Origin of the sequence: Treponema sp., from assembly GCF_051883275.1 — a bacterium.
Lineage (GTDB): Bacteria > Spirochaetota > Spirochaetia > Treponematales > Treponemataceae > Treponema_D.
Window position 1 is genome coordinate 1 of record NZ_JBJETK010000020.1, and the last position, 87,942, is coordinate 87,942.

83 protein-coding genes, 1 tRNA gene and 2 pseudogenes are annotated in these 87,942 nt (G+C 42.2%); 60 read left to right on the plus strand and 26 right to left on the minus strand.

Features of this window, described 5'->3' with window-relative positions:
* The first annotated feature begins 410 nt into the window (after nucleotides 1–410).
* The 3 genes from uvrA to ACI4L0_RS02575 all read left to right on the plus strand — a co-directional run bounded on the left by uvrA (nucleotide 411) and on the right by ACI4L0_RS02575 (nucleotide 7,247).
* Nucleotides 411–3,350, plus strand: a complete 2,940-nt coding sequence (gene uvrA, locus ACI4L0_RS02565) for an excinuclease ABC subunit UvrA (RefSeq protein WP_439798603.1) — start codon at nucleotides 411–413, stop codon at nucleotides 3,348–3,350.
* A 3-nt stretch (nucleotides 3,351–3,353) separates the two neighbouring features.
* A complete protein-coding gene (locus ACI4L0_RS02570; RefSeq protein ID WP_439798604.1) occupies nucleotides 3,354–6,596 on the plus strand; it encodes a hypothetical protein in 3,243 nt (1,080 codons plus the stop codon).
* Nucleotides 6,597–6,890: 294 nt separating this feature from the next.
* A complete protein-coding gene (locus ACI4L0_RS02575) occupies nucleotides 6,891–7,247 on the plus strand; it encodes a hypothetical protein (protein ID WP_439798605.1) in 357 nt (118 codons plus the stop codon).
* A 54-nt stretch (nucleotides 7,248–7,301) separates the two neighbouring features.
* On the opposite strand, the gene ACI4L0_RS02580 is transcribed toward ACI4L0_RS02575, so the two are convergent.
* The gene (locus ACI4L0_RS02580; protein WP_439798606.1) at nucleotides 7,302–7,481 is read right to left on the minus strand and encodes a hypothetical protein; all 180 of its coding nucleotides are present in this window, start codon (nucleotides 7,479–7,481) and stop codon (nucleotides 7,302–7,304) included.
* A 104-nt stretch (nucleotides 7,482–7,585) separates the two neighbouring features.
* Here ACI4L0_RS02580 and ACI4L0_RS02585 point away from each other — a divergent pair, with 104 nt between their 5' ends.
* From ACI4L0_RS02585 to ACI4L0_RS02650, 14 genes are all read left to right on the plus strand, one after another.
* Entirely contained in the window at nucleotides 7,586–7,927 is a 342-nt protein-coding gene (locus ACI4L0_RS02585) for a hypothetical protein (protein WP_439798607.1), read from the plus strand.
* A gap of 101 nt (nucleotides 7,928–8,028) precedes the next feature.
* The gene (locus tag ACI4L0_RS02590) at nucleotides 8,029–9,123 is read left to right on the plus strand and encodes an efflux RND transporter periplasmic adaptor subunit (RefSeq protein ID WP_439798608.1); all 1,095 of its coding nucleotides are present in this window, start codon (nucleotides 8,029–8,031) and stop codon (nucleotides 9,121–9,123) included.
* A 29-nt stretch (nucleotides 9,124–9,152) separates the two neighbouring features.
* Nucleotides 9,153–9,860 carry an ABC transporter ATP-binding protein gene (locus ACI4L0_RS02595; RefSeq protein WP_439798609.1) on the plus strand — a complete coding sequence of 236 codons (708 nt, stop codon included), beginning with the start codon at nucleotides 9,153–9,155 and terminating at the stop codon, nucleotides 9,858–9,860.
* Between the two features lie 35 nt (nucleotides 9,861–9,895).
* Nucleotides 9,896–11,098, plus strand: coding sequence for an ABC transporter permease (locus ACI4L0_RS02600; protein WP_439798610.1), 1,203 nt, complete (start codon nucleotides 9,896–9,898; stop codon nucleotides 11,096–11,098).
* A 43-nt stretch (nucleotides 11,099–11,141) separates the two neighbouring features.
* Entirely contained in the window at nucleotides 11,142–11,834 is a 693-nt protein-coding gene (locus ACI4L0_RS02605; RefSeq protein ID WP_439798611.1) for a response regulator transcription factor, read from the plus strand.
* A 193-nt stretch (nucleotides 11,835–12,027) separates the two neighbouring features.
* Nucleotides 12,028–13,131, plus strand: a complete 1,104-nt coding sequence (locus ACI4L0_RS02610; protein WP_439798612.1) for a sensor histidine kinase — start codon at nucleotides 12,028–12,030, stop codon at nucleotides 13,129–13,131.
* A gap of 4 nt (nucleotides 13,132–13,135) precedes the next feature.
* Complete coding sequence (locus ACI4L0_RS02615) at nucleotides 13,136–13,345, plus strand: hypothetical protein (protein WP_439798613.1); 210 nt, start codon at nucleotides 13,136–13,138, stop codon at nucleotides 13,343–13,345.
* 271 nt (nucleotides 13,346–13,616) lie between these two features.
* Nucleotides 13,617–14,678: a hypothetical protein gene (locus ACI4L0_RS02620; RefSeq protein WP_439798614.1), complete on the plus strand. Its 1,062-nt coding sequence runs from the start codon at nucleotides 13,617–13,619 to the stop codon at nucleotides 14,676–14,678.
* 238 nt (nucleotides 14,679–14,916) lie between these two features.
* A complete protein-coding gene (locus tag ACI4L0_RS02625) occupies nucleotides 14,917–16,320 on the plus strand; it encodes an MATE family efflux transporter (protein ID WP_439798615.1) in 1,404 nt (467 codons plus the stop codon).
* Between the two features lie 2 nt (nucleotides 16,321–16,322).
* Entirely contained in the window at nucleotides 16,323–16,931 is a 609-nt protein-coding gene (locus ACI4L0_RS02630; protein ID WP_439798616.1) for an AAA family ATPase, read from the plus strand.
* Between the two features lie 257 nt (nucleotides 16,932–17,188).
* A complete protein-coding gene (locus tag ACI4L0_RS02635) occupies nucleotides 17,189–17,512 on the plus strand; it encodes a TfoX/Sxy family protein (RefSeq protein ID WP_439798617.1) in 324 nt (107 codons plus the stop codon).
* 182 nt (nucleotides 17,513–17,694) lie between these two features.
* A complete protein-coding gene (locus ACI4L0_RS02640) occupies nucleotides 17,695–18,630 on the plus strand; it encodes a hypothetical protein (protein WP_439798618.1) in 936 nt (311 codons plus the stop codon).
* Between the two features lie 151 nt (nucleotides 18,631–18,781).
* The gene (locus ACI4L0_RS02645; protein WP_439798619.1) at nucleotides 18,782–20,389 is read left to right on the plus strand and encodes an FAD-dependent protein; all 1,608 of its coding nucleotides are present in this window, start codon (nucleotides 18,782–18,784) and stop codon (nucleotides 20,387–20,389) included.
* A complete protein-coding gene (locus ACI4L0_RS02650; RefSeq protein WP_439798620.1) occupies nucleotides 20,377–21,507 on the plus strand; it encodes a hypothetical protein in 1,131 nt (376 codons plus the stop codon). Before ACI4L0_RS02645 ends, ACI4L0_RS02650 begins: the two co-directional genes overlap by 13 nt.
* A 14-nt stretch (nucleotides 21,508–21,521) precedes the next feature.
* Here the strand turns inward: ACI4L0_RS02650 and ACI4L0_RS02655 are convergent, their stop codons facing one another.
* Entirely contained in the window at nucleotides 21,522–22,532 is a 1,011-nt protein-coding gene (locus ACI4L0_RS02655; protein WP_439798621.1) for a radical SAM protein, read from the minus strand.
* Between the two features lie 9 nt (nucleotides 22,533–22,541).
* The gene (locus ACI4L0_RS02660; protein ID WP_439798622.1) at nucleotides 22,542–22,943 is read right to left on the minus strand and encodes a hypothetical protein; all 402 of its coding nucleotides are present in this window, start codon (nucleotides 22,941–22,943) and stop codon (nucleotides 22,542–22,544) included.
* Nucleotides 22,944–23,029: 86 nt separating this feature from the next.
* Between ACI4L0_RS02660 and ACI4L0_RS02665 the strand changes: the two genes are divergently transcribed.
* The 5 genes from ACI4L0_RS02665 to ACI4L0_RS02685 all read left to right on the plus strand — a co-directional run bounded on the left by ACI4L0_RS02665 (nucleotide 23,030) and on the right by ACI4L0_RS02685 (nucleotide 28,073).
* Nucleotides 23,030–23,560 (plus strand): NUDIX domain-containing protein, encoded by a 531-nt coding sequence (locus ACI4L0_RS02665; RefSeq protein WP_439798623.1) that lies wholly within the window; start codon nucleotides 23,030–23,032, stop codon nucleotides 23,558–23,560.
* A gap of 2 nt (nucleotides 23,561–23,562) precedes the next feature.
* Nucleotides 23,563–23,844: a hypothetical protein gene (locus ACI4L0_RS02670; RefSeq protein ID WP_439798624.1), complete on the plus strand. Its 282-nt coding sequence runs from the start codon at nucleotides 23,563–23,565 to the stop codon at nucleotides 23,842–23,844.
* Between the two features lie 49 nt (nucleotides 23,845–23,893).
* Nucleotides 23,894–23,965 (plus strand) — tRNA-Cys (locus ACI4L0_RS02675).
* A gap of 482 nt (nucleotides 23,966–24,447) precedes the next feature.
* Nucleotides 24,448–25,770, plus strand: coding sequence for an ankyrin repeat domain-containing protein (locus ACI4L0_RS02680; protein ID WP_439798625.1), 1,323 nt, complete (start codon nucleotides 24,448–24,450; stop codon nucleotides 25,768–25,770).
* Nucleotides 25,771–26,384: 614 nt separating this feature from the next.
* Complete coding sequence (locus ACI4L0_RS02685; protein ID WP_439798626.1) at nucleotides 26,385–28,073, plus strand: glycoside hydrolase family 3 protein; 1,689 nt, start codon at nucleotides 26,385–26,387, stop codon at nucleotides 28,071–28,073.
* Between the two features lie 53 nt (nucleotides 28,074–28,126).
* Here the strand turns inward: ACI4L0_RS02685 and trxA are convergent, their stop codons facing one another.
* Nucleotides 28,127–28,441: a thioredoxin gene (gene trxA / locus ACI4L0_RS02690; protein ID WP_439798627.1), complete on the minus strand. Its 315-nt coding sequence runs from the start codon at nucleotides 28,439–28,441 to the stop codon at nucleotides 28,127–28,129.
* 41 nt (nucleotides 28,442–28,482) lie between these two features.
* Complete coding sequence (locus tag ACI4L0_RS02695) at nucleotides 28,483–28,689, minus strand: ferredoxin-thioredoxin reductase catalytic domain-containing protein (RefSeq protein WP_439798628.1); 207 nt, start codon at nucleotides 28,687–28,689, stop codon at nucleotides 28,483–28,485.
* Between the two features lie 879 nt (nucleotides 28,690–29,568).
* Between ACI4L0_RS02695 and ACI4L0_RS02700 the strand changes: the two are divergent.
* From ACI4L0_RS02700 to ACI4L0_RS02710, 3 genes and pseudogenes are all read left to right on the plus strand, one after another.
* Nucleotides 29,569–30,882, plus strand: a pseudogene (locus tag ACI4L0_RS02700) (FAD-dependent oxidoreductase); the annotation flags it as partial.
* A gap of 213 nt (nucleotides 30,883–31,095) precedes the next feature.
* Nucleotides 31,096–31,641: pseudogene (locus ACI4L0_RS02705) on the plus strand (tRNA uridine-5-carboxymethylaminomethyl(34) synthesis enzyme MnmG); the annotation flags it as partial.
* The gene (locus ACI4L0_RS02710) at nucleotides 31,641–32,657 is read left to right on the plus strand and encodes a Gx transporter family protein (RefSeq protein ID WP_439798629.1); all 1,017 of its coding nucleotides are present in this window, start codon (nucleotides 31,641–31,643) and stop codon (nucleotides 32,655–32,657) included. The pseudogene ACI4L0_RS02705 and the gene ACI4L0_RS02710, both read left to right, overlap by 1 nt.
* 34 nt (nucleotides 32,658–32,691) lie before the next feature.
* On the opposite strand, the gene ACI4L0_RS02715 is transcribed toward ACI4L0_RS02710, so the two are convergent.
* Both ACI4L0_RS02715 and murJ read right to left on the minus strand, forming a co-directional pair.
* Nucleotides 32,692–33,825 (minus strand): M24 family metallopeptidase, encoded by a 1,134-nt coding sequence (locus ACI4L0_RS02715; RefSeq protein WP_439798630.1) that lies wholly within the window; start codon nucleotides 33,823–33,825, stop codon nucleotides 32,692–32,694.
* Complete coding sequence (gene murJ, locus ACI4L0_RS02720) at nucleotides 33,822–35,450, minus strand: murein biosynthesis integral membrane protein MurJ (RefSeq protein WP_439798631.1); 1,629 nt, start codon at nucleotides 35,448–35,450, stop codon at nucleotides 33,822–33,824. The genes ACI4L0_RS02715 and murJ overlap by 4 nt, the downstream gene beginning before the upstream one ends.
* 81 nt (nucleotides 35,451–35,531) lie before the next feature.
* On the opposite strand from murJ, the gene ACI4L0_RS02725 reads away from it, so the two are divergent.
* The 4 genes from ACI4L0_RS02725 to ACI4L0_RS02740 all read left to right on the plus strand — a co-directional run bounded on the left by ACI4L0_RS02725 (nucleotide 35,532) and on the right by ACI4L0_RS02740 (nucleotide 41,327).
* Nucleotides 35,532–37,262, plus strand: a complete 1,731-nt coding sequence (locus ACI4L0_RS02725) for an adenylate/guanylate cyclase domain-containing protein (RefSeq protein WP_439798632.1) — start codon at nucleotides 35,532–35,534, stop codon at nucleotides 37,260–37,262.
* Nucleotides 37,241–38,737 (plus strand): hypothetical protein, encoded by a 1,497-nt coding sequence (locus ACI4L0_RS02730; RefSeq protein WP_439798633.1) that lies wholly within the window; start codon nucleotides 37,241–37,243, stop codon nucleotides 38,735–38,737. Before ACI4L0_RS02725 ends, ACI4L0_RS02730 begins: the two co-directional genes overlap by 22 nt.
* Nucleotides 38,738–38,845: 108 nt before the next feature.
* Nucleotides 38,846–39,655: a pseudouridine synthase gene (locus ACI4L0_RS02735; RefSeq protein ID WP_439798634.1), complete on the plus strand. Its 810-nt coding sequence runs from the start codon at nucleotides 38,846–38,848 to the stop codon at nucleotides 39,653–39,655.
* On the plus strand, nucleotides 39,648–41,327 hold the full coding sequence (locus tag ACI4L0_RS02740) for a formate--tetrahydrofolate ligase (protein ID WP_439798635.1): 1,680 nt from the start codon (nucleotides 39,648–39,650) through the stop codon (nucleotides 41,325–41,327). Before ACI4L0_RS02735 ends, ACI4L0_RS02740 begins: the two co-directional genes overlap by 8 nt.
* A gap of 81 nt (nucleotides 41,328–41,408) precedes the next feature.
* Here ACI4L0_RS02740 and thrH read toward each other — a convergent pair whose 3' ends face one another.
* Nucleotides 41,409–42,014, minus strand: a complete 606-nt coding sequence (gene thrH / locus ACI4L0_RS02745; protein ID WP_439798636.1) for a bifunctional phosphoserine phosphatase/homoserine phosphotransferase ThrH — start codon at nucleotides 42,012–42,014, stop codon at nucleotides 41,409–41,411.
* A 256-nt stretch (nucleotides 42,015–42,270) separates the two neighbouring features.
* On the opposite strand from thrH, the gene cimA reads away from it, so the two are divergent.
* The 12 genes from cimA to ACI4L0_RS02805 all read left to right on the plus strand — a co-directional run bounded on the left by cimA (nucleotide 42,271) and on the right by ACI4L0_RS02805 (nucleotide 55,046).
* Entirely contained in the window at nucleotides 42,271–43,869 is a 1,599-nt protein-coding gene (gene cimA / locus ACI4L0_RS02750) for a citramalate synthase (protein WP_439798637.1), read from the plus strand.
* Between the two features lie 197 nt (nucleotides 43,870–44,066).
* Nucleotides 44,067–45,152 (plus strand): 3-isopropylmalate dehydrogenase, encoded by a 1,086-nt coding sequence (leuB, locus tag ACI4L0_RS02755; protein ID WP_439798638.1) that lies wholly within the window; start codon nucleotides 44,067–44,069, stop codon nucleotides 45,150–45,152.
* Nucleotides 45,153–45,407: 255 nt separating this feature from the next.
* Nucleotides 45,408–47,549, plus strand: coding sequence for a response regulator (locus ACI4L0_RS02760; RefSeq protein ID WP_439798639.1), 2,142 nt, complete (start codon nucleotides 45,408–45,410; stop codon nucleotides 47,547–47,549).
* Nucleotides 47,550–47,588: 39 nt separating this feature from the next.
* Complete coding sequence (locus ACI4L0_RS02765; protein WP_439798640.1) at nucleotides 47,589–48,857, plus strand: diaminopimelate decarboxylase family protein; 1,269 nt, start codon at nucleotides 47,589–47,591, stop codon at nucleotides 48,855–48,857.
* Nucleotides 48,858–48,898: 41 nt separating this feature from the next.
* Entirely contained in the window at nucleotides 48,899–49,312 is a 414-nt protein-coding gene (locus ACI4L0_RS02770) for a bacteriohemerythrin (RefSeq protein WP_439798641.1), read from the plus strand.
* A 309-nt stretch (nucleotides 49,313–49,621) separates the two neighbouring features.
* Nucleotides 49,622–49,840, plus strand: coding sequence for a FeoA family protein (locus tag ACI4L0_RS02775; protein WP_439798642.1), 219 nt, complete (start codon nucleotides 49,622–49,624; stop codon nucleotides 49,838–49,840).
* 131 nt (nucleotides 49,841–49,971) lie between these two features.
* Nucleotides 49,972–50,193: a FeoA family protein gene (locus ACI4L0_RS02780; protein WP_439798643.1), complete on the plus strand. Its 222-nt coding sequence runs from the start codon at nucleotides 49,972–49,974 to the stop codon at nucleotides 50,191–50,193.
* Between the two features lies 1 nt (nucleotide 50,194).
* Nucleotides 50,195–52,459: a ferrous iron transport protein B gene (feoB, locus tag ACI4L0_RS02785; RefSeq protein ID WP_439798644.1), complete on the plus strand. Its 2,265-nt coding sequence runs from the start codon at nucleotides 50,195–50,197 to the stop codon at nucleotides 52,457–52,459.
* A gap of 4 nt (nucleotides 52,460–52,463) precedes the next feature.
* Entirely contained in the window at nucleotides 52,464–52,613 is a 150-nt protein-coding gene (locus tag ACI4L0_RS02790) for a hypothetical protein (RefSeq protein ID WP_439798645.1), read from the plus strand.
* Nucleotides 52,614–52,682: 69 nt separating this feature from the next.
* Nucleotides 52,683–52,844 carry a FeoB-associated Cys-rich membrane protein gene (locus ACI4L0_RS02795; RefSeq protein ID WP_439798646.1) on the plus strand — a complete coding sequence of 54 codons (162 nt, stop codon included), beginning with the start codon at nucleotides 52,683–52,685 and terminating at the stop codon, nucleotides 52,842–52,844.
* Between the two features lie 410 nt (nucleotides 52,845–53,254).
* The gene (locus ACI4L0_RS02800) at nucleotides 53,255–54,172 is read left to right on the plus strand and encodes an AraC family transcriptional regulator (RefSeq protein ID WP_439798647.1); all 918 of its coding nucleotides are present in this window, start codon (nucleotides 53,255–53,257) and stop codon (nucleotides 54,170–54,172) included.
* A 286-nt stretch (nucleotides 54,173–54,458) separates the two neighbouring features.
* Complete coding sequence (locus ACI4L0_RS02805; protein WP_439798648.1) at nucleotides 54,459–55,046, plus strand: DUF975 family protein; 588 nt, start codon at nucleotides 54,459–54,461, stop codon at nucleotides 55,044–55,046.
* A 98-nt stretch (nucleotides 55,047–55,144) separates the two neighbouring features.
* Here the strand turns inward: ACI4L0_RS02805 and ACI4L0_RS02810 are convergent, their stop codons facing one another.
* Complete coding sequence (locus ACI4L0_RS02810; protein WP_439798649.1) at nucleotides 55,145–56,317, minus strand: hypothetical protein; 1,173 nt, start codon at nucleotides 56,315–56,317, stop codon at nucleotides 55,145–55,147.
* Nucleotides 56,318–56,390: 73 nt separating this feature from the next.
* Nucleotides 56,391–56,714, minus strand: coding sequence for a helix-turn-helix domain-containing protein (locus ACI4L0_RS02815; RefSeq protein WP_439798650.1), 324 nt, complete (start codon nucleotides 56,712–56,714; stop codon nucleotides 56,391–56,393).
* 682 nt (nucleotides 56,715–57,396) lie between these two features.
* Between ACI4L0_RS02815 and ACI4L0_RS02820 the strand changes: the two genes are divergently transcribed.
* The 7 genes from ACI4L0_RS02820 to ACI4L0_RS02850 all read left to right on the plus strand — a co-directional run bounded on the left by ACI4L0_RS02820 (nucleotide 57,397) and on the right by ACI4L0_RS02850 (nucleotide 60,603).
* Nucleotides 57,397–57,588, plus strand: a complete 192-nt coding sequence (locus tag ACI4L0_RS02820) for a hypothetical protein (RefSeq protein WP_439798651.1) — start codon at nucleotides 57,397–57,399, stop codon at nucleotides 57,586–57,588.
* A gap of 69 nt (nucleotides 57,589–57,657) precedes the next feature.
* Nucleotides 57,658–58,218 carry a hypothetical protein gene (locus ACI4L0_RS02825; protein ID WP_439798652.1) on the plus strand — a complete coding sequence of 187 codons (561 nt, stop codon included), beginning with the start codon at nucleotides 57,658–57,660 and terminating at the stop codon, nucleotides 58,216–58,218.
* Between the two features lie 67 nt (nucleotides 58,219–58,285).
* Nucleotides 58,286–58,570: a hypothetical protein gene (locus ACI4L0_RS02830; RefSeq protein WP_439798653.1), complete on the plus strand. Its 285-nt coding sequence runs from the start codon at nucleotides 58,286–58,288 to the stop codon at nucleotides 58,568–58,570.
* 37 nt (nucleotides 58,571–58,607) lie between these two features.
* Nucleotides 58,608–58,760, plus strand: coding sequence for a hypothetical protein (locus ACI4L0_RS02835; protein WP_439798654.1), 153 nt, complete (start codon nucleotides 58,608–58,610; stop codon nucleotides 58,758–58,760).
* 158 nt (nucleotides 58,761–58,918) lie between these two features.
* Nucleotides 58,919–59,152, plus strand: coding sequence for a hypothetical protein (locus ACI4L0_RS02840; RefSeq protein ID WP_439798655.1), 234 nt, complete (start codon nucleotides 58,919–58,921; stop codon nucleotides 59,150–59,152).
* Nucleotides 59,136–59,564, plus strand: coding sequence for a PIN domain-containing protein (locus ACI4L0_RS02845; protein ID WP_439798656.1), 429 nt, complete (start codon nucleotides 59,136–59,138; stop codon nucleotides 59,562–59,564). Before ACI4L0_RS02840 ends, ACI4L0_RS02845 begins: the two co-directional genes overlap by 17 nt.
* A gap of 49 nt (nucleotides 59,565–59,613) precedes the next feature.
* Nucleotides 59,614–60,603, plus strand: coding sequence for a hypothetical protein (locus ACI4L0_RS02850; protein WP_439798657.1), 990 nt, complete (start codon nucleotides 59,614–59,616; stop codon nucleotides 60,601–60,603).
* 25 nt (nucleotides 60,604–60,628) lie between these two features.
* Here the strand turns inward: ACI4L0_RS02850 and ACI4L0_RS02855 are convergent, their stop codons facing one another.
* Together ACI4L0_RS02855 and ACI4L0_RS02860 are read right to left on the minus strand one after the other, a co-directional pair.
* A complete protein-coding gene (locus tag ACI4L0_RS02855; protein WP_439798658.1) occupies nucleotides 60,629–60,838 on the minus strand; it encodes a hypothetical protein in 210 nt (69 codons plus the stop codon).
* 368 nt (nucleotides 60,839–61,206) lie between these two features.
* Nucleotides 61,207–61,596: a helix-turn-helix domain-containing protein gene (locus ACI4L0_RS02860; RefSeq protein WP_439798659.1), complete on the minus strand. Its 390-nt coding sequence runs from the start codon at nucleotides 61,594–61,596 to the stop codon at nucleotides 61,207–61,209.
* Between the two features lie 162 nt (nucleotides 61,597–61,758).
* Between ACI4L0_RS02860 and ACI4L0_RS02865 the strand changes: the two genes are divergently transcribed.
* Nucleotides 61,759–62,895 carry an acyltransferase family protein gene (locus ACI4L0_RS02865; protein ID WP_439798660.1) on the plus strand — a complete coding sequence of 379 codons (1,137 nt, stop codon included), beginning with the start codon at nucleotides 61,759–61,761 and terminating at the stop codon, nucleotides 62,893–62,895.
* A gap of 137 nt (nucleotides 62,896–63,032) precedes the next feature.
* Here the strand turns inward: ACI4L0_RS02865 and ACI4L0_RS02870 are convergent, their stop codons facing one another.
* The 6 genes from ACI4L0_RS02870 to ACI4L0_RS02895 all read right to left on the minus strand — a co-directional run bounded on the left by ACI4L0_RS02870 (nucleotide 63,033) and on the right by ACI4L0_RS02895 (nucleotide 69,162).
* A complete protein-coding gene (locus ACI4L0_RS02870; RefSeq protein ID WP_439798661.1) occupies nucleotides 63,033–63,752 on the minus strand; it encodes a M15 family metallopeptidase in 720 nt (239 codons plus the stop codon).
* Between the two features lie 49 nt (nucleotides 63,753–63,801).
* Nucleotides 63,802–64,509: an alpha/beta hydrolase gene (locus tag ACI4L0_RS02875; RefSeq protein ID WP_439798662.1), complete on the minus strand. Its 708-nt coding sequence runs from the start codon at nucleotides 64,507–64,509 to the stop codon at nucleotides 63,802–63,804.
* Nucleotides 64,510–64,512: 3 nt separating this feature from the next.
* Complete coding sequence (locus ACI4L0_RS02880; RefSeq protein WP_439798663.1) at nucleotides 64,513–65,229, minus strand: NAD-binding protein; 717 nt, start codon at nucleotides 65,227–65,229, stop codon at nucleotides 64,513–64,515.
* Nucleotides 65,230–65,751: 522 nt separating this feature from the next.
* Nucleotides 65,752–67,434: a hypothetical protein gene (locus tag ACI4L0_RS02885; protein WP_439798664.1), complete on the minus strand. Its 1,683-nt coding sequence runs from the start codon at nucleotides 67,432–67,434 to the stop codon at nucleotides 65,752–65,754.
* Nucleotides 67,435–67,611: 177 nt separating this feature from the next.
* A complete protein-coding gene (locus ACI4L0_RS02890) occupies nucleotides 67,612–68,562 on the minus strand; it encodes a glycosyltransferase family 2 protein (protein ID WP_439798665.1) in 951 nt (316 codons plus the stop codon).
* Between the two features lie 135 nt (nucleotides 68,563–68,697).
* Nucleotides 68,698–69,162, minus strand: a complete 465-nt coding sequence (locus ACI4L0_RS02895) for a GtrA family protein (RefSeq protein ID WP_439798666.1) — start codon at nucleotides 69,160–69,162, stop codon at nucleotides 68,698–68,700.
* Nucleotides 69,163–69,270: 108 nt separating this feature from the next.
* On the opposite strand from ACI4L0_RS02895, the gene ACI4L0_RS02900 reads away from it, so the two are divergent.
* Complete coding sequence (locus ACI4L0_RS02900) at nucleotides 69,271–69,609, plus strand: hypothetical protein (protein ID WP_439798667.1); 339 nt, start codon at nucleotides 69,271–69,273, stop codon at nucleotides 69,607–69,609.
* Nucleotides 69,610–69,632: 23 nt separating this feature from the next.
* On the opposite strand, the gene ACI4L0_RS02905 is transcribed toward ACI4L0_RS02900, so the two are convergent.
* The 3 genes from ACI4L0_RS02905 to ACI4L0_RS02915 form a co-directional block, all read right to left on the minus strand.
* Entirely contained in the window at nucleotides 69,633–70,814 is a 1,182-nt protein-coding gene (locus ACI4L0_RS02905; protein ID WP_439798668.1) for an ATP-binding protein, read from the minus strand.
* A gap of 120 nt (nucleotides 70,815–70,934) precedes the next feature.
* Nucleotides 70,935–72,299, minus strand: a complete 1,365-nt coding sequence (locus ACI4L0_RS02910; protein WP_439798669.1) for a TrkH family potassium uptake protein — start codon at nucleotides 72,297–72,299, stop codon at nucleotides 70,935–70,937.
* Nucleotides 72,300–72,347: 48 nt separating this feature from the next.
* Nucleotides 72,348–72,875 (minus strand): NlpC/P60 family protein, encoded by a 528-nt coding sequence (locus tag ACI4L0_RS02915; RefSeq protein WP_439795798.1) that lies wholly within the window; start codon nucleotides 72,873–72,875, stop codon nucleotides 72,348–72,350.
* A 111-nt stretch (nucleotides 72,876–72,986) separates the two neighbouring features.
* On the opposite strand from ACI4L0_RS02915, the gene ACI4L0_RS02920 reads away from it, so the two are divergent.
* The 9 genes from ACI4L0_RS02920 to ACI4L0_RS02960 all read left to right on the plus strand — a co-directional run bounded on the left by ACI4L0_RS02920 (nucleotide 72,987) and on the right by ACI4L0_RS02960 (nucleotide 80,086).
* Nucleotides 72,987–73,544 (plus strand): GNAT family N-acetyltransferase, encoded by a 558-nt coding sequence (locus ACI4L0_RS02920; protein ID WP_439798670.1) that lies wholly within the window; start codon nucleotides 72,987–72,989, stop codon nucleotides 73,542–73,544.
* Between the two features lie 42 nt (nucleotides 73,545–73,586).
* Complete coding sequence (locus tag ACI4L0_RS02925) at nucleotides 73,587–74,102, plus strand: cysteine hydrolase family protein (RefSeq protein WP_439798671.1); 516 nt, start codon at nucleotides 73,587–73,589, stop codon at nucleotides 74,100–74,102.
* Between the two features lie 84 nt (nucleotides 74,103–74,186).
* Nucleotides 74,187–76,055: an AAA family ATPase gene (locus ACI4L0_RS02930; protein ID WP_439798672.1), complete on the plus strand. Its 1,869-nt coding sequence runs from the start codon at nucleotides 74,187–74,189 to the stop codon at nucleotides 76,053–76,055.
* Between the two features lie 72 nt (nucleotides 76,056–76,127).
* The gene (locus tag ACI4L0_RS02935) at nucleotides 76,128–76,379 is read left to right on the plus strand and encodes a type II toxin-antitoxin system Phd/YefM family antitoxin (RefSeq protein ID WP_439798673.1); all 252 of its coding nucleotides are present in this window, start codon (nucleotides 76,128–76,130) and stop codon (nucleotides 76,377–76,379) included.
* A 3-nt stretch (nucleotides 76,380–76,382) separates the two neighbouring features.
* Entirely contained in the window at nucleotides 76,383–76,679 is a 297-nt protein-coding gene (locus ACI4L0_RS02940; RefSeq protein WP_439798674.1) for a Txe/YoeB family addiction module toxin, read from the plus strand.
* A 226-nt stretch (nucleotides 76,680–76,905) separates the two neighbouring features.
* Nucleotides 76,906–78,240, plus strand: coding sequence for an McrC family protein (locus ACI4L0_RS02945; RefSeq protein WP_439798675.1), 1,335 nt, complete (start codon nucleotides 76,906–76,908; stop codon nucleotides 78,238–78,240).
* Between the two features lie 104 nt (nucleotides 78,241–78,344).
* Entirely contained in the window at nucleotides 78,345–78,620 is a 276-nt protein-coding gene (locus tag ACI4L0_RS02950; RefSeq protein ID WP_273332051.1) for a nucleotidyltransferase family protein, read from the plus strand.
* On the plus strand, nucleotides 78,613–79,050 hold the full coding sequence (locus ACI4L0_RS02955; protein WP_439798676.1) for a hypothetical protein: 438 nt from the start codon (nucleotides 78,613–78,615) through the stop codon (nucleotides 79,048–79,050). Before ACI4L0_RS02950 ends, ACI4L0_RS02955 begins: the two co-directional genes overlap by 8 nt.
* A 100-nt stretch (nucleotides 79,051–79,150) precedes the next feature.
* Complete coding sequence (locus tag ACI4L0_RS02960) at nucleotides 79,151–80,086, plus strand: DUF1848 domain-containing protein (protein WP_439798677.1); 936 nt, start codon at nucleotides 79,151–79,153, stop codon at nucleotides 80,084–80,086.
* Nucleotides 80,087–80,302: 216 nt separating this feature from the next.
* Here the strand turns inward: ACI4L0_RS02960 and ACI4L0_RS02965 are convergent, their stop codons facing one another.
* A complete protein-coding gene (locus ACI4L0_RS02965; RefSeq protein ID WP_439798678.1) occupies nucleotides 80,303–81,646 on the minus strand; it encodes an AAA family ATPase in 1,344 nt (447 codons plus the stop codon).
* A 371-nt stretch (nucleotides 81,647–82,017) separates the two neighbouring features.
* Between ACI4L0_RS02965 and ACI4L0_RS02970 the strand changes: the two genes are divergently transcribed.
* A complete protein-coding gene (locus ACI4L0_RS02970; protein WP_439798679.1) occupies nucleotides 82,018–82,458 on the plus strand; it encodes an HU family DNA-binding protein in 441 nt (146 codons plus the stop codon).
* A 416-nt stretch (nucleotides 82,459–82,874) separates the two neighbouring features.
* Here ACI4L0_RS02970 and ACI4L0_RS02975 read toward each other — a convergent pair whose 3' ends face one another.
* From ACI4L0_RS02975 to ACI4L0_RS02990, 4 genes are all read right to left on the minus strand, one after another.
* Nucleotides 82,875–84,200 carry an LlaJI family restriction endonuclease gene (locus ACI4L0_RS02975; protein ID WP_439798680.1) on the minus strand — a complete coding sequence of 442 codons (1,326 nt, stop codon included), beginning with the start codon at nucleotides 84,198–84,200 and terminating at the stop codon, nucleotides 82,875–82,877.
* Nucleotides 84,201–84,241: 41 nt separating this feature from the next.
* A complete protein-coding gene (locus tag ACI4L0_RS02980) occupies nucleotides 84,242–85,762 on the minus strand; it encodes an AAA family ATPase (protein ID WP_439798681.1) in 1,521 nt (506 codons plus the stop codon).
* A gap of 1 nt (nucleotide 85,763) precedes the next feature.
* The gene (locus ACI4L0_RS02985; RefSeq protein ID WP_439798682.1) at nucleotides 85,764–86,537 is read right to left on the minus strand and encodes a hypothetical protein; all 774 of its coding nucleotides are present in this window, start codon (nucleotides 86,535–86,537) and stop codon (nucleotides 85,764–85,766) included.
* Nucleotides 86,534–87,942: DNA cytosine methyltransferase (locus tag ACI4L0_RS02990; protein ID WP_439798683.1), on the minus strand; the 1,409-nt coding region annotated here is incomplete at its 5' end. The genes ACI4L0_RS02985 and ACI4L0_RS02990, both read right to left, overlap by 4 nt.

Below are 87,942 nucleotides of genomic sequence, written 5' to 3' on the forward strand. Positions count from 1 at the left end.
TATTGGAATCAGGAACTTCATGGTATTGACAAATATCATAGGAGTTCAGCATGACGAGTTTTTTTGTATTTGCATGACAGAGCTTGTTAGGCATCCGTATTACAGTTTTTTAGGCATAGTGTTATTTCAAAGTTATACTGTCATTCCGAACTTGTTTCGGAATCTATGTTCTGCCCCAGTACAGATGCTGAAACGAGTTCAGCATGACGAGGTTTTTTTGGTATTCACATGACAGAGTTTTTTTGGCATTCGCATGACAGAGTTTTTTTGGCATTCGCATGACAGTTTTTGGGCATTTGCATGACAAAGCTTGTTGGGCATTCGCATGACAGTTTTTTGGGCATTTGCGTGTCGATAGTTTTTAGGCAGTCCCATTTTCATTTATCTGTTTTTCTTCTATAATAAACGGCATGAATCCGTTTAATGATGAAAAAATTGTCATACAGGGAGCGCGCGAGCACAACCTGAAAAATATCAATGTGGAAATTCCGCGCAATGCCCTTGTTGCCATAAGCGGACTTTCAGGCAGCGGCAAATCTTCGCTTGCATTTGACACTCTTTTTGCAGAAGGTCAGCGCAGATATATGGAAAGCCTTTCTTCCTACGCAAGGCAGTTTCTGGGAAGAATGGACAAGCCGGATGTTGACTTGATTACAGGGCTTTCCCCCGCAATTTCCATAGAGCAGAAAACCACGCATAAAAATCCGCGCTCAACAGTGGGCACGGTCACTGAAATATACGACTATTACCGTCTTTTGTATGCAAGAATAGGCAAGGCGCATTGCCCTTCATGCGGCCGCGAAATCAAGGAGCAGTCTGTAGACCAGATTATAGACACAGTGCTTTCATGGTCACAGGGAACAAAGCTCACGGTTCTTTCGCCCGTTATCCGCGGAAAAAAAGGCGAGCACCAGAAAGTGCTGGAAGATGCCCGCAGGTCAGGCTTTGTGCGCGCCCGCATTGACGGTCTTATGGTGGAGCTTGAAGATTCCGTAAAGCTTGACAAGCAGAAAAAGCACACAATAGAAATTGTAGTTGACCGCATTGTGCTCAAGCCGGAAGTAAGAAAGAGGCTCGCTGATTCAGTTGAAACCGCGCTCCAAAGTTCAAACGGCGTTATAATAGTTCTCCGCCGCGTAAACAAAACAGATGAAGTGTACAAGAGCATTGTGGAGGAGCTTTCGGCGAAGGGCAAGGCGGTGGACACTTCCGCTGATTATATTGAAGAGGAGGTTTTCTTTTCACAGAAGAATGCCTGCCCCGACTGCGGAATTTCCATACCTGAGCTTCAGCCGCGGATGTTTTCGTTCAACAATCCGTTTGGTGCCTGCCCCGACTGCACCGGCTTGGGTGAAAAAATGGAATTCGACAAAACCCTGATTGCGCCGGACACTTCGCTTTCGTTCAATGAATACGGAATTTCTTCCTATAATCCTGAAACTGCCTGGAACCGCTCGATGTTCGAAGCCGTGGCAAAGGAAGGCGGCTTTACGCTTGAAACACCGCTCAGGGAGCTTACCAAAAAGCAGAGCGATTTTCTGTGGAACGGTGATTCTGAAAAAAGCATAAAGTGGGTTTACAAAAAGCAGAGCGGCGAGGGAACAAGCACATACAACCGTCCGTGGCCTGGAATACTTGGCGATATGCGGCGGCGGTACAATGAAGCCTGGGGAGAAAACGCCCGGGAGTCTCTGGAAAAATATATGTCGCACAAGGAATGTGCTTCCTGCGGCGGCAAAAGGCTCCGGCCTGAAGCTCTGGGCGTAACTGTCGGCGGAAAAAATATCTGGAGCCTCACAGAGCTTTCTGTTGCGGACAGCATTGAATTTTTTGAAAAGCTCAGTCTTTCTGAAACGGAAAAGAAAATCTCGGCGCAGATTCTAAAGGAAATACAGTCGCGGCTTGCCTTTCTAAAAAACGTGGGGCTTGAATATCTTACGCTTCAGCGGTCGGCGGCGACCCTCAGCGGCGGAGAGGCCCAGCGCATAAGGCTTTCAACGCAGATAGGCTCCGGGCTTACAGGCGTTATGTACATTCTGGACGAGCCTTCTATAGGACTTCACCAGCGCGACAACCAGCGGCTCATAGATTCCCTGCTTTACCTGCGGAACCTGGGGAACACGGTTATTGTTGTGGAGCATGACGAGCAGACCCTGCTCACCGCAGACTACCTTGTTGATATCGGCCCCGGCGCAGGTGTGCACGGCGGAACAGTGATGGCGGCAGGTTCTCCTGAGCAGGTTATGAAAGTGCCGGAAAGCCTTACGGGGCAGTATCTTGCCGGAAAAATCAGAATGGAAATTCCTTCGCAGCGGCGTCCCGGCAACGGAGGCTTTATAAAAATTCAGGGCGTTACAGAGCATAACCTCAAGAACGTGGGCGTTGAAATTCCGCTTGGAGCTTTTACATGCATAACGGGAGTTTCAGGCAGCGGAAAATCCACCCTGCTGAATGATGTGCTTTTTCCTGCAATCAGCAATGCCATTATGAAGAGCGAGCTGTCTGTGGGCGCGTATAAAAAGATTTCGGGGCTTGAAAACATAGACAAGGTGATAAGCATAGACCAAAGCCCTATCGGGCGCACGCCGCGGAGCAACCCTGTTACATACATCGGGGTTTTTGACAGAATCCGCGAGCTGTACGCAAATATTCCGGAGGCAAAGGCAAAGGGCTACAGAAACGGACGCTTTTCGTTCAATGTAAAGGGCGGAAGGTGCGAGGCCTGCCAGGGAGCCGGAACTCTGACTATTGAAATGAATTTTCTGCCTGATGTTTTTATTCCCTGCGATGTCTGCCACGGAAAAAGATTCAATCAGGAAACGCTGGACATTCTTTACAAGGGAAAATCCATAAGCGATGTTCTTGACATGACGATTGAAGAGGCGGCGGACTTTTTTGCAGGAATTCCGCACATTGCGCGCAAGCTTGAAACTCTGAAGAGCGTGGGGCTGGGCTATATTCAGCTTGGGCAGAATGCGCTTACCCTCAGCGGCGGAGAGGCGCAGCGTGTAAAGCTTGCTTCGGAGCTTTCGCGTCCTTCCACGGGAAAAACCTTGTATATTCTTGACGAGCCTACAACAGGGCTTCATTTTGTTGACATAAAGCAGCTCATGGGCGTAATCCAAAAGCTTGTGGACAAGGGAAATTCTGTTGTGATGATAGAGCATAACCTTGATGTAATCTGTCAGGCGGACTACATTATTGACCTTGGCCCGGAAGGCGGCTGCGGCGGCGGAACGGTTATTGCCACGGGAACTCCAGAGCAGGTTGCACAGGTCAGCGGAAGCTACACAGGCAAGTATGTGGGTATGCTGCTTGAACGTGAGCGCGGGCGAAGCAGGCTTGTTTAAAAAATGTCCTTTGGCTGTTCTTTTTTTAAAAATGGAAAATGCCTCTTTATTTTTGCCGCTCTGTTTTTCTTGACGGCGTTTTGCGCTGCGGAAGAATCCGGTGAAAAAAAAGAAAAGACTGTTACTGTTGTAACAATCATAGGCGCGGACTATTCCGATTATAAAAAGAACGAAGGAACAGGCGAGGATGAAATTCACCTTGCGGGAAACGTAAAGCTTTCTATAGAAAAAGAAAAGTCTCGGACAGAAATAAGAGCTGATAATGTAACTTTCAACCGCTCCACGCAGATGCTTTATGCACAGGGCAGCGTGGAAATTGTAAAGCACACTTCGGAAAACGACACGCAGAATATTTTGGCTTCAACCGTTCTGCTCAACACCAGCACAATGGAAGGAATTTTTGACGGCGGCCGGATCGTGAATGTCGGCAACGGTGCTTTGAATCTTCCTTCTGATTCAACTATGATTGTCGCCTCTGAAATTTTTGGAAGGGACTCTTCAGGCTCTGTGACTTTTAAAAATGCCTCGCTTACTTTCTGCGATGACGATGATCCGCACTGGCGCATAAAGGCTTCCAGAATCTGGCTTCTTCCCGGCAGCGAGTTTGCGTTTTTTAATGCGCTTGTGTACGTGGGAAAAATTCCTGTGATGTATCTTCCTGTGTTTTATTATCCCAAGGACGAGCTTTTGTTCAATCCTGCGTTTGGCTACGATGAGCGGCTGGGATATTATTTTCAGACAACAACGTATCTTGTTGGAAGAAAGCCGCTTGAAGCCAAAACAGATTCCGGCTCGGAGGACAGCCTTTCGGATGGACTTGGAAGCTTTATGCGACCCTCGGTTCTCAAGGAGCAGAAAAGGGAAGGGCTTGTTCTTCATAACCTTGATGAAAACTACAAGGGAAGCACCGACAACTATCTGAAATTCATAGCGGACTATTACGCCAACCTTGGATTTTCAACAGGGTTTTCTGGCATGTACAAACCTTCTTCTTCCGAGTACATTTCTTCTATTAAAGCCGGCGCGCAGATTGCTTTTACAAACACTGTCTTTTATTCCGGCGGAAAATACACCCCGTATTCTTCGGAAGGAAAAGTCGAGCGCGATGAATCAAGCTTCCTTGGATTTTCTGCTCCCTTCCGATATTCAGGTCGCCTGAAGATGAACATAAAGAAGCCCTTTGTCTTTAATCTTTCCATGCCGTTTTACAGCGATCCGTTTTTTACAGAGGACTTTGAAAACCGCTCTGAATATCTTGACTGGATTCATTTTCTTCTTGGAGAGGTTGAAACAGATGACAACGACACAGAGGACACTTCCGCCCAGACTTCCTCGTTTGAATGGAAGGCGGATGCTTCCTATTCTTTTCCGCTGCCTGGCTCTGTGAAGCCGTTTATAAATAATCTTTCGATTACTAATCTTTCCGCGGATATATCATTTAACTCCAAGTCGCGCTCTGATGATGATTTCTACATGGCGGATATTGACTGGCGCACGTACAGCCCGGAGCGTTCGTTCTTCTATCCGTATCAGGTTGTGCCGTTCAAGATTTCGGCAAAGATTGAAGGAACGATTTTTGAATATCCGTCCGACACCAGCATAAAGAAATTCGATTCTCCTTCATTCGCCTCCGACCTTGAAATTCCGGACGAGCTGAAGTCCCCGAAAGACAGTGCCGCCCAGGACGAAAATTCAGACAAGGATTCGGACAAAAACAGCGATGCTCTTTCTTTTTCTATGCAGGAGCTTGAGCCGAAGATAAAAAAATCTGACATTGAAATAAAGGGAATTGAATACAAGCTGGGCTATTCAATAGTTCCGCAGTTTACTTCCCAGCTCAACTATAATTCATCTGAGCTGAAGCAGGCCTCGGACTTTGACTGGAGCAATTTTTATTCTACATATTATCAGGTGAAAATTCCTACTACGATTTCAAGCGAACTTGAATACAGGGAGCCGTTCCTTTTGTCAAAAAACGATTTTACGTTCAATCCGATTTACCAGGAGCATCCCGTGCTTGACGGCTACACTTCAGAAAGCTCAAAAAATGCGGTCAAGCTTTCCGACTACAATGCAAGAAAACTGGATCTTATAAACGACAATACTTTTTCTGTAAAGCCGCTTGCCTATTCCAGGGTTTTCAGGGAATCGTGCATTTCATGGAAATCTTCCGTAAAGCTTGTGAAAACTGAATTTATCGGGGATGCGGAAAAGCCTGAATGGAACTATGCGGTTGCAAAGCTGACAGACGAAGAGGCTGTAACCCTTCACACACTGAGCGCAAAGCTCGCCGCGCAGGAAAGCGATGATTTTTCCCAGGCGTTTACGGTGACTTCAAATCTTCCGCCGCAGCTTGATGAATACACTTTCAACGCCTCCCTGAAATTTCCGCACGCAAGCCTTTCCGCGGAGCTTGGAATTCAGCAGGAAAACGAAGACACCGACAATTTTGTGTGGAATCCGTTCAAGCAGTCCGCCTCGCTGAAATTTCTAAACGGCGATATTGTGATTTCTGAATCCTTTAACTATGAAATGGAAGAAAAGCACTCGGACTCTATGAAGCTTTCTTTTTCGTGGAAGGATTTTCAGGTGTCGTATATAATGCAGTACACAACGTGCTACGACTTTGATATAAACGAAGGCTGGGTTGCCAAGGAGGACAAGAAATTTGTTCCGTATACACTGAGCTTTGCCTATGCTTCGTCCGCAAAGAATTTCCGCTACTGGAAAAAGCGCATAACCTGGGCGCCGTCGCTGACCACAGGACTTGTGTATGACTGCGTGCGCCCGACATCCAGCTACTTTCGCTTTGTGCCGGCGATGACTTTTAAAATCTACGATGCCTTTGATTTAACCTTCAGCGCGGAAACACAGAATGATGTTGTATTTAGATATTTCCAGCGGTTTACAAAGTATGACGGAATCATTTCCGGAGAAGAAAATATGTTTAAAGACCTGTGGAATTCGTTTTCGTTCTGGGGCGACGGAGATTTCTATGATTCAGACCAGATAAAGCGCCGCTCTTCTGGATTCAAGCTGAAAACTTTGAAAGTGAGCATAACAAGAAATCTGCATGACTGGGATATGTCAGGCTCTATTTCGTTCAAGCCGCGCATTGTTACAGACGGAAGTGGAAACAAGAAATATGATTATCATCCTTATATAACTTTTGCTATTTCATGGCATCCTATTCCGAGTTTTAGGACAGAAGTTATTGACGAATACGGAGAATGGCAATTACAATAATATAAGCTGCGTTTTTGCTTTTCCGCGGAAACGCTGTTGAAAAACTTGAAGCGGTTGAATGTTGCTTTGTTTTTTTTGTGCGGAGGATTTGATACCCAGTCGCTTGCGTCGTATAAGGGTTAAAATCAGGCTGCAATATTTTCTAAGAACCAGCATACCTCGCTGCTTATGGCGAGATTGTTGTTTGAAATAGTGTAAGCGGCATTTTAAGGTTGTCTTGGGAAACTTTGTTTTTTTGAGATTTCCTGTTGCCGATACTGATTTTTTTTATTAGCTTTTTACAGGAGGTGCGTAATGGCTGAAGAAAATACCAATGATGAAAACACTTCTTCCCGCAAGAAGGAGCTGGCAAAGACACTCAAGGAGTATCTTGACAAGGGAATTGAAGTTTCAAAAAAAGGAGTTAAGACAGCTGGCGTTGCAATAAGCGAATTCGGTGACAAGTCCGTGAACCGCATTGACATTGTTCAGCTGAAAAGCCGCCTGGACAAAAAATACCAGGAGCTTGGACACGCGGTTGCAGAGCAGCTTGAAAATGAAAGCAGTGTTTCAAAGGATTCCCTTGTGGTTTCTGAAAAGCTTGCCGCAATAAAGGAGCTTAAAGAAAAAATCCATGAGCGTGAAATTGCTTTGGAAAAATACAAGAAATAGCCTGTCTTTGCCGGAACACTGAATATTTCCTCATTTGGATTATTCAGTGTTTGCTCAGGAAATTCCCTCATTTATATACGGCTCTAAAAATCCCCTGTCTGTTTTTTTTAGATTGCAGCCCGTGCTCTGGCTTGTCTGCCCTGAACTTAATCTGATTGTTGCCGCTACTTTCGGCATTGTTTCGTGCCTTGTATATGCGCTGAAAGGCAAATAAAAATTCCACAGAAATTCCACAAAACCCTCCAATTCATTCCACAAAATAAGTTTATATTTTTCTTAAACAAAGCTCAGTGCTCTGTCAGGGCAGCTTTGTAAAACTTTTTTGTGAGGTGAATTTTATGAAAAAGAAATTACTGATTATTGCAGGCTTCTGTCTGCTTGGTTCTGCTGTTTTTGCAGAAAATGCACTTTTTGGCTGGCAAAAAGGTTTGAGTGAAAATTCAGTCCGCCACAAGGTTTTTGAAAAAGTTTCGTCTTTTGCGACAGATTCAGAACGCGAATCTTATATGCAGGCAAACGGAATCGGAGGCGACGGACCGTACCACAATGCAGAGCATTTGGACACTCCTGGCTACGACTCAAAAGAAATGAAGGCTTTGCAGGAATCTTTTAAAAAGGCAGACCTTTCAAAAATGTCTGATGAACAGCGTGCAGAATTCTACAAAAAATTAAAGAAATAGTTTTTACAGGGCGGTTTTTTGTCTTTAGCAAATTGAAAGCAAAGGCCGCCTTGTCTTTTTTGATTTTATTTTTGACTCTAATTTTAAAAGGAGAATTTTTTATGAAGATTTTAAAAACAAGTCTGGCAGGTAAACTTCCTGCAATTTTTATATCAGCCGTTTTGCTTGCAGGGTGTTCTTCCGAAAAAAAGACGGCGTATGAATATGCAACAGTAACACGCGGTTCTATTGAAAATTCTTTAAGTGCCGTGGGAACTGCGGAAGCGGAAAGTTCGATTATCATACAGTCACCGGTGAGCGGAATTGTTGACGAGATTTTTGTTGATGCAGGTGATACTGTAAAAAAAGGTCAGCTGCTTTTGAACGTCAACTCAACGGGAAATCCGAACGACAAAAGAATTACGCCTGTGTATTCGGCAGTGGACGGAGTGGTTTTTGCACGGAGCGTTAATGTCGGCTCAAGCCTTTTGGGGCGCGGTTCTCCGGCGGCAACATCACTTTTTACGATTGTAAGCGGAACTGACGTTTTAAATATAACGGCGCAGATTGCAGAACTTGACATTTCAAAAATTAAAAAAGACCTTCCTGTGGCGGTGAATTTTCAGGCAATGGGCGGAAAAACTTTTTTTACAAAGGTCAGTGAAATTTTACCGATGGCAACTCTCGGCGATGTAGTAAGCTACACTGTTCATGCAAAAATCAATAACGGCGAAAAACTCCTGCGCCCGGGAATGACTTGTTCACTCAAATTCATAATCGAAAAAGAAGAAAATGTTTTGTGCGTTCCGAACGGGGTACTTCGTTTTGTTCCAGAAAATGCCGAACTTCTGCCAGACGGTACAGTACAAATAAAATCTGCTGAAAAGAAAAAGGCTTCTTCAAGTTCAGCATCTTCAAGCGTAACGCAGGCACTCACAGGCAAAGGCTCAAATCCAAGCGGTAAAAAAGGAAATCCTTACGGACACCCTACAGGCGAAGTTTCGTTTGCCGACCAGTCAGAAAAATCCGAAGCAGACAAAACCGCCGGCGAAGAAAACAAAAACGTAAAGACACTTTGGTACACAGACGAGGACGGAAAGCTTTGTGCAGTTCAAGTTGCGGCAGGAATTTCTGACGGAATAAAAACAGCCGTTACGCCACTTTCGTCTGACGTAAATCTTGACGGACTGAAAGTTATTTTGCGTGAAGCAGAATAATTTTTTTACGCGCACTTTACGGAGTTTTTATGGAAAAAATTTTGGAAAAAGAAAACCTTGTCATTTTGCTGAAAAACATTCACAGGATTTATCAGCCGGGAAACGTTGCCGCACTGTCAGGCATAAATCTTGAAATTCAAAAAGGCGAGTTTGTTGCGGTGATGGGACATTCCGGCTCGGGAAAATCTACGCTTTTAAATATTCTCGGTTGTCTTGACAAGGCAGACAGCGGAAGCTATGAACTTGACGGAATTGAAACTTCTGCTTTGTCTGACAAAGAATCTGCAAAAATCAGAAGTCAGAAAATCGGATTTGTGTTTCAGTCGTTCAACCTTATTTTTCGCAATTCTGCTTTGGAAAATGTGGAGCGCCCTCTTTTTTATGTAAAGGGAGTTTCGCAGAAAGAACGAAGGCAGAGGGCAGAAAACCTGCTTGCAGAAATGGGACTTGAAAAACGAAAAGACCACCTTCCAAACCAGCTTTCAGGCGGTCAGCAGCAGAGAGTTGCGATTGCCCGGGCGATGATAAACAATCCGTCGTTCATTCTTGCTGACGAGCCGACAGGAAACCTTGATACAAAAATGTCAGAAGAAATAATGAAGCTTTTTCAAAATCTGAACAGGCAGGGAAAGACTATTGTAATGGTCACTCACGAGCGCGAGTATGCGGAATTCTGTAACCGCATCGTAACGCTAAAAGACGGAACTGTCATCAGCGACGAAAAAATTCAGCATTGACAGAAGGGCGCAAAAACTTTTTAAGGGGAAAAAAAATGACTTTAAAAGACACTTTTAAAATCTGCGTTCAGTCTTTGACACGCAACAAAATGAGAAGTTTTCTTACTTCGCTTGGAATTATCATCGGAATGGCAAGCGTAATCATAATGATGGCAGTAGGCGAAGGCTCTCAAAAGGAAATCGAAAAACAGATTGAAACAATGGGAACAAACTTCCTTCAGATTATGCCGCAGCATACAAAAGGCCCGGATGCAACACTTAATCCTGCCCTGCTTACAAAAACCGATTTGCAGAAAATCAAAGACGAAGCAGTTTACGTTACGGAAGTTTCGGGGGTCGTGCAGGGAAGTTTTACTGTGCGCGCAGATTCAAACAGCGGAGCGGCTTCTGTTTACGGCGTAGAAGAAAATTACGGCTTTATAAAAAACCGCGAAATCGGATACGGAAGTTTTTTTGACAAAGAAGATTGCGATGCCTTTCGCTGTGTGGCAGTCATCGGAACGGACACCGCAAATTTTCTTTTTGGCAGTGCAGAAAACGCACCCGGAAAAACTTTTCAGCTTGGAAGCAACATCTTTACTGTAAAGGGAGTTTTAAAACCTCTGGGAACAAGCGGCGGACGAAGTCAGGACGAATTAATCTGGATTCCGCTTTCAACATTTCAGGCAAGAATTTCAAACGCAGAACTCAGCAACATTTCCGTTAGCGTCCGTTCAAAAGAACTTCTTGCAAAAGCCGAAAAAGACATAACCGCAATTCTGCGTGAAGCCCACGGACTTACCGAAAAACAAAAAGACAATTTCAGCATTATGAACAGCGCCGACATTCTGGCAATGGCAAGTTCAACGGCAAAAACACTCACAACGCTTCTTGCGGCGATTGCGGCAGTTTCGCTCGTCGTCGGAGGAATAGGCATAATGAACATAATGCTCGTTTCTGTTACGGAGCGTATTCGCGAAATCGGAATTCTTATGAGCATAGGCGCGGCAAAAGGCGACGTCTTGAGCCAGTTTTTGTCAGAGGCAGCAGTGCTGAGTTTTGCAGGCGGAATTGCAGGAATTATTTTTTCACTGCTTGCCTGTTTCATGCTCGGAAAAAACGGAGTTGCCGTAAGCATAAATCCTTTTGTAATTTTTATTGCCGCCCTTATTTCTGTTCTCGAAGGAATTTTCTTTGGCTTTTATCCAGCCTGGAAAGCATCTTCGTTGCGCCCGATTGAAGCTTTGCGATTTGAGTAAATTCGGGTTATAATAAAAGCACGGTAAATGGTGAATTTGAATTATGGCAAAAATTCTAATTGCAGATGACGAAGAAGATATTTTTGAACTCATAAAAGGTTTTGCAGAACGAGAAGGAAATATTTGCGTTCATGCAAAAAACGGACAGCAGGCAGTCGAACTTTGTAAAGCGCAGAATTTTGACTTAATCATTATGGACGTGATGATGGACGAAATGGACGGCTTTACCGCCTGCAAGGAAATTTTCAAGTTCAAAAAAATCCCTGTCATAATGCTTACGGCACTGGGCGCTGAATACGACAAGCTGTACGGTTTTGACATCGGAATTCAAGACTACGTTACAAAGCCATTTTCACCGCGCGAACTTCTGGCAAGGTGCAACGTCATTTTACGGCGGTTCGGCAAAAATCCCGACAACGAAAATTCCGGCCCAAGTCAGGAAGAAATTTTTGGCAACCTAAAAATCAATAAAACGGCGCGGACAGTTTTTGCAGGCGACAGGCAGATTGAACTCAGCGTAAAAGAATTTGACATTCTCGTTTTTTTAACGGAACACAAAAATCAGGCACTTTCCAGACGGCAAATCATAGACAGCGTTTGGGGCACCGATTATTATTGTGACGACAGAACGGTGGATTGGCAGATAAAACTTTTGCGCCGTTCGCTCGGAAAAGATGCCGATTACATTCAGACCTTGCGCGGAGTCGGCTATAAATTTGCAGAAAAAAATAAATGACCTCTGACTTTAAATTTTTATATTTTGGGTGGCTTTTGGGCAGTTTGCCTCCTTCGACAGGCTTCGGAAGCAAACCACCCAAAAACAGGCTTTGCGCACTTCGCCGACTAGCCGCGGCTCATCCCTACGCTTCGCTTCGGGACTGCTTCGCAGGTGCTCCAATCCTTGCCACATCGCTCAAAGGAGAAATTTTATGAAAAAAAATTTCAGACAATACGCTAAACTTTTTTTGAGTTTTGCCGGCTTTACAATAATAATTTTTGCACTTCTGTGGATTTTTCAGACAGTATTCCTGCAAAAATTTTACAATTCAATAGACGGCACTTCTGCAAAAAATCAGACAGTCCAAATTCAGCACGGCACGGAAAATTACAGTTACCAGAGCGGTCAGCACCGCACCGAAGAGAATCAGAACAAGACGATAAAAAATCCCTACCTAGAAGAGAAGTTTCTTTCGCAGACAAAAACGGTTCTCCAAGTTCAGCTTGTAATTGCAGTTTTTGTTTCGCTTGTATTGTCATTCATTTTTTCAATAATTTTGAGCGGACGGCTTTCCGACGAAAAATTGCAGAAAGCACGCCTCGAACTTCTGGCGAATGTTTCGCACGATTTACGAACGCCCCTCACACTCATAAAAGGCTATGCCGAAAACATCGCCGAGTTTTCCTGCAAAGAAGAAGAACTTTGCAAACGCGACGTAAAAATAATTATCCGCGAAACAGACAGGCTTTCAAATCTTGTGAACGACATTCTGGAATATTCGTTCGTTCAGGACAAGGCGGCAGTTTTAAAAAACGAAAATTTTGACCTGTCACAACTCGCAAAAGAATGTGCCGTTCAGTTCGGTGCAAAAGTTGAATGTGTTTGTGTTATGGAAGAAACCGACCAAACCGAAAACGCCTTCACCGTAAAAGGCGACAAAAAACAGCTTTCCCGCGTAATCTATAATTTCCTCGACAACGCAATCCGCCACAGTCCGAACGAAGAAAAAGTCTGCCTGACGATTTGCAAAACAGGAATGAAAAAAAACAGCGTGCGCCTTAGCGTTCAAAACTTTGGCGAACCGATAAAAAAACAGGACATTCCGCTCGTCTGGGACAGATACTTCACCGCATCAAAACGCCGTGCCACAGGCGAAAAATCAGGACTAGGACTTGCCATCGCAAAAGGCATCCTCGAAAATCAAACCACAGATTACGGCGTTTCCAGCGACGAAAAAAACGGCACGGTGTTTTGGTTTGAAATGAAAAATGCTTTTATTACAAGCAGACAATCTGTGCAAAATTTGCTAAAATAAAACAATGAGCAAATACGAAAAACTCTGGCTTTATCTAAAAACGCAAACCTCTCAAAAAATCACGCTGACCTACGATGAAATCGAAAAAATTGCCGGCGTCCCCATCGACCATTCATTTTTAACTTACAAAAAAGAACTTTCAGATTTCGGCTGGCGCGTTCAGAAAATTTCTATGAAAAACAAAACTGTTGCATTTGAAAAAATCGTAGAGTGATGAAGATTTTTCTGATTTTTTCAAGCACTGTATGAACCATTCTTTTTGAGTGGATTTTGCGAGAAATGATTTGCAAACTCGTGGTTTCGTTTTCGCTTCATTAAGTCTTTTATAAAATAGAATTTATTTGTTCTGGATTTTCATTCAACAGTTCCGTAATTCTTACAGCCACAATCCAATTCCCGGGTTTCTTCATCTTATTCATACTATAAAAAGATTGATAATAAACTATTTTTGAGATAGTATTCTATTAACATATCATGGAGTTTTTATGAATATTAATTACATTAAACAAAAAAGAACAAAAATTTGTGGACTTGTTTCAATTCTTCTGCTTTTTCTGTCGATAATTCTGCTTTTGATTGATTTTGCAACTGACAGCAAAATTGATTCATTTTTTATAGGATCTTTATCTCTGACTTTTTCCCTTGTATTTGCAATTATAGGTATTATAAAAGGAAACAGAGAATCGCTTGGCTATGTACTCAGCTTTCCTTCTGTTATTATAAACATAGCGTTTTATGCTTTGTTCTTTCTGGTAGCATTTACTGAAAAACCGAAAGAATCATCTGACAGCAAGCCGAACTTTGCACTTTATAAGATTATTGCAGTAGATTATATGTATCAATATGACTGGAAGGGATATGAAAGCACCTGCTATAGACGAAAGGCACCATCTCCCGCTTCGGCATTTTTTGCCCTGTGTGAGGCATACGGATTTTTTGACAAAAAAGAACCGGGGAATTATTGGGAAGGCTGTCTGATGGCTTTGCTTGACGGATTTTACTACACGACAAAAGAAGATTCTGTTTCAAATGGTCCATATTATACGGTAATGGAATATTTTCAGGGCAGTGGCTATAACACATTTCATTTTTGGAATGAAACTTTGGATCCTGACGAGGAAATCTACAGAATAATTATCCAGGATGATTATCATCAGAATAAAAAGATTTTTGAGTGTAATGCAAAAACAGGAATTGTAAGGTATGCAGAAAATTCTGGAAAAAAATATTCAACCCCGGAACTTGAAAAGCAGCTTGAGCGCAATTATCTTCTGTATTCCAGTGCCATATATTATTCAACATATAAGGATGATAACTGGAATGAAGAATACCAAGAGAAGAACTTCCGCATAATAGCGGATCAAATCGGTATGGACTATGATGCATTTATCAAAGATGTAAAAGAGGAAGGGTCTAGTTCAGCAATATTATTTTACAAACGTATGAAAAAATCCTTCGATACTTATTCTGCTTCAGAAATCTCAGACTTTCATATTGCGCTCTTCTCCAATTGTCTTCATAAAAAAATACGCATGGATGTACTGTGATTTTATAAAAGTCAAATTTTTTCTTCCCCTTGATTTTTTTCCGCATTTTTGACAAAATTCTTTTATAAGAAAACTCTAAGAGCTTTTTTAGTTTTTAGAGTTTTCTTTAATATAAGCGTGTGGTTGTGAGCTTTAACATCGAACCGAAAAGAAAGTTCCGCCGCCGTGCCAATCTGTCGACCGCAAAAAGTGCGCGTGCCGGAGTTTTCAAAAACTTTTTCAGGAGCTGCACTCTTTTATGGAACAGTCTGTAGAATCACAAAATCAAAACAATTTTCTTGTAACACAAAGCGTCGGAACGCTTATGCGCAAGTACGCGCTTCCCTGCATTATCTCGCTTCTGGTTGCCGCGCTTTACAACATCGTTGACCAGATTTTCATCGCGAATGCAAGTTATCTCGGCTCATACGGAAACGCCGCAAACACAGTTGTCTTTCCGCTCACAGTCGTAGCGCTTGCAGTTGCCGTAATGATTGGTGACGGAACGTGCGCATTCGTGAGCATAAGTCTTGGCGCAAACGAAAGCGAAAAAGCACACCGCGCCGTAGGAAACGCAGTCGCACTCTGCATCGTAGCAAGCCTTGTCCTCACGGCAGTCTATCTTATTTTTCAGGACGGAATAATTACGTTTTTCGGCGGAAGGGTAAACGCAGAAACGTTCCACCATTCAAAGGAATATTTTTTCTGGATTACGGTCGGGCTTCCGTTCTATATGTTCGGGCAGGCAGTAAACCCGATTATCCGCTCGGACGGAAGTCCTAAGTTTGCGATGTTCAGCACGGTTTCAGGCGCAGTCGTGAACATTATCCTTGATCCGATTTTTATTTTCGTTTTCCGCTGGGGAATGATGGGAGCCGCCATTGCAACTGTTCTTGGTCAGGTTCTGACTGCCGTTCTTGCCGTGTGGTACTTATGCAGGATGAGAACTGTCCGCCTTTGCAGGAAAAGTTTTTGCCCTAAGTTCAGCATAATCAGAAAATTTCTTGCGCTCGGAATTACGAGTTTTCTTTCACAGATTTCGCTCGTTGCGGCGATGGCGGCAATTCAGAATATGTGTACAAAATACGGCGCGCGCGATGAAATATTTTCTCAGCCTCAGTATGCGCAGATTCCGCTTGCCGTTCTCGGAATCGTAATGAAATTCTTTCAAATCGTAATTTCAATCGCAGTCGGCTGTGCGGCAGGATGTATTCCTGTTGCAGGCTACAATATCGGAGCAGGCAGGAAGGACAGGGCAAAAAAACTGTTCACCTATCTGCTTTTGACGGAAGCGGCAGTCGGCGCAGTTGCCCTCATCATCGTAGAAGTTTTCCCTCACGCGCTCATCGGAATTTTCGGTGCGGCAAACGAAAGCGCATACTACACGGATTTTGCAGTAAAGAGTTTCCGCGTCTATTTGTGTATGATGATTTTTGCAACGGTCAACAAGGGAACGTTCATCTATCTTCAGGCACTCGGAAAAGCCGCCGCATCAACGTTCATTTCGCTTACGCGAGAACTTATCTTCGGCGTTGGATTTGCAATTCTTCTTCCGACATTCTGGGGATTGAACGGACTTCTCGTTTCGTTCCCGATTTCAGACACGCTGACATTCATCATTGCTGCATTCATCATAAGAAAAACATATAAGGAGCTGGAATAGTTATGAAAACAGAAAACAAATACAGAATAATCGCAATCAGCCGGCAGTTCGGAAGCGGCGGGCGAACTATCGGAAAACTTCTTTCCGAACAGCTTGACATTCCCTGCTATGACCGGGAAATAATTTCGCAGGTTGCAAAGGAAAGCGGCTTTGCAGAATCGTACGTCGAAGAAAAAGGCGAATACGGTTCGTCTGACAAAGCTGCCGGAATGTTCATCAACAGAAGCTGCTATACTTCCGCCTCGAACGAAGACACAATCTGGAATTTCCAGACAAAGTTCATCACCGAACACGCCGAAAAAGAACCGTGCGTAATCATCGGGCGCTGTGCCGACTACATTCTGCGTAACCGCCCGGACGTCCTGCGCGTATTCATTCATGCCGATATGGAAGAACGAATAAAGCGCATTACGGAAGTTTACAAAATCAGCGGCGACGACCCGAAAAAACTCCTGCACCAGAAAGACAAGCGCCGCGCCGCCTACTACCAGTTCTACACAGACATAAAATGGGGCGACACAAAGAACTTCCACATCACCCTTGACTCAAGCGCTTTCGGCATCGAAAAATGCGTTCAGATTTTAAAGACGCTTTATCTGGGTGAAAAATAATTCGGATAAAGGGAACTAAGGAAACACTGAATAAATCCTACCTGAGGATTTTTCAGTGTTAACCTTGAATGTAGCTAATTGTCCGTAAGTCAATGACTTACGGCAATTTGACGGGAAGTGCTGAGTAATCGCTTCAAGTGTTAATCAGCACTTCCCTAAACGCAAACCGCATTTCCGCTGTATTCAATGCTGAAAACTCGAAAACCTGAAAGGTTGAAAAGATGGAACAAACGGCGGAAATACGGTATATTTTTTTTATGCCGACTTCAAAAGAATACATTGACTTTATCCTTGACCAGCTTTCATCGCTTGAAGGAATTACGTTCCGCAAGATGATGGGCGAATACATTATTTACCTTAACGAAAAAATTGCCGCTTATGTTTGCGATGACAGACTGCTTGTAAAAATTACTCCGACGGCACAGAAGATGCTCCCCGGTGCGCCGGCTGAGCCGCCGTATGACGGAGCAAAAGATATGCTTCTTGTTGAGAATGTCGATGACCGGGAATTCCTTGTGAATTTGTTTAGTGCCCTTGAACCGGAGATGACGATTCCGAAGAAGAAAAAGGTGCGTAATTAGAACCCCTTTGGAAAGTGCAGTTTTTCCTTGAAATATCTGCTTTTTTGCAGAATGTAATTTCGTTTCAAGAGAGTAGTCAGAACTCCCCCAAAAAAAACTTTAAAAAACTCGATTTCTCCTATGCAGTTTTTGCTTTTTTTCCGCAATAAATAGATATGCACAAACAGGAAAAGGGGCATTGAATGGCATCTTATGAAACAGGCAAATGCGGCCTGCGCACGGAAAGACAGCCGCCGCAGTTCAACCGCCAATACCAGGACAGGCTTTTCAAGGCGATTTTCGGGCGCGAAGAACACAAGGACTGGCTACTGTCGCTTTACAACGCGCTGAACGGCTCGTCCTATACCGACCCGTCCGCAATCGAAATCAACACTATCGAAGGCATAATCTACGTAACGATGAAAAACGACATTTCGTTCTTAATCGACTCGCAGCTTAATCTGTATGAACAGCAGTCATCTTACAACCCGAATATGCCGTTACGAGGGCTGATGTATTTTTCCCAGCTATATCAGAAATACATCTCTAAACAGCGGAAAGACATTTATTCATCCGCGCTGTTGAAAATTCCCACGCCTCAGTTTATAGTAATATACACAGGCAGTACGGAACTTGACGACGTAAAGGAACTGAAACTTTCCGACTCGTTTGAAGTGCCGGATACGTCCGGCAGGTTCGAATGGACGGCGACCGTCGTAAACATAAGCAGGGGGCACAGCCTTAAGCTTCTTGAGCAGTGTCCGCCCCTGCGTGACTATGCGGTGTATGTAAGCCGCATAAAGGGAAACGTCGCTGCCGGAATGACAAAGGAAGATGCCGTAAACGAGGCTATGGAATACTCCATAGAACACAATCTTTTGAACGGCTATTTCCTAGAGCAGAAAATGGAGGTACTGAATATGAGCCTTACAGAATTTGACCAGGAAGAGTACGACAGAAACCGTTTTGAGGAAGGAAAAGAAGCCGGTAAGCGTGATGCCGCCCTGCAGAACGCGCGGAACCTTCTTTATATGAAGCTTGGATCTATTGAGCAGATTGCGCAGGCAACACAGCTTTCTGTTGATGAGGTGCTCCACTTGCAGGAAGAAATGGGTGTCAGTGTCTGTGTAGACAGGTAAAAGCGCTGTAGGAATTTTTCAAAATAGAGTGCAAGCCGTTTTTACATCAGGAAACTTTCTGGGTGAAATATTGAAAAATATCGTCTATGCAATGTACCAGGCTGTCTTTAGGCATGTTGATTCGTTTTTCTTTTCTATATAAACTGCAAACATGATAAAAGATATCTGTGTTGTTGTTCAACCCGAAAAAGAAAAAGATGAGGAATTTATTTTCTCCCAGATTTTGCGAGAACTTGAAAAAAATAATATTCCGTTTGATAAAAAAAATATTTCTGCTGTTTTTGAAAAAAAATCAATTGATGCCCGTCGCAGAGTTGTAAAACTGTGCCTTAAATACAAGGTGTATATCGGTGAAAAGCCTCCTGCTTCATTTGATGTGCCTGAATGGAAAAATGTCTGCACAGAAAAAACTGTAGCGGTAATAGGCTCTGGTCCGGCTGGACTGTTTGGCGCGCTTAAACTTTTGGAGCATGGAATAAAGCCCGTTGTGATTGAGCAGGGCAGCAGGACTGAAAAGCGCAGGCGCGACATCGCTCTTATCAGCACATCCGGAACGGTTGACAGAAAATCCAACTACTGTTTCGGCGAGGGCGGCGCAGGAACATTCAGTGACGGAAAACTTTACACAAGAAGCAACAAGCGCGGCGATATAAATTCCATTCTGAAAATTTTAGTTCATTTTGGGGCTGATAAAAAAATTCTCACGGATGCTCATCCGCATATCGGAACTGACAAGCTTCCTGCGATTGTGAACAATATCCGGAACTTTATTATTTCCCGGGGCGGAGAATTTCTTTTTGACACTGAGTGCATTGATTTTCTTGTGGAGGAATCATGCGGAAAAAAAACAGTGCGCGGTGTAGTTGTAAAGGACAACTGCGGCGAAAAAAATATTTCTGCGGATGCGGTGCTTCTTGCGTGCGGACATTCTGCCGGCGGTATCTATTCGCTGCTTGACCGAATTTCACCTGAATCTCTTGAGCCGAAAACTTTTGCGGTCGGTGTGAGGGTAGAGCATTCGCGCTCGCTTATAGACTCAATTCAGTTTCATGGAAAAAACGAGGCCTCCCTTGGCGCTGCGGAGTACAGGCTTTCGGCGCAGATTGAAGACCGCGGTGTGTACAGCTTTTGCATGTGTCCGGGCGGCTTTGTTGTTCCAAGCGCAACCGGCCCAGGTGAAATTGTTGTGAACGGAATGTCCGCGGCAGGAAGGAACAGCAAGTGGAGCAATTCCGCTATTGTTGTTGAAATCCGCCCCGAAGATATTCCCTGTGAATTTATAAAGCAGGCTTCTCTTTCTGGAAGCGAAAAAACTGCGGGCTTGCTTTTTAGAAATCATCTTGAACGCATGGCTTTTGAAAATGGCAGCGGACAGATGGCTCCTGCGCAGCGGCTTGAGGATTTTCTTTCGCACAAAAAAAGCACCTGGCTTCCGGCTTCAAGCTATGCGCCTGGAATTGTTTCGAGTCGTCTGGATGAATGGCTTCCGGAGCATATTTCTTTCAGGCTGGACAAGGCTTTCAGAAAATTCGGAAAATCAATGCAGGGATTTGTGAGCCGTGATGCGCTTTTGATTGCCTGCGAAACAAGGACAAGCACGCCGGTTAGAATTCTCCGCGGCAAGGAAAGCTTTGAATGTGCCGGGCTGAAAAATATTTTTCCTGCCGGAGAGGGCAGCGGATATTCAGGTGGAATCGTAAGCTCCGCAATGGACGGTGAAAATGCCTGCAAGAGGATTGCGCTTCAATGGAATCTGTAGTTTTGGCGGGAGCCTCTTTTATTTTCGGGCTGGATGAAATACGGAGGGCTTTTTCTGAAATTGGGATTGAGGCTTCATTTGCCGAAATTCCTTGCATGCTGAAATACCGCGATATTCCTGAAAAAACTGAAATGGAATTCACGGAAGAAATTTCTGATGGCAGAATAGTTGTGCCTCTGTCTGAATACTGGATTTCAAAATGCATTGAAAAACGCAGCTGCATGATTTCAGAAAGAGCCATGGAGTCTTCAAGATCCAAGCGAAGGCTGTACGCTCTGATGGGCGCTGAGGCTCCTGAAATTTTCAGCACTGTTGATTCTGCGCTGAAAGTCATTGTTCAGGACGGAAAAAAAATCATCGTAAAGCCCGACGGACTTTTTTCAGGCTACGGAATAAAAGCGGTGGACAAAGGCAATGCTGAAAATCTTGAACGATATGTGTACAATGCCAGGCGTGTAAACAACCATGCGCTTTCTCTTTTTGGACTGAAAAGCGGCGAGGCTCTTGTCACTGAATATATTTGCGGCGGTGAATACAGCGCGGATGTTTTTTATTTTAAAGGCAGGGTTTCTGTTGTGCGTGTCTGTAGAAAGGAAATTGTCCTTGTCCATGACACTCCATGCACTGCTGTGTATCAGCTTGTAAATCCAGAAAAGCAAATCACAGAAGCCCTTGAAAGATGGAGCGCGATTCTGTTTGACAGCGGAAATATTTCGTTCGGGCAGTTTGATTTTATTCAAAAGGATGAGAAATTTTTTCTGCTTGATTTTGCTCCCAGGGTCGGCGGCGGAATCGACGTGCTTTTAAAAAAATGTCCGCTGAATGTCTACGCTCAGGCAGTGCGCGGCAAGACAGCATTTGCGGAAACAGGCGGCATGCTGCTTTCACAGTTTAATTATCTTCCTACACGGAGCGGAAAAATCTGTGATGACAATTACAGCCTTATGCCGGGCGAGCAGACTATTTACAAGCGGAAGGGCGACTTTGTGCCTGAGTGTCCGTCAAGCAATGCCAGCCGAGTTGCTTCCGTGATTGCGCTCCATGAATCCCCGGTAAAAAAAGAAATTCTTGATTCTCTTCTGATAGGCGAAAAAAATATTGCGTTCTGGAAAAAATAGCGGCGTTTGAATTTTCAGCTGCCAAGAAATTTTTCTTTCCAGTGCCAGAGGGGCTTTGCAAGTGAATTGCTGAACGGCTGTGTGCGGTTGAAGTCTGGAAGCCAGCTTGTGTCGTTTGTCAAGTCCTGATAGAAAAGCCATTCAAAATCGTAGGCTTCGATTATGTCGCGAAGGGTTTCGTCCTCCTGCGTGTTTATAAGGCGGTTTTCAATATTCTTCAGGGAGTCTGACCGCCACTGTTCTTCTTCCGCGCAGCTGTTGCAGAAAGGCACCGGAGTGTACTGCGACATAAGCGAAATGCAGCTTTTTCCGTCCGCGTTTTTTTTCAGCCACTCAAGAGCAAGAATTGTGTCGTCGATTTTTCCGGGAAGAGCGAGATGACGTATAATCACGCCGCGCTCTATTTTTTCTTTTTTCTCTCCGTTCAATGAAACCGTCTTAATTTTGAGCGGAAAATTTTTTATCATCCAGCTGACAGCTTTTTTTGCGCGCTCTGGATAGTCTTTTGCCATGAAAAGTTTTTCCGCCGCGTTTGAATTCAAAGTCTTGAAATCGGGAAGCCAGATGTCAACAGCGTCCTTTAAAAGCTCAAGGCTTTCAGTGGATTCGTACGCGCTTGAATTCCATGCGGCTGGAATTTTCAGGCCGGATTTTTTTGCAGCTTTCAGGAACTCTGCGATTTTTGGAATGTGATGGCTTCCTGTAACAAGATTTATGTTTTCGGCTCCGGCTTCCTGAAGCTTCAGGCAGATTTCAACAAATTCCTGTTCCCCGACATCGGCTCCTGTTTCCTGCTGGCTTATCTGGTAATTCTGGCAGAAAGAGCATTTGAGCGTGCAGCCTGTAAAAAAAACTGTTCCGCTTCCGCCAAAGACAGTAACAAGCGGCTCTTCCCCAAAGTGAAGCCCGGCCGAGGCAATCCTGAGGGAATCAGTTTCTCCGCAGAATCCTTTTTTTCCTCCTGCTCTGTTTGCTCCGCATTTTCTGGGGCATTGCATGCATTTTTTGTATAAGTTTTCTTCCATAAATTTTTTTTACATCGCCTGCTTGTCAAGAAAAACAGACATCAGGCTGTTCAGTGTTTCAAGCGGAATTCCGTCCGCCTCGCAGCTTGTAATCTGGCAAAGCTCCTTCCAGTCATTTTTGCTGAGCGCGTCTGTGAGTGAAATGTCGTTGTCGATGAGCGCCTGCATTGCGCCGAGAATTTTTATATGCTCATCTGTCGGCTCGCTGGAAATATCCGCGGAACTGCTGATGCGGCTGTTCATCCAGTAGCTGAAAAAAGCTTCTGCAAGCGGCTTCAATGATCTGTTCGCATTTGAAAACATGATTTCTATCTGAGCGCAGATTTCTTTTGCGCCGGCATTCGGGTTTTCTGCGCGGCACCGTTTTTTTATTTTCTGAACGTCTGAATAAAATTTCTGAATGTTGTCCATGAAGCATAAATATACTGTTAATTTATAAAAAGTGAAATACCTTCGCTGTGGAATTCCCCGGGGCTTTGTGCTATACTGAGCTTCCTATGGAAAACAATAAATTTAATTTTTGTCCTGACTGCGGCTCCAAAAAAATTCAGACACTTTTTTCCGGCCGCCAGTGGAAATGCCCGGAATGTGGACTTGTGCTTTTTAACAATGTGGCTTCTGCTGTTGGCGTGATTATTGAAAATGAAAAGCATGAAGTTCTTCTGGAACGGCGTGCAAAGGAGCCCCGCAGGAATTTCCTTGCGTTTCCGGGCGGATTCTGCGAGCCTGATGAGGAAGCTGAAAAAAGCGCAGTCCGTGAGTGCATGGAGGAAATCGGAGTTGCCCCTGAAAAGCTTTCGTTTGTGGGCGCGTTTCCAAACACTTATGAATACAAGGGAATTCTTTATAAAACCTGTGATATGTTTTTTTCCGCGGTTCTTCCTGCTTCCTTTGTGTTAAAAATGCAGCCGAGCGAAGTTGTTTCACTTGAATGGATTCCTGCCTCTTCTATGGAGGAAATTGAAAAAATTCCGTTTGCATTTGAGTCGGCGCGCAAAGCCCTTGCAAGATACAGGGGAGAAAAATAAAAATGAACGCCGGTCTTTTTATCTGCGCTGCTGGCCTTGCGTTTTTTGCGGCGGTCTTATGTTTTTATCTTGTGAAGATTTCCGCACGGAAAAAATTTCTTGAGCAGGAAAAAAAGCCTGTGCCAAAAGCTTCGTCTTCTTTTACAGGAAGCCTTGTGCTTTGCGCGCTTGTTGAAATTATGCCGCTGCTTGTTCCGCTGGGAACTGCCGTTGTCGCCATTCTTTGCCTGTGCGGAATTTTCGGGGCGTACATTGTTCTGAAAGATCGCCTTGAAAATTTGTAAATTTCACTAGACAAGATTTTTTTTTTTTGCTATATTTTTATTGCTTTATGGCGTCATACCCAAGTGGTAAGGGACTGGTCTGCAAAACCACTATGCATCGGTTCGATTCCGATTGACGCCTTCGCAATTTGAGATGTCTTTTTTAAGGCATCTTTTTTTTGCGCTAACGGATTTTACAAGCAAAGCTGGAATCCGATTTTATATACTGCTGCCTTCGGGCGGCTTTTTTTTTGCTGTGCCAGCCTTGCAAAATTTGCCTCAAAAAAAATTTTATCATCAAAATTTTTTATTTTCAAAAGTAAAAACCTGTGTTAGAATCAAAGTATGTTTATGGCAAAAGAGGCATTCTTTTATCTTGATATTTTGAAAGTTAAAATTTAAGGACTCAGTTCAGAATTCTAAGACAAATTTTACATTCACATGTATAAGATAAGTATGTGTATTTTAGGGTTTTATAAACTGCAAGAGGGGAGTCTTTCTTCCTTATAAATAATTTTTTTACGGGAGGTCATAGGTATAATATAAAAACTGATGAGATAACTCAGTTTTATCTACAAAGTTTGCGTTGCAAGCTTCCTCATTATTTTTTACAGGAGCTTAAATATGTTCAAAAGAAAATCAAACAAATTAATTTCGTTTAACATAATCAATTTTCATGTAAAGTCTGTATCCTTAGTTTTTCTGCTTTTTTCGATAGTCTTTTCTACTTTTGCAACTCCCGGTTTTAAAGATTTTAAAAATGCAGTAAACAAAGTCCAGAAAATTGAAAAAAAAGTTGAAAGTGTAAAAAAATCAGCCGAACAGTCCAAGGCTGACTCCGAGGCAAAAAAGGAACTTTCCGCAGAAAATGCAAAAAAAGAAGCGGCAAAAAAGAGAATAAAATCCCTTCCAAAGGCAAGCAGTGAACTGCGGGCAGCGGCCATCGACGACAACGAAGCAGAAGCAAAACGCCTTATTGCCGCAGGAGAAAACCCGGACAGCGTTTTCAACGGAATTACGATGATGGGCGAAGCAACAACCCACGGTTCTGCAAAGGTTGTAAAAGTGCTTCTGGATGCAGGGGTAGATCCTAACGCAGCCTGTAACCAATACGGCTCCGTTCCGCTGATGAACGCTGCCAGAACAGACAGGGCTTCTCCTGCCCTCGTAAAACTTTTGATTGCAGCCGGAGCAGATGTAAATGCAACGGTAGACAGGTACAGCATTCTGCACAGGGCTTGCGAAAACTCCACCCCGGAAGTCGTAAAAATACTTATTGACAGCGGGGCAGACGTAAACTATGCCAACGGAAACACGACACCAATTTCTATGTCCATAAATCCTACCACCCCGGCAGATTCTCTGGCAAAGGTTAAACTTTTGGTAAAAGCAAAGGCAGACGTAAACACCTATATTCCTGTAGGTGCTCCAAGCCTTAACGAAGTTACAAAATTCCTTATCGATTCCGGGGCAGACGTAAACAAAGTTGTGGATCAAGGACGCTGGGGAAAATCTACTCTGCTTGTGGAAGCAGTTCGGGGAGAAAACCTTGGAGCAGTAAAGATGCTTGTTCAGGCAAAGGCAGATTTAAAAGCTACGGCAAAAGGCGGCATGTCTCCGCTTCACGTAGCAGCCACACGAGAATATGCCAATACAAAAAGCTATGCCGGTACTGCCCGGTACAACAATATTTCTGAAATAGTGCGCTACCTTGCAAAAGCCGGAATGAACGTAGAAGCAAGAACAGACGATGACGAAACGCCTTTAATGCTTGCAGCAATGTACGGCTGTGGAGGCGTAATCGATGCCCTGGTTGAGTGCGGTGCAAAGGTAAACGCCCGGACAAAAAGCGGAAAAACTGCCCTTACCCTGGCAAAAAGCCAGCTTACGGACAGTGATACTTCCGGTGCTGTAAAAGCCCTGATAAAACACGGCGGTACAATGTAAAGATTGCCAAAAGAAAATTAATTGCATAAAACGAGGTGACAGTTGCTTTGCAGGTCATCACCGCATCATTTCAATAAAGCTGTCCAATGTGTAAAAACCGGACAGCTTTTTTTTAGCTTGCGTTGCAGACTTTTTGCTTAGGGAATCTTCGGCGGTGTGCCGAGGGCTGCCCAGCACAAAAGAAAGGTTCGGAAAAATTCCGCGTAGATGCTGAAACGAGTTCAGCATGACAGAGGGGGCAGGTCATTCCGAACTTGTTTCGGAATCTATGTGGTTACGACACACAGATGCTGAAACGATTTCAGAATGACAGCTTTTTTCAGTTTGCGTTGCAGACTTTTTGCTTAGGGAAGGCTCGGCGGCGTGCCGAAGGTCGCCCAGCACAAAAGGAAGGTTCTGAAAAATTCCGCGTAGATGCTGAAACGAGTTCAGCATGACAGAGGGGGCAGGTCATTCCGAATTTATTTCGGAATCTATGTGGTTACGACACACAGATGCTGAAACGATTTCAGTATGACATTTAAACCGAGAGAGTGCCTGTTCCGCTGCAATAAAATTATTGTGGCATGTCCTAAAATTGCTTTTTTCGCCGGTTTGGGCTAGAATGTATTCAAATGAAAAGTCTGATTTTTGCGTTTTATCTGTGCGCTCTGTTTTTTTGCAGTCCCGCTTTTTCTGATTCATCCAAGATAGATTTTTGGAGCGACATTCCTCCTGAAACTCTTTCGCAGAAGCTTGTTGACTCCATGAGCAACGAGGAGCTTCTTGCGCAGATTCTTATGTTCGGATGGGCAGGAGCCGAGCCTAGCGACCTGCTGAATTCCTGGGTTACCCAGAGAGGGCTTGGAAGCGTAAAGGTTTTCGGCTGGAATACAGATGACATCAAGAAAGTCGCCAAGTCTGTCAGAATGTTGCAGCAGGAAGCTGCCTCGCGGCCGCTAAAAATTCCGCTGTTTGTCGCTACTGACCAGGAGGGCGGCTGGATTCGGCACGTAAAGGGCGAAACTTCAGACACTCCGGGCAATCTTTCAATAGGCGCTTCTGGCTATCCTGTTGACGCGTACTATTCGGGGTTCTATATCAACCGTGAAATCCGCGCGCTCGGCATAAACATGAATTTTGCTCCGACCGTTGACTTGTATACAAACCTGAATTCCACAGTGATAGGCCCGAGGTCATTTGGCTCAGACCCTGTTTCGTCCGGTATTCTGGGCGAAGCTTTTGCGCGAGGCTCAATGGATGCCGGTGTGATTCCCACGGCGAAGCATTTTCCCGGACACGGAGACACCAGCCTGGACAGCCACGGAAGGCTTCCGCAGATTGAAATCGATGCCCGGACGCTTGTAAACAGGGAGCTTGTTCCCTTTGAGTATCTTATAAAGGCGAAAATTCCTGCCATAATGAGCGGACATCTTTCGTTTCCCCAGATAGAAAGCGACGGAACTCCGGCCAGCCTTTCCAAAAAATTCCTGACTGACATTCTGAGGCGGCAGATGAATTACGAAGGCCTTATAATCACGGACGACATGATGATGAACGGAGCTACTTTGTTCGCAGGCTCGTTCCACCGCGCTGTGATGATGGCGATTGAGGCAGGAAACGACATTATCATTTCTTCTACGACAGCAGGGCTCTATGACAATATGTGGACACGGAATCTTGAGCGCATGGGCACAAATCCTGAATTCAGGGAGCGCGTAAAGGATGCCGCCCGCCGTGTTGTTTTTGCAAAGCTGAATTATTTTAAGGGCGAAAACCACGCGCCGCTTTATCCTGATGAAAATGTGATTTCCGACCATATTCCTGACAGGGAAGGGCAGAAATTTTTCCTTGAGCAGGCATGCCGCTCTGTTACTGTCTACAAGAAAGGCTCTGCTTTTCCCCTGAAGCCGTCGGAGGGAGAGCGCGTGTTGATAGCAGGCCCGTTTATTTCCCTTTTCAGCGAGGGAAGAAAAAGGTACCCGGATGTAACTACTTTTCATTTCAGCTATGAGCTCAAGGCGGACAACAGCAATTTTGACAACTGGAATGCGGCCTCGCTGGTTTCTGTTGCGGACGGCTACGACACTATAATAATCTGTGTTTATGACAGGCACACCGCCAACATTGCAAAGCGGCTTAGGTACATGGACAAGCGCGTGGTTGTTTTTTCAATCATGTCTCCGGTTTTTGTGATGAATGACTTTGACTGGGCGGACACCGTTGTGTGCGGCTACAGCTATTCCAGCTATTCGTTTGCGGCGATGTTTGCTGTTTTAAATGGGGAATTTGAGCCGCAGGGAAAACTTCCGCTGGACCAGTGAGGTTTGCAGCGGAAATCCGTAAGGCTATGCGCAAAAAGCGGATTTTGTCGGCTTCAGCGTTTTCCGATAAATTCCAGAACTTCTTCCTTGGGCTTGTAGCCGATGGAAGTTTTTTCAGCCCTGCCGTTCTTGAAAAGCACCAGCATCGGAATGCTCATGACATTGAACTGCCTTGCAAGCTCCGGCTCTTCGTCCACGTTGACTTTTCCGACTTTCAGATCGGATGAATTTTCCCGGGCGATTTCCGCAATCACCGGGGAAAGCATTTTGCACGGGCCGCACCATTCAGCCCAGAAATCCACAAGGACAGGCTCTTTGGAGTCGATGACTTCCTTCTTGAAATTCGCCTCTGTGATTTTTACTTCCATAATTTTCCTCCGTTTGTTTTATGTGGGCAGCAGACAACGCTTCAGCTTTCCGAATTTTTTTTATAGTAAAGCATGCAGTGGCAGAATCCTTCAAAATTCGGGTCTTTTATCTGCTCTCTGAATTCCAGGCACATGCATTTTGTGTCGGGAGTTTTTTCAGTTCTGCATGGGCAGTAGCCGCCTTTTTTTCTAAGGCCTTCCTTTACAGCCTCTGCGATTTTGGAATCCGGGTTTTCTATTATTTTCATGGCTTGCCTCTTGATTTGTGCTTTATTAAAAAGATACAAAATGTTTCGCCTTAAAACAAGGAAAATAGATTTTTAGTTTTTGGCTATGTCCGTAAAAACGGTTGCTTTTTAGTTGACAATTAGAAAATTCGCATTATGTTATTAAAAATTTAGGTGAATGAATGTTGCTTCCGACAGAACAGCCGGGGTGATAATGCTTTTGACAAACTGTTGTTGCAAAGCGTTCTGGTGGCATAAACTTTGCAGGGTAAAATTGTGGAAGGTTATAATATTTAAACCAGAAATGGAGGCAAAGATTATGAAAACTATCAAAGAATTGTGTGAAAACTTTTCCAAAGACCAAATTTTTAATTTTGGAAGACGGTCTGCGTAGGATAATACAGTATAACTTGGAAATTTATCTGGTTGAAAGCTTCCATCCAACTGAAGACATACAAATTGTGAAGCAGTATTTAATAGACAACGGTTATAATCCCAAAAATTTTGATTAGTGATTTTTTGCTTGTTGATTATCTAAACAACCTCTTTTTATGTCTTCGATTTTTCAATCCGGAATCCCTTTGGACGATAACCAGGATTACAGCCTTGTTCAGGTAAAAAGTTCTTCAACAGTTTTAACAAGCCTTGACGTTATAAAAGGCATTAAAGTAATCGACCTTAGTGCAGATTATAGTATGTTTTTTTATTTGTCTGCTTTTTTACCAATGCTTTTTCAGAACATAGCCTAGCTTTTTATCCGTGCTTTGTTTTTTGCGCAGGTGTTTCCATTTACTCTTTAAATTTGATATACTTTTTGAACCCTGCTGCGGGCTTGGAGCTCAGGCTTTTTTCTGCGGCAGATGAGGCGCGTGTTTTCCGCGTTCTGAAAACAGAGGAACTATGGCTTTTTATGATTCATTCGATGTAGCGGTTTGTGGCGGCGGACATGCCGGAATAGAGGCTTCTCTTGCGTGCGCCAGAATGGGACTTAAGACAGTTTTGATTACACAGTCAGTTGATTCAATCGGCAGAATGAGCTGCAATCCTTCTATCGGGGGAATTGCCAAGGGAAATATTGTCCGTGAAATTGATGCTCTCGGCGGAGAAATGGGAAGGCTCATTGACCGCTCGATGATTCAGTTCAGAATGTTGAACAAAAGCAGAGGTCCGGCTGTTCAGGCTCCTCGTTCCCAGGCTGATAAAATTGTATATTCCTCCCTTGCCCGTCGCGCGGTTGAAACAACTGAAAATCTTTCCACGCTCATGGACACTGTTATTGATGTGCTCACAGTCGCCTCTGATGTTCCTCTTCCTCCCGGAAGCTCGGGGCTGATTGAAGAGGGCACTGTTCCCGGCGAAAAAAGGGCGGACTTGTCGGGCGGCTTTGTTTCGGAGGCGTGCAGGAGCGGAATGAGGCAGAAGGTAATCGGCGTGGTTACAGAGCGCGGCCGTGTGGTTCCGTGCCGGTCGGTTGTTTTGACTACAGGAACTTTTCTGGGTGGAAGAATTTTTATAGGCGAATACGATGCTCCGTGCGGAAGACTCGGTGAAGCCGGAAGCTTTGGCCTGACTGAAAGCCTGAACCGTCTGGGCTTTACAACTGGAAGGCTTAAAACCGGAACTCCTCCCAGAATTCTGCGGCACACTGTGGATTTTTCAAAATTCGAAATTCAGCTCGGCGATGAGGAAGTTGTTCCGTTCAGCTTTGACGATGAGCGTGTTGACCGCCCTATGGTGCCGTGCCATCTTGTCTATACGAATGAGGAAACCCATAAGATTATCCGCGGAAATATAAACCGTTCTCCGCTGTATTCAGGAAAAATAAGCGGTGTGGGGCCGCGCTACTGTCCGAGCATAGAGGACAAGGTGATGAGGTTTTCCGAGCGGAACAGGCATCAGCTTTTTGTGGAGCCGGAGGGGCTTGATACAGATGAGATTTATCTGAACGGCCTGAGCTCAAGTTTGCCGGAGGAAGTACAGGACGCGTTTTTAAGGACAATGCCCGGTTTTGAAAACTGCACGGTGAGCCGCCCCGGGTATGCTGTGGAATATGATTATGTTGAGCCGACGCAGCTTTTTCCTTCGCTTGAAACAAAGCGTGTCGCAGGTCTGTTCAACGCAGGTCAGATAAATGGAACTTCAGGCTATGAGGAAGCGGCAGGGCAGGGGCTTGTGGCTGGAATCAATGCGGCTTTATATGCGCGTGAGCACAAAAAACTCTGCGGCCCTCTCTGTTCTTCTGATGCGGATTTCGGTTCATGTCCTGCAAGCTCTGAAAGCGGCAGGTTTATGCCAAAGCCTGTTTTTTCTTCTGAAGAAAAGAAAACTTTTGCTGAAATTTCTGCAAGGGAAACTTCCGCGCTGGCTTGCAAAATGAAAAAGGCTCAGGAGGAAAGCGGATTTCATTGCTTTGAAAAAATTCCTGCGTATGAGCCGCTTGTGCTTGGGCGGGATGAAGCCTATATCGGTGTTCTCATTGATGACCTTGTTACACTTGGAACGAGGGAGCCTTACAGAATGTTCACGGCGCGCGCAGAGTACAGGCTGAAGCTTAGGCACGATACGGCAGACCGCAGGCTCCGCAGAAAGGGCTTTGAGGCCGGGCTTATTTCCAGCGGCCAGCTTGAGTTTATGGAGCTGAAATACCGCAATGTTGACGCGGCCCTTGAATTCCTTGGGAAACACCCTGATGCCGAAAATCCCGGAGCATTTACCGCGCTTGAGTGGACTTTGGCGCAGGAAGATTTCAAGTACCGCTATTATATTGAAAAGCAGGATTCACGGGTTGCAAAAATGCACCGTATGGAAAACGCAAGAATTCCTCCTGATTTTGACTACGGAAAAATTGTCGCGCTGTCAGCTGAAAGCCGTGCAAAGCTTGAGAAAGTGCGCCCCGTTACACTCGGGCAGGCATCCAGAATCAGCGGAATCAGAAACAGCGATATAATGCTTTTGATGGTGTATCTGCGCTGATGGAAAAAAACGACTGGAACAGAATTGCTTTTTTTGCTTCCCTCTGCTTTTTTCTTTCTGCGCTTGAGTATGCGGTTCCTAAGCTGCTGCCTTTTTTTAAAATCGGCTTTGCGAATCTTCCCGTTATGCTGAGCTTTCCGCTGATGAAAAAAAAGGAAACCTTTATGCTTGTGCTTTTAAAAGTATTTTTTCAGGCGGTTGTGGGCGGAACGATTTTTTCCTATGTGTTTGTTTTTTCTTTTGCCGGCTCTGTCGCTTCAGCTCTTGCAATGATGTTTTGCTTTTCTTGTTTCAGAGGCAGAGTGTCTTTTGCAGGAATTTCTTTGTGCGGCGCTCTTTTTAACAATGCGGCTCAGATTATTCTTGCAAGATTTTTTATCTTCGGTTCGAATGTTGCTTTTATTGCGCCGCCTATGCTCTGCGCTTCTTTTTTTTCTTCGCTTGCACTTGGAATTTTTGCCGAGCGTTTTTCTGAAAAATCTGTCTGGTTTAAAGAGCTTGCCTGCGGAAGTCCACGTGCGCTGGCTCTGGATGTTTCAAGCCGCGTGCGTTTTCCTTTTTTTTCCGCCGCTGTTTCATTAGTGTTTTTCTGTGTCCTGATTTTTGGAAAATCCCCTGTTGAAATTTACTCTGTTGGGTTTTTGTCCGCCCTGCTTGTTTTTTTTAAAAAGGGAAGTGTGAAGATTCTTCCGCCGCTTGCGGTGACTTTGTTTATTGTGTTTTTTTCTCTATTCTCTCCGCAGGGAAAAATTCTTTTTTCTATAGGCGGGCTTGATGTGACTTTGGGCGCATTGACTTTTGGAGCTGTAAAGGCAGGAAGGCTGTGCGGCTTTGTTTTTGTGTCGAAGTTTCTGGTTTCTGAAAATATGTTTTTCCGCGGAAGGGCAGGCTCTGTTTTTTCCCTGGTGATGGGATATTTTTCAAGGCTCACGGAAACAAAAATACAGCTGTCCTGGAAAAATATTATTTCCGTGATAGACAGCCGTCTTTGCGCAGTCTGGAATGGTGAATCCTAGCCGCTTGAATGCAGCCGGAATTTCAAAGCAGTTTTTAAAGCCTGAATATTTTTGAGTGCGTAAGAATTTCGCTGCCTGTTTCTGTTATCAGAACATCGTTTTCAAGTCTTACGCCGCCAAGCTCCTTGTCATAAAGTCCCGGCTCAAGCGTTACAATGTTTCCTGGCTTAAAAACTTCATTTTTGCCTGCCCTCATGCTGACAAAGGGCTTTTCATGAATTTCAAGGCCTGTTCCGTGTCCAAGTCCGTGCGGCATTGCTCTTCCGATTTTTCTGAAAATTTCATCGGCCTTTTCAACTGCGCAGGAAATTCTTTTGCCGGGCATGTACAGCTTTGCACATTCATCGGCTGCTTCCTGCACGGAATTCAAAATCTGCTCCTGCTCCTTTGAAAGCTGTCCTTTTGCAACGGTGATTGTGCAGTCGCTTGCGTAGCCTTCGTAGCAGACACCGTAGTCAAGTATTGAAATTCCGTTTGTGCCCCATTCGCCCTGTGTGTATCCGGGAAACGCATGGATTGCAAAGCTTCTGGCAGGCCCTGCGGCGAGTGTGTCAAAACTGGTGCGCTCGGCTCCCTGAATCCGCAGTTCACGCTCGGCAAAAAGAGCCACGTCTGTTTCTGTTTTTATTTTTCCTGTGTGCAGATTTTCTATAATTATTTCTGTCATTCTGTCTGTGATGGCGGCGGCTTTTTTTGTGCAGGCGATTTCGTAGGGGTCTTTTACAGAGCGGAGTATCTGCACATAGCTGTGCGCGGAATTTTCTCCTGCAAGGATTTTAAATTTTTGCAGAGCCTCGCTGTATTTTTTAAAGTATATGTATGGTATCTGCGGATTTATGCAGACGGATGATTGATTTTCGCAGCTTGCTGAATTTAAAATTTCCCGTGCGGCATTCACGTAGCTTCTCTTGAATTTTTCAGAAGGAATTATTTCATCTGCAAAAGCCCTGTCCTTTGCAAGATTTTCATCCCATGGAACAAGAATTGTTTTTCCGCTGGCAAAAATTATCAGCAGTGCATCTCCCGGATGACCGCACAGATAGCGCACTGAAATATCCCTGTGCTCCTCCGAGTCTTCAAAGAGCGCGGCCTTTATGCTGTTCTGATACAGGTATGCGCAGAGTTTTTTCCGTCTTTCCTGATATATCTGTTTTAAATCAAAGTTCATTTTTCTTTTCCTCCTTTTTTGAATTTTCCTAGAATTTTTTCTGAAAACGTTTTAAAAAGACTGTCCTTTGAAAATGAGAGCATCAATATTCCCGCCGCTCCAAAAACTGCCGCGGTTATCATTACAGGAATTCCCTGTGAAAACAGCCTGTGCCTTCCGCTGAAAAATTCAACAGCCGGATTTTTTATGAGCAATACAGGAACTGATGCCGCAATGGAAAAGAGCGCGATTTTCAGCGAATAGAAAATGGCTGATTTTACGATATTCCCCACATCGATTGTTTTTGTTTTTCTGAGGAAAATAAAAAGCATCAGGGTGTTCACTGCGCTTGCAACTGTCAGGGCAAATGCAATTCCCTTGCCTTTGAATTTTACGGAAAGAACCGAGGCGAGCAAAATGTTCACGGCAAAATTTATAAGTCCGGCCGCAGTCGGGCTTTTGCTGTTTTGCTGCGCGTAGAATGCAGGCGAAACAATTCTGTTCACGGCGATAAAGAAAAGCCCTGCTATGTGAATGTGGAATACATCCGCTGTCATTCTTATTGATTCTGCGTTGAATTTTCCTCCGGCAAAAACAAGCGTTATTATATTTTCGCCCATGATGAGAGAATAGAATGTAACGGGAATCGCAATCAGCGCCATGATTTTTATTGATTGGGTTAAAAGCGAATTGAATTTTTCCCATAGATTTTTTTTTGCAAATCCTGTGAGGTCGGGAAGAATAACAGTTCCTATTGTTACTGCGCAGATTCCAAGGATAAGCTCCTGAAGTCTGAGCGAATACTGAAGGCTGGAAACGATTCCTTCTCCTGATCTTGCGGCAAGTGCGGACGAAACAATGTCGTTTATCTGATAGCCCGCCATTCCGATGATTGTGGGGCCGATAAGCGCAAAGACTTTTTTGCTTCCTTCATTTGAAAATGCCCTTTTTAAATTTACGGGAGCCACAGTCCAGCCGTTTTTCAGAACGAAGGGAAGCTGAAACAGAGCCTGGATTGTGCCGCCTGAAATAACGCCGATTGCCATTGCCCTCGCAGGATTCGCCGTGAACCTTGAAAGGACGAGCGTAAAAATAATAACTGTTATATTAAAAAGAACAGGGGTAAATCCTGACGGAGCAAAAATTTTCTGGCCGTTTAAAATTCCCTGGAAGAATGCCGCTACGGAAATCACAAGAAGGTAGGGGAACATTATCCTTGTAAGAATAACGGCTTCGTTCATTGAATTTTCGTCCGCGTAAAAAATCCGCAGAATGGCAGGTGTGAAGAAAATTCCGGCGGCAACAAAAGCCGATGTCAGAAAAAGCACAAGAGTGAAAGTTGCGTTTATAAAGTCCTGGGTTTTCTGCCTGCTTCCGGGGCTGGATTCTTCGAGGTGGGCCTTGAATGTCGGGATAAAAGCCACGGAAATTGAGTTTTCGGCAAAAAGCCTTCTGAAAAGATTGGGCACCATAAAAGCGATTGAAAAGGCATCGGAAAAGGCGGAAGTTCCAAGAAAGCGCGACTTTGTCATTTCGCGTACAAGCCCCAGAATTCTTGAAGCCAGGGTGAGCGCCGAAAGTGAAAATCCTTTTGCAACAAGTGAATTTTGTATATTTTCTTCTTTATTTTTTTTAAAATTCAACATATAATTTGTAGCATAATCCGCTTGTGAAAATAAAGCAATCACCAAGGATTATTTTTTTAGGAGAGCAGCAGGAGGAAAATTTTGAAGACTGGAAAACGGCATCTGAAGTTTTTTCAATATGTTGGAGATACTCCGATAGTTCCTACAAAATTAAAAATTATAATTTTCTTTGTGGCAATGCTCTTGCTTTCTACATTTTCAACAAATCTTGTTGCGATTATGCTTTCACAGAGAAAGACGATTCAGCTTTCAAATATCGTTCTTGTTGACAAGCTCACGGAACTGTATAACGTTGCAAACAGCCAGAAACAGATTGAGGCATATTCACAGGACACGGCCAATTCAATAGATTCCATAATTCAGAGCGCAAGGCACGGATTTTCCAAGGATGAAAAAAACAGTGTTGCGCTTGGAGTAAATCCCGACGGTTCTCTTTTGTTCTTTGCGACTCCAAACGAAAAGCTTTCATGGTCGCGCTTTACGGACAAGGAATGTATCGAGATGATGGAAAACGCTGAAATGCACGAAGGCTCTGTTTCATTTATTTCTCCTGACGGCGATGAGTATTTCGGTGTTTACAAATATCATCCTGACTGGCTTACATACATTGTCCGCGCGAACAGACGTTCTGACACAAATCTTGCAATGTACCAGGTTCTATGGATTACCATTATTCTTGTTCTTATAATGTCTGCGTTCTTTATTCTTATGGGAACGAAAATTCTTGACGGGCTGCTTTCGAACATCAATAACTTTTCAAGTCAGCTGTATAAAATGCAGCAGGACAAAAAGCTCAACCTCATAGATTTGTCGGGCGCGCCTAATGACGACATCACGTATCTTGCCGCAAACTTCAATTCGCTTTCGTCCACGATAACAAACCTTCTTCAGATTTTCCAGAAATTCGTGCCGGAAAACGTTGTGCGCAAGGCTCATGAAGAGCAGTTCATCCGTCTTGAGGGAAGCCAGCGTGAGCTTACAATTCTTTTCAGCGACATAAAAAGCTTTACGTATAGAACTGAAGTTTTGGGAAATGACATCATCGGCGTTCTGAATGTCCACTATGATTCGGTCATCAGAAAAGTCAGCGAAAACAACGGAATTATCGGCTCGATTATCGGAGACGCTATTCTTGCGAGCTACGGAATTGAAGAGCATGTTTCGGGGAATAAATCATTTGATGCAATAAAGACTGCGTGGGAAATTACGGCTGTTACTTCGGATCTCAGGAAAAAAATGTCTGAGCGCAGGAATGTTCTTGAAAAGGAGCGTCCGCTCACTGAAAACGAAGAGCGCGTCTATCAGGCTGTAATGCTTGATGTCGGTGTCGGCATTGACGGCGGAAATGTATTCTATGGAAACATCGGCTCATCAAAGCGTATGGCAAATACCGTTATCGGCGACAACGTGAATTCGGCTTCGCGCCTTGAAGGTCTTACAAGAATTTATAAAGTGCCTGTGATAGTGAGCGAGTATATAAAGAATGAAGTTCTTCAGGACAGTGAAGTTTCTTCGCGCTATAAGTTCTATGAAATCGACACTGTTCAGGTCAAGGGAAAAACCGAGGGCGTGAAGGTTTATTTTCCGCTCGACACCCGGTGTCCGCTTGAGGAATGGAACTTTGACGAGTGCAGCGGCCGCTTTGAAATTTTTGAGCTTGGCCTGAACGCGTATTACAGCGGAGACTGGAAAACCGCCCGCGCTGAATTCAAGAAATCAGGACTGGAAGTTGCCAAGGTTTTCCTTGAAAGAATCGGAATGAAATCTTCACCGGATAATTGGAGTGGAATATGGACAATGACAACAAAATAAATTCTGTGGCTGCTTCGGTTGGCTCTGTTCACAAGGAAGTTGCGCTTCTTCTTGAAAACGAGCTGAACAGAATTGCAATGGACGGAAAAAGAGAGCCGTTCAGCATTGAAGAGGAATTTTCAAAAACAAAGGAAAATGATTTTCCTTTTATGTGGCAGAATATGTGGCTCAGGCTGCTTATCTGCTTTGGAGTTGTTTTTTCAATAACAGTTTTCCTTGTGCTTTTTGTTTCGAATTCGAACCGCGGAATAAAAGTTGAGGTCAATGAATTCAACAGCCTCAATCTTTCAACTTTGCTCAACAAGGTTAATGACATTGACCAGAAAATCCAGGAGCTTGAAAACGCAAAGAAATCCGCCGAAGAGCAGCGCGATGCTGAAATTGAGCGCATTGAAGGTGTCCGCGCCGCGGCCCTGAAATCTCTTGCCGCAATGAATGTAAAAAACAGAGTTACCCGCACCCAGATGGAGCAGCAGATTGAGCAGACTTACAGGGCGGACTTGGCCAGTGTTGAAAAGTACAATAAATTTATAGCCAATTATAATGAAGAGCTTAAACTCTACACTGACCAGCGCAATCAGTTTGATGCGGAAAGAGTGCAGGAAGCGGAGCGACAAAAGGCAATTATAAACAGCGAGCGTTTTTTGCATGAAAAGGAAAAGGAAAAGCTGATTTTTGACTATGAGGCAAGGCTTGAGGATTCGCGCAATCTTTTAAAGCAGACACAGGCGGAAGACTTGAAGAGGCAGGAGCAGCTTCTTGCGTTTACTATAAACCAGTACGATCCTCCTGTTGCCAAGGATAATTCCGCCGCCCGCTCCCTGATTCAGGTTGCAAAAAATTACACTGATGAATATACAGGCGCTGTGTACGAAGGAATTGAAATGCCGCTTTCAGAAGAAGCCTCCGAGGAATTCAGGGACATTTTTGAAACCCAGCGGGATTTGTATGATTCCATTGCTGAAATATCAGTGTTCTTTGATCAGTTTCCGTTCAAGGATGAAAATGCGGTGGCCTCTTTTGTTCGTTCAATGAAAAGATATGCCTATACAGCAGGCAATCAGATTTCCGTTGCAAGTGTTTCCGAAGTCAACAGGCTCATTGCTGAAAAAAAATCCGTGGAAAATAACTATGAGCATGTTTATTCCGGATTCAATGAATTTCTTGAAGCTATATGCTCCGAGCCGCTTGGAAAAAATACAGTTTCCGGTGTCATAGCCCAGCAGACCGCAGAATTCGGAACAGAAGTGTACATAGCGCAGTCAAAGAGAAGTCTTTTTACCAGCCCTGAATATCAGGACTGTGTTTTCCCCTGTACCGTATGGAGAGGAAAGGACAAGGTCGCAATAGGTTTTATCGCCATGACTGATGGAGTTTTTTCTTTGTATAATCTTTCCTTTGGCGGCGGCCTTAAGCTGAAAACAGGCGACCGCATTGTCATGGGAGAACCTGTGCACCAGAAAGAGAAAAATTAAAAAAACAGGCTGTCTATGTTAGGCTTGCCCAATGCTTTGTATGCGGCGGAATGAATTTTGTTTTGCCGCATACAGTCAGTTTAAAATACTTTGTATCTGGAATTGAAAATGTCTGATTTAAAAAACAAAGAGCGTTTGGATAAAATTCTTTCAAACAATGGAATTGGAACTAGAAGAGATGTAAAGCATCTTATACGCTGCGGAAAAGTTTCTGTGAACGGTGTTGCTGTTTTTGAGCCGGAATTTCATGCGGATTCTTTTTCTGATGAAATCTGTGTTGAAGGCAAAAAACTTAATGTCGAGCCTAATGCATATTTTATGATGAACAAGGCAGGCGGCGCAGTCTGCTCTACAAAGTCAGATAGAAGAAGAACTGTCTTTGAGTATCTTTCTCCCGAGGACAACCGGATGTATCCCGGCGGAAGGCTCAGCACAGTGGGAAGGCTTGACGCTGACACAGAAGGGCTTCTTGTGATTACCAGCGACGGCAGCCTGATTCACCGGGTGACGTTTCCTAAGTATGAAGTTCCAAAAACGTATCTGGTTTACCTGCGCGATGTCGTGGACGACAGCAAAAAAATTTCCTATGAAAAAAAACTTGCCTCGGGAATTCACATTGCGGCGGAAGGAAAGGACGGTGAAGCCGACTGCCGGCCTGCTGTAATTGAATGGAAAGATAAAAAATTGTATTATACAAAGTCGGGCGGCACACCTTCGGAAGTATGCTGCCTTACAGTTACCGAGGGAAAATTCCACGAGGTGAAGCGTATATTCAAAGCTCTTGAAAATGAAGTTGTCTATTTAAAGAGAATCAGGATAAACGGTCTTTTTTTGGATGAAACTTTGCCAGAGGGAAGCTACCGGCGGCTTACAGAGGATGAGATAAGACTTTTAGATGCAGAGGAAAAAAATGACTGACATTGAAATTGCCCAGAAAAATATTATGGAGCCGATTGAAAAGATTGCGGAAAACTCAGGAATCGGCGCGGATTCCCTGGAGCTTTATGGAAAATACAAGGCGAAAATTTCATTTGAAAAGCTTGCCAGCCTGCAAAAAAAGTCGCTTGATTCTTCCACCAGAGGAAAGCTTGTTCTTGTTACTGCGATGACTCCCACAGCTGCCGGCGAAGGAAAATCCACTGTGACGATTGCCCTTGGCGACGGGCTTAGAAAAATCGGAAAGAAGTCTGTTATTGCCCTTCGCGAGCCTTCCCTGGGGCCTTGCTTTGGTGTAAAGGGCGGTGCGTGCGGCGGCGGATATGCGCAGGTTGTTCCGATGGAAGATATAAATCTGCATTTTACCGGCGACATACATGCGATTACAGCGGCGAACAATCTTATGGCTGCCCTGATAGACAATCACATTCAGCAGGGAAATTCTCTTGGTATTGATCCGCGCACTGTTTCCTGGAAACGCTGTGTGGACTTGAATGACCGGGCGCTTAGAAATGTAGTTATCGGTCTTGGCGGAAGAATTGATGGTGTTCCGCGCGAAACGCATTTTCAGATTTCAGTTGCAAGTGAAATAATGGCTATTGTATGCCTTTCAAAGACAATTACAGAACTGAAGGAGCGGATTTCAAAAATAACAATCGGCTCAGACTACAGCAAGCGTCCTGTTCTGTTCGGAAGCCTCGGGTGCACTGGCGCGGTGGCGGCGCTTTTAAAAGATGCAATCCGTCCGAATCTGGTGCAGACACTTGAAAAGAATCCTGCTTTTGTCCACGGAGGTCCGTTTGCCAATATTGCCCATGGATGCAATTCCGTGAATGCCACTCTGTGCGCCCTTGCCCTTGGCGACTATGTGGTTACCGAGGCTGGTTTTGCCGCGGACTTGGGGGCTGAAAAATTCTTTGACATAAAGTGCCGGATGAACGGGCTTGTTCCGAATGCGGCTGTAATTGTTGCAACAGTGCGCGCTCTCAAAATGCACGGCGGCGTTGCAAAATCTGACCTTGGCGCAGAAAACATCCGCGCTGTTGAAACTGGATTTGCGAACCTTAAAGTTCATATTGAAAACATAAAGAAATTCGGGCTGCCCGTAGCTGTTGCAGTCAATAAATTCATCACAGACACTGATTCTGAAATTTCGCTTGTGCAGAAGCTTTGCGCGGAAAACGGCTGCTGCGCGGTAGTTTGCGAGGGCTGGGAAAAAGGCGGCGACGGGGCTGTTGCGCTTGCAGAAAAAGTTGTAGAGCTTTGCGGAACTCCGTCTTCGTTCAAAAATATTTATCCTCTTGAAGCTTCTCTGAAAACTAAGATTGAAATTCTTGCAAAGGAAATTTACAGGGCTTCCTCTGTTGAATTTGAAGGAAAGGCTTTGTCCAAGCTCAAGCAGTTTGAAGAGCAGGGCTTCGGAGGTCTTCCGATCTGCATGGCAAAAACGCAAAATTCAATAAGCCATGACAAATTGATGCAGGGCGCGCCTTCAGGCTATGTTTTCCCGGTGCGGGATGTCCAGCTTTATTCCGGAGCAGGCTTTGTGGTTGCCTTTGCCGGTGATATAGTTGATATGCCGGGTCTGCCAAAAACACCTGCCGCGCTCAGCATAGATGTTGATGACAACGGAGTTATTTCAGGCTTGTTCTGATTTTAAGCGAATACCACGGAACAGCAGATGTAAAGGGAACACTGGATAATCCACTGGTGCGTTATCAGTGTTCCCTTTGCTTTATTTGGCCAGCTGCTCTTTTATTGCTTTCAGCAGCTCGCTGTATTCTTCAAATGCCGGAATAGACGGATTTTCAGCTTTTATTTTATCTGTGCTTTTAAACAGGAAGCCAGCCTTGCTTGCCTTGATCATTCCAAGGTCATTATAGCTGTCCCCCGATGCTATTGTGTCGTAGCCGATTGACTGAAGAGCCTTTACTGTGGTCAGCTTGGAATTTTCAATGCGCATTTTAAATCCTGTGATTTCACCCTGCGCTGAAACTTCAAGGGAATTGCAGAAAATTGTCGGCTGTCCAAGTTTTTTCATGAGCGGAGCTGCAAACTGTGTAAACGTATCGCTGATGATTATTGTCTGACATTCAGCTCTCAGCTCATCAAGAAATTCCTTTGCGCCGGGAAGCGGATCTATTTCCGCAATGACATTCTGGATTTCCTTCAGCCCCAGATTATGCTCTTTTAGAATTCCGATTCTCCAGCGCATGAGCTTTTCGTAGTCCGGCTCGTCGCGTGTTGTGCGTGTCAGCTCTGGAATTCCAGCAGCCTTTGCAAATGCAATCCAAATTTCAGGAACAAGAACGCCCTCTAAATCCAAGCATGTGATATACATATTTTTCTCCAGCTGCATTTTCAGGATTTTGTAAGGAAGCGAACCAGCACTTCCCCATATTTTTAGAAGATTCCCCGGAAAGCCGTGTTTTCAGGGTTTGCTAAAAATGTTTTTTGAAAATGCTCCTGTATCTTATCAGAATCATAGGTCTTGTTCAAATTGAAACTTCGCTTTTTTATTCGCCCGCTTCGCCCTGGGAAAATTCAGCTGGCTGCGCTCTGTTAAAAAAAATATATTTCTGATATATTTATTGCTTATGGAAAGAAATATTGAGATACTTGATTCTACCTTGCGCGACGGTTCGCAGGGAGAGGGAATAAGCTATTCTGTTCAGGATAAAATTCATATTGTTCAGGCGCTGGATGAGCTTGGTGTAAAGTATATTGAGGCCGGAAATCCCGGTTCAAATCCCAAGGACATGGAATTTTTTCAGCGTGCAAAAAGTCTCAGACTGAAGAATTCCAGCATTGTGGCATTCGGCTCAACCAGAAGAAAGGACTCTTCGTGCGCGGAGGATGCGAATCTTCAGAGCCTGCTTTCTGCGGAAACAGAAACTGTTGTGATTTTTGGAAAGACATGGGATTTTCAGGCTACGGAAATTCTCCATGCCACGCTTGAGGAAAACCTTGAGATGATCCGTGACACCTGCGCATATCTTAAGCAGCGCGGGCGCAATGTTATTTTTGATGCTGAGCATTTTTTTACAGGCTTCAAGGCGAACAGCGAATATGCGCTTAAGGCTCTTGGAGCTGCTATCGAAGGCGGCGCGAGTGTTCTGTCGCTCTGCGAAACCAAGGGCGGTGCGATGGTTGAAGAGTGCCGCAGAGGTGTTGCTGCTGCGGTTGAAAAATTCGGGGCGGGCGCAGTGATTGGAATCCATACGCATAATGATTCCGGGCTGGCGGTTGCAAATTCGCTTGTTGCAGTTGAAGCGGGCGCAAGCCATGTGCAGGGTGTGCTCCTGGGATTCGGCGAGCGCACAGGAAATGCAAATCTTTCCACGATAATTTCTAATCTTCAGCTGAAAATGGGCTGCAAGTGCGTCCCCAAGGAAAACTTGAAGCTTCTGACACCGATCTGCAAGCGTGTTGCCGAAATTACAAACATCACTCTTGAGCCGGGGCTGCCTTATGTGGGGCAGAATGCTTTTGCGCACAAGGCCGGAATGCACATTGATGCGGTCTTGAAAAATCCGTTTGCCTATGAGCATATCGAGCCTGAAACTGTGGGAAATTCCCGTGTCTTCCTTATGAGCGAGGTCGCAGGAAGAAGCATGGTTATTGAAAAAATCCGGAAATTTGACTCTTCCATCACAAAGTCAAGCCCGGTTGTTTCTGAAATCATGGCAAAGGTCAAGGAGCTTGAGCATCAGGGCTATCAGTTTGAAGGCGCGGACGGAAGCTTTGAGCTTTTGGTGCGCAAGCTGATTGGAAAATACCAGCCGTTCTTCAAGCTTTGCTACTATAAGACTTCCGATGAATTTCCTTTGATTGAAGACGGTCTTTATTCGTTTTCACAGCTCAAGATTGAAGTTGACGGCCATAAGAAAATTGCGGCCGGAGAAGGAAACGGCCCTGTGAATGCGCTTGACTCTGCTCTGAGATCAGCCCTCAAGTCGTTCTATCCGAGTGTGCAGGATATTCATCTTACTGACTACAAAGTCCGCGTGCTTGACGGAAAATCAGCCACTGCCGCAATGGTGCGTGTACTGATAGAGTCCACGGACGGAACAGACAGCTGGACTACAATCGGCGTGAGCTGTGACCTTATAGAAGCTTCCTGGCTTGCGCTTGTGGATTCATTTGAATATAAGCTGATTAAGGACATCGAAAAGCGCTACCAGAAATTTATGTAGCCCTGTGTTTTTGTCTGCCGGCGGATTTGTTTCCCTGGCATGGGGTATTTACATAAATGTTTTTTTAAGTTATTTTATAAATACTTTAGAAACTTTATTTATGCTAAAGTTTATTGGGAAATTTCTTATAAAAAACTGCGGTTTTTAGAGTTTCCTTTTATGATACGCTGAAAAACAGCTGAACTGGAGGTTTTATTATGGAAAAAAATATCGCCCTGATACCCGGAGATGGAATCGGTCCTGATGTGGTTGCAGAGGCTGTAAATGTATTGAATGTTGTCGCTTCAAAATTCGGACACAAATTCAACTATGAAACTGTGACTGCCGGTGGATGTGCCATCGATAAATTCGGAAAGCCCTTGCCGCAGGAAGAGCTTGACAAGTGCCTTAAAAGCGATGCTGTTCTGCTTGGTGCTGTCGGAGGCCCCAAGTGGGATAATCTTGCGTCTGAAATTCGCCCTGAAAAAGCTCTGCTCGGTCTGCGCGGCGGAATGAAGGTGTTTGCAAATCTTCGTCCTGCCGTTATGTGGAAGCAGCTCAAGGATGCCTGTCCTCTCAAGGATGAAATTGTGGGCGACGGTCTTGATATTCTTATTGTGCGCGAGCTGATTTCAGGAATTTACTTTGGCGACCGCGGAACTGCCCCTGATGGAAAATCCGCCTGGGATACAGAAAAATATACATGGGAAGAAATCGAGCGCATTGTTCGCATGGGATTTGAATTCGCCCAGAAAAGACAGAAACGCCTGTGCGTAGTAGACAAGGCGAATATTCTGAATTCAAGCCAGCTTTGGAGAAAAGTAGCCGAATCTGTAAAAGGCGATTATCCTGATGTTTCCCTGTCGTATCTTTACATTGACAATGCTTCGATGCAGCTTGTGCGCAATCCGCGCCAGTTTGATGTTATTGCAACAAGCAATATGTTCGGCGACATTCTTTCTGATGAGGCAAGCCAGATTACAGGCTCCATTGGAATGTTGGCTTCCGCTTCGCTTGGAAACGGCGGCCCGGGACTTTACGAGCCTATCCATGGCTCTGCTCCTGACATTGCCGGAAAGGATCTTGCAAATCCGCTCGCTACAATTCTTTCTGCCGCAATGCTTCTGCGCTACAGTTTAGGGCTTGAAAAAGAGGCGAAGGCTGTAGAGGCCGCTGTTAATTCTGTTCTTGATGAAGGCTTCAGGACTGGTGACATTGCCGGCGGTCATGCGGCTGAACTCAAGGCTGCGGGAAAACTTGTCGGCACAAAGGAAATGGGACGGCTTGTTGCAGAGCGCATCTAAAAAATGCCGTTTCTGTTTTTTGAAATTTATTCGTGCGGAGGAATTGATACCCTGATGCTTGCATCGTATAAGGGGTATTAATTCCGGCTGCAATGCCTTTTAAGAAATTTGCATTTTCGTCAGTTTTTCTGATGACTGCCAGCCGTCTGTGGATTTATGTTTGTCTACAGGCGGCTTGTTTTTTCCGTGGCGTTTGGAAAGGTAAATGCCTTTATTCATTTGTGTTTTTTTTTATTTGGGATTACAATAAAGCAAATGCAGAATATTTCTATCTTTTCAGAATATAACGGCGATGATTTTTTCAGAATAAAAAAAAGCGTGGGCAGCTATGTGCAGGACACAGGCGACATGAATACGAATCAGTACAAGCGGGCTATTGCGGCCGATGCTATGATTTTGTACGAATTCAATCTGTCCAAGGATCTGATTGTGGGAACTCCCGTTCAGCGCATGAGCGACCGCATTGTCCAGCTCAAGCCTGCGATGGGGCTGCCTGACAACTGCTCCTACACAGATTTCATATCCGCCTTGTGCTGGGATATGTCCGGCGACGAAAAAAAGCGTTTCCTTGAAAAAATGAATGTCGACTGCCTCATTGATTCATTCATCATGCAGAAGTACGAAATTCAGTTTGATTCAAGCAGGGCTTCCTATGACGGAGATTCTTTCTGGAACAGAACTACTGTAATTCTTACAAAAGATGAAGTTACAGGCGACATAATAGGGCTTGCCGTTGTCAAGGACATTAGCACCCTGTACAGACAGCGCGAGGAAAAGCTTTACCAGCTTGAAATCATAAATGCGCTTACAAATGAATACAGCAATGTTTTTATGATAAATATTGTATCCGGCGGAATTCGGATTGTGCGAATCAATGACAGGGCAGGGGCGATATACAATGAATCCATGGAAGGGCTGTCCTACGATGACGTGCTTGATTTTTATGTAAATGTTTCTGTTTATGAAGATGACCGCGACATGATCCGCCGTGCTTTTTCCCGGGAAAATATTTTCAAGCAGCTTTCCAAGCGTGAAAGCTTTTATGTGAATTACCGCTCCTTCATCAACAATAAAGTTTCGTATATGAAATTTACAATTGTCCGCATTGGAAATATCAGAAGAACCGGAAATGTGCTTGCCGCCTTTATGAATGTTGATGAGGAAATCGAGTATGAGATGAAGCGGCGCAAGGCACTTCAGGAGGCTCTTTCAATGGCGGAGCTTGCAAATCAGGCAAAGTCGCGTTTTCTTTCAAACATGAGCCATGACATAAGAACTCCGATGAACGCAATTATCGGCTACACTTCGATTGCGGAAAAGCACATTGGAAATCCCGAGCTTGTGAAGGCTGACCTTGCGCGCATAAAGACCAGCTCAAATTATCTTCTGTCCCTTATAAACGATGTTCTGGATATGTCGCGCATTGAAAGCGGCAAAATGAAGATAAATCCAACTCCCAATTCAATAGAGGAAATTCTGAATGAAGTTGACAGCGTAATCCAGCCGCAGATTCAGATGAAGCACTTGAATTATTCTGTTCTGTTCAACGGAAATATGAAGCGCAAGATTCTGTGCGACAAACTCCGCCTGAAGCAGATTATTATCAATATTCTTGGAAACGCCGTGAAGTATACAAATGAAAACGGCTCCGTTAAATTCACAGCGAGCGAAATGCCGGCCGTTTCAAAGGGGTATTCGTCTTATCAGTTCAGGATAAAGGACAACGGAATTGGAATGTCGGAGGAATTCCAGAAGAAAATTTTCAATCCTTTTGAGCGCGACGAGACTATTGAAAATTTCAATATTCAGGGAACAGGCCTGGGGCTTTCTATTTCGAGAAGCCTTGTTGAAAAAATGGACGGCTCTATTTTTATGAAAAGCAAGAAGAATGTCGGCACGGAATTCCTTATCTGCTTTGACTTTGAAAATGCCCCCGGAAACGAGGACGAAATCAAGTCAGTTTCCGAGGTTGCTGAAACGAACATTGATTTCCGCGGCGTAAGAATTCTTCTGGTTGAAGACAACCCCCTGAACCGTGATATTGCGCGCGAGCTTTTGAGCAGCTCAGGCTTTATAATCGATGAGGCTGAAAACGGAAAAATCGCCCTTCAGATGCTGTCTGATTCTCCTGAAAACTATTACAAGATTGTTCTTATGGATGTCATGATGCCGGTGATGAACGGCTATGAGGCTTCTGTAAAAATCCGCGAAATGAAAAGCCCGTCAAAGGCTTCTATTCCGATAGTGGCGATGACCGCGAATGCATTTGAAGAGGATAAGGAGCAGGCTTTAAAATGCGGAATGGACTATTTTGTCTCAAAGCCATTCGATATAAAATATCTTTTGTCGCTCTTGTCCAAGATTTTGGGGCAGACTGCCCGTGTTGAAACAAACTGAAAAAAATGTAATACTGCTTTTGTTTTTTGGAGGTACTTTATGAGTTGCGATTTTCCGTTGAGCCACAGCCAGCTGGTGGAGCTGACAAAAAAGTTTCCGACGCCTTTTTATATTTATGATGAAAAAGCTATCCGCAGCAATATGAGATATTTCTATAAGTCTTTCAGCAAATTTCCTGAGTTCATGGAATATTTTGCCGTTAAGGCTCTTCCGAATCCATATATCCTGAAAATTCTTGAAAGCGAAGGCTGCGGCGGTGACTGCTCAAGTCTGCCGGAGCTTATGCTGTGCGAAAAATCAGGGATAACAGGGCACAGGATAATGTTCACAAGCAATGACACTCCTGCTCAGGAATTCGTCTATGCGAACAAATGCGGCGCGATAATAAATCTTGATGATATTACACATATCGATTTTTTAAAGGAAGCGCTTGGAGGCGTGCTCCCTGATACGCTGTGTTTCCGCTACAATCCGGGGCCTCTGAAGGAAGGCGGAAATTCCATAATAGGAAAGCCGGAGGAAGCGAAGTACGGTCTGACCAAGGAGCAGATGATTCAGGCCTACAAGATATGCAAGCAGCAGGGTGTAGAGCATTTTGGAATGCATACAATGGTCGCCTCAAACGAGCTTAATCCTGATTTCTTTGTTGATACCGCGCGCATTGTTTTTGAGCTTGTGCTTGAAGTGCAGAAAGAGTGCGGTGTTGACATTGAATTCGTTGACCTCGGCGGTGGAGTGGGAATTCCGTATAAGCCTGACCAGAAGAAAGTCGACCTTGAATATGTTGCGGATAAAATAAAGAGCCTGTACGACACTATGATTGTTCCCGCCGGCCTTGACCCGATGAAGATTTGCTTTGAGTGCGGCCGTCCTGTTACGGGGCCTTATGGCTGGCTTGTTACAAAGGCAATCCATGAAAAGAATATTTACAGAAACTACATCGGCGTTGATGCAAGCATGGCGGATCTTATGCGCCCCGGAATGTACGGAGCCTACCACGAGATTACTGTGAGCGGAAAGGAAAATGCTCCCAGAGATTCTGTCTATGACGTTACAGGAAGCCTGTGTGAAAACTGCGACAAGTTTGCTGTTCAAAGACCTCTTCCAAAGATTGAGGAAGGTGACCTTTTGATTATCCATGATGCCGGTGCGCACGGAAGATCAATGGGATTCAATTACAACGGAAAGCTCCGCGCCGGAGAAATTCTTCTGCGCCAGGACGGCACATTCAAGGAAATCCGCCGCCGTGAAACTGTGGAGGATTATTTTGCCACTTTGGATTTTGAAGGACTCAAGAATTTCAGCTGAGAATTTTTCCAGAGGCAGTTTTGTTTGCGCGGAGGCAAGAGGTGATTGAAAAAATAGAATGGAGCGATTCGTACATTTTGGGAATTCCTGAAATCGATAATCAGCATAAAAAGCTTGTCCAGATTGCAAATGAGCTTTATGATGCGGCGCTCGGAAGCGATGAGAACTATAGTTCTGAAATGGAAAAAATTCTAAAAAAACTTACAGACTATACGGTCTATCATTTTTCGAGCGAGGAAAATTTTATGCGCGCTCATGAATATATCGGTTCTGATGCGCACAAGACTGCCCATGATAATTTTGTGAATGAAGTCAATTATCAGATAAAAAAGCTTTCCGCGGATAAAAAGGAAGACGGACAGCGTTTTTATTCTTACATAGTTGGCTGGGTGCTAAATCACATTGCAAAAGCCGACCGCGTGTGGGCTAATTTTGTAAAATCAAAGCAGGTATAGAATTTTTGCGCAGTCAGACGGCTTGGGAATTTTTTTTGAGCTGCCTTTGTCTGTTTGTTTTTCTAAAACATCGCTTTTAAAAAGCCTTGGAGAACTCCGGTTTTCCGGGGTTTTTTTATTTTTGGATTATGCTTTAAAAACATCGAACTAAGGGCTTTAAGCTTCAGAGTGTCTTGATGCGGCGTATTTTTTTTCTGAATTTATTGACACAGTGTTTTAGTTAGTGTATGATAACATTAATTAGATAAAGTTAATATATGTTGCTACTTGTTAACTTTTTGTTTGCGTCTGTGGGCGCAGGAGGTTTTTATGCCACTTTTATATGCAAATCCAGGTGATAAAGTGAAAATTTCATGTGTTACTGGAAATCCGCAGGTAAAGCAGCATCTGAATGAGCTTGGATTTAACGAAGGCTCTTTTATTACTGTAGTCCAGAAAGTAAAAAGCGGGCTGATTGTAATGGTCAAGGATGCGCGTGTGGCTCTCGATAGCAGCATGGCTTCAAAAATTATTTTTAGGACAGCCTGAGATATTTTGCTTCCGCCTAAGGGAAGAGCAGTTTCTCAGTTCTAAAAAGACAGATCAGGGTGCGGATTCCCTTATTCTCATAAAAATCCGGATTCTAGTGAATTGCAAAAAAAATATAGGAGGAACTATAGATGGCTACATTGCGTGAAGCGCAGATTGGTTCAACTGTGAAAGTAAAAAAAATAAACGGGGAAGGGGCTTTGAAGAGGCGCCTCATGGACATGGGATTTACAAACGGATGCGAAGTCTATGTCCGCAAGGTTGCGCCCTTGGGAGATCCTGTTGAAGTAACAATCCGAGGATACGAACTCAGTGTCCGAAAAAACGATGCTGAAAATATAGAGGTGGAGTAAAATGCCGGAAATTAAAATTGCGCTTGCAGGAAATCCAAACTGCGGAAAGACAACAATGTTCAACAGCCTCACTGGCTCCAATCAGTATGTTGGCAACTGGCCGGGAGTTACCGTTGAAAAGAAAGAAGGAAAAATGAAAGGAATGAAGGATGTGGTTGTCACAGACCTTCCTGGAATTTATTCTCTTTCCCCGTACACTTCAGAGGAAGTTGTTTCGCGCGACTATCTTATAAAAGACAGCCCTGATGCGATACTTGACTTGGTTGATGCCACAAACATTGAAAGAAACCTTTACCTTACAACACAGCTCCTTGAGCTTGGAAAGCCGACTGTCATAGCCCTGAACATGATAGATGTTCTGAAGCGCACCGGCGATGTTGTTGATACAGAAAAACTTCAAGGTGAGCTTGGCTGTCCTGTTGTTGAAACAAGCGCGCTGAAGGGAACCGGCGTAAAGGAAGCCGCCGCTGCCGCAAAAAAAGCCGCTGAGATGAAAAAAACTTTTATTCCAGCTCCGGTTTTTTCAAAGGAAGTTGAAGGCTTTATTTCCAGAATGGAGCTGATTGTTCCTGCGGATATACCGTCCGAACTGAAAAGATGGTATGCGATAAAGATTCTTGAAAGAGATTCTGTAGTTCTCGAGCAGCTTTCGTTGTCTTCCGCTGATGCGGCCAAGGCCGAGTCGATTTCCCAGGAGCTTGAAAAAGCAAAGGACGATGATATTGAGTCCATCATAACAAATGAAAGGTATCTTTACATTCAGGGAATTGTAAGCCGCTGTGTCAGAAAATCAGGGCAGAAGATGACAGTCTCTGATAAAATCGACAGGGTTGTTACAAACCGCTGGCTCGGTATTCCTATTTTCCTGGCTGTAATGTGGATTGTCTATTACATTGCGGTTTCTTCGCTTGGAACTGTCCTGACTGACTGGGCGAATGACGGGCTTTTTGGTGACGGCTGGAATTTCCTTGGAATTGAAGGGCTTGCTATTCCCGGCATTTCTTCTTCTGTGGAGGAAGGTCTTTCAAATGCGGGCGCAAACGAGATACTTATTGACTGCATTGTAAACGGTGTAATCGGCGGTGTGGGAGCCGTGCTTGGATTTGTTCCGCAGATGGCTGTTCTGTTTTTCCTGCTTACTTTGATTGAAGACTGCGGATATATGGTTCGCATTGCATTTGTAATGGATAGAATTTTCAGGAAATTCGGTCTGTCGGGAAAATCGTTCATTCCGCTTCTTGTAGGCTCCGGCTGCGGAGTTCCGGGAATAATGGCAAGCCGCACTATTGAAAATGACAATGACAGGCGTCTTACAATTTTTACTACTACGTGGGTTCCGTGCGGCGCAAAGCTTCCTGTAATTGCGCTTATTTCAGGTGTTATCGGTGCCAGGGTTTCTGGATGGGACGGCGGTTCGCTGACTCTTCTTATGTATCTGATCGGAATTCTGTCTGTGGTGTCTGCCGCGGTGATTCTTAAAAAGACACGGCCGTTTCACGGAAAGGCTGCGCCGTTTGTAATGGAGCTTCCGCAGTATCACATTCCGCATTTTAAGACAGTCCTGATGCATACATGGGAACGCCTGCGCGGATTTATTGTAAAAGCAGGAACAATTCTCTTCCTTGCCTGTCTTGTGATATGGTTCCTTTCTTCGTACGGATTTGCTTCTCCTAAAAATGAAGTCGTGGAAGACGGCGTGGTTGTGGAAGAAGCCTCTGAAGGCGGATTCGGACTTGTTGATTCTGATGACTCCCTGCTTGCGGATGTGGGAAATGTTATCCGCCATATTTTCAAGCCTCTTGGATTCGGAAACAAAATCGGCGGATGGCAGAGCGCGGCGGCGAGCTTGTCTGGTTTCAGCGCGAAGGAAGCTATAGTTTCCACTATGGGTGTTCTTGCGGATGTCAGCGAGGAAGATGTGGAGGATGATTCCATTGTTGCCGAGGCGGTTTCAGGATGGTTTGCTACTTCCCTGGCTGCTTTTGCTTTCCTTATGTTCAACCTGCTGGATTCTCCGTGTCTGGCCGCTATTGCAACCATGGCAAACGAACTGAAAAGCCGTAAGTGGTTTTGGTTTGCAATCTGCTTTCAGAATATCTTTGCATATTGCATGACACTGATTGTGTATCAGCTTGGAATGTTGTTTGTGCACGGGCAGTTTGGAATTGGAACAGTTGTTGCCTTTGTTCTGCTCGCAGGATTTATCTTTGCGCTTTTCAGAAAAGATCCCTATCAGGGAAAAACTTTTGATGTGAAAAAAGGCTAGTCTGATGGGCGGCTCCATAGGAAAATTTTCCATGGGAATAATGATTGCCGCAATGGCAGTTCTGTATGTTCTGTGCGTTGCGGTGATTACTATTTCGGAAAAAATAAAAAAGCGCAGGGACAAAAAATCGCTGATGGATTCAAAAAAGCGTTGATGCGGTTCTCTCTGCTTGCGGCTGAGCGCTCACTGATATTTTTCGCTGACGTTTTACGGGAGGTTTTGGATGATTGGAACTATTGTTGCCGCCGGTGTTCTTCTGTTATGGCTTTTTTCAGCTGTGCGTTATATCTTGAAGAAGAAAAAAAATGCCCGGAAAAGCGGAGAGCCTGGCTGCATAGGATGTTCCGGCGGATCTTCCTGCTGCTGCGGATGCGGAGAAAAATAGCACAGTCATTACATGCCATGATTTGTGGCATGACACGGGGCTGACTAATAAATTTTAAGCATAGTGTCATTATTTATGCTGTTATTCCGAAGTTATTGATAGTGTCATTCCGAATTTATTTCGGAATCTGTACAGTGTGTACAGTACAGATGCTGAAACGAGTTCAGCATGACAGAGTTTTTAGACAGCATGACAAGTCATTCCGAATTTATTTCGGAATCTGTGCACTGTATACAGTACAGATGCTGAAACAAGTTCAGCATGACAGTTTTTTAGGCAGCATGACAGTTTTTTTTAGGCTGCATGGCAATCAGGGCAGTTTTCTAGTCTTTTATGCAAATACTGATTTCCGTGGAAAAATAGCGTAATTTGTTTAACTTTCGCCTGTTTTTTGCTACACTGATTTTCTTATGGCTGAAGCGCAGATTGAAAACCAGATTATAAACGCGGCGATTGATTTTATTCTTTCTCATCTTGAAGGCGGAATTTCCGTTGATGATGTGGCGGAGGTCTGCGGTTTTTCAAAATTCTATCTGAACAGGCTTTTCAAGGCGGAAACCGGCGAAAGCATTTATGCGTTCATCAAGCGGCTGAAGGTGGAGCAGAGCGCATTCCGTCTGAAAGTTGAACAGAAGCGTTCCATTACGGAAATCGGAAGCGACTACGGCTATTCGCCTTCAAACTACGCGACTGTTTTTTCAAAGCATTTTCAGAAAAATCCTGCATCGTTCAGAAAGGAAATAGTGGAAAAGTCTGTTTTTCATCCGTTCTACCACGGCGTCAAAAACAAGCTTGAAACTTATGAGGAAATCTGCCGGCACATTACGATAGAAACGCTCCCCGATTTTTTTGTGCTTTACGAAAGGCGGAAGGGCGACTATCACAACCTTGCGTCTGACTGGTGCGAGTTTACCGAACGCTACAAGGATTTTATCACGGATAAAACGATTTTTCTTGAGCGGACTTTTGACGACCCTTCGATTACAAAAAGCGACTCATGTATGTACGATATCTGCCTTACGGTGGACAGAAATGATCCGCGGCTAAAAACACAGTGCAGGCTTTCTGGCGGCGGCTCTTCCGGCGGAGATGCGGACTTGGGAACGAACTCTATGCCGAGTACTGCCGTCATTCAGGGCGGAAAATTCGCAGTCTACCATTACAAAGGATTTCCCCAGCAGATTTATGCCGCCTACCAGAATTTTTTTTGCCGTTGGCTTTCCGAAACAGGTAACCGCCTTGACGACCGCAGCGCATTCGACATCTACCGCAAGATTGACTGTGCGAACCTGTATATGGAACTGGAGATTTGCTTTCCGATTGTGTGAGGGGCGGAGTTTAAAGGAGTTTGCAGACGTCCTTTATGTCTTTTTCAATTCGTGCAAGTAATTCAGTTTCCAAAGATTTTCCGAACTCACTGGCAAAACTGGCTTTCTGATTTTCTGTGTGGTGTTGGGCTTTTCTATGAAATAGAATTACAGAATAAAACTAAAATATTTTTCTTGAAATTTTAGTAACCTAATATAATAATAGTGTATTATACTAAATTTTTACTGTGGAAATTCATTTTTGAATGATACAGAACGAAGTAAAAAAAATCGCAGGAGGATTTTTATGTCAATTAGCAGAAGTGAATTAAAAACACTTGCAAAAGAACAGATTAAAGGGAATGTATGGACATTTTTTGGATTATTGCTGATTTTTGGGATAATTCAGTCAGTTTCGTCTTTTACATTTGTAGGCCCGTTTCTTTTGCAGGGACCGCTTCAGCTTGGATTAACACTTTTTATGATTGAAGTAGTCAGAACTAAAAAAGGGCAGTTTAATACAGGATTTAAAGGATTTAATCAGTTCGGAACATCATTTGTTGCTACCCTTTTGATGTCTATTTTAATATTTCTTTGGAGTTTGCTGCTTATAATTCCTGGAATAATTGCCTGTTTTAGATATGCTTTAACATATTATATAATAGCAGATAATCCTGAAATGTCTGGAAGTGAAGCAGTCAAAAAATCAAAAGAAATGATGAAAGGTCATAAATGGGAATTGTTTGTACTTTTATTCAGCTTCTTCTGGTGGTATTTGCTTTGTGTCATAACTCTCGGTCTTGCTGCAATTTATGTTTTACCTTATATAAATGCAACTATGATAAATTACTATGAAAAATTAAAGGAAGAAACTGCTAACTCTATAGAGGAGTAAAAAAAAACTCTTAATGACAAGGTAAACCCTGACAAAAGCGTGCGGTAATCGTGCGCTTTTTTTATATAAAGCGGCGATATGTGTGCAAGTGCAACCGCTCATTCCGCACTATCGCTTTCACTCTCTTCTTCGTCAGGCAGGTCGTCCGGTTTCCAGCCGTAGTTAAGCCAGGAATGAGAACTGTCGTGCAAGTCAATGTAAAGTTCTACGAACTGCTGAGAAAGGCTGTCGTCAAAGCGTTCAAGAAGGGCAAACTTTTTCTGGAGATACAAAAGCGCACTTTCGAGCGTGAAATTGTTTTTTATATAGAACATTATGCGGTACAGGATTTTTGACCAGACGTCGTTTTCCGTTCCGAGCAGGTTCTGAAGAAAAGTTTTCATATTGCCGTACGCAGGATTTTTCCATTCCGCTTCGTAGTCGTCCCAGTAGTCAAGCTGACTGTCGTCCGACGAAGAAAAATCGTTCCACCATTCTTTCATTTCTTCTTTTGCCGGAACATAAAGCTCAAAGTCCTGCCTTTTTTCAAGAATATCGGCGGCCTGCGGTTTTGGCAGGAAATTTTTTGCCGCGATTTTAATGTCATCAAACCATACGAACGATTTTTTTGCTTCCGCACATTTTTTCAAGTGGCTTTCAGCCTGAACTGACGAAAGCGGATTTTCCGGAAACTGAACGTTCCAGAGCATTGCAAAATCTTCTGCCGTAAGAATTCCGTAAAACGAAATTATCCGCGAAGCAAAAATGTCGATGTTCCCCCATTTTCCAAATTCGTCTTCGCCCTGAGCTTTTGCAGAGCCGCTGATTTTTTGGCAGATTTCTTCCGGGATTACAAAACTGTCGCCCCTGCGCTTGTTGAAGAACTGAAACGCAAAACCTTTTTTGAAAAGAACTTCCATTAAATCATAATAAAAATTGTATTCCTGAATTTCCTGCTTGTTTTCGTCCGTCATCGGAATGAACTGCGAAACGTCAGAAATTCCTGTCTTTTGGTTTTTTGTGTCCAGAAGATACTTGAAAGTTCCGTACAAAACCGGACTGTCGTAAACAAAAAAGTCCGAAACGCACGAAAGAATCTGCGCATAAAGAAATTCGATTTTTTCTTTTTTCGCCCCGAACGAAAGCGTGCCGGTGTTGTCGTAACTGCAAATTATACTGTCAAGCTGAGATTCGTTCAGCGATTTAAGGCATTTTTCAAGCGTCTTTTTTGCGCCCTTTTTTATGGAAAATTTGCTTTCGTAAATGTAAGGAAGCCGTGTAATTTCTGCCATCGTTCGTTCTCCTTGGGAGGGATGTTTTATTTTAGCACAATTTTTGGGGTTTGGATATGGGGAAAAATGACGGTTAAAGGAGTTTGCAGACGTCTTTTATGTCTTTTTCAATTCGTGCAAGTAATTCAGTTTCCAAAGATTTTCCGAACTCACTGGCAAAGCTGGCTTTCTGATTTTCGGGACTGCCTTTTTCCTCAAAAAGAGCCGATGACGGAATTTCGAGGGCAACAGCGATTTTATCTACCATTTCCGGTTGAGGCCAGGTGTCTTTGTTTTCAATCTGATTTATATAGGCGATGCTCTTTCCGACGGCGTATGAAAGTTTTTCCTGCGACATTCCTTTTTGCTTTCGATAGTATTTTAAATTATTTACAAAAGTTTCTCTGATTGCATTCATAAATTAAGAATGCCTTTTTCTATGAAACAATATTACAGAATAAAACTAAAATATTTTAACTTTTTTCTTGAATTTTTAGTAATTTAATGTAAAATACAGTATTATACTAAGTTTTTCATTTTTAGACTTTATTAATATAAACATTTTTACTGTAATTATTCAGGAAAGCGGTATGGCTTTAACAACAGAAAAGAAGGATTTTATACTAAAACTCATTACTAAGTATTTTTTATATGGATATCTATGTTTTTTTGGAATTGTCATTTTACTGTCAGCCGCTTTTTTCTTCTATAAAAATTTTGATTTTCCACAAAAATTGATTTCTGCGTTTTTTGTTTTTTGTACGTTTCCTGTATTTGCCCAATTTCTCAGAATTGTTTTTTCAACGAAACATAAATACCGCTATTTCAAAATAAGCAGATACAGGCTTCGGACACGCGGATATAAAGATGAATATTTTGAATGTGAAATGCACGAAACTTGTTTCAGACTAATAATAAAAGATTTGCTGAAATCAAATAACTGCGAAAAAGAATATTTTGAACTTAGAGAAAAATGCCGCGGGAAAAATCTGCGTGTTGAACGTGCAAAAGAGAGGCTGCTTGCGAAAGTAATGAAGGAACACGAAAAACTGTAATTTAGTGCCATAGAGCATTAAAAATATATTAAATGGAGGTCGTATATGACTTACAGAGTTGAAGAAGTAAGTGCAGGTCTTTGTACGGGTACACTTCGCGGAGCTGCAATTGAAGCCAAAATCAATCAGATGGCTTCACAGGGATGGAAATTTGAACAGTATGAAACAATCATTGGTCGCTGCTGCTTGTTTTTCCCCCGTTATAAGGCTGTGATCTGTTTTTCAAAAGAAAACTAAAGTTATTATTGCAAATGCCAGATTTCATATAAAAAATGAAACCTGGTATTACAATAAGGAGATTTTATTATGTTAATGATTGCGTTTTGGCTTGCTGTTGCAACTTTTTTTATTCCAAAAGAATATAAAAAACTATGTGGTTGTATAAGTCTTGGAATAGTGGGAATAGGCTTTCTTTGTTCTCTTTTACCTATAGGTTATTTGATTGAAAAGATTTTTTATTTTGGTTTTCAAATAGATCTTTTAAGACAATTTTCTAGACTTTTCAGAATAGGTAACTCCATAACATATACAGTTATAAACCTGACATGCTATGCAGTGAGAATAGCAATTCCATTGATAGCAATGAATGTTCCTGGAATAAAATATAAATCAGATGAAGAAACTGAAGAATGTTCATCAGCAGAAAATCAAAACATTTCTATTACAAATGATGGGAAGCTTATTAGAGTTGAAGAAGTAAGTGCAGGTCTTTGTACGGGTACACTTCGTGGTGCTGCAATTGAAGCTAAAATCAATCAGATGGCTTCACAGGGATGGAAATTTGAACAGTATGAAACAATCGTGGGGCGGTGCTGCTTGTTTTTCCCCCGCTATAAGGCTGTAATCTGTTTCTCAAAAACAGTTTGAAATTTTATCTTTATTATTAAATACAGTTTTCAGCTTTTTTGAAAACTGTATTTAATTGGAGTTTCTAATGAAATACTTAATCGGAGCTTTAATCGGTTTGGTTGCTGGAATAATACTGTATATCCTTTGGAAAAAAATATTCAAAAAATATTTGCCGTTGGAAGATTCATTGTTTTTAAGGTTTATTTGTTCTTCTGCGTATTACATTGCAGGTATTATTAATGGTGTATTATTTGCAACTATGAATATTTATGCAATTTCTACAGGATTAATTCTGTTGTTTATAATTTTTGCAATATCCTATGGATTTGGATTGTATTACAAAGTTCTTGCAACAAAGAAAAGACGGTGAAATATCGGCAAGAATACCTGTATACGAGCAATTCAATATGACAGAAGAGGAATTTGCTGAAGTCAATGATATTTTTGATAAATGCGGATTTTCTAGAATTACAAAAGTTGAAAAAGAAGATACTTTGAATACCGGGGCTGCTTGCAGCCCCGACCGCCCACCTGCGAGCTTACTGCGTGAGGGATTGTAGTGGTTGCCCGGCAAGTGCGGAGCACCGGAGCGATAGCGGAGCCACGAAAAGCCCGACCCGAAGCGGAGCGCAGGGGCACGCCCGACTGTCCAACAAAAAAAATCTTACTTGACAAAAACTTTTGGTAATCGTACGCTTTATTTGTATGGAGGTGTGATATGCTGGCAACTGCGAAAGGATATTTTGACGGTTCTCACATTGTATTAGATTCTCCCGTAAAATTTGAGCGCGGACAGGAAGTTCTGGTCACTTACACTATTATTCAGCCTGCGCAGGAAAAGGCAGACAAAGATTCGCTCGTTGACTCTCTTGTAGGAGCTATTCCGAACACTGAAAAACCGCTTTCAGAATATCGGGCAGAGAGGCTGGAAAAATATGCAAGTGTTGATTGATACGAATGTCGTACTTGATGTGCTTCTGGACAGAAAAAATTTTGTTCAAAGTGCGGTACAAATTTTAAAACTCCCTGAAGATAATATTCAGAAATATGTTTCGGCATCTGCCATTACAGACATTCACTATATTGCTTATAAAGAAATCAGAAATAAAGAAAAAGTAAAGGAACTGCTTTTAAAACTCATTCAGATTATTCATATAGCAGATGTTTCGGAAGATGACATTCTGTCGGCGCTGAATTCTGACTGGAATGATTTTGAAGATTCCGTTCAAAATGCTGTTGCGGAATCGCATAAATATGATGTCATAATCACAAGGAATAAAAACGATTACAATCATTCAAATTTGAAGGTGCTTTCTCCAGAAGAGTTTTTAACAGAAATTGGAAAAGCAAAAAGTCAGGCATAAAATGGCTTTCTTTACAAAATATTTATAAACTAACCTGAAAGGTGATGATATGAAAAAAGTTTTGAAAGGTTGCGGGGCGCTGGTTTTGGGCGCGGTTTTGAGCTGGCAGGGGTTCTGTGATTCGAATGTGCAGGCGGAAAAGACGGCGGACGGAGCGGAGGCGAAAGGGCGTTCCTGGAGTATGCAGGTCGGGACAAAGGGCGACAGGCGTGTGAAGGTTGAAACTGATCCGTACATTGTTTCTGTCATTGACGAGGGGAAGGAAAAATTTGTTCAGGCGGTTTTTACTGACACGAACGGAACGCAGCTTGAATACAGTCTTTTTGTTCCTGAAAATCATTCCGGCAAAAAACTTCCGCTTGTGATGTTTATTGCGGACGCGTCTTCCGTAAGCAAAAGTGCGAAGGAAATTGTCGAGCAGTATTTTGGCGCGGACATCTGGGTGTCGGACAGCGTTCAGAAAAAAAATCCGTGCATCGTTCTTGTTCCGGCGTTTCCTGTTCTTGCGACTGATGACGACTGGAACACTTCCGTTGAGGTCGAGTCTGTCATTCCGCTTGTAAACGAGATTGCAAAAAAATACGATGTTGACACAGACAGGATTTACACGACGGGGCAGTCGATGGGCTGTATGATAAGCCTTTATTTGAATTCAAAAAATCCGGGATTTTTTGCGGCTTCGCTTTTTGTTTCGGGGCAGTGGAATATTGACGTGCTTGAAAGTTTAAAAGACGAAAAATTCTTTTACATAACGGCAGGCGGAGATGCTATGGCAAGCGGCGGTCAGTCTGCGGTGATGGAAATGCTTAAGAAAAATTCCGTTCCGTATTCGTTCGGCACTTGGAGCGCAAAGGAAGATGAAGCCGGTCAGAACAGGCGCGCAAAAAAACTGATTGCCAAAAAGAAAAACATCAATTTTATCCGCTTTGAAAAAGGAACTGTCCTTTCTGACACGGAGCGCTTTGAACACAACGCTTCATTCAATTACGGATATAAAATTGAAGCTGTGCGCGACTGGCTTTTTATGCAGAAAAAATAAAGGGCGATAATCTTTAATAAAGGCTTTAATAAAGGTGACACATAATCTGCACGAAGATTTCTTTTTCGCGTTCATAAAAGATTTGAACGATATCTCCGCACCCTGTGCAGGAAAACTGAATTACGCCTTTTCCGTTGTTGTAATCAAGCACGTTCCTGCTAAAAGAAAAATGAGTGCCACATTCAGGACAGCCTACAGTAATAAGTTCTTCTTTTTCTTGCATTTTGTCTTGCATAAATCTTTTCTCCGTAAAATGCAGCTCCCGCTCCTTGGGCAGCTGCCGAGCCCGAAACCCTCTGCAATAACGCAGATTTCACGCTGGCTTATTGTTGCCAGACAACAATAATATAAACGGAAACTGCGGAAAGTTCAAAAAAGTTTACGGCGTTTTTTTGCATCAGGGAAAGAAGGACTGTCAGAGGGTAGGTTTCAGGAAGTTTCTACGGGCGGGGCGCATCCGCCGTCTTTCGCCGGCGGTCGGGTGTTCGGCGTAAAAACTTCGTTTTTACTTCCCAAGTTTTGTGAACAAAACTTGCGCCATTTCGTTTCGGAACGGCTTTGCCGCTGCTCCATACACTTGCGCATAAAATGCCGTGAATAATTTTACATATTTCCCTGCGCATTTACCGAAGCTTCGTGGATTACTTCTTTGAGCGCTTTTTGAAGGGGCTTGCTTAGCAGGGAAAATTCTTCCACCATTGCAGAATAGTCGTCCATATATTTCAGGAACTGCTCTTTTTTTGTTTCAGCCTGTTCTTCAATTTTCTTCTCTTCGGAAAGCCGTCCTTTCTGAGCGGTTTTTCCTGTTACAAGAAATTCTACGCTTACGCCCAGTACATCCGCAATCCGGCAGGCAACGTCCGCAAGGGGGATGCTGTTCCGTGCAATTCCCGTTGAAATGCTGTTCAGGGAAAAGTCCGCCCTGAGGGCAAGTTCCTTTCTTGAGATTTCTTTATATTCCCTGATTTTTTCAACGTTTTCCCAAAAGTTCATAATAAAATCGTAGCACAATTGTGTCTTTTGCTTGCGTAAAACACAAAAGTGTGATAATTTTTCTTTTGACACTATTGTGTTATTTAGTTTTTAAAACACAATTTTTATAGTGGACTTTATGAAATGCCCCCTTGACAAAAAATGGGGGGTAGAATAGGGTTTATGGAAAACACAGAGAGAAAGATTGTTATTGATTTTGAAACCTCAAGGCGTATTACGTCACTCAGGTTTTTGCTTGCGGTTTTTGTTGTATTTATTCACAATAATTTTACGGTGGAAAGCATTGCGGAGTCTGTTGCGCTTGGTGGTGCGGAGATTTTGTTTAACCAGAATGCGTTTGGCAGATGGGTGCAGCTTTTTATTTCTAGCGGAATTGCCCGATGTGCTGTACCGCTTTTCTTTTTATTTGCTGCGTATTTACAGGCTAGGAAAAACGATTCCTACGGTGTTCTGATTAAGAAAAAGGCTAAGTCACTTGTGTTGCCGTATTTTTTGTGGGTGGTCATTTACGGTTTTTATTCTGCCGGAGTGAAACTGATTGTTTTGAAATTTGCTCCGCAGTTTGTACAGCACCCGGAAAATACCGCTTTGAACTGGACTTTGCTTGACTGGGTGCATAAGATTTTCGGGTACAGTGCGGAAAAAGGTGCTGGCGAACTTCCGGGATTTGTCTATCAGTTCTGGTTTATCCGAGATCTTGTTATTCTTACGCTGATTTCTCCGGTCATTAACTTTTTTATGAAAAAGTTTCCTCGCGGATTTTTTTTGTTCGTGAGCATTCTTTTTATTGCCCCTGTAAATGTCTATTTCGTGCAGACACAGGCGCTTTTTTTCTATACAGCAGGTTTGTATTGGGGAACATTTGATTTTCCGCTGTTTGAAAAAATTGACAAAATACGCTGGGGCGAGGCTTCCGTTTTGTTTTTGATGTCCTTTTTTTCTGAGTGGACTTTCTGCGATGGAACTGGAAAATCTGCAATGTACTGGTGTGCGGTTTTGTGCGCGTGCGTTCTGTTTTTGAAACTTTCTGCGGTGATTGTGCACTCTGAAAAAGCGTTTAGCATACTGTCATATCTTTCAGCCTTTTCATTTTGGCTCTACGCAATCCATACACCAGTTTTAAACGAAATGCTGAAAAGAATCTGGCTGAAATTCTTTCCGATGAAAAATCCGTTTTTCTGCCTTGCTGAATATTTCGGCGTTACACTTCTTACCGTTGCAATCGGTACGGCGCTCGGCATTTTGCTGAAGAAAATCTGCCCTAAGTTCTTTGCGCTTTTAACCGGTGGAAGAGGGTAGCAGATTTTACTTCTGTTTCTGTAGAATAATTTTTTTCACAGGCGTGCTTATTTTAGGCAACGGCGGCAGTTTGCAGTTTTGAAAATTCAGGTTCAGAAAAAAAATTCTTTGCAAACTGCTGTTTTATTTTTGCTGTATTATTTCTGTGGATAGAGTTTTTCTATGATTTCTGTGGGAACTTCAAAATGCTGATAGTCTTTCAGCTCCTCCCAGCTTCCACCCCATTCAAATCCGCGTTCAGTAAAAAGCTTGTAGGCAAGATCATTTTCATCTATTTTATAGTCGAAATCCGCTGTCCTGTCTGTGTATGGAACAGCGGTTGCCGGCTCGATTACAAGCTCTCCGCCAATTTCTTTTACGAACGGATTGTAAAGAGGATTGATGTCCACTGCCATTCCAAGTCCGTGCTTTGAAACGCGCTTTGTGTGCGTAATGAATCTGAAGTTGAAGCAGGAAGAATTGTTTGCTCTCATTGACTTTTCATCGTCGGTATCGTATTCATCGATTAGAATCATTTTTTCAATCGGATAATCAGCGTTGTACAGTTCTCGGAAAATTTCCAGAAGGCTTTCTGCGATATATTTGTTGCAGACCATTTCGCCGTGGTGGGTTGTTCCGTCTTTTGATTTACAAAGTGCGTGGACATACCGCAGGTCGCTTACTGGAAGCGTGCAGTCGTCCTTGAATGATTTTCCCTTGATCCGCGTGAAGATGTCGCTTTTTCTAGTGAACTTTTCTATATAGAATCCGCTTGCTATTGCTGCCTGTGATTTTCTTTTTGAGATTGAACACAAAGCGATTGCACAGACGCAAAAAATAATTAAAACTGAAAAAATAATTACAGTAATCTTTTTCATGAAAACAGAGTATGTAATTGCGGATAAAAAGTCAATGAAATTTGTAGCATCAGTCTTTCAGTCCGCGTTCTTCCCAGTCGTGAAGGGCTTTCAGCTGTTCTTCCGTATGAAACCAGTGTTCGCTGTTTTCTACGGTGGTAAGGCGGCAGGCGTTTTTAACGCAGAACTGTTCGATTGTGTTTCTGGCGGTCAGATTGTCGTTTGTGCCGTACAGTATTTCGGACGGTCTGTTCCAGACAAGCGGATTTGAGCGCACCCACGAAAGATATTTCCACGAAAGAGTTTCGCCGAAGTCAGTTTCAATTTCTCCTTTTTGCTCAAGCATTGTTTCGGTAACGCCGGACTGCGCCATCATTCCAAGAATGAGCTGTTCCATATCCACAAGCGGAGAAACGAAAAGCGTTTTTCCCGGCTGTTCATTCTGAAGCGCATACATCGAAAAAAGCGCGCCTATGCTGTTTGCCCGCACGTGAACTTTTTTCCAGCGTGCAGAAAGTTCTTTGTATACCGCACGGATTTCCGGAACTGCCGTCCAGGGGACAAGTTTTTCCGCCTCGTTTTTGCGGCTTCCGTGTTCGGGCAAGTCAATTCCTGCTACCTGAAATCCTTTGGGAACGGCGCGCTCTGCAAAATCAAGGGCTTCTTCCTTGCATCCCATTTTTCCGTGAATGAATAAAAATCCCTCGTCCGTATCTGCTCCGGCAAGTACAGCCGGAATTCCTGCAATTTTTACATTCTGTATTTTCTGTGTACTCATATTTTAATTCCTGTGCAGAAATTTTCGGAAAATGTTTCCGTCTTTTTTCTGCTTTTCGCTTGTGGCGTGGCGGTCTGTGTAATTGCGAATCGACTGCGGCGTTCCTGCGACAAGCAGAATCATCTGGTCGTTAAGGACAAGATGAGGGTCTGATGCTGCCTTGATTTCATCGCTATCCTCCAGCCGTAAGCCGATTACGTTAAGACTGTATTTCTGGCGGAGCGAACTTTCTGCAAGCGTTTTTCCTTCAATTTCTTTGCGCACTTTTACTTCTGCAATCGCAAAATTTTCCGAAAACTGCATATAGTTGAACAGCGCGGAAGAAAGAAGCATCGGCGCAATGTGGACGGCGGCGTCATAATCCGGGTAGATGATTTTTGTTGCGCCGACAAGTTTTAGAATTTCGCCGTGCTCGTCAGAACGCGCCTTTACGATAATCTGCGGAACGCCGAGTTTTTTTAAGTGATTCGTAACAAGAATTGAAGTTTCAAGCTGACTTCCCAAATCAACGACTGCGGCATTCACGTCAGGCGGAATGACTTTTTCCAAAGTTGCCTCGCTTATTGCGTCCGTGATGTATGCGTTCGTCACCGAATTTTTATATTTTTCAACAATTTCCCTGTCTTTATCCAGAATGACAAGCTCCGTGTCCGTATCAAGCAATGCCTCAGTTACACTGCTCCCGAACGTTCCAAGCCCGATGACTGCAATAGTTACCATTTTGTATCCCTCGCGTTCCCTCGTATTGATAAATTGATAATATCATTCATGGGGGAAAAAGAAAAGGTTGGAGACGGGGGCGGTTGAAACGTCAGTAAGACTCATTTTTTTGTATGCAGATTTCATTTTTAATCGGTTACAATTTGTAACCGGTTGACTGCATTCTTCTTTTAGATGGTTTTTTAATACTTTCCAATAATTTCGTGCAGTCTGATAATTTTCACTTTCCGTCAGCACGGCGACAACATCAACAACAGAAAAAAAATTTCTTCTTTCTGTTCGTTCCAGACGGTGCGGATATTTTTGCTTTCATAAGCTTTTATCTTTTACTCTTCCATATTGATTTGAAAATTGACAATAAAAATATATAAGAATGTAAGGTTTAATGTACTGTGATTTAAAGGTAATTAGAGAAATTAATAAAAAATCCCCGAATTGTTTTATTCGGGGGAAAAGTTGTGAGTAGGAACTGTGTTTTAAACTGGCATAAAAATTTGATTGTAAATACTGATGTTTTGTTGATTATTGCTTTTTCAAAAAACAAAATTTATTGGCAGTATATTGAGGAATGTTCAGAAGATAGCAGTTGCAGTTTAAAAAGTCATCTGGCGGAGTTTCATCGATATTGAGTACTAGGCAAATGTCTGTTTCTTCATCACAATTTTCAATTAAATTCTCCTGATTATAAAAATAAACGTCTGCCCACAGTTTTGGAATTGAAAATCCGCATATTCTGTTTTTCGGAAAGAGATATGCAAGGCATATTGGAATGTGAGAATTTATATTCTGACTGAAAACAAATACTGTATTGTCAGAAAGATTATCTTTCATTGTTTCTGTGAATTCATTATATTTTTTTGAATAGTTCCATTCGGTTTTTAAATTGTATACTGCGTTTATTGTGAATAAAGATATTCCCAAAAGAAAAATAAAAAACAACCTTTTGTTTAGAAATTTGACAGAATAAAGATTGATTGTGATATAGAAAATCATAAAGACGATTGTCGGAACAGCATATCTTGAAATAAAAACTGGTCTGGTAACAAGAGAAATTACAGTTGCACAGATAATAAGGAGAAGTGGTGTAAGAAGGCAAATCAGGGAAAAAAGAGAACTTTCATCTTTTTTTATACAGTATTTTACATTTTTAATAAAAAAAACAACCACCATAAACATCATTACTATTTTTGCTACACCAAGAACTGGAATTACTGTAAATATGTACGAGATAAACGTTTTTAATGTGATTAGAGGAATCCAGTAATTCTCCGTAACCGCTGAAACCTGTTTTATTACAACAGAAATCCAGGGGAAATATAAGATAATTCCAATTAATGCGCTAAAGATTACATTTTTAACTTTCTTGTATTTTACAAAATAAAGAATGGAAGTCAGAATGAAATTGATTGCTAGTGTAACGGCTGTCCAATAATGGCAATACGCACCGCACACTGCTGAAATGACGTAAAACAAAAAATATCTGAACGAACCTTTTTTGATTATGTAATATGAAAAAATACAGCACAGCATACAGAATAGCATTGCCCAGGAATACATTCTTATTTCAACACCATATTGAAAAACCCCTGAAGTACAGACTAAAAGCAGATTGAATACTGTTGCATATACGCTTGAAAACTCTTTCGTAAAAAAGACAACAGAAACACACATAATGATAATTATAGGAATTACGGAAACAATTTTTGCAAGCACAACGGAATTCGGATTAAAAAGAAGTCCAGCCTTTAAAATCAAATAATATAGAGGAGGATGAACGTCCTGCGCTGTCAATGAAATCAAATCTTTTACAGAATGACGTGCAAGTCCTAACGAAAAAGTTTCGTCAAGCCAGACATCATTGCTTTGAAAAGCCTGTGCAATTAAAACGGCGGAAAAAACAACTGCAAACAGCCAGGATGCAATACTGTTTTTTATGAACGTATCTATTTTTGCAAATGATTGAAAGTGATTTTCAAACAATAAAGATAAAAGTATAAATGCTAAAATACAAAGAAACTGTACTTCCCACAAAATAAGTTTTTCTGACAAAATGTCCTGCCGTATTGTTTTTCCTGATATTCTATCTCCGAACATCATTATCAATTCTCTGATTTGTGGAACGAAAATCATTGTAGAAACAACCATAACGATAGAACACAAAATGATAGTTACTTTCTTAACGTTCTTATTTTTCTCATTTTCCATAATCTATTCTCCCTATAACAGCCTTTATGCCGGCAAAGCAGATTTATGGGAACCTCTAAAAACTTCAGTTTTTAGAGGTAACTTTAAAATGCGATGTTCTAAGTTGCGATATTATAGCGACTTAGAACTCGCCAGCACCTCGAAATAATCGACAAAGACGAGTTTTTTGAGGTGCCCTTATTTTTCTTCCTGAATGACATACAGCGGACGTTGTTTTACTTCTGTGTATATTTTGGAAATATATAGTCCGACTATTCCAAGCGCCGTCAGTTGCAGACCGGCAAAAAAGGTGATGAAACATACCAGACTTGCCCAGCCCTGAACAGGATCGCCGAAAATAATTCGTCTGATAATAATAAAAAGAATGAGGGCGAGCGATGCAAAAATCGAAACGACACCGACCACTGCCGAAAAAACAAGCGGTTTTGTAGAAAAGCCTATAATACCATCAATAGAATACAAAAAGAGTTTCCAGAATGACCATTTTGTTTTGCCAGCAACACGTTCAACATTTTCATAATCAAACCACTTTGTCTTAAATCCGACCCAGGGAAAAATTCCTTTTGTAAAACGGTTTCGTTCTGAAAGTGAAAGGACTGCATCCTTGAATTTTTTTGTCATCAGTCTGAAATCTCTTGCACCGTCAACTACAGGAACATTGCTGAGTTTTCCCATAATTTTGTAAAAACGTCGTGCAAAAAATGAGCGGACAGGCGGTTCGTTTTTTCTTGTAACACGCCGGGTTGCTGCACAGTCATAACCTTCGTTTTGAATAGCAAAAAGCATTTCCGGCAAAAGTGACGGGGGATCCTGTAAATCTGCATCCATAACGGCAACATATTCACCGTCAGATTTTGAAAGTCCTGCAAACAAAGCGGCTTCCTTACCGAAATTGCGTGAAAAACTTAAATAGTGAACATTTTCATCTTTGTTAGAAATTTGCCGTAAAGCGTCGAGCGTTTTGTCAGAAGAGCCGTCATCAACAAAAACAAATTCAAACGATTCGATTTTTGATTTTTCGTTTTCACCGTTTTTCATTTTTTGAAGGATTTTTTTTGTTTCTTCATAAAAAAGAAAAACTGCTTCTTCTTCATTAAAACAGGGAACAACAATAGAAAGAGTTTTCATTTTCAGTTCTCCCATAAAAAGTCAAGAAGATTGTTTCAACAATCGATTGACTTTTTACGCTGCTCCGTAATGCAATGAGGGGCAGCAGTTGATAAGAAAGTTCGCAACGCGAACTTGTGAATAAAAACTTTGACGCTATTTAGGCAAAGTTTTTATTACACTCTCCTTGCCTTTTTTTTCTGATTTTTCCACAGGAGAAACTTTGAACACGAAAAGCCGCTGCCCTATGTAATTCAAAAATGTATACAGTACCATTCCCACAATAAGCGAGACATTTCCGCGAAACTGTTCAGTGTGCTCCGATAAAATTTTATAGATGATTTTTTGTGCAGCACCGTAAGCTACAAAATAACAGACAGCAAGATTTACTATAAACAGCAAAATCTGGACAGTATTCCTTTTGCTGTTTTTGAATACGAAAAATTTGCTTAGGAAAAAACTACATAATCCGCCTGCAATATAATTTCCGGCAGATGAAATCCAGTACGAAAGATGAGCAACGTTATATAAAATAAACATTACCAGAGATCCGACAATCGTATTGATAATTCCAGACAGAATAAATTTTAACAATTTTTCGTCAATTAGTGATAGGTACATAAGACAATACTCAATTCTTATAGACAATAGTCTATTTAGTATAGCAAATAATAACACTAATGTCTATTATTTGTGTTTAAAATAGACTTTTGTACTAGTGTATGTTTTATGAATTTCTGGGAAAATGTTGAATTTGAACTTGAAAAACAAGGTAAATATAAAAAAGAACTTGCGGCGGCTGTTGGGATAAATGCAAGCAATTTTGATAAAGGAAAGGCACGCAACAGCATTCCGTCTGCTGATAAGGCATTGAAAATTGCAGGATTTTTAGGTGTGCCTCTTGAAAATCTTCTGGAACTTAACAAAACTGCACCTTCTCAAAAAACAGGCGACCACACTTGTGTTTATGAACTTGAAAAAACATTGAACAGTTTAAGCGAAGAAGATGCAAGTCACCTTCTGTATATTGCAAAAAGGCTTGCTGATGTTAAATCTGTAAAAAAATAATATTTTTTGATGACTTTTCCCTGTCAGCTCAAATCGTTTAATAACAAAAAATCTTTTAATTTAATATGCCGTACAGTGCTGGTTGAATAGTCAAGTTCATCAGTTGTTATCAGGATTTTTTGAGAAAGATTGTCCAGATTTGCAAAGGCGCGGAATTCCCGTTCATAGGCTTTTTCATTCTGTACGCTGTAGGCAACCTGAATAAAGTATTTTTTTCCTTCTTTTTCTGCAACAAAATCTACTTCACGCTCTGAATCATTGAACACTTTTAAACTGTAATCCATAAAAAGAAGTTCGTTGTAAACTATGTTTTCAAGATTGTGATCTAAGTCATATCGTAAATCAGGACACCGTATGGAATTGAGTGCCACATCGGCATTATAAATTTTATTGTAATAGGAAAGTTCGTTTTTTGTTCTGGTAGAAAATGGTTTTATCATATCAATGCCGAACGCTTCTTCAATATAGCCGATGTAATTCGAAACTGTATGTACAGAGCATTTTTCATTATTTGAACTTAGAAAATCTGCGATAGATTTTGACGATACTATTCTTGAATTTGAGCGAAAAACAAAATTGCATACACTTCTAAAAAGTTTTTCTTTCTGAATGTCGTATCTCAGCATTATATCGTTGTGAATTATTGTTTCGTTTAAGTCAAAAAGATAATCTTTCATTGCTTCATTTTCAAATTCCAGCCGTTTGGGAAAACCGCCCCACACAAGATAGTCCGTAACTGATACATCTTTTTTTAATTCCTTTGAATACTCAAGAATTTCTTTATAAACGAAAGGTCTGATTCTAAAAGAAACATATCGTCCGCTTAATTCTTTTGTGAATTCTTTGGAAAGCAGTTTTGAATTTGAGCCTGTGATAAAAACAGAATTATTTTCAAGCCTTAAAGTTTTGCATGCTTCCTGCCAGTTTTCGAGATTTTGAATTTCATCAAGAAAAATATAACACTTGCCTTCTTTTTTGTGTGAATCTACATAAGCCAGAAGAGAATCTGCATCAGGAATTTGAGATTGAATACGGCGGTTTTCAAATTCCAAAAAGATGATGTTATCTGTTGATGCTGAAATTTCATCACGAACCTGTTGCAGAACAATAGATTTTCCGCATCTTCTGATTCCTGTAATAATTTTTATTAAATCAGACTCATAAAACGGACGGATTTTTTTAATATACTTTTCTCTGCGTACCATAAACTGACCTTGTATAAATTATACTGCAAGATTTGTATTGATACAAGCAAATCTTGCACCGCACTGCAAGATTTGCACGAACTTTGACAAATCTTGCAGTCTGTCTGCCACCGCCTTCCCTTACCCAATCAGCACGCTTTCTTTCGGGAAATCTGCGAGCGAGTCAAGCGGCTTTTCCTTGTGCAGGCTTCCGAGTGCGATGAAGGTAATGCCTGTTCTCCCTGCGAACATCAAAAGCATAACGAGGATTTTTCCTGCGGACGAGAGGGCGGCGGTTATTCCTTTTGAAAGTCCGACTGTGCCGAATGCGGAGGCGGCTTCAAAGAAGAGTTCTCCTGCGCTGAATGTTCCGGCTTTGAGCGAAGCGGATTCTGAGATGAGCAAAAGTGCGTACATCACGCAGAGAAGGCAAACTCCTTTTACGAATACGGCGAGTGCTTTTTCCGTTGACTCTTCGGCGATGTCGCGGCGGAAAACTGACGGAGCGTTTTTGTCTGAGGCGCGCTTGTAGGCAACGCAGACGAGAAGGAAGAGTGTTGTTGTTTTTAGTCCTCCTGCCATCGAGCCGGGACTTCCGCCTGTCAGCATTAATATAATAGAAGAAAATGTTGAAAGCGGTGAAAAATCTGCCTGCGAAACAGTTTCAAACCCTGCGGTGCGGAGCGTTACAGACTGAAAGAACGCGCAGTTGAGTGCCTTGAAAAAACTCATTCCGCAAAATGCGCCGTCTTTTTCTGCAAAAAAGAAAACGAGCGTTCCTGCCGTGATGAGTACAAAAGTCATAAGAAGAACGATTTTCGAGTGAAGGGTTAAAATGCACCTTGATTTTTTAGTGCACCGGCTTTTTGCCACGCCGATGACGTTTGCAATCACCATAAAGCCAAGTCCGCCTGCGATGATTAAAACAGAAAGCCAGAGGCAGATTGCGCCGTTCCCTGAAAACTGTGCAAGGCTGTCTGCGTACGGCGAAAATCCTGCGTTGCAGAATGCTGAAACGGAAAGAAAAATTGCGTAGAAAATCCAGTGACTTTCTCCTGCGGTTTTTAAAAGTGGTGCAAGAACTAGCGCTCCTGTCGCCTGAAACGCAAGAGTTGTAATCAGAATGACTTTTATAATCTGGCGTGATTCAACGGCGGAATCTTCCGTAAAATAGTCGCGGATAATGTTCCTGTTTAAAAGCGATATTTTTTTTGCAGAGAACACGAGGAACACAGTAAAAAACGAAACAAGCCCCAGTCCGCCTGCTTCAATCAAAATCAGAATGACGGCAAGGCCTGCTCCACTGTAAAGCCGCATATCAACTGTTGAAAGCCCCGTAACGCAGATTGCAGAAACTGTCGTAAAAAGCGAGTCGATTAGCGGAACAGTCATTCCGTTTTTATAGCAGAACGGAAGTGAAAGCAGCGCCGTGCCGATGATTGCCAGCGTAAAAAAATAAAGGAACAGCCGTACTTGAACCGATTTTATTCTGTGATGAAATCTCATAACGAATACAGTATATCAGCAGGCGGCAAAAACGAAAAGTAAAAGCTTTTAGAATTTAAGATGCATTATTCCAAATGATTTGAATTTTTTACTGTCCCTGGGATAGTGCCGCTCAGAAACACCGCAGACAGTTTCGTTGCTTGTGCTGTCGATAAAATATATTTCTCCGTCTTCTTCTTTGTTGTATAACGCGATATGAGTGATTTGCTCGGAGTCAGCTTCTCCCATAAAAATCAAATCGCCTGTTCTTGGCTTGCTCGTGGGAGTTGAATAATTCAACATTCCATAAGAAGTGCAGTCGTCGAAGCAAAGTAAAAACTTTGTGTCCTGAACAGCATACTGATAGCATCGCACCACAAGACCCGAGCAGTCAATTTTTATTGCTCGCAGTGCATCCTGTCCGCCCCATTCGTAGATTGTGTCGGAATCCTTGTATTTCACGGCATATTCGTACGCTTTTTGCGCAATGCTTTCGGGGCAGTCTGTTATTGTGTCAGGGGAATTTTCTTCATTCTTGCAGGAAGAAAAAGTCAGCGCGAAAATTAGAACAGCCGCCGTTTTTAGAATTGAATTCATATTCTGACTATATCCCATCTGCGGATAAAAATTCAATAAATGTTTTTTGAAAAATCGAAGTTATATTGTTCACAGGTTTTCTGAGTGTTATACTGAATTTTAGGAGAAAAAATGGAACTTTACACACAGCGTTTGATTTTGCGGCGGTGGAACGAAAGCGATGCTGAAAATTTATTTGAATACGCAAAAGACCCTGATGTAGGCCCGATTGCCGGGTGGCCGCCGCACAATAGTGTTTCGGAAAGTCTTGAAGTTATAAAAAACGTTTTGTGCGGTTCTGCGTGTTTTGCAATCTGCTTAAAGTCTGACAATCTTGCAATCGGCTGTATTGAACTGAAACTGAACGGAACTACTGATATGACTGACCGCGATGACGAATGTGAACTGGGATTCTGGCTCGGGAAAAAATTCTGGGGTCAGGGTTTTATGAGCGAAGCCGGTGCAGAAATTATTCGCTATGGTTTTGAAAATTTAAAGATGAATAAAATCTGGTGCGGCTATTACGACGGAAATCTAAAATCAAAGCGGGTTCAGCAAAAACTCGGATTTGTTTACCACAGCACTTGCAGTTCAGTCCCGGTTCCGCTGATGAACGAAACTCGAATAGGACATAAAAATGTTCTTACTAGAGAGCAGTGGGAAAAAAATTCCCTGTACAATCCTAATTAATCCCTTATAGAAAAAATTTCTCTTCTGCAATAAAATATTCCTATGAAACTTTTAATTATAATTGATATGCAGAACGATTTTATTGACGGTGCGCTTGGAACAAAAGAGGCAGTTGCGATTGTTCCTTTGGTTGCAGAAAAAATTGCTGAATACCGCGCTGCCGGAAATCCCGTCGTGTTTACGCGCGACACTCATCAGAAAAATTATCTTACAACGCAGGAAGGAAAAAATCTTCCTGTCGAACACTGCCTTGAAAATACGCACGGCTGGCAGATTTCAGACAAACTCGACACGGCTGACAGCAAGATTTTCAACAAGCAGACTTTCGGCTCGCTTGAACTTGCAGAATACGCCGCATCAATTCCTTCCCTTACAGAAATCGAAATCGCAGGACTTTGTACCGACATCTGCGTAATCAGCAACGCCTTCATTTTAAAAGCAAAACTCCCGGAAGTAAAAATCACCTGCGACAGTTCCCTCTGCGCCGGCGTCACCCCAGAAAGCCACCAGAACGCCCTCAACGCAATGAAGATGTGCCAGATTGAGGTGAGGGGATAAAAATTGAAAAAATTATGTTTTTGAATATATAATAATAGGAAAGTAAAAGCATTGGAAGAAATTGAGGTTATGGAGAAAAATGAAATGACATTGGATGAAGACACATTTAATAAAATTTATAATTCTTTTAATGAAAGATTTCCGATTGAAAAACTAGCAGAAATGAAACTTGATGAATATTCAAATCTGAAAAAAGATTCATTCTGTTATTGGGTTGAAACAAAAACAGTAGAATTAGGAAATATAAAAGGTTCAACATCCTATAAATTCGGAATTTATGAGTATAATCAAACACCAAGAAAAGATGGCGGATATTCCTCTGATGAAAAATATGCTTGGGTTTCAAAATATGGAAACACAGCGGAAAAAGTTTTTGATGTCATTCGTTCGAATATAATTAGAATTGCAAATTATTCAAGAGCTGGTGAATATGAAAAAATTGACGAAATAGATATTAGTGAAATGTTCAAATGGAAAGTTGCGTTTTTATATTCAGAAAAAAAATTGATAAACTGGTTCAGCAAGGAAGCTTTGATTGAATTTTCAAAATATTTTGGAAATCCTGCAGATGAAAAAAGTTCAACATCAGAACTTCAAAATTTTTTGATAAATAAAAAATCTGGAAAAACTCTTTTTGAATTTGATAAAATACTTCAGCAGATTTGGGATGATTACAAAGTTCGCAATCACATACAAGGAGCTTCCTCTATGACAAACGAAAAACTTACCGAATACAAAGAACTTCTTTTAGAGAACCACAACCTTATCCTGCACGGTGCGCCGGGAACGGGAAAAACTCATCTTGCAAAGGAGATTGCAGAAGCGATGAACGCGGAAGTCGGCTTCTGTCAGTTCCATCCGTCGTATGATTATACGGATTTTGTGGAAGGTCTGCGCCCGGTTTCTTCTGACGAGAGCGGTCAGATTTGTTTTAAAAGAATGGACGGTGTGTTCAAGGAATTTTGCAGGAAGGCATTGGAAAATTTAGAAGATAGTAAGAAAACGGTTATTCAAATTAAAAAGGAACTTTCTTGGAAAGATGAGATTATAAAATTTCTTGATGAAGCTATGGAGAATAAAACAAAGTATCAATTAAAAAATAATGGATTTGTTATTATTGAAAATTATCACGATGATATTATTGATATTTTACTTCCAAATAACGAGGCTCATAATTCAGATAAAATTCATATTTCAAAACTTTTGAAGATTTTGAATGCGGAACAAGAATTTGATAAGCCAATTGATATTGAAAAGTATTTAGGCGGTTACCATAGTGCAGAATATTCATATATACTTGCGATATATAAAGGCATAAAAGAAAAAAAGAAAAATATATCTGATTTAGATTTTGAGTCTGTTTCAAAAATCGAAAAGAAAAATTTTGTCTTTATCATCGATGAAATCAATCGCGGGGAACTTTCCAAGATTTTTGGGGAATTGTTTTTTTCAATCGATCCGGGATATAGAGGTTTGGACGAGAATGGAACGCCGAAAGGACTGGTGACAACACAGTATCAAAATCTTGTTGAAGATACTGATCCTTTTAAAAAAGGCTTTTTTGTTCCCGATAATGTTTACATCATCGGCACAATGAATGACATTGACCGTTCTGTTGAAAGTATGGATTTTGCTATGCGCCGACGGTTCCTTTTTAAGGAAGTTACGGCTGACGAAAGCGCCGAAAATATGAATCTTTCGGACGAAGCAACGGAAACAATGAAAAGAATAAATGACCAGATTTCACAAACTGAAGGTTTGGGCAGTGCCTATCATATCGGCGGTGCATATTTCCGTGATGTGATTGATTTTGAAAAACTGTGGAAATTGAAACTTTCTTCGCTTGTAAAAGAATATCTGCGCGGTCTGGACGATGATGGGGAAGCGAAATTCAAGAGTATTGAAAATGCCTATTTTAATCAAAGTCAGGACGATTTTGTGCAGGGAAATTAATGATAAAAAGACCGTATTCCTGCTTGTATTTTTCTTTATGTACGCTATAATGTACATAAATGGAGGTGAATTATGGATGCAATAAATGCAACAAAAGCTCGTGCAAATCTTTTTAAAATCATGGCTTTTGTAAATGAAAATTCCCAGCCTGTAACCCTTACGAATTCAAAGGGGAAAAATGCCGTTTTAATTGGAGAAGACGATTGGAATGCCATTCAAGAAACAATTTACCTCAATTCAGTTCCGGGAATGGCAGAGTCTTTGATAAAGGGAAAGAATACTCCTATTGAAAAATGTATTTCAGAAGAAGATTTTAAGTGGTAGCCGATGTATCTGATAAAATATTATAAACAGGCTCAGAAAGATGTAAAAAATCTGAAGGCTGCAAAATTAGATGCAAAGGCTAAAGAAATTATTGAAACACTGAAAGAAAATCCGCGGAAAAATCCTCCTCCGTACGAAGAACTTGTGGGTAATTTAGCAGGATTATATTCCAGAAGAATTAATATCAAGCATAGAATTGTCTACGAAATTATAGATGCAAAAATTACAGAAAACGAAATTGAATATGAAGGAATTGTAAAAATAATCAGAATGTGGACGCATTATGATAAAGTGAATTGAATGTGATTTTGCTTTGCGGCAAGGATAGGAGCCCCTGCGGAGCAGTCCACTGGACTGAGCGAAGCGAGGGAAGAGGATGAGCGGTAGCGAAGGGCGGATAGCGAGAGTTTGCATTGCAAACTCTTCACGAGAAATGCATTGCATTTCTCGCATTTTTGCGGAATGGAACGGAGTGGAATGGAGAAAAAAGCCGCCCGAATAAAAAAAGAAATTAGAGTTTTGAGTTATGAGCCTTGTTTTATTAAATGACAATTCAAATGAGGAAAAATCTCTTTCGGTGCAGGAGTGTAAAAATCTTGGGGAGATTGCTGGGAAAACTATCGATGAACTGAAAATTCTTGTGTTTCCTCCGTCGGCGGAAAAAACGGTCGACAAGATTGCGGATTCGGTCATTTTTTATATGAGTGAAAGCGGCGGAAAGGTTGTTCTTAAAACGGGAAACATTATGGGGTTTGTCGGCTGTGGCGGCACTGAAGTGAATATCTGTTCGCGGTTTACGGAAAACGGGAAGGGGGATTTTTTTCTGCACTATATGCTTGAAAAAGTCTGCCACATAAATATTGCGAAGTTAGAGAGTTCGAGGGTGAGGGACAGGATTTTTGATTTTCTTCCGTTTTTGTTCCCGAAGTATCTGTTTGACGCGCTTGGTCAGGGGCTTTACAAGGAATATCAGACGCACGAATACAACGATTCCAACGTTCGCGGTGTCATCGACATTAACAGGCATATCAGGCTGAATGTTCCGGCGAACGGAAAAATCGCTTACCGTGCCAGAGAATACAGTTATGACAATCCTGTTATGCAGCTTGTACGGCACACGATTGAGTATATGAGGGCGGACGGTCTTTTTAAATACATTCTTTCTTCGAGCGAAAAAATGAAGGAAGCTGTCGCTGTAATCGACAGTGCAACGCTGTCTTACAACCGTATGGAACGGAACAAAATTCTTTCCAAGACTGCAAAGGCTATCAAGTCGCCGTATTTTTTCAAGTACCGGAGTTTGCAGAAAATCTGCCGGATGATTTTGCTTCGGGAAAAAATCAAGTACGATTCTTCCGCAGACAAAATTTATGGAATTCTCTTTGACGGCGCCTGGCTTTGGGAAGAATATCTGGCGACGATTTTGAAGGATGTGGGGTATGTTCACGCGGAAAATAAAACCGACAAAAACCCAATCTACCTGTGGAGTGGAAACCCCCGATATCCTGATTTTTACAAAGGAAAACAAAATCCCAATTTCACATACGGCGATGAAATCCCTGAAGAAAACTGCATCCTTGACGCAAAGTACAAGCCGCTCGGCAATCATTCAGTCAGGCGTGAGGACGTACATCAAATTGTAACGTATATGCATATTCTTCCAGCAAAACGTGCAGGACTCATTTATCCGCACAAACCAAACGACGAGGATTTTTCCGCCGTGCCAAAATCATACACTGTCAAAGGAATGGGCGGAACGCTCAGTGTTTTCGGCGTGAAAATTCCGCAGAACGCAGAAAATTATCAGGATTTTAAGGCACAGATGAAGAGCGAGGAAGAGAGGCTGGTGAGGATTTTGTGAGCGGAAAATGTGTTTTTGCGACAGAAAAAGAAAAACTGCATTATCAGCAAAGAACAGTGATTTTTCTGTAGAAGTATGGTATATTTATAAAAGGAGGTCGAGCTATGCTGAGTCAAGAAATGACATCAAAAATTTCAAGCGTTCTTTCTGATATGGGCTGTACCGAAAGTTATATTTTTGGTTCTCAGGTTAACGGAAATGCTGACGAATATTCCGACATCGACATCGGCATAAAAGGACTTCCTCCACAGAAATTTTTTGCAACACATTCAATGCTTGAAGATGCCACCGGAAAAACAGTCGACTTGGTTGATTTTGACGAAAAGCCCCAGTTCTTTGCCCTTTTGCGTGATTTAGGAGAACTTCAGAAAATTGGATAAAACTGCAAAAGCAAAAATTGATTACGAAATTTCCCAAATAGATGAGTTAGTTGACAAGTCGCAGGTTCTTCTTTCGATGGTAAAAAACAAAGAACCCGATTTTATAGAAATTACGGCAATCGGAGGAATTCTTCATTCTTTTTATAACGGAATTGAAAACATTTTCGTGCTTATAGCAGAAACTCTGAATTTTGATTTCAGAACTTCTCCGCAGTGGCACAGAAATCTTATTGACTGTATGTTTTCACAGCCTGATTTTCTGCCCTATGATTTAAGGCTTTTGCTTACTGAATACATGGGCTTCCGCCATTTCTACCGCCACACTTACGGTTATACAATCAAATGGGAAAAATGCTCACACCTGTTTTTAGGTTTAACTGATTTCTGGCAGACCATAAAAAGTGCGGTCAGTAAATACATTGAAAAATGACTTTAGAACAGTTCACACAAATACCGCAAAAACAAACTTAATTTACCCCTCTCCCCTAAACCCTTTCCACCACCAGTAAAAATCACTACAATTTTTTTATATGATACTCAGCGTGTCGCGGCGAACTGACATTCCGGCTTTTTTCTCTGACTGGTTTTATAGAAGAATCGAAGAAGGTTTTTTTATGGTCAGAAATCCGATGAACGTTCATCAGGTGTCGAAAATTTCCGTTTCTCCGCAAAATGTCGAGTGCCTTGTTTTCTGGACAAAAAATCCCTCTGACGATTTTATTTTGAACTTAAAAAAACTGGACAGTATGGGCTATAACTATTATTTCCAGTTCACAATTTCATCTTATGCGCAGGACATAGAAAAAAACGTTCCGCATAAAAAAGCGATAATAGAAAAATTCATAAAACTTTCAGAACAAATCGGCAGGGAAAAAATTATCTGGCGCTACGACCCCATAATCCTGACAGAAAAATACAATATGGATTACCACAAAAAATATTTTGCCTGGATTGCCGAAAAACTGTGCAAATACACCGAAAAAGTCATAATCAGTTTCGTTGATTGCTATCCAAAAATCAAAAACAGGCTTGCGCCCGAACAGATTAGTGAATTGACCCAAGCTCAGATGCGAAATCTTGCAGAAAAACTCAAGGCGATTGCCCGAAAATATGACCTTATGATAGAATCCTGCTCGGAAAAAATAAGTCTTGACGACATTGGAATACCGCACGGACACTGCATAGACGGCGACTTGATAAACCGCATCTGCAAAAAAAACTTCGCCCACGCCAAAGACAAAACCCAGCGAAAAGAATGCGGCTGTGCCAGAAGCATAGATGTCGGCGCGTATAACACCTGTCTGCATAACTGCGCATATTGCTATGCCATAGAAAATTATAAATCCCCCTCGCACCCAAACCAAAATCCGTCCAGCCCCCTCTTGTGCTCCGAACTTACCGCCGCCGACAAAGTTACAGACAGACCAGTCCCGAAGTTGAAAGAGCAGGAAACCGAGTTGTTTTAGGAGAGCAAATCGGATCATCATAAAAATATTTTCAGGAATTTGGGGGTTCCGGCTAAAGCCGTCGGCGCTTCCGGGTTCCGCTACGCTCAGTCCTTCGGACCGGCAAAGCCGCCCTCCAGTGCCTAACCCGTTTTTAAAGAGAAAGTTCCACTGATAAAGTTCTGCGATTACAAACTGCTTTTAATTACTTTTTTGAGACATTAAAGTCAGGTTAAATCAGGCATCTTCCTCATCTTCAAACACAGGCACACCGCCCCAGACATTGTCCATATAGTTCTGGTCAAGCACTTTGTCTATGCGCACCTGCTTGTCTTCCAGGCTGAAAAGTTTTGTGCTGCCGTTTTCGTTTGTGTCGGCAATCCAGATTTCGTCCCGGCGGACAATGTCGTGGCTCATAATGCGGCTTTCGTGGGTGGTCGTGGCAAGCTGAATTCTTCTGTCTTTTGCGTTTGAAAAATACTTCTTTACAAATTGAATCGTAAGCTTAGGATGAAGGCTCCGGCTTATTTCATCCATTATATAGACCTTTTCTTTTTTGCTTATGAGAATTTCAAGAAGCTGAAAAAGCCGGTGCGTGCCGTCGCTTTCGCTTTCCATACTGAATTCGATTTTTTTTCTGCCTATGTTATGAACGAATTTCATAACATAAAAATGGAATGTATTGTCTTTTTCGAATGTAATTATAAAAATATTCTGCCTGTTTCTGATTACAGTTGAATAAAAATTTTCATTCGGCAGAAGGCTGTCTTTCTGCTGTTCATTCCGGGGCGGAAGATTTACAATCTGCATAAAGGGAGAAATCAGCGCCATTTCAAGATTAAGTTTCTGCTGTATGCGCAGATCAAGATTTTCAAAAACTTTTTCCTTGCTCACAGGCTCAAGCTTTATTTCCTCAATTCCAGTGTCAAATTCCTTTAGCAATTTAGAAAACTCGTCTTTGCAGACTTTGTAGCGCAAAAGCGAAGTTTCCTGAATAGGCTGGTCGGGGAAAATTACTTCAAGAGTGTCCTTGAACCAGAGGAATGCCTTTTGAAGGGGAGAGGCCTGTGGATTTGCATTGAAAAATCCGCCGGTGTTGTGGTTTATGCTGAACAGAAACGGAGCGCCGTTCATATCGAAAGAGCGGCTCAAAACCTCGATGTCGCTGTTTTTTCCCTTGACGGAATGATGAAAGACATACGGACTTTCTGAATTTTCCTTGTAAAAAAGTTTTGTGTGCCTGTTTCCGGAAATAGAAATCAGCTCTTCGTTCGTTATGACTCCCGTTGAAAATATAATTGATATTCTATACCTGAACAGTCTGTCGTCTGCAATGAATTCAATTTCAAAATCAGTAGGCCTGGTTTCGTTTTCGTCCTGAATCCTGCACCAGAGAATCGGCGCGCGCTGTGGAAGTTTTCCTGTAAGGATAAAATTGCGCAGGACTGAAACAGAGCGGATAAAGTTTGTCTTTCCGGCTCCGTTTTTTCCGTACATCGCAGAAAATTTTAAAAGGCTTTTGCCTGTGTTCTGGTCAGCAAGCAGGTGGTCAAGTTTTTTTGTTACGCGTCCGCTTTCCATAGAAAATGTAGTCTTCTGGTTAAAAGACAGAAAATTGGTGACGCTGAAATTAACTAACATTGATTTATCCGTAAAATTAAGTTTTACTCTCGTTTATACCGTACAGTATATGATTATTATCGGCAAATTGCAATAAAAACTTACATTTTCAGGTGAAAAAATCGAATAAAAATTTGACTTTAAAATATTCCTGTGATATATTCAAAGTATCAAAACAGGTGAAAATATCGAATGTTTTACCTAGTTTTGTTTTAGTAAGACTGAATTTTGCAGCCAAAAACAGCGCAAGTCTAATGTTCGTTGAAAATAGATTGCGCTGCCTGCTCCAAAGGGAATGCAAAACGGTCTGAGTTTTAATAGGAGGCACGAATATGGCAGTACCATTCGTTAGTAGAAAGCGGTTGAATCCGCGTAATTTGGAAGCAGAAGGCAGGTTTTATCCGGCTGCTGCTTATATCTCAGAAATCGGCGTGAACCAGCTTGCAGATGAAATCTCGCAAAGTACAACGCTCACGCCTACAGAAGTCATCGGCGTAATAAGGAGCTTTCTGATTACAGTTCCAAAGTATATGCTGATGGGCTACAAGGTGCGCCTGGACAGTTTCGGAATCTTCAAGCTCGGGCTTAAAACCGCCCCGGCCTGCAAAGGTCACGAAAAGGCAACTGAAGTTACAGCAAATGACATCGGCGGCGTAAAAGTTCTGTACACGCCGGATACAATGCTGAGCACAAAACTTGAAAAGCCTGAATATGTAAAGCTTGACGCCAGGTATCTGACAGACGAAGAAGAACCTGACAGTCAGGGCGAGTAAATGACGGTGTAAACAAAACTGAATAACGGGGTTTTGCTTACTTGAAAAAAAATCTGCTTTGCAGAAGGAAAACCGTTATGAATGAATTATCTGGGAGTTCCGGTGTTTTTTTGGCACGCCGGACTCCTTTTTTTATCCCGTTTTGTTTTCAAATTCATCCCGAATTTGCATCATTTTATCAAGATTAATCCCGCTTTTTAAGAAGATTCATCAAGATGAATTCCCCGCGTTTATCAAGATAAATGGGATAGATTCATCTTGATAAACCAGACACATTCATCAAGATAAACATCCGCCGTCATCTTGATGAATGTTTGGCGTCATCTTGATGGAGGGGTTGTGGGAATTGATGTTCCAAGAGGGTTTAGAAAAATATAAAAACAACAACTGGAAATAATATGTACAGATTTGCGCATTTACAGCCTGTAAATTTTTTCTGAAAGTTCGTCAATCAATTTTTTGTCGTGCGGGATGTGGCAGTACATAATTATTTTTACATCAAGGAGGATGCCGTAGATTTGGTTGTAAGGTTTTTCTGCCTGTTCAGAATCCTGTGGCAGGACATATTCTGCGGAAACAAAGCCGATGTTTTCAGGACTTTCATTATCAGCAGGCATTATGAAAGCATTGTAAATATTTCTGCTTTTTATAAAGGGGCGTACGTCTTCCGGTAATTTGCTTCGGATTTCAGTATTGTCAATATATTGAGCATAAGCCAGCTGCTTTACGACACTTGCACTGTCCGGCAGATGGTTCGGATTTTTTGTTGCACCGTACCGGTAATATTTTGAATCCAGAACAAAAATCTTTTGATTTTCGTTCCCGCGATTTGTAATCATGATTGTGTCAGGGCGGAGGGAATTCCTTTTTTCTGAGAAACTGAATGTCTTTGAGTTTTTAAACTTCCAGTAAACTTTCGGGTAGAATGAATCCTTGTCTTTTTCGCCATAAACTGAATCAACAAGCTGTTCCCAGACATGATGAAAATTGTCAGTTCCAAAAATAAAATTCTTTTTTTCTCCATTGGAATCCATTGAGTTTATGACATTGAGCATGTTCTTAAAAAGCAAAAGCTCGCTTTCGTTAAATGTTGAAGAAGCTTTTGTTTTTATGACAGCCGTAAACAGATTTTTGTTGAATGCAAGCGGACTTTTCTGCGGAATATAAGAACTGAAAAGATAGCCGATTTTTTCAAAACATTCGTGAACACAGAATTTGTGAATCAGCGTTATGAGTTCATTTTCGTTGTGATTCGAGTGATGCGTAACAAAATCAAGATAAACTGCGCTTCCATCTATAATCTGCGGGCGAATTTGTTTTATGGTACGCGCCCAGGAAATTTTTCCCGAAGTTGAACGCCTGTAAATCTGCTCTTTCTGTTGAAAATAGCCGTGATTCAAAAAATCATTGATGATGTAAAGATACGCGTGTATCGGAAAATCAACTTCTTTGGTGTTCAGAAATGCTGGATTACTGATGGCAGATTCCCTGCTTGTAAAGGTTGAAAGCACGCTGATTAAGTTAAGAATATCTCTGCGGACTTCCTTTTCGTCAGCCTTATTTGGCTTTCTGTAGCCTACAGGAAAATAAACTGAAAGCTTCCCGTCAATAAATCTAAGACCTACAAATTTATCTACCTGACCTTCTTCTTCGTTAAAAGAATTGTTGTCAAAATAAATGCAAAGGTCGTAAAGAGACTGTTTCTTGTTTTTTGTAAGATGCGTTGCTTCGTTTGCTTTCATAATCTATTTGTTCGGCTGGAACCATACGGACTTAAAACCTGTCATTCCGAACTCGTTTCGGAATCTCCTTCATTGGATGCTGAATCAAGTTCAGCATGACTATTGTCTGAATACTGCAATCCACAACTTTCACTGAATACATCAAAACCTTTTTCAAAGAATGCCTTTTGCAATTCCTCAAAATTTTTGATTTCTGCTCCAAAGATTTCCTGATGATAGAACTTAAACGCATCGTCCCAGAGATATTTAAGCACTTTGTTTGCAAAAGTGTCTTTTGAAATTACACCGTTTTCAGCCTTTACAAACCAGCAGCCGAGGCGCTTGTCTTCCATACTTGAAAGTCCGCTTTCGTTGGATTTTTCGCCGATTATGTTGTTTATTTGTTTCTGGAAATCTTCCCAAGTGATTTCTGTTCCTTCGATTTTTGCTTCCATCTGAAGTTTTCCATGTGCAATACCTTTTTCATCTTTTACGGTTTTATCAACCACATTTGGAACAAGTTCCATTTCCCATCTGCGCTGAAAAGCGTTGTCGAGCGTGAAGACATTTTGATCGCTTGTGTTCATTGTGGCGAGAAGTGAAAGGTTTGGGGGAAGGCGGAGAGATGTGTTTGTTGAAAAAACGATGTTTTCGCCAAGCGGTATTGGTTTGTTATCATGTTCTTCTGTGTAGGAATCAACTGAGTATTCAACTTTGCTTCGGATATAATTGTTGATGTAATCATTTTCAATAAAATACTTACTCCATCCAATACCGAATGTATTATTACCAATTGTTTCTTTATCGTTCTCAGATGTAATTCTATCAAGTAATTGGAAAATATCACCGAATATTGCTGCTGCGTTTCCACGATTTATTTCTTCGATAACAAGAAAGAATTTTTTTTCAGGATTATGCAAGGCTCTATAAAGAATTTTAGCAAACGGCCCTGGCTTAAATTCGTATTTAACATCGCCACCTTTTACACGAGGTAACACTTGTCCAACGAAATCTGCATTTGTGTATTCAGGATGAAAAACTACTCGGCAAGTTTGAAACTCCCTATCTTTATCATTGTCGATTTCTTTTTTGAGAGTATTATTTATTTCGTTTGATTTGCCAGAACCAGGAACTCCGTAGTAGATTTTTTGGGAGAAATTGGGAGTGTAGGAAAAATTTGCATTCTCACCATCTTCCGTGATAATGAAAGAGTGTCTCTCATTTGAATCGGGTTTTGTATATAATTGATTGAAAAAATCAAACTTGCTGTTTCCTGTTTTTACTACTTCTGCCAAGTAATCTTGTTTTGATTGTTTATATACTATGAACAAATCTCCGATTTCAATTCCGCCTTCATCATTTATGAGGTTGTAAACTTCTTTTCCAAATCTTGGGTCGTCGTTAAAAGAGTTGATATCAATTGCATATTTCTTTTCATAATTATTTATATGATGAAAAGTCAGATGTAAATTTCCCTCAAAAAAAATGTTTAAAGCTGGTTTTCCGATATTAATTTCGTGAGTTAAATCATGCTCTGTAGCAATTCTTCTGATGTAAATGAAGTTTGGCTCGCGTTTTCCCATCTCATTTCTCCTCTATTTCTTTATTTTTCTCGTTTATTAAAAATTCTCCCCATTGCTCTGCTATTGCTTTTGCAAAGCCCGGGAATGTTTTACTTCTTAAATTCCTTCTTTCTTCTGGTGTTTTTGCTTTCGTAAGTGCATCTGAATACCATTTTGGAAGTCTTTTTCCACTGCTGAGGGTTATCCATTCACCTTTACCAACCATTTTTGTTGGTTTTAACAATGGAAGGTTTTTCAACCAGAGACATGTTGTTTTTGACGCTTCATCACCAAAGAAATACGGTTGAACTATTTGCTCTGGTTTTCGCCATTGGGTGTTCATAATCCCAATCGGATTTTCTATAGCAATGTGTTCAATATCCGTTTCTGCAAGTGCAATAAAAAAGTTTTTACCGTCTTCTTGGTCTTTTCTGCGATTTGGAAAACGAGGGTGAGGTCTTCGCTGGTCATACGGCAAATCTTTATCTTCTGGGTGATAGTACCAACGTGCACCGCTTACTGCCAAAAATGTACATGGAGGATGAGCTACCATCAAATCCCATTTATCCTTGATGAAAGCTCTTTCTCCGTTTTGCAGAGTTCCACCTTTGTTTTTTATAATTTCAAAAACATCACAATTAAAATGCCATTCAGGATGCCCACCGCTGCATTGCAATAAATCACAGCTATAAGCGTTAAATCCAAGTTTTCTAAATTCTGAGCAGACTCTCTGACTTTCTTCACATGCAACAAGAATATTGAAATCTTGAGCAAGTCTTTTATTTACTTGCTTCATTTTTCAATTTCCTTATTGCTGATTACTTCATAGACTGTTTCTGCAATTGCCTTTGCAAAAAGTACAGGAACTGCATTTCCAATCATTTTGTAGTTATATGAATTAGAAGAAGGAAAGCTGTAATCCAGGGGAAACGACTGAAGTAATGCTGCTTCGCGAACTGTAATTGTCCTGAGCTGTTTTATATCAGGATGAATGAACATATAGCCGTCTTTGTATAAATGGGCAACTATTGTTGGTGACGGTTTATCCCATTCAAGATTTCTATATTTGATATGATTTGAAGAATGCCCTGTTATTTTTGTATAGAACGCTTTTTTCTCGTCTTGGGAAAAAGTGTTCATATTGTTTGAAAGCCATTCTTTAAATAACTTTTGATCTCTTAAACCGTGATAACGAGGTATGTGAAGATTTATTTTTTCACCAGAAACCTGATGATGAGAAATATGTGCATTACCGACTTTTGTGATTTCTCTTGAGGGGATTAAAGCCGGTAAGTTTCCAATGGCATCTCTAACAGTTTTATGTGGTGATGTAGTTTTGTTCTTTGTAAGGCAAGAATAAAAATCTTCAGGTAAGAGAGCAGAATTTGATTTTGTTCCAAAAATGATTATTCTGTTTCTTTTTTGAGGAACACCATAATCTTCTGCACAATAAACAGATTTTTTTAAAGTATCAGGAGTTCTAATTACATAACCGATTGCCTTGAATGCTTCGTATATGCGAATCCGTACAGGAATATCCCCGGGACAAGCCGTTAATAAACCCGGTACATTTTCAAACACAAATGCTTTTGGTTTAAAGTAATCAACGATTTTTACGAAACTTTCAAAAAGATAGTTTCTATAATCGTCTTTCATTCCGGTTGGCGACTGCGCTCTGCCTGCAATTGAATATGCCTGGCAAGGAGGCCCGCCTATAATAAGGTCTACGGTTTCATTCCCAATAAGACCTTTTAATCCGTGTTCAACTATTGATGCGTGGTTTTCTTTTTCGTATTTTTCTCTTGTTTCCTCTGACCAGGAACCGTTTATAAGTTCATCAGTTTTTTGAATGTCAAAACAAATTACTCGTTTTTCTGCTTCTTCTTCAGAATGTCCCCATTTCTCAACTAATCGTTTGCGGAGGGTATTTATCATTGGGGTTTCCCATTCAATATGGGCAAGAGCTTTATATTTTCCGCTTTGCAAGAAGCCTTCACTCAGACCACCGCAACCTGCAAATAGATCTATGAAATTTAATTTTTTCGGGGTCTTAGGGGGTAAGCAGCTTTGCTGCGTCCCCCTAGGAGAAGGGGTAGCGGAAGACGGTTCACCGGCTGGAGCGAGGGGAAGGCTTTCCCCTCCCTGCCACTTTAAACGGTCGTTTTTGGTGACGTTTTTTTCTTCTTCATTTATATTTTTAT

Coding starts and splice junctions, on each gene's coding strand:
- uvrA (WP_439798603.1), top strand. CDS start 411: ATGAATCCGTTTAATGATGAAAAAATTGTCATACAGGGAGCGCGCGAG.
- ACI4L0_RS02570 (WP_439798604.1), top strand. CDS start 3,354: ATGTCCTTTGGCTGTTCTTTTTTTAAAAATGGAAAATGCCTCTTTATT.
- ACI4L0_RS02575 (WP_439798605.1), top strand. CDS start 6,891: ATGGCTGAAGAAAATACCAATGATGAAAACACTTCTTCCCGCAAGAAG.
- ACI4L0_RS02585 (WP_439798607.1), top strand. CDS start 7,586: ATGAAAAAGAAATTACTGATTATTGCAGGCTTCTGTCTGCTTGGTTCT.
- ACI4L0_RS02590 (WP_439798608.1), top strand. CDS start 8,029: ATGAAGATTTTAAAAACAAGTCTGGCAGGTAAACTTCCTGCAATTTTT.
- ACI4L0_RS02595 (WP_439798609.1), top strand. CDS start 9,153: ATGGAAAAAATTTTGGAAAAAGAAAACCTTGTCATTTTGCTGAAAAAC.
- ACI4L0_RS02600 (WP_439798610.1), top strand. CDS start 9,896: ATGACTTTAAAAGACACTTTTAAAATCTGCGTTCAGTCTTTGACACGC.
- ACI4L0_RS02605 (WP_439798611.1), top strand. CDS start 11,142: ATGGCAAAAATTCTAATTGCAGATGACGAAGAAGATATTTTTGAACTC.
- ACI4L0_RS02610 (WP_439798612.1), top strand. CDS start 12,028: ATGAAAAAAAATTTCAGACAATACGCTAAACTTTTTTTGAGTTTTGCC.
- ACI4L0_RS02615 (WP_439798613.1), top strand. CDS start 13,136: ATGAGCAAATACGAAAAACTCTGGCTTTATCTAAAAACGCAAACCTCT.
- ACI4L0_RS02620 (WP_439798614.1), top strand. CDS start 13,617: ATGAATATTAATTACATTAAACAAAAAAGAACAAAAATTTGTGGACTT.
- ACI4L0_RS02625 (WP_439798615.1), top strand. CDS start 14,917: ATGGAACAGTCTGTAGAATCACAAAATCAAAACAATTTTCTTGTAACA.
- ACI4L0_RS02630 (WP_439798616.1), top strand. CDS start 16,323: ATGAAAACAGAAAACAAATACAGAATAATCGCAATCAGCCGGCAGTTC.
- ACI4L0_RS02635 (WP_439798617.1), top strand. CDS start 17,189: ATGCCGACTTCAAAAGAATACATTGACTTTATCCTTGACCAGCTTTCA.
- ACI4L0_RS02640 (WP_439798618.1), top strand. CDS start 17,695: ATGGCATCTTATGAAACAGGCAAATGCGGCCTGCGCACGGAAAGACAG.
- ACI4L0_RS02645 (WP_439798619.1), top strand. CDS start 18,782: ATGATAAAAGATATCTGTGTTGTTGTTCAACCCGAAAAAGAAAAAGAT.
- ACI4L0_RS02650 (WP_439798620.1), top strand. CDS start 20,377: ATGGAATCTGTAGTTTTGGCGGGAGCCTCTTTTATTTTCGGGCTGGAT.
- ACI4L0_RS02655 (WP_439798621.1), bottom strand. CDS start 22,532: ATGGAAGAAAACTTATACAAAAAATGCATGCAATGCCCCAGAAAATGC.
- ACI4L0_RS02660 (WP_439798622.1), bottom strand. CDS start 22,943: ATGGACAACATTCAGAAATTTTATTCAGACGTTCAGAAAATAAAAAAA.
- ACI4L0_RS02665 (WP_439798623.1), top strand. CDS start 23,030: ATGGAAAACAATAAATTTAATTTTTGTCCTGACTGCGGCTCCAAAAAA.
- ACI4L0_RS02670 (WP_439798624.1), top strand. CDS start 23,563: ATGAACGCCGGTCTTTTTATCTGCGCTGCTGGCCTTGCGTTTTTTGCG.
- ACI4L0_RS02680 (WP_439798625.1), top strand. CDS start 24,448: ATGTTCAAAAGAAAATCAAACAAATTAATTTCGTTTAACATAATCAAT.
- ACI4L0_RS02685 (WP_439798626.1), top strand. CDS start 26,385: ATGAAAAGTCTGATTTTTGCGTTTTATCTGTGCGCTCTGTTTTTTTGC.
- trxA (WP_439798627.1), bottom strand. CDS start 28,441: ATGGAAGTAAAAATCACAGAGGCGAATTTCAAGAAGGAAGTCATCGAC.
- ACI4L0_RS02695 (WP_439798628.1), bottom strand. CDS start 28,689: ATGAAAATAATAGAAAACCCGGATTCCAAAATCGCAGAGGCTGTAAAG.
- ACI4L0_RS02710 (WP_439798629.1), top strand. CDS start 31,641: ATGGAAAAAAACGACTGGAACAGAATTGCTTTTTTTGCTTCCCTCTGC.
- ACI4L0_RS02715 (WP_439798630.1), bottom strand. CDS start 33,825: ATGAACTTTGATTTAAAACAGATATATCAGGAAAGACGGAAAAAACTC.
- murJ (WP_439798631.1), bottom strand. CDS start 35,450: ATGTTGAATTTTAAAAAAAATAAAGAAGAAAATATACAAAATTCACTT.
- ACI4L0_RS02730 (WP_439798633.1), top strand. CDS start 37,241: ATGGACAATGACAACAAAATAAATTCTGTGGCTGCTTCGGTTGGCTCT.
- ACI4L0_RS02735 (WP_439798634.1), top strand. CDS start 38,846: ATGTCTGATTTAAAAAACAAAGAGCGTTTGGATAAAATTCTTTCAAAC.
- ACI4L0_RS02740 (WP_439798635.1), top strand. CDS start 39,648: ATGACTGACATTGAAATTGCCCAGAAAAATATTATGGAGCCGATTGAA.
- thrH (WP_439798636.1), bottom strand. CDS start 42,014: ATGTATATCACATGCTTGGATTTAGAGGGCGTTCTTGTTCCTGAAATT.
- cimA (WP_439798637.1), top strand. CDS start 42,271: ATGGAAAGAAATATTGAGATACTTGATTCTACCTTGCGCGACGGTTCG.
- leuB (WP_439798638.1), top strand. CDS start 44,067: ATGGAAAAAAATATCGCCCTGATACCCGGAGATGGAATCGGTCCTGAT.
- ACI4L0_RS02760 (WP_439798639.1), top strand. CDS start 45,408: ATGCAGAATATTTCTATCTTTTCAGAATATAACGGCGATGATTTTTTC.
- ACI4L0_RS02765 (WP_439798640.1), top strand. CDS start 47,589: ATGAGTTGCGATTTTCCGTTGAGCCACAGCCAGCTGGTGGAGCTGACA.
- ACI4L0_RS02775 (WP_439798642.1), top strand. CDS start 49,622: ATGCCACTTTTATATGCAAATCCAGGTGATAAAGTGAAAATTTCATGT.
- ACI4L0_RS02780 (WP_439798643.1), top strand. CDS start 49,972: ATGGCTACATTGCGTGAAGCGCAGATTGGTTCAACTGTGAAAGTAAAA.
- feoB (WP_439798644.1), top strand. CDS start 50,195: ATGCCGGAAATTAAAATTGCGCTTGCAGGAAATCCAAACTGCGGAAAG.
- ACI4L0_RS02790 (WP_439798645.1), top strand. CDS start 52,464: ATGGGCGGCTCCATAGGAAAATTTTCCATGGGAATAATGATTGCCGCA.
- ACI4L0_RS02795 (WP_439798646.1), top strand. CDS start 52,683: ATGATTGGAACTATTGTTGCCGCCGGTGTTCTTCTGTTATGGCTTTTT.
- ACI4L0_RS02800 (WP_439798647.1), top strand. CDS start 53,255: ATGGCTGAAGCGCAGATTGAAAACCAGATTATAAACGCGGCGATTGAT.
- ACI4L0_RS02805 (WP_439798648.1), top strand. CDS start 54,459: ATGTCAATTAGCAGAAGTGAATTAAAAACACTTGCAAAAGAACAGATT.
- ACI4L0_RS02810 (WP_439798649.1), bottom strand. CDS start 56,317: ATGGCAGAAATTACACGGCTTCCTTACATTTACGAAAGCAAATTTTCC.
- ACI4L0_RS02815 (WP_439798650.1), bottom strand. CDS start 56,714: ATGAATGCAATCAGAGAAACTTTTGTAAATAATTTAAAATACTATCGA.
- ACI4L0_RS02820 (WP_439798651.1), top strand. CDS start 57,397: ATGACTTACAGAGTTGAAGAAGTAAGTGCAGGTCTTTGTACGGGTACA.
- ACI4L0_RS02825 (WP_439798652.1), top strand. CDS start 57,658: ATGTTAATGATTGCGTTTTGGCTTGCTGTTGCAACTTTTTTTATTCCA.
- ACI4L0_RS02830 (WP_439798653.1), top strand. CDS start 58,286: ATGAAATACTTAATCGGAGCTTTAATCGGTTTGGTTGCTGGAATAATA.
- ACI4L0_RS02835 (WP_439798654.1), top strand. CDS start 58,608: ATGACAGAAGAGGAATTTGCTGAAGTCAATGATATTTTTGATAAATGC.
- ACI4L0_RS02840 (WP_439798655.1), top strand. CDS start 58,919: ATGCTGGCAACTGCGAAAGGATATTTTGACGGTTCTCACATTGTATTA.
- ACI4L0_RS02845 (WP_439798656.1), top strand. CDS start 59,136: ATGCAAGTGTTGATTGATACGAATGTCGTACTTGATGTGCTTCTGGAC.
- ACI4L0_RS02850 (WP_439798657.1), top strand. CDS start 59,614: ATGAAAAAAGTTTTGAAAGGTTGCGGGGCGCTGGTTTTGGGCGCGGTT.
- ACI4L0_RS02855 (WP_439798658.1), bottom strand. CDS start 60,838: ATGCAAGACAAAATGCAAGAAAAAGAAGAACTTATTACTGTAGGCTGT.
- ACI4L0_RS02860 (WP_439798659.1), bottom strand. CDS start 61,596: ATGAACTTTTGGGAAAACGTTGAAAAAATCAGGGAATATAAAGAAATC.
- ACI4L0_RS02865 (WP_439798660.1), top strand. CDS start 61,759: ATGGAAAACACAGAGAGAAAGATTGTTATTGATTTTGAAACCTCAAGG.
- ACI4L0_RS02870 (WP_439798661.1), bottom strand. CDS start 63,752: ATGAAAAAGATTACTGTAATTATTTTTTCAGTTTTAATTATTTTTTGC.
- ACI4L0_RS02875 (WP_439798662.1), bottom strand. CDS start 64,509: ATGAGTACACAGAAAATACAGAATGTAAAAATTGCAGGAATTCCGGCT.
- ACI4L0_RS02880 (WP_439798663.1), bottom strand. CDS start 65,229: ATGGTAACTATTGCAGTCATCGGGCTTGGAACGTTCGGGAGCAGTGTA.
- ACI4L0_RS02885 (WP_439798664.1), bottom strand. CDS start 67,434: ATGGAAAATGAGAAAAATAAGAACGTTAAGAAAGTAACTATCATTTTG.
- ACI4L0_RS02890 (WP_439798665.1), bottom strand. CDS start 68,562: ATGAAAACTCTTTCTATTGTTGTTCCCTGTTTTAATGAAGAAGAAGCA.
- ACI4L0_RS02895 (WP_439798666.1), bottom strand. CDS start 69,162: ATGTACCTATCACTAATTGACGAAAAATTGTTAAAATTTATTCTGTCT.
- ACI4L0_RS02900 (WP_439798667.1), top strand. CDS start 69,271: ATGAATTTCTGGGAAAATGTTGAATTTGAACTTGAAAAACAAGGTAAA.
- ACI4L0_RS02905 (WP_439798668.1), bottom strand. CDS start 70,814: ATGGTACGCAGAGAAAAGTATATTAAAAAAATCCGTCCGTTTTATGAG.
- ACI4L0_RS02910 (WP_439798669.1), bottom strand. CDS start 72,299: ATGAGATTTCATCACAGAATAAAATCGGTTCAAGTACGGCTGTTCCTT.
- ACI4L0_RS02915 (WP_439795798.1), bottom strand. CDS start 72,875: ATGAATTCAATTCTAAAAACGGCGGCTGTTCTAATTTTCGCGCTGACT.
- ACI4L0_RS02920 (WP_439798670.1), top strand. CDS start 72,987: ATGGAACTTTACACACAGCGTTTGATTTTGCGGCGGTGGAACGAAAGC.
- ACI4L0_RS02925 (WP_439798671.1), top strand. CDS start 73,587: ATGAAACTTTTAATTATAATTGATATGCAGAACGATTTTATTGACGGT.
- ACI4L0_RS02930 (WP_439798672.1), top strand. CDS start 74,187: ATGACATTGGATGAAGACACATTTAATAAAATTTATAATTCTTTTAAT.
- ACI4L0_RS02935 (WP_439798673.1), top strand. CDS start 76,128: ATGGATGCAATAAATGCAACAAAAGCTCGTGCAAATCTTTTTAAAATC.
- ACI4L0_RS02940 (WP_439798674.1), top strand. CDS start 76,383: ATGTATCTGATAAAATATTATAAACAGGCTCAGAAAGATGTAAAAAAT.
- ACI4L0_RS02945 (WP_439798675.1), top strand. CDS start 76,906: ATGAGCCTTGTTTTATTAAATGACAATTCAAATGAGGAAAAATCTCTT.
- ACI4L0_RS02950 (WP_273332051.1), top strand. CDS start 78,345: ATGCTGAGTCAAGAAATGACATCAAAAATTTCAAGCGTTCTTTCTGAT.
- ACI4L0_RS02960 (WP_439798677.1), top strand. CDS start 79,151: ATGATACTCAGCGTGTCGCGGCGAACTGACATTCCGGCTTTTTTCTCT.
- ACI4L0_RS02965 (WP_439798678.1), bottom strand. CDS start 81,646: ATGGAAAGCGGACGCGTAACAAAAAAACTTGACCACCTGCTTGCTGAC.
- ACI4L0_RS02970 (WP_439798679.1), top strand. CDS start 82,018: ATGGCAGTACCATTCGTTAGTAGAAAGCGGTTGAATCCGCGTAATTTG.
- ACI4L0_RS02975 (WP_439798680.1), bottom strand. CDS start 84,200: ATGAAAGCAAACGAAGCAACGCATCTTACAAAAAACAAGAAACAGTCT.
- ACI4L0_RS02980 (WP_439798681.1), bottom strand. CDS start 85,762: ATGGGAAAACGCGAGCCAAACTTCATTTACATCAGAAGAATTGCTACA.
- ACI4L0_RS02985 (WP_439798682.1), bottom strand. CDS start 86,537: ATGAAGCAAGTAAATAAAAGACTTGCTCAAGATTTCAATATTCTTGTT.